Source organism: Bifidobacterium rousetti (assembly GCF_008698235.1).
Lineage (GTDB): Bacteria > Actinomycetota > Actinomycetes > Actinomycetales > Bifidobacteriaceae > Bifidobacterium > Bifidobacterium rousetti.
In genome coordinates this window covers 391404-506746 of record NZ_PEBH01000001.1, presented here as the reverse complement: position 1 = coordinate 506746, position 115343 = coordinate 391404, and the positions used below count along the sequence as shown (strand labels likewise).

The window sequence follows — 115343 nt, the reverse complement described above, 5'->3', positions numbered from 1 at the left end:
GAGGAACAGATGCTGGAGAACTTCAGGGACAAGCGGAAGAAGGACGAGATCCGATGAGGAACAGATTGTGGACAACGATCGTGGGAGCCGTGGCGGCCATCGCCATAGGGGCCACCTGCATCAGCGCCGCCTTCCCCGCTTTCGCCGCACAGGGTATTGCAGGTACCCTCACTGATACGGGTACGCAGAGCTCATCCAATGTGAAGACAGACGGTCAGCCCAACTCCACCGATCAGGGTGATTCATCGATTACGGATGACTCGACCGTATCCGGTTCCAACGCCGATTCCCAGTCCGATGCCGGTTCCACGTCCACCGCTCCCAAAGCCGAGGCTGAAGGGCAGGATTCATGTGGCAACGTGCTGACGTGGACAAAACTCTCGGAATGCGTTTCCGGTAACACTCCACAGACGGTCACCATCGCGCAGGCGATCACCGTGCCGGATACCGCGAAGGACCCGATAATCATCAACACGAAGATCACGCTCACGGCGAAGTCCGGGGTGGATCCGGCCCTGACCAGCCCGAACAATGGCGACACGATCTTCAACGTGGCACCCGGCGCATTGCTCACGATCGGTACGGACAAGCACGACGCCAATTTCTCCTACAAGGACGGCAAGCGTTTTCTCGTCTACCTGCAGAACGGCGGCAACCTGATCGTCAACAACGGCACGTTCTCCGGCATCGACACGACCGGCAGCACGGATCATGACATGGGCACGCTGGCCTACAGCGCCGGCGGCACCGTCACCATCAACAACGGCACGTTCGAGAACAACAAGGCCTCCCGCGGCGGCGTCGTATATGGTGATCAAGGCACGGTGACCGTCAATGGGGGAACCTTCACTGGCAATGAAGCCACCGGAGAAGGTGGCGGGGTCATGTACGGTTTGGCCAGCATGATGACCGTCAATGGGGGAACCTTTACAGGCAATGAGTCCTCTTCGACTGGAAGTGATCGCGTGGGAGGCGGGGCGATTCGTCTTTCCGCAAAGGGGGATAGCCGCCAGACCGCCGGGAAGCTTGATGTCACAGGTGGCGTGTTCGAGAAGAACATTGTGAAAGCGTCGGAGGGCAATTATATAGGCGGTGGTGCTGTCTGGGCGCAGGGTGACGTTACCATTTCCGGCGGTGTGTTCGCTGGAAACTATGCGGCGGGACACGTGAACGGATGGTCCGGCGGTGGTGCCCTGTACATCAGTTCCGGTTCCGGATCGGGGCCGACCGGCTATTACAGCACTTTGATCGTTTCGAAAGGCACGTTCTTGGGCAACGCCACTCATGGTGGTGGCGGCGCCATCTTCCTGGGGTGGAACGGTACAGCGATTTTCACGGGAATCTCCGGTCAGAACGCTTCGAAATACGGCGATGTGACGCCTTCCACGCCGATATGGTTCCAGGACAATTACGCCGAACATCTTGGCGGCGCGGTCTATACGGAGGAAGCCACGACCACGTATATGGGCAAGGCTGTGGCGTACAAGAACGGCGCCGGCCATTTCGGCGGTGGCCTGTGGTTGTGCCCATCCGGTAAGGGATTCAATTCCAAGGGCGGCAACATGCTGCTGTTCGATAACGAGGTCGATGCACGGTACGACGTATCGGTGAATGAGGACGGAAGCCGCCCGCAGATAGCACAGCAGACGGGTTACGGTCAGTCCGGCAAGGATTTCGCCATCATGCCTCCGACCAAAGCGAATGTCACAAACAACAGTTTCGAGCTTTCGGATGAGGATTGGGCCGGCGATCAGGGAGCGATTACCTGGTCGGCCGACGAGCAGCAGCCCGGGCAGTCCTCGCATGGTTACGGGCGCGGCGGGCTTTCCGTGGTGCCGTTGTCCAAAACCAGAAACAGCAAGTACAACAGCAAGAAGGCCGATGGCACTGTCCAGTGGACCGGCACGACCAGCATCGAACAGACTCAGGACGCCGACGGCAAGCCCACTGCGCCCGGTGTCGGACTCACCAGCACGCTAAGTGCGGACATGCAGGCGACGGCAAGGGCGAATGCGCTGGTCACCTTCACCGAGAACCATGCTTCGTTGTCCGGCGGTGGTTTTGGTACGGACGGCACGGTCATGTTCTCCACGCCGTTCACCATGTCATGGTCGAAGGCGAAGGCGAGCGAAGCGGACGGCAAGGTGACGGTCGATACGAACGCGCAGCGTCTTGCTGGCTCGAAGTGGAAGCTGTCCACCGTGGACGGCGGCCCTATGGAGGTCAACATGCGCCCCGTCGAGTGCATGCCGGGCGCGGCGAAAAACGTTTCCGATTCGTGCTGGCATAACTTGGAGAACCCTACCGCCGACAACCCCATGTGGGTCATCATCGAGGACAACGGCAGCCGAGACAATGACCGCACGGAAGGCGACATCAGCATCAACAATCTCAAGGCGGGCACATATACGCTAACCGAGGAGAGCGCTCCCGACAATTACCAGCAGACCCACAACACGTACACGTTCACCGTGGACCCGCCCGCGGCCGGCAGCAAATACGAGGAGCCCAAGCTCACCTTGCTGAAAGATTCCACGGATGACGGCAAAGGCCCTCTTGACACGACCGGCAAAGTGATCGGCAACCTTCCCGATACCGGTTCGGTCAGCTGGTCAAAGATCGACGCGAAGGACACCACCGCCTACCTGCCTGGTTCCGAGTGGAAGATTATGAATGCCGATGGCACGCAGACGCTAGTGGGATACGAGAATATCGCCGACAATACCGGAGCTGCAGACTACCAAGGCAAGGATGAGAACCTGAGCCAAGGCAGATTCACAGTCACCGGGCTTCCTCGTAATGCGAGCTACCAGTTGTGTGAGACCCAAGTGCCCACCGGCTATCAGAAGCCTGCCGAAGCATGCCACAAATTCACCATCAGCAGCCTCGGTGTGGTGACGTGGGACGGAAACAACGCCGATGCGCAAGGCCGTATCCAGAACACGCCCACGCAGGTCACATGGACGAAAATCGACGGTTCCGAGTCGTCGAAGCTGTTGCCCGGCTCCGAATGGTCCGTGGTCCAGTGCGACGACGAATCGTGCGCACAGGTGAAGGAAGACACCCGGCATTCGGTGGTGGATTGCGCCACCTCGAACTGCACGGTGCCGTCCGACGCCCAACAGTACAAGGACGTCGACAACCGGGGACCGGGCTACATCACCATCCGCAACCTGCCCGTGGCCTCGTACAAGCTGACCGAGACGAAAGCCCCGGAAGGGTATCTCCTGCCGGACGCGGACACCACGTATGCCGTGATCACCATTGCCGAGAGCGGCACGGTGACCATGACGTTGCACGGCGAATGGAGCAATACGCCGGGCAACACCAACTCGTCATGCACCGCCAGCGAAAGCGATTCTGCGGCAGAGACAAAGGTGGCCAATACAGGATGCGCCCTCCCCAATGTCAAATCTGTCTCCGCCCTACCGTTCACCGGCGGTAGGTCCGGACTGGATTGGCTGCTGCTCGGCGGTGGCATCGCGTTGGCGGCTGCGCTCGCTGCTCTGGCTACGGGAAGGGTGAAGCGTCATGAGCTGTGATTGACCTAGTCGGCTTCAACCTCAACCAGATAACCAAAACAAAAGAAGACTTTGCGGACCGCGGGAGCCGGTGACGGTTCCGGCTTCCGCGAAAGCAAGAACACAGTACAAGGAAAGAAAGAAGGATCCTCGTATGAAGATGAGGAAACTATTCGCCGGCCTCGTCGCCGCAGCCACCCTCCTGAGTGGCATGGCGCTTGGTGCCTCCAGCGCCCAGGCCGCCGATGACATCATGACCGTCGCCGCTGTGACGGACGGAACTACCGTGACACTGAACGGTCAGAATGTCACTAATCCCGGTGACGAATTCAAGGCTGACAAGGACCCGAAGACTGATAACGGTCTACGCCAGTTCGCCTATCTGAAGCTGGCCAAATACACCAAGGACAGCAACGGCAAGTATTATCTGACCTCTGCATTGACTCAGGATCAGCAGAATAAGCTGACTAACGCGTTCACGGATCTTGGCTATAATGCTGCCACCAACCCCATCAAAGATCCGTTTACGTGGCTTGGCTCCCAAGATGCCTCTTATTTCGCTCAGCACAATGAGACAGCTTGGCGTAACTTCATCGATACGGTGAATAAGCAGCTGGGCACTGACGTGACGAAAGTTAAGACTGAGATCCTCACCGGTGACAATCTTACCTTGGATCTGGAGTCTCAGGGCCTGTTCATGATCATCGACGGGAGCGATAATTATACGGTCGATAAGGAAAACTGCCCGGTAACCTATCATCAGATCAAGCCGATTCTTCTTGGTACGAAGCTGGATAACGTGACCAATGGAGAGGGGACCATCATGGTCGCCCTCGGCAAGGACGGCACTGCCAACGTCAAGCAGGAGCAGACTACCGCATGCACCACCACTGGTCAGTTCCAGAAGGTCGGTTCCAAGGATGCCGACAAGAACGGTTTGGCTGGTGCCGTCTTCGACATCTACAAGTGGACCGGCACCGGCATGCCCGACGCTAACTCTTTCACTCCCGACAACATGACTGATAACAACAAGGTTGAAACGGTCACCACGACCGAAACCGGTATCGTGAAGCTGAGCAATCTGGCCCCAGGTACTTATTTGGTCTATGAGAGCACTGTTCCTACTGGGTACCTTGCAGAGTACCGTGCCAAGCTTATTGTCAGTGTTACCGGCGATCCGACTGACCTCAAGACACCGCTGAAGGTGACCATCACCGATCCGACGAACAGCGGTCTCCTCACTGGTGATGCCGGCAAACAGCAGTACAAGAACATCACCTCGATCATCGAGCTGCCGAAGACCGGTGCCGCTGGCGTCGCGCTGTTCGTCGTCCTCGCCGCCCTGCTGGCCGGTGCTGCGGGTGTGGTGTATGTGAAGTCCCGCAGGACGAAGGCCATGCTCCGCTAGGCTAGGCTGAGTCCCAAGACTGACTGAAGGCCGGTGTCCCGCTCCGAAGTTCGGAGGTGGGACACCGGCCTTCAATCGTTTCGGGCGCGCCTATCATGATTCGTATGGATAAGTCTTATGAGGCCCTTGTCGCGCTCATCCCGTTGTTCGAGCACCCGGACGGCCCGTTGTATACGCCCCACCGTACGGAGGATCGGGAGGACGGCGCCACCGTGTACTATCCTCCCATCTACGACAGTGACGCCGTCTCTAAATGGTGGGACGCTCTGTACGAGGCGCCGGAGGCCAAGGACATCTATGGCACTCTTGAGCGCGCGCATGTCGACGCCGAGCGGATCCTCCGTTCGGGCGACTACTCGTCGCTTGATGCTTCGGCAACAGTCGCGTTGATGCTTTGGCTGACGCGCATGGAGCGTTTCGGTGACGGCGTGGTCGCGGATGCGCTCGACGACGGGACCATCCTCGATCTGCTGAGGCATCTGCGTGACATCACTGACTGACGGATGGAGTGAGCCGTCTTTCGGTCATCGGCTATTCGTCCATTCGCGAATATCGGTCTCACTGCCGCTCAACGTGCGTCAATCGTTCTTATCTCGTTGAGCGGCAGAATCCCGTGCCGTTCAACGTAGAAACCGGCGAAAATCGTGTTGAGCGGCAGGAGTGTTCTCTGGAATGTCTTCTCACCTAGGCTTCTCCGTGATTGACACATCGTCAAAACGTCTATTTTCCAACGATTCTCGATGCCGCTCTTACGTCCGTGAAGACCCGGTCGACAGCGGCGGCGTATGGTGACTGCCGTTCAACGCAGAAAAGTCGGAAATGCTCGTTGAACGGCAGTGATACGTGCCGTTCAACGTGATTTCCCGGGATTCCCGCGTTGAGCGGCAGACAGGGTGGCAGACAGAGTGGCAGGCCACAGGCATCAGACCTCACACCTCATGTACCACGCCCACGCACCACCCCACCCCACGCACGCACTCACCACCCACCATCCACCCCCGCAAAGCCCTCCTCGACCCACCCGGCCGCGTGGTTCACCTGAAGTTCATCTATAATCTTTCCGTTCAGTTCGCGCCGTTCGAAAGGGTTGCCACAGCAATGCGACAGGGATTCGACAACGACAAGTACATCGAGATGCAGGCCGCGAGGATCCGCGAGCGCATCGACCGTTTCGGCGGCAAGCTCTATCTGGAGTTTGGCGGCAAGCTGTTCGACGACCATCACGCCGCGCGCGTGTTGCCCGGCTTCGAGCCGGACGTGAAGTTCCGCATGCTCTCCAGCCTCGTCGACGACGTGGAGATCGTGATCGCGGTCAATGCGAATCACATTGAGAAGGCGAAGACGCGCGGCGATCTCGGCATCACGTACGACGAGGATGTGCTGCGTCTGATCGACGTGTTCCGTTCGCGCGGCTTCTATGTCGGCTCGGTGGTGCTCACCCAGTACGCGGGCCAGCCTGCCGCCGAGGCGTACCGTCGCCGTCTCGCGCAGCTGGGCGTCACCTGCTATCTGCATTATCCGATCGCCGGCTATCCGCACGACATCGCGCGCATCGTCTCGGACGAGGGCTATGGGCGCAACGACTACATCGAGACGACCCGGCCGCTGGTCGTCGTGACCGCGCCGGGGCCGGGTTCGGGCAAGCTCGCCACCTGCCTGTCGCAGCTGTATCACGAGCACCGTCGCGGTGTGAAGGCGGGGTATGCGAAGTACGAGACGTTCCCGGTGTGGAACCTGCCGCTCAATCACCCGGTGAACATCGCGTACGAGGCGGCCACCGCCGACTTGGATGACGCGAACATCATCGACCCGTTCCAGTTGGAGGTGTACGGCGAGACGACCGTCAACTACAACCGTGACGTGGAGGCGTTCCCGGTGCTCAAGGCCATGATGGAGCGGATCATGGGGGAGAGCCCGTATCAGAGTCCCACGGACATGGGCGTCAACATGGTCGGCTATGCGATCAGCGACGACGAGGCGTGCCGTGAGGCCGCGAACCTGGAGATCGTGCGTCGCTACTTCACTGCGGCCGTGCGGTTCAAGCGCACCGGCGAGGGCGAGGAGCAGGTCGAGCGGCTGCGCTCGATCATGAAGAAGGCCGGCGTCGACGAGGATCTCTCCCCGGCTCGTGCGGCGGCGCTCGGCCGCGAACAGGAGACCGGCGCCCCGGCCGGCGCGATGGTGCTGCCCGACGGCAAGGTCGTCACCGGCAGGACGGGCGCGCTGCTCGGCGCGGCGAGCGCGCTGCTGATGAACGCGCTCAAGGCCGTGACCGGTGTGGACGACGATCTGCTGGTGATCGACGACAAGGCCATCGAGCCGATCTGCCGGTTGAAGACCGAGCATCTCAACAGCGTGAACCGTCGATTGCATTCCGACGAGACGCTGATCGCCCTGTCGATCACGAGTTCGACGGACGAGACCGCCGCCCGTGTGATCGCGGGGTTGGAGAGGCTGCGCGGCTGCGACGCGTTCTTCTCGGTCATCATCTCGGCGGCCGACGAGGCGCTCTACCGCAAGCTCGGCATCAACGTCTCCTGCGAACCCAAGTACGAGCGCGTAAGCCTCTACCACAAGTAGGCCGCCGTTTGGCCCCCTCTGACGAGGGGGCTGTCAGCGAAGCTGACTGGGGGAGAGATAAGCTAAGCGGCAGTGGCCGTTCACCGTGGCCTTAAACCCCCATCTCCCGGTTTCCGTACGCTGCGCTTCCGTGAGCGTACGTCCCCGGTGGCCATACGTCTCCGACCCCCTGTTTTCGTACGCCTACCATCGGGCAGCATACGAAAACAGGGGGTGAAATCGATAAGACCCCGTTCCCCGTACGCCTCCATCACCTCAGCGTACGGAGAACGGGGCATCAGTCGTAATCATAAGCAACGGCCATCATGCCATCACCTCAGCGTACGGAGAACGGGGTCTCACGTCGGTTGCCCCCGGGAAACGTACCGGCGCCGCCCCGACGCCGGTCCCAGTGGCTACGGACCGGCCCCCGCTCACACCGTGCCGGTGCCGGCGTTCGGGTTGAAGGTGGGGGAGGCGACCGGCGCGAGCAGCACGCGGCCGGTGCCTCGGTACACGTTCACGAGTCCCTCGCCGCTGGCGGCCGAGCCGATCAGCGACTTGCCGGAGCGTTCCACCGTGAACTGGAGTCCCGTGGTCCATGCGATGGCGAAATTGCCGTCGACCTTCAGCTCGTCGTCCTCCAGGTCGATGGTGACGAGTTCGGATGCGGGGACGGGCGATTCCAGCGCGACCGTGCCCTGACCCTGCAACGCGAGGTTGAACAGGCCCTCGCCGCCGGCGACCATCGCGCTCGGACGCGAGACCATCACGGCCCGCTGCTGCACGGTCGACTCGCATGCGTAGAACAGCCCGTCGTTGACGGTCATCGAGCCGCCCATCTGCGCCGGGTCGATGAGCAGGATGTGCCGGTACGTCGGTTCGAGCACGAGCACGCCGACGCCCTGATACTCGGGCTTGATCGTGGACTCCTTGGTGACCGCGCCGCGCGCCATCTTGCCGAGGAAGTCGCCCACGCCCTTCACGCCCGTGGTCGCCTGGACGTGCCCGGCGGTCCACTGCATGGCGCCGGCCTGCACGGTGATGCCGGTCTTCCCGTCGAGCGTGCACACCACCTGGCGGCGTCGCACGTTCATCTCGGACGCGAAGTAGGCGGCCGCCGCGCCGCCGTAGTCGACGGACAGGTCGCGCTTCCATTCGATGACCTGGAACGCGCCTTGCCGTGCGACGATGTCGACGTCGTCGTTGTCGGTGAAATTGTAGATCCTCACGATGTGCTCCTTTGCCCGGATGACTTCCGGATAGCTCCCGGATGACTCCTCCGGTGATGTTCGGTGCCCGCGTATCCGGCGATGCCGGATGGTGCGCGATTGGCGGGTGTCTGGCTTCTTCCCGCCACGACTCCCAACATACCGCAGGCTTCGCAAACCCCGTAAAGACCTGTCGACGCCTGTGGACAATGTCTCAAATATGTTGATAACCCGGCCGAATTGAATTCCATTCAGCGCGTGGAATGACTCTCGCCACGTTTTCTGCCGCAAGGCCAGTGAGTGTCACAGCATCGGTGCAATAGCATTGATGGACAACGTTGGCGGTATCGTGGATGTATTCAATTGCTGTCGAGGATAGGAGAACGCCATGTCGCAGTCATTGGCAATTCCTAGTGGTGGTATGCTATCGGAGCGCCGGCGTGCTGTGTCCTTCGCCATACACAATTCTCTGATGGAAGGGCTTCCCATGCCCGATGACCGAACGCTGGGACTGCTTCGGGAATACGCTGACGGCGTGATCGGAGCCGACGAGCTTGTGGAGCGTGGTTTCGATAGTCGCCTTTGAATTACAACGCCTGCTTTGGAACTCATATTTCGATCCAGAGACGGGTCTGCTGAAGAATCTGGTCAAGGCGCGAACCCAGGATGAGCTGGACCAAGCGGAAGCGAGCGCGGTGACGATCATGGAAACAGTGCTGGAATCCGATCCGCCTGAGAATACCGGTGATTTAACACAGTTGCAGGAGATCCATCGTCAGTTGTTCTCCAGAATCTATCCGTGGGCGGGCAGTATTCGAACAGTCAACCTACGCAAGGAAGCTGATTCGACTCATGCGTTTGCTGATGCGTCCAGAATCGAATATGAGATGCGACTGGAGTCGAAGACCTTGCATGAGCAAGACAACATGCTTAAAGGGCTGGAGATCGACGAGTTTGTCGAAAGGTTGACCATCCATTTTGCCGTGGTGAACCGGATTCATCCATTCAGAGAAGGGAATGGCCGTACTCAACGGTTGTTCTGGACGCTGATTGCGCGGGAGGCCGGGCATCCTCTCGACTGGAGGCACATCGATGGGACATGGATGATCCGCGCTTCGCGCAAATCGATGGATGATGATCTGACGGATCTTCGTGATCTCATCGCTCGAGTGGTGGCTGATGGAGGTGATGCGAATGATTCCGTTGACTCCGTGCTGCGGATTCCTGCGTTGCACCTGCCTCCGTCAGCGTGATCGATGCGTCGTCAGTCCTGAGTGTCCTGAGCGTTCTGAGGGGCTCTGGGGGTCCTACTCGTCCAACGGGTCGAAGCTGATGGTGAGCTTGCGGCCCATGCCGTGGGCGAGCGCCTCGAGCGATCGGAACGACGGGTTGATGTGCGCCTGTTCGATGCGCTGGATCGTGATGCGCGAGACCCCGGTCGCGTCGGCCAGCTGCTGCTGGGTCATCCCGCACTCCTTGCGCGCCTGAAGCAGCGCCGCCCCCACCTCGGGGTAGATGCGTTCCTTGGCTGCCGTGTTGCCTGTGGCGGTGGTCGCCTCGTTCGTGTTTGCCATGGGATCCTCCTGACGTGTATCCGTGCCGTTTCCGGTTGCAATGTCGCTTTCGGTATCGGTGTCGACCATCTGGTTGCGGCCATCCGGCGTTGACCGCCCGATGTGGTCCACCCGATTTTCGATTTTCTGTATCATCCATGATACTCATCGAAGTCCGCGGCCCGGCTCGCCATTACACTGGCATCATGGCTTCGTTTGGCGTGATTGACAACCGCACTTCTCTGGTGAAGGACGATCTGGTACGCACGATTCGCTCCGGCGACCGTCTGTCGGTGGCGTCGTCGCTGTTCTCGATGTACGCGTACCGTGAGCTGAAGGACCAGTTGGAGTCGTTGTCGTCGTTCCGGTTCATCTTCACGTCGCAGGCGTTCACGAAGGAGAACGCGCCCAAGGAACGGCGTGAGTTCTACATCCCGCGTCTGGACCGCGAGCAGGGATTGTACGGCACGAAGCTGGAGATCCGATTGCGCAACGAGCTGACGCAGAAGGCGGTGGCTTCCGAGTGCGCGGATTGGATTCGCCGGTCGGGCGCCCGGTTCATGTCGTTCGACGGGGAGGCGGCGATCGCCCCGTTCCTTGCGGTCGACAGGGCGGACGGGAGCGATGCGGTCGGATACATGCCGTTCGGTGAGTTCTCGACGACGCAGCTGGGCGTGAGCCGTCACGCCGGTTCTCCCGCGTATTCGTCGTTCGTGATGCGGCAGGATGCGTCGCAGACGCGTGGGCTGCTGTCGATGTTCGATCAGGCGTGGAACTCCGGCTCGCTGCATGATGTGACCGACGCGGTGGTGGACGGCATCGAGCGCATGTACCGGGAGAACGCGCCCGAACTGGTGTACTACATGGCGCTGTACCGGATCTTCGGTGAGTTCCTCGAGGACGTCGACGAGGACGTGCTGCCCAAGGAGGGCACAGGGTTCCGCGAGAGTCGGATCTGGAATCTCCTGTACGACTTCCAGAAGGACGCCGCGCTCGCGATCATCAACAAGCTGGAGACGTACAACGGCTGCATCCTCGCGGATTCGGTGGGTTTGGGCAAGACGTTCACCGCGCTGGCGGTGATCAAGTACTTCGAGTCGCGCAACCGGAACGTGCTCGTGCTGTGCCCGAAGAAGCTGAAGGACAATTGGGTGACGTACAAGTCGAACGCCACCAACAACCCCATCGTCGCCGACCATCTGCGCTACGACGTGCTCTACCACACGGACCTGAGCCGCACCCGCGGGGGCACGATCATGAACATCCCGATCGAGCGGATCAACTGGGGCGGATACGATCTGGTCGTCATCGACGAGTCGCACAACTTCCGCAACGGCAACGATTCCGCGTCCAAGGCCGACGACAGGGAGAACCGGTACGGCAAGCTGCTCAACAGGATCATCCACTCCGGCGTGCGCACGAAGGTGCTGATGCTGTCGGCCACGCCGGTGAACAACCGGTTCCGTGATCTGGAGAACCAGCTCGCGCTGGCGTATGAGGGCAACGACGACGACTGGACCAAGAAGCTGGGCCTGTCCACGGACATCGACAACGTGTTCCGCAACGCGCAGAAGGCGTATGCCGCATGGGCGAAGCTCGACCCGTCCGAGCGCACCACACGCGATCTCATGGACCGTCTCGATTTCGACTTCATCAAGGTGCTCGACCAGGTGACGGTGGCGCGCAGCCGCAGGCACATCCAGCGCTATTACGACATGAACGCGATCGGCCGGTTCCCCGAGCGCATGAAGCCGGTCAGCATCCGCCCGAAGCTCTCGACGCGTCCCGGCGCGGTCACCTACGACCAGATCTATGACGAACTCGACAGGCTGACCCTCGCGCTCTACATGCCCTCCGAGTTCGTGCTGGCGTCCCGCAGGGCCAAGTACTTCGACGAGAGCGGTGACGATCCGACGAGAAAGGGCCTGACCCTGAACGGCCGTGAGATCGGCATACGACGGCTCATGGCCACGAACCTGCTCAAACGCTTCGAAAGCAGTGTCCATTCGTTCCGGCTCACCCTCGAACGCGTGCTCGGCTACATGAACGACACCTTGGACGTGATCGACCGGTACGAGGATCTGCGAGACAGGCAGCGTGACACCAGCATGTTCCGTGACGCTGGCATGGACGCGGGTATAGATACTGGTGTGGACACCGACCGGTTCGACGAGGGGTTCGACCTCGATCAGGACGATGATGAGGCCATGGAGTTCACCACGCAGGGCAAGAACCGGTTCCTCCTGTCCGACATGGACTGGAAGAGCTGGCGCGACTACATCATCCGTGATGTCCGGGTCATCCATCGTCTGCTGGACATGATCGGCGACATCGATCCCGAGCATGACGCCAAGCTCCGACAGCTGTACGAGACCATCCGCGGCAAGGTCGAGCATCCCATCAACCCCGGCAACCGCAAGCTGCTCGTGTTCACCGCGTTCGCGGACACCGCCGACTACCTGTACGAGCATGTGAGCGCATACGCGAGGACGCTCGGACTCGAGGTCGCCGAGGTGACCGGCTCTCGCCCGGGTCGTTCTACGCTCAAGAAGGTCGGCGGCGACATGGGTGACATCCTCGCCTGCTTCTCGCCGATCTCCAAGGAACGTGACACCGCCGTCCGCAAGGAGCTGCACGATCAGGACATCGACATCCTGATCGCCACCGACTGCATCTCCGAAGGCCAGAACCTGCAGGACTGCGACATGATGGTCGACTACGACATCCATTGGAACCCGGTGCGCATCGTCCAGCGGTTCGGCCGCGTCGACCGCATCGGTTCGAGGAACGCTCGCATCCAATTGGTCAATTATTGGCCCGATGTGGCTCTCGACAAGTACCTGAACCTCAAGGAGCGCGTCGAATCACGCATGAAGGCGGGCGTGCTCGCCTCCACCGGCGATGACAACCCGTTGAGCGACGACCAGCGCGACGACCTCGAATACCGCGAGAAGCAGCTGAAGCAGATGCAGGACGAGATCCCCGATCTGGAGGACGTCGAAGGCGGCATCAGCATCACCGACCTCGGGCTGAACGAGTTCCGCATGGACCTGATCGACTACCACAAGCGCAACCCGGACATCGACCATACGCCCGCCGGCATCGACGCGGTCGTCGAGGGTGATGAGCCAGGCATCCTGTTCGTGCTACGCAACATCAACGACGCGGTCAACCAGGCGGGACGCAACCGTCTTCATCCTTACTACCTCGTCCATGTCGGCGACGACGGGACGGTACGCCACGGTCACCTGCACCCCAAGGACTGCCTCGACTTCATGCGCCTCGCGTGCAGGGGCAAGGCCGAACCGGATGACGCCCTGTGCAAGGCATACAACAAGGCCACCCGCAACGGCAGGGACATGCGCCGCGTGTCCAAGCTCCTCGAGGACGCGGTCGCCAGCATCGTCGAACAGGATCGGACGTCGGCCGTCACCGGATTCCTGCAGAACGGCATGGCCGACTTCCTTGACGCCGGAATCCAAGGGCTCGACGACTTCGAGCTCATCTGCTTCCTCGTCATCCTGCCGAAGAAGGATGTCTCGTGATGACCGGCATTGAATCCTGCGGGCCCGTCACCGCCCTCACCTTGGGATTGCCCAGCACCACCGCCATCCCGGCCGGCAGGGGGCGTCTGCCCAAGGAAGGCTTCTACCGCAACGCCCATGTGACCGCGCGCCTACGACGCCGTTTCGTCGACGACGTGACGACATTCGTCATGCTCGCCCAAATCAACGAACGCTCCACCGGCATCCCCGCAGGAGTCACGGTCCAGCAGATCTACGTGCTCGGCGTCGACGCGAACACCACCACACCGGACACGGCGATGCTCGAACACCTCGCCCGATACTTCGACGAACAATCCAAGCACCACGCGCGCATCCTCTTCGCGTGGATCCACGGGGATGACGTCACCCTCGCCGTATACCGCAACGCCAACGTGCGTGAAGGGCTCGCGGAGGGCGCGGTATACACCGGCGATACGGACTTCGCAGCCGCCGTGTCCATACGATTGGACGGCTCTGATCTCGACATCGCATGGGACGCGATCTGCGCGCGGATCATCCTTGGCGGCGATGAACCTGCGCACCTCGACCGCAGAATTGCAGTCAAGCGTCGGTTTGCGGAACTCGACAAGGAGATAGTGAGACTCACCAAGGCGCATGCCAAAGCCGCACAGATCGTCAGGCGCAACGAACTCTGGAACCAACTGCAGGAGGCACGATCGAAACGCAGAGAGATGGAACGTGATACACTGGCATAGTTTTCTGGTTTCGTGCATATTAATGAGGAGTCGGATATGTCGTTTCAGCCTGATTTTGCCGATAACGCAAGGGTTTTCATGAACGAATCGGCTGATCAAGAGTTCAGTCGTATTTTCGGCTTTTCTGCAAATGTGCTGCGTAGCGCCGCGATGACGGCTTTGCGCGAGGCCAGGGAGACCAGTGATCGGCATTCGCAACTCAGTGCCCCGGGGTCGCGCTTCTATCATCGCCTTGTCGAAGCCGTCCGTGAGGAAGTGGATATGCTCGATGGCTGGAGCGCCAACAGGGATGCAGACAATAAGACCTCGCCGCGAGCTAGGCGTGTGGATGGGCTCGCCTTCGCTTTCGCGCAGGGCAATGCCGCTACAGGTCTGATTACGGGATCTCCGCAACCCAAGAACAGGCTTGGAGTCGTCACTGTGTTGGAGCTTCAACGCAATGATGCGGGTGAGCCGGAGCAGCTTGCCTTCGATAGGCTGACGAAGGAGGTTGAGGCTCGTCCCCAGACCCTGTGGCTGCTGCTGTTCCATCGTGATAGTGACAATGAGACTGTCAGCTTGGAGGTGTCGCTCCCGACCGGGGCGAGCGACAACGGTAGGATTCTGGGATGGGACAAGCGTATCGTGCTTGGTGAGACCGGCATTGACGATCGGATTGTGGAGGTTCGGGATGATGGGCGCAACGAGGGTGGTGACGCTGCCGTCGCCATTTCCGCGCGTTGACGATGGCCGGCCGTCCCTCGATCCGGAACGTATTCGCTGCGCTCGGGAGACCGCGGGGCTCAGCAAAATACAGCTCGCCGAACGGCTGGGAGTGACGTCCCGGACCATCGCCAATTACGAGGAGAACGGAGCGCCTGCATCACAGTCGGTGTCCCTCGCGAGCGTGCTGGGAGTTAGTCCATCCTTCTTCACCGTACTGTCGGATGATCCTTCGATCGAGGATCTGACGGAATCCCAAGTATGGTTCCGGTCGCTGCGCAAGTCCACAGTGAGACAGCGCAAGTCAGCTGTGGGACACGGTAGGAACGCCCTGCTGTTCTTCCACTGGATTGAACGGCATTTCCATCTGCCGGAATGCTCGTTGCCGATAGGGGACGACATGGGATGGAGGCCATATGAGGCTGCGGCCGCGCTGCGTGGGGATTGGGGATACGGCGATAATCCTCTGCCTGACATGACTAAGCTCGCCGAAGCCCATGGTGTACGCCTGTTCAGCCTGCCTTCCGTGGGCAAGGAGGTAGATGCCTTCAGCTTCATGTTCGATGAGGTCCCTTATGTGGCCGTCGATACTGCGAAGACGGTGGAGCGTGCACGATTCGATATCGCCCATGAGATCGGGCACCTGCTGTTGCATGCCGGCGAGATGTCCGAGAATGTGGGTGGGCGTGACATCGAGGCGGAGGCGCATGAGTTCGCTGCGAATCTGCTCATGCCTGAACGGAGAGTGAGGGCTGTCATCCCGCTCCATGCGAGTGTCGCCGACATTCTTGACGGCAAACGTTACTTCAAGGTGTCCGCCATGTCGATGGCGCGTCGCGCGTACGAGTTGGGCCGCCTGTCCGATTGGGAATACCGTCGGACATGCTCCGCACTGACTGCGAAGGGCTACCGCTCTGCGGAACCCGACGGCATCGCACGGGAACGATCCACGGTGTTCTCATTCGTCGAACAGACCAACCGCAGCAGGGGAGTCTTGCCTGGAACCATCAGTCAGGAGACGGGGCTGACCGTGCGGGAATTGCATGATCTATCGTTTGGCTATATTCTCGCCGTATCAGACGGCGACGGCAGCATGCGGAGAAGCGTCCGCGCGCAGGGACGCCCGCAGCTGACATTGCATGTCAACACCCGATTCAAGGAATAGACGGCATACGGTTTTCGTCACCCACGACGAACCGACACAAGGAGAACAACGATGAATCACGCCACCCCCCCCCCTAAACCGCATTGATATCGGGACACCGGACCTTGCGGAAGAGAACATCGAGAAACTGATCGCGCTGTTCCCTGATGTCGAGACCGAGGTCAAGGACCCCGAGACCGGCGAGATCAAGCGGGCGATCGACTTCGACGCACTGCGCGAACGACTCGGCGACGTGGCTGAAGGCGCTCGCGAACGGTACCGGTTCACATGGCCGGGCAAGCGTGACGCCAAGGAGGAGGCGCGCAGGCCGATCGCCAAGACCATGCGGCCGATCAAGGAGCGCAGCAAGGATTGGGACAGCACCCATAATCTCTATATCGAAGGCGACAACCTCGATGCGCTGAAGATCCTGCGCGAAACGTATGCCGGCAAGATCAAGATGATCTACATCGACCCGCCGTACAACACCGGGCATGATTTCATCTACCATGACGACTTCAAGCAGGACGCCGTTGAATATGCTCAAGACAACGGCGACTACGATGACGAAGGCGGACGGCTCGTCGCCAACCTCGAATCAAACGGCCGATTCCACTCCGACTGGTGCAGCATGATGTATCCGCGGTTGCTGTTGGCGAGGGATCTGCTTACATCTGAAGGTGTCGTTTGCGTCAGCATCGATGATAATGAAGATGCTAATGCAAGAAATTTAATGAATGAAATTTATGGTGAATCAAATTTCATTGTTCAGATCGTATGGAAGAAAAGAAGTACGCCTCCCAATGATCAGGTTATTGGTGCCGCGCATGAGTATGTTCTGTTGTATGCGAAGGATTCTAGGAATGTCGGACTTAACCTTCGTGAAAGATCAATGAATCAGCTATCGAAGTACAAGAATCCAGATAATCACCCTAAAGGACCTTGGACGGCTGGTGATTTGTCCGCCAATGTGAAGGGCGGTCGTTATGTTGCTTCTCTGTACTATCCGATTGTTAATCCCAATACCGGAGAGGAACATTATCCTCCGAATAATGGTAATTGGAGGTACAGTCGGCAGACCGTAGAGAAGATGCTTGCGAATAATGAGATATATTTCGGTGTCGACGGGAAGGGCAGGCCAAAGGTAAAACGGTTCCTGTGCGATGTTAAGAGTGGTGTTACATATACGTCGTTATGGGACTTTGTTCCGTTTAATACTCAGGGTTCTGTTGAAATGACTGAGTACATGGGTAGCTTAACGATTTTCGACAATCCAAAGCCAGTAGGCCTTATTCGAGAATTACTCAAACTCGGCTCTGAAGATGATTCCATTGTTCTCGACTTCTTCTCCGGTTCGGCGACCACCGCGCATGCCGTCATGCAGCTGAACGCGGAGGATGGCGGCAACCGCAAGTTCATCATGGTGCAGCTGCCTGAGGCGTGCGACGAGAAGTCGGAGGCGGCGAAGGCCGGATACCACACCATCTGCGAGATCGGCGAGGAGCGCATCCGTCGCGCCGGCGAGAAGATCAAAGCCAAGGTGGAGAAGGCGAACGAGCAGCTGGAACTCGGCGCAGAGCCGAAGCAGGTGCCGGATATTGGTTTCCGTGTGCTGCGCATCGACTCGTCGAACTACCGTGACGTGCGCAGGTCCCCGAACGACTTCTCGCAGGGCATGCTGGACGACATGGTGGACGTGTCGGAGACCGGCCGTTCCCCGCTCGACAAGCTGTTCGAGTGCCTGCCCGCCTTCCAGCTGCCGTACGATTCCTCGATCGAGGTGCTGGACGCTCCCGTGTTCGCCGATCATACGGTGTTCAGCGTGAACGGCGGCCAGCTGGTGGCCTGTTTCGACGATGACGTTCCCGAGTCGGTGCTGCGTGGCATGGCCACACTCGATCCGAAACCGTCGTATGCGGTGGTCGGGGAAGCCGGCCTGAGAAACAGCCAAACGGTGACGAACTTCACGGAGATCTTCCGGCAATCCGCGGACGCCGTGCAGGGCTCCACGCAGGTTCGTGTGATCTGAGAAGGGGAGCGTCGTGAAATTCGAGTTCTCCCGCTACCAGTACCAGACTGACGCCGCGGACGCGGTATGCAACGTGTTCGAGGGACAGTCGTTGCATGACGGCATGAGCTACATCCGCGACTTGGGTGTGCGGCCGGCTCCTATATTTGCGCCGGAACCCGAGCAGGGTGTTTTCGACATTCTTCCTCAGCCGCCCAAGCAGGGTGTGCTGGATGACGATCTGGACGACACCGGCTATCGCAACGCGGACGTGGAACTGGACGCCGAGCGGCTGTTGTCGAATGTACACACGGTGCAGCGGTCGAACGACGTGCCCGAGTCCGTGAAGCTGCATCACGCGCATGGCGTAGTGGAGCTGGACGTCGAAATGGAGACCGGCACCGGCAAGACCTTCGTGTACACCAAGACGATGTTCGAGCTGAACCGCCGGTACGGCTGGTCGAAGTTCATCATCGTGGTGCCGTCGATCGCGATCCGCGAGGGCGTGGCGAAGTCCCTGTCCCTGACCGACGAGTACTTCTACACGTCCGGAGTGGACGGCAACGAGGGCTACCGCAAGCATCTGAACTGGTTCGTGTATGATTCGTCGAACCTGACCGAGCTGGACCGGTTCGCCCAGTCGTCGGACATCTCGGTGATGGTCATCAACATGCAGGCGTTCAACACATCCATGAAGGAGGGCGGGCGCAGCAAGGAGTCGCGCATCATCTTCTCCGAACGCGACGACTTCGGTTCGCGCAGGCCGATCGACGTGATCGCCGCGACCCGTCCGATCATCATTCTGGACGAACCGCAGAAGATGGGCGGCAAGGCCACGCAGGCCGGTCTCGACCTATTCAAACCGCTGTTCACGCTGAACTATTCGGCCACGCACAAGGAACGTCATGATCTGGTGTACGCGCTGGATGCGGTCGACGCGTACAACCAGCGTCTGGTCAAGCGCATCGAGGTCAAGGGCTTCGAGCTGAACAACATGCGCGGCACCGATGGCTACCTGTATCTGCAGGACATCATCGTGATCCCGAACAAGGCGCCGAAGGCACGCATCGAGTACAAGAAACTGTCGGCCGCGGGCAACGTGGTCACGACCTCGAGCGTGTTCGGCGAGGACGACGACCTGTATACGGCGTCCGGCGAGCTGGAGGCGTACCGGGACGGCTGGCGCATCGCCCCGGATGGCGTCGTGCCCGACGGGCTGGACGGCACCGACGTCGGCTATGTGCGGTTCATGAACGGCACCGTGCTACGCAGGGGGGAGATCCTCAACGACGGTTCCGAGAAGGACATGCGTCGCGTGCAGATCCGGGAGACGATCTTCTCGCACCTCGAGAAGGAGGAGCATCTGTGGGCGAAGGGCATCAAATGCCTGAGCCTGTTCTTCATCGACGAGGTCGCCAAATACCGCACGTACGACGACGAGGGCAACCCGGTCAACGGCGAATACGCCGACATGTTCGAGGAAGAGTACAACCAGTGCGTCCATGAGTTCCTCTCGGGGCGTCTGGACGACAGTCACGGGTATATGCGATGGCTGCGTACCACCTGGGGCAAGGACGTGCACAATGGGTACTTCAGCATCGACAAGCACGGCCGGTCCATCGACTCGAAGGTCAAGCGCGGGTCGGACGAGAGCGACGACATCAGCGCATACGACCTGATATTGAAGGACAAGGAACGGCTGCTGAGCTTCGACGAGCCGACCCGGTTCATCTTCAGCCATTCCGCGCTGCGCGAGGGCTGGGACAATCCGAACGTGTTCCAGATCTGCACGCTCAAGCACTCCGATTCCGAGACCGGCAAGCGGCAGGAGGTCGGCCGTGGCCTGCGCTTGTGCGTGAACCGTGACGGCGTTCGCCAGGACGCGAACGTGCTGGGTGAGGACATGGTCCAGCAGGTCAACCTGCTGACCGTGATCGCCTCGGAAAGCTACGAGTCGTTCGCCAAGTCCCTGCAGAAGGACATCAGCAGCGAACTGCGCCAGCGCCCGCTGAAGGTCGACAACGCGTTCTTCACGCACGTCACCGTGCCCGCGGACAAGCTCGGCCCCGACCATGCGGGGCAGGAGCCGGTCACGTTCACCGCAAAGGAGTCCAAGCAGATCTACGCGACGCTGCTCAAGCACGATCTAATTGACATCGACGACAAGCTCACCGAGAAATACCGTACCGAACGGCTCGGCGACGACGTGATCGCGTCTTTGCCCGAGGAACTGCAAGACAAGGCGGATGCGATCCGCTACTCGTTGGACAGTGTGCTTGAAGGCGAGGCCTCGGTGTTCATCGGCAACGCGCTACGGGCGAAGATCACTCGCAACCCGCTCAACGCGAACTGGGACAAACGCGAGTTCCAGGAGCTGTGGAAGCGCATCAACCACAAGTACGCGTACACCGTGCGGTTCGATGACGAGGAGCTCGTCGGCAAGGCGGTCAAGACGATCGACAAGGACCTTACCGTTGCGAGACTCTCCTATACCGTCACCCACGGCATCCAGAAGAGCGAGGCCACGCGCGACGAACTTGCCATGGGCACTCATTTCAAGCGCGACCGCAGCGATTCCACGGATCTCGACGTGGATGCGTCCAACGGCGTCACCTATGACCTGCTCGGCGAGGTCGCGCGTGGCGCGTCGATCACCCGCCGATGCGCGGCCGCGATCCTCAAACGCATCCGCCCGGACAAGTTCCGCATGTTCCGGGACAATCCCGAGCAGTTCATCGCCAAGGTCTCCAAATTCATCCTCGAGCAGAAGGCCTCGATGATCGTGGACCATATCGGCTACGACCGCATCGAGGGCTCCTATGACGCGAGCATCTTCGCGGCCGGCGGGCCGCGCGAGGAGAAGGACGCCTATCGGGCCAGCAAATGCGTGCAGGACTGGGTGTTCCCCGACGGCCTGTCGTATGACAGCGTCGAACGCCGGTTCGCGGAAAGCCTCGATACGGCGGGGGAGGTGGCCGTCTACGCGAAACTGCCACGCGGGTTCCGCATCCCCACGCCCGTCGGCGACTACGCGCCCGACTGGGCCGTCGCGTTCACCGAGGACAGCGGCATCAAGCACCTGTTCTTCGTGGCCGAGACCAAGGGCACCCTTGACACGTTCGAACTGCGCGGGGTGGAGGGCAACAAGATCGCCTGCGCGTCGAGACTGTTCAATGAGCTCAAACTCGCCGGCGATGTGCGCTACGAGCAGGTCGCCACCTACGGCGACCTGCTCGACAAGGTCAAAACGCTGCAATAACGAAAACGCCCGATACCGTGTCGAACGATACGGTATCGGGCGTTTTGCTGTTATTTGAAGAGCCTACGCCTCCTGCTCCTTCGGCGCGGAGAGGAAGTGCTCCTCGCTCGGCAGGACGGCGTTGAGGACCACGGCGACGACGAACGCGACGGCGATGCAGTTCGAAGCGAAGATCTGCTGGAACAGGGCCGGGAACTGGGCGAAGATGTCGCTCACCTGCGTGAAGCCGATGCCGATCGTCAGGCTCAGCGCGGCGATCGTGATGTTGCGCTGCGTGAAGCCGGCCTCGGCGATCATCTGGAAGCCGGAGAGGATGATATTGCCGAACATCATGATCGTGCAGCCGCCGAGCACCGCCTGCGGCAGGGAGTTGAACACTTCGGCGATGGCCGGCACGAAGCTCGCCACCACGAGGATCAGGCCGCCGGAGAGGATGACCTTGCGGTTGACGACCTTGGTCATCGCCACCAGTCCGATGTTCTGCGCGAACGAGGTGAGCGGCAGGCATCCGAACAGGCCGGACACCGAGGAGATCAGGCCGTCGCCCGCGATCGCGCCGGCGGTCTCCTTCTCGGTGGGCAGACGGTTGAGGCCCACCTTGGTCAGGGCGGCGGTGTCGCCGAGCACCTCGACCGAGGAGACGACGTAGAGCAGGGCCAGCGAGATGATCGCGCCCGGATCGAACTCCGGCTTGAACGGCATGAACTGCGGCACGGAGACGATCGCGAGATGCTGGAACCCGGAGAAGTCGACCTTGCCCATGGCAATCGCCGCCACATAGCCGACGACGAGGCCGAACAAGACGGACAGCTGCTTGGCGGTGCCCTTCATGAGCAGCTGGAACGCGAGGCACGCGACCAGCGAGATCAGACCCAGCGTGAGGTTCTGCCACGAACCGAAGTCCTTCGCGCCCGAACCGCCGCCGAACGAGGTGGCGCCCACGTTGAGCAGCGAGAAACCGATCGACGTGACCACGATCGCGGAGACGATCGGCGGCACGAACCGGCGCCAGTACTGCGCCGTCAGACCCAGCACCAGCTCCAGCAGGCCGCCGACGATCACCGCGCCGACGACCGCGCCATAGCCCTTGTCCGCGCAGATCGCGACCGCGGCCGCCACGTACGTGAACGAGATGCCGGTGACCATCGGCAGCCTCGATCCGATGCGCCACGCGCCGTACAGCTGCAGGCAGGTGCCGAGGCCCGCCACCAGCAGACCGGCCTGGATGACCGCGGCCGACTGCTCGGGGCTCATCTTCGCGGCCGACGCGACGATGAAGATCGGGGCGAGGTTCGCGACGAACATCGCCATCACATGCTGCAGGCCGAAGGGGATGCCCTTGACGAACGACACCGGTGCGTCGAGGGAGGTCAGCGCCTCCATCGAGATGCCGGCCTTGGCAGCCTTGGCGGCGTCCTTCTGTTCCTTCTTCTCTTTGTGTTCTTCCATGGTTCCTCTCAACATGAAATCGACATGACAACAATCATGAAAACGGCTCCCCGCCGGGGAGCCGTGAGCCGGCCGTGGCGGCCGTAGGCGGCCGTGGGGAGGCCGTGAACCTCTCAGTCGCGGAACGTGATCTCGCCGGTCTCGGCGTCCATCGACTCGACGATGGCGAGCGAGTCGACGTCGTAGCCATCGGCGCGCAGCGCGTCGCCGCCGCCCTGGAAGCCCTTCTCCACGGCGATGCCGATGCCCTCGACCGTCGCGCCCGCCGCCTCGCACAGGTCGATGAGGCCGTGCAGCGCCTTGCCGTTGGCGAGGAAGTCGTCGATGAGCAGGACGCGGTCGCCGGCGTTGAGGTACTTCTTCGCGACGATCACCGGGAACTCCTTCTGCTTCGTGAAGGAGTAGACGGTGGTGGTGTACTGCTCGCCGTCGAGGTTGATCGACTGCGCCTTCTTCGCGAACACCACAGGCACGCCACCGAAGTGACGCGCGGCGACGCACGCGATGCCGATGCCGGACGCCTCGATCGTGAGGATCTTCGTGATGTCCTTGCCCGCGAAGTGCTCGGCCCAGGCCGCGCCCATGTGATCGAACAGCGTCACGTCGCACTGGTGGTTCAGGAAAGCGTCGACCTTCAGCACATTGCCGGGCTTGACCGTGCCCTCCTTGCGGATGCGTTCCTCGAGTTCCTTCAAAACAGCCCCTTTTGACGAATAATGGGTAACGGGTGATTGAACAGCCAGTTTACGTCGTGTCGGTGACTGCGCCGGGGTCGCGCGCGATCCCGCCGCAACACAGCCCGCCGACGAGGCCGTGTGGTAGACATGTATGGCCGAAATTTCCATGGCGACGGTTCGCCACAACGACGGTTCGCCACAACGTTCACACGACAGGGGAGCAGCGTGCAACAGGATCCGGATGTCATCGCAAGAAGCGCCGAGGAACTCGTGGGGGACCTGAACCCGCAACAGTCGCAGGCGGTGCAGTACCGCGGCCCCGCCCTCCTGATCGGCGCCGGCGCCGGCTCGGGCAAGACCCGTGTCCTCACCCGCCGCATCGCATGGATCCTGAGCCAGTTTGGCGCATGGCCCAGCCAGATCCTCGCCATCACCTTCACCAACAAGGCCGCCGCCGAGATGCGCGAACGACTCCAGACCCTGATCGGCCCGGTCGCCCAGCGCATGTGGGTGTCGACCTTCCACTCCGCATGCGTGAGGATCCTGCGCCGCGACGGCAAGGAGATCGGCCTCAAAAACGGCTTCTCGATCTACGACTCCGCCGACTCCGAACGCCTCGTCAAGATCATCGCCACCGAATTCAACATCGACGTCAAGCGATACACGCCCCGATCCATCCTCGGCCGCATCTCCGACTACAAGAACCAGCTCATCGGCTGGAAGACCCAACTGGCCACCTACGCGCCCGACTTCAAACCCGGACAGCGCGGCTACAAGATCGGCACCGTCGGCGACATCGAAGCCCTCTATGCGGTCGTCTACGCCGAATACGAGCACCGGCTCGCGCTCGCCAACGCCGTCGACTTCGACGACCTCATCGTGCGCACCGTCGAACTGCTGCGCGACCACCCGCAGGCGGCCGAATACTACCGGCACAAGTTCCGTTACATCCTCGTCGACGAGTATCAGGACACGAACCACGCGCAGTATGTGCTCGTGCGCGAGCTCGCCGGCGTCGACGCGCGCGAGGGACGCAATCCGGCGTGGATCACCGTCGTGGGCGACTCCGACCAGTCGATCTACGCGTTCCGCGGCGCCGACATCCGCAACATCCAGGACTTCGAGCAGGACTTCCCGGACGCGAAGACCATCATGCTCGAGCAGAACTACCGCTCCACGCAGACCATCCTCGACGCGGCCAACGCCGTGATCGCGAACAACCAGGGGCGCAAGCCGAAGAAGCTGTGGACCGCGCTCGGCAAGGGCGAGCCGATCGTCGGCTACGCGGCCGACAACGCCCAGCAGGAGGCCCAATGGATCGCCGGCGAGATCGCGAGGCTCCACAGGGAGGAGTCCATCGCCTACTCGGACATGGCGGTCATGTACCGCGCCAACGCGCAGTCCCGCTCCCTCGAGGAGGCGCTCATCAACGCGGGGACGCCGTACCAGCTGGTCGGCGGCACCAGGTTCTACGAACGCCGCGAGATCAAGGACGCGATGGCCTACCTGCAGGCCATCGTCAACCCCGACGACGACGTGAACCTCCGACGCATCCTCAACGTGCCCAAGCGCGGGCTCGGCGCGATGGCCGAGGGCATCCTCCTCGAATACGCGCGCACGCACGGCGCGAGCTTCTTCTTCGCCCTCATGCACATGGACGAGATCGAGGGCGTGCCCACCCGCACGCTCAACCAGCTGCACGGCTTCCGCGACCTGATGGCCGGCCTGTCCGCGTTCGCCCGAGCCAACGACGCGCATCCGAGCGACGTCGTCGCCGAGGTGCTCGACAAGTCCGGCCTGCTGGACGAACTGCGCAAGTCCGCGGACCCGCAGGACGAGTCGCGCGTCGAGAACCTCTCCCAGCTGCAGTCCACCGCCGCCGAGTTCGAGCAGAAGACCCCCGACGCCACGCTCGCCGGCTTCCTCGAGACCACAGCGCTCGTGGCCGACTCCGACCAGCTGCCCGGCGAGGGCGAGGACTCCGGCAAGGTCACGCTCATGACCCTGCACACCGCCAAGGGCCTCGAATACCCGGTGGTGTTCCTGACCGGCATGGAGCAGGGCACGTTCCCGCATTCGCGCTCCCTCGAGGACACGAGCGAGCTGGCCGAGGAGCGTCGCCTCGCCTACGTGGGCATCACGCGCGCCAAGCAGCGCCTGTACGTCACGCGCGCCGCCGTGCGCAGCCAGTGGGGCAAGGCCGCCGAGATGATGCCCAGCCAGTTCCTCGACGAGATCCCCGACGATCTCATCGACTGGAAGCGCCGTGAATCCGACGTCGAACGCATGCGCTCCAGCTGGAGCGCCGACGACGAGTTCGGCGGATGGGACGACGACTTCTCCTCCGGGCCGACCTTCGGGGGATCGGGATCGTACGGGTCGTCCTCGTACGGTTCGCGCGGTTCGTCGTCCTACGGCGGGTCCACGTACGGGGGCTCGTCCTACGGTTCGGGATCGTCCTCGTCCTACGGCTCGCGCGGGGGAGGGCGATACGGCTCGTCGTCCTATGGCTCCTCGACCTACGGGTCGTCCACCTACGGCGGCTCGTCGGGTTCCTCGCGCGGTTCCTCGTCCCGTTCCGGCTCGTCGTCCCGGTCGTCCCGTTCCTATGGATCGTCGTCCTACGGCTCGTCGTCGTCCTATGGTTCCTCCTCTTCGACAGGCCGCTCCGGCAAGGTCTCGACCCGCCGCGTCACGCCGAAGGCCTCCGCCACCTCGTCCGCGGCGTCGCAGGGCATGCACGACAACGGCCTCGACATCGCCGATTTCGCGATCGGCGACCGCATCACCCACGACCGCTTCGGCATGGGCAAGATCCTCGACATCCAGGCGGGGGCGAGGCCGGTCATCACCGTCGACTTCGGCTCCGACGGCGTCAAGCGCCTGTCGCTCAAGAGCGCGCCGATCGAGAAGCTCTGACGGACGGGCATACGAGACATATCACGAGACATACCAAGCGATACGGGACATACGAACGGACGGACGTGAGGACGGGACTCCGCTGGCCGGCTGAATGTCGGTAGCAGAGTCCCGTTCAAAAGTCAAGACTTGTTTTTCTCTCAGTGAACCCTCATAATGCGGGACGTCGCGTTTGTCGCGCGGATCACATTCTGCACACACACGAGTAACCCATAGGAAGAGAGACATGAAGAACAAGCTCATCGCGTCCGTGCCCGCCATCGTCCTCGGCGCCCTGACCGCCATCGCGCCGCAGACCTTCGCCCACGCATGCCAGGGGCACGACACGTTCGGCGCCTGCCACTACTCGCAGCAGGCCGCCACGGGCATCGGCGTCGCGATCCTCGCGCTCGGCGTGATCGCCCTCTTCGTTGACGGCCGCACGCGCATCGGCCTCAACATCGCCGTGATCGTCGACGCGCTGCTCCTGCTCGCCGTGCCCACGATCCTCATCGGCATCTGCCCGGGCGCGATGATGCACTGCCGCATGGTCATGCTGCCGACGCTCATCGTGCTCGGCGTGCTCGAGATCGTCGCCGCCGCCATCGCCGTGTGGCTCGACGCCCGCGGCGCCAGGCGCTGACCGTCGACGGGACGATCCGATGGAGAACAGGAACGTGGACTCGTCCGCGAGGTACGTGAGGCTCACCGACCTGCCGTTCGCCAACCTCAGGCGACGGCCGTTGCGCACGGCGGCCCTGCTCGCCGTGGTCGGGGTGCTCGCCGCCGCCTTCTTCGGCGGCTCGATGCTCGGCATGAACCTCGGCAACGGCATGGCGAGCATGGAGCGCCGCCTCGGCGCCGACCTCATGGTCGTGCCGCAGAATACCGCGACGAAGGCCGAGGCGCTGCTCACCGACGGCGACCCCGGCACCTTCTACTTCACGCGGGACATCGCGGACGGCGTCGAACAGGCCGACGGCATCGAACAGGCCACCGAGCAGACCTACATCGCCTCGCTCGCCGCCGCGTGCTGCGAGGAGAAACTGCAGATCATCGGCTACGACCCGTCCACCGATTTCGTCATCGGACCGTGGGTGGCCTCCCAGTTCTCCGGCGAACTCGGCGAGGGGGAGATGATCGCGGGCGCCAACGTCAACGTCTCCACCGACGGCACCATCGAACTGTACGGGCGCAGGTGGCCGGTCGTCGCCCAGCTGGCGAACACCGGCACCAGCCTCGACAACTCCGTGTTCATCCGGCAGGAGACCGTGCCCGACATGGTCGAGGCGTCGGCCGCGGTCTCCAGGCGCGTCATGCCGGCCGAATACGCGGGCAAGGCCGTCTCCTCGGTGCTGATCAAGGTGAAGGACGGCTACGAGCCCAAGGCCGTGGCCCGCAACATCGCCGAACTCGACACGAGATTCACCGGCCTCGGATACGTCTATCCGGGCGGCGTGACCGCGGCCACGAAGACCGCGCTGGGATCGCTGCTCGGCTACGTGGCCGTGTTCGTCGCCGCGCTGTGGACGATGGGCGTCATCGTGCTCGTCGCCGTGTTCGCCTCCAGCGCGAACGAGCGCAAACGCGAATTCGCCTCGCTGCGCATCATGGGCGCCACCCGGGGCATGGTCAACAGGGTCATCCTCAAGGAGTCGGCGGTCATAGGACTCGCGGGGGGCGCGGCCGGCGTCGGCGTCGGCGCGCTGGGCATCCTGCCGTTCAGCTCGCTCATCGGCAGCCAGCTGCAGCTGCCGTACCTCCAGGAGGGGCCGTTGGCCGTGCTCGCGTTGGCCGTGCTCGCCCTCGTCTGCTCCACGGCCGTCGGCATGGCCTCCTCGCTCGTCGTCATGGGGCGCCTGTCGCGCGCCGACGCCGACATCATCCTCAAGGAGGGGCGCTGACATGACGGATATGACGGATATGACGGACCGCGGCGATCCGGTCGACTCCGGCGTGGCCGATGCCGCGCGACTGCTGCACATCGAGGACCTGACGCGCAGCTTCGTGCGGCGCGGCGAGCCGTTCGACGCGGTGAGCCATGTGGACCTCGACCTCGCGTCCGGCGACTTCATCGCCATCGTCGGACGCTCCGGCAACGGCAAAAGCACCCTGATCAACATGATCGCCGGCCTCGTGCGCCCCTCCGGCGGCTTCGTCGAGGTGGAGGGGCGTCGCGTCGCCGATATGACGGACCGTGAGCTGTCCCGGATGCGCAACCGCGCGATCGGATTCGTCACGCAGGAGCAGACGCTGCTCGGCAACCTGCCCGTGCTCGACAACGTGATCCTGCCCGCCACGTTCTTCCCAGGTGTTCCGGACGGGCCGGGGGAGGACCTCATGGACCGGGCGCTCGGCCTGCTGCACGAGCTCGGCGTCGAGGACCTCGCCGGATGCTATCCGCGAGAGCTGTCCGGAGGGGAGATGCGGCGGGTGTCGATCGCCCGCGCGCTCATCGGCTCCCCGCGGCTCATCATCGCGGACGAACCGACCGGCGATCTCGACATGGACAGCACCACCACGGTGATGCGATTGCTGCGCCAGCGTGCAGACGCCGGCGTCGGCGTGCTCATGGTCACCCACGATCCCGACGCCGTGCGCTACGCCGACACGGTGTATCGGATGGACGCCGGAGTGCTGTCCCGGGCATAGGTGTATATTGGTCGTTTGTATCTGCCGCAAGGCGGATGCGTCTGGAGTCTTAGCCCGTCAACGGGTCGGCAGCCGGAATCGTAAGGAATCCGAATGATTCGGCCGCTCGTGAGCGATCACGACGAAGCGTTGGAGAGGCCCGACTCAGCGTGGGAGGTCGTCGAGACACCCCGCGTTCCGTTCAGATAACGACAGAAAGATAAAGGAATAATCATGACGAACGTTCAGCGTTCCCGCCGTCAGGTGCGCCTTTCCCGCGCCCTCGGCATCGCCCTGACCCCGAAGGCCCAGCGCATCTTCGAGAAGCGCCCGTACGCCCCGGGTGAGCACGGCCGCACCCGCCGTCGCACCGAGTCCGATTACGCCGTGCGTCTGCGCGAGAAGCAGCGTCTGCGCGCCCAGTACGGCGTGTCCGAGAAGCAGCTGCGCCGCGCCTACGAGCAGGCCACCCACGTTCCGGGCCAGACCGGTAACGCCATGCTGGCCGACCTCGAGGTCCGCCTCGACAACCTGGTCCTGCGTGCCGGCTTCGCCCGCACCACCGCCCAGGCCCGTCAGTTCGTGACCCATCGCCACATCCTCGTGGACGGCAACATCGTCAACCGCCCGTCCTACCGCGTCAAGCCCGGCCAGACCATCCAGGTCAAGCCGAAGAGCCAGACCATGGTTCCGTTCCAGATCGCCGCCGAGGGCGTGCACCGCGACGTGCTGCCCGCGGTCCCCGGCTACCTCGACGTGAACCTGCCGTCCCTCAAGGCCACCCTGACCCGCAAGCCGGAGGTCGAGCAGATCCCGGTGCAGGTCAACATCCAGTACGTGGTCGAGTTCTACGCCCGCTGATCCGGGCCCACTTCTGTATCCATTACAGTCAAGGACATACCGCTTCGGACCCCGTGTCCCCGTTTTTCCGGGGCGCGGGGTTCGCGCGTTGCGGGGCCGATTCGCGCCGCCGCATCCCCGGCGGTAGAGTGGTCCCATGATCCTCCATCTGCATCTGGTCCGCCACGGGCAGACCACGTTCAACCGCTACAACCGCCTTCAGGGGTGGTGCAACGCGCCGCTGACCGAATCCGGGCTCGCCGACGCCGACAAGGCCGGACGGCGCCTCTCCGGCTATGATTTCGCCGCCGCCTACTGCTCGGACACCTCGCGCGCCCAGATCACCGCCGCGCGCATCCTCGACATCAACGAGGCAGCGGGCCATGCGCGCCCCGAGCTGGTCTCCGACATGCACTTCCGCGAGCAGTGCTACGGCTACTTCGAAGGCCAGGACATGTCGCTCGCATGGACCGCCGCGGGCGGCCCCCACGGCGCCAGGAACTACAACGAGATCGTCGAGAAGTTCGGCCTCGCCGCCACCCGCGACTTCCTCAAGGAGGCCGACCCGTTCCACGATGCGGAATCGGACGAGGAGTACTGGACCCGCGTCGAGGGCGCGTTCGCGCTCATCGCCTCCAACCCTCACCTGAAGGACGGCGACGACGTGCTCCAGATCTCGCACGGCAACACGCTCCTGAGCCTCGGCCACCGCTTCGGCGGCGACGACCTCGACCTGAGCGAACGCCCGCGCAACGGCTCCGTCACGGACATCGACTTCGATACGACCAAGCCGTTCTCCGAGGCGATCACCATCGTGTCGTACGGCAAGTGATACCCTATTGCGAGTAACTGTGACATAGGAGGCTTTATGGGAGTTGGAGAGATCGCCGGTCTGGTGGCCGCCATCGCGTTCGCCGTGCTCGCCGGGTTCATGATCTATCCGCTGATCCGTCTGGGCAAGCTGTTCGACCAGATCGCCGCAACCGTCAAGGAATCCGGCGACCACGCCATCCCGGCGCTTGACGAGGGCGTCACCACCGTCAAGCAGGTCAACAAGTCCCTGGAGGATGTCAACAGGATCTCCGCCGCCGCGTCGACCACCGCCAACAACGTCGGCGCGCTGACCGACCTGTACGGCTCGTTCCTCGGCAAGCCGGTGATCAAGATCGCCTCGGCCGTGTACGCCGTGAAGTCCACCGCCGCCTCCTTCCTCGCCGAAGGCCAGTCCAAGGCGAAGCAGGAGGGGAAGTGATGTTCAAGCGCATCTTCTGGATGGGCATCGGCTTCGGACTCGGCGTGATCGCCGTCTCCAAGGCCCAGGCCTACGTCAAGGCCAACACCCCGGACGCGGCCAGGCAGTTCCTGCTCGGCCCCGATCAGGACAACGTCGCCGTCAGGACCCTCGCGGGACTGCTCGACGAGTTCAACGCCACGCGCAAGGCCCGCGAAGAGGAGCTCAACGAGCGCTACGCGAAGTCCACGCGCTGAACGCGCGTCCGACGCACTCGACAGTGCCTTCGATAATCCACATCCGATAATCACAGTCCTTCACGGGCCCTGCCATGCCCGTGCAACCACACACAAGGAGTTTCCAACCGCTTATGCGCACCTCAGAAATCGCGAAGCGTTATCTCGACTACTTCGCCGACCACGGCCACCTGGTCGTGCCCTCGGCGTCGCTGATCTCGCCGAACCCGACCACATTGTTCACCATCGCAGGCATGGTGCCCTTCATCCCGTACCTGATGGGCGAGCAGACCCCGCCGAGGCACCGCATGGCCTCGAACCAGAAGTGCGTGCGCACGCTGGACATCGACGAGGTCGGCAAGACCACCCGCCACGGCACCTTCTTCCAGATGCTCGGCAACTTCTCCTTCGGCGACTACTTCAAGGAGGAGGCCATCCACTACGCCTACGAGCTGCTGACCACCCCGCAGGACAAGGGCGGCTACGGCTTCGATCCGGAGAAGCTGTGGATGACCACCTTCACCGACGACGAGGAAGCCCGCTCGATGTGGAAGAACGAGGGCGTCGACCCCGAGCACATCCAGATCATGGGCATGGAGGACAACTTCTGGACCACCGGCGGCCCCGGCCCCGGCGGCCCGTGCTCCGAGATCTACGTCGACCGCGGTCCGGCCTTCGGCAAGGAGGGCGGCCCGATCGCCGACGAGAACCGCTACATCGAGATCTGGGACCTGGTCTTCGAGAACTACGAGGTCGACAACGTCAAGTCCAAGACGGACCTGCACATCGTCGGCGAGCTCGAGCACAAGAACATCGATACCGGCGCCGGCCTCGAGCGCCTCGCCTACCTGATGCAGGGCAAGGGCAACATCTACGAGACCGACGAGGTCTACCCGGTCATCGAGGCCGCCGAGCGCCTCTCCGGCCGCAAGTACGGCGAGGACGAGGCGATGGACGTCAAGTTCCGCGTCGTGGCCGACCACGTCCGCTCCGCCCTGATGATCATGTCCGACGGCGTGCGCCCGTCCAACAACGGCCGCGGCTACGTGCTGCGCCGCCTGCTGCGCCGCACCATCGAGGCCATGCGCGTGCTCGGCGTCGAGGACGCCGTGCTGCCCACCCTCTTCCCGACATCCAAGGCCGCGATGGAGCCCAGCTACCCGGAGCTCAACGACACCTTCCACGAGGTGTCCGAGTCCGCGTACGGCGAGGAGGACGCCTTCCGCCGCACGCTGAGCGCCGGCATCGAGATCCTCGACGTGGCCGTGAACAAGGCCAAGCAGGAGTCCGGCGCGGGCGCCGTGGTCTCCGGCGACGACGCGTTCAAGCTGCACGACACCTACGGCTTCCCGATCGAGCTGACCCTCGAGATGGCCGCCGACCAGGGCGTCAAGGTCGACGAGGCCAAGTTCCGCGAGCTGATGGCCGAGCAGAAGAACCGCGCCCGCGCCGACGCCCTGAAGAAGCGCCACAACGTGGACCTGTCCGTCTACGACGACTTCAAGAAGACCCTCGCCAAGCCGATCGACTTCCTCGGCTACACCGACATGTCCGCGCGCGCCACCGTGCTCGGCATCATGCAGGAGGGCAAGGGCTCCGTGCCGGCCGTCACCGGCCCGGCCAACATCGAGGTCATCCTCGACCGCACCCCGTTCTACGCGGAGGCCGGCGGCCAGCTCGCCGATCAGGGCGAGATCCTGTCCGACGACGGCGCCGTGCTCGAGGTCGACGACGTGCAGAAGCCGATCAAGGACCTCATCGTCCACCAGTGCCGCCTGACCGAGGGCACGCTGGTCGTCGGCACGCAGGTCAACGCCAACATCGATCTGGCCCGCCGCGGCGCCATCGCCCGCTCGCACACCGCCACGCACATGGTGCACAAGGCGCTGCGCGAGGAGCTCGGCCCGCAGGCCACCCAGCGCGGCTCCGAGGACGCCCCGAACCGCCTGCGCTTCGACTTCCAGTGGTCCAGCGCCCCGACCAAGCAGGTCATGAGCGCCGTCGAGGAGCGCGTCAACGACCGTCTGCGCGACAACCTCGTCGTCACCACCAAGGAGATGAAGTTCGACGACGCCATCGCCTTGGGCGCCATGCACCTGTTCGGCGAGAAGTACGGCGACATCGTGCGCGTCGTGTCCATCGGCGAGGACGGCTGGAGCCGCGAGCTGTGCGGCGGCACCCACGTCGACCACGTCGGCAAGATCGGCGCGATCAACATCATGTCCGAGTCCTCCATCGGCTCCGGCGTGCGCCGTGTCGACGCCGTGGTGGGCGCCGGCGCCTACGAGTTCAACGCCCGCGAGCACGCGCTGGTCTCCCAGCTGAGTGACAAGCTCAACGCCCGTCCGGACGAGCTGGCCGAGCGCGTCAACGCGCTGCTCGCCAAGCTCAAGGAATCCGACCGCCGTCTCGCCGCCATGTACGAGGGCCAGCTGGCCGCGGCCGTCCCGGAACTCGTCAAGAACGCCGAGGCCTCCACGGCCCCGGTCAAGGTCGCCGCGAAGAACGTCGGCCACTTCGGCTCGTTCGACGCGCTGCGCAAGACGGTGCTCGACGTACGCTCCCGCCTCGGCGAGGAGTCCCCGGTGGTCGTGGCGCTGGCCGGCGTCAGCGCCGACGACAAGCCGATGGTCGCCGTGGCCACCAACGAGGCCGCGCGCAAGCTCGGCATCAAGGCCGGCGACCTCGTGCGCGGCGCCTCCAAGATCCTCGGCGGTGGCGGCGGCGGCAAGCCGGACTTCGCCCAGGGCGGCGGCGCCGACGCGTCGAAGCTCGACGAGGCGGTCTCCGCGCTCGAACGCGAGGCGCTGAAGGGCTGAGCCGCTTGACCTGGCTTGGCATTGATCTGGGTGACGCCCGGGTCGGACTGGCATTGTCCGACCCGGAGCTCACCCTCGCACATCCCATCGGCAACATTCAGGTGTACGGGGATTCGTTCCGTGCGCTGGATGATGTTATCGATATCATCGAAGACGAGCACATCGACCGTGTCATCGTCGGACTGCCGTTGCAATTGGACGGCTCGGAAGGTAAAAGCGCCAAGAAGGCGCGCAGGTGGGCGTCGAACCTCGCCAAACGCATCGAACGGCTGATGTCGGACGGCGAAATCGAACTGGAAACGGCACCTGATATAGAATTGGTGGATGAGAGGCTGACCACGGTCAGCGCACATCGTCAATTGCATGACGCGAATATCGCAGGCAGAAGGCACAGGCCTGTCGTCGACCAGCAGTCCGCGGTCGTGATATTGCAGTCCGCGTTGGATCGCAACGAGCACTAGGGGAGAGGTATGGCCGAGAGCTTCAACGATTTCTTCGAGGAGAACACACAATGGGTGTCGGGCAACGGCGCGGCGCCCGCGGCTGAGCCCCCGCGTCCCCCGAAGTCCCGCAAGGAGATGCGCAAGCGGCGCAGGAAGCACCGCCGCAAGAACGTCGTCGTCGCGGTGGCCGTCATCCTCGTGCTCGCGCTGATCGGCGTCGGCTGCTTCTTCGGATACCGACGCATCGCCGCGATCCGCGCCGTGAACGACTACAACGCCCGCGTCTCCCAGGAGTATCCGGGCCCCGGCACCGGTTCCGTGATGTTCACCATCGAACAGGGCGAGGACTCGGTCTCCGTGGGCAAGAGGCTCGTCAAGGCCGAGGTCGTCAAGTCGGCCGAGGCGTTCGCGTCCGCGGTGTCCGCGAACAACGCGACGCTCTACCCGGGCACGTTCGAGCTCAAGAGGCACATGCGCTCCGCCGACGTCGTCTCCATCCTCTCCGACCAGACGAAGGCCACCGGCTTCCTCGACGTCAAGTCGGGCGAGCGCGTCTCCGACGTGATCAAGGCGGCCGCCGAGCTGAGCGGCATCGACGAAAGCGAATTCCAGTCGGTCGTCGACGGCGGGGGAGACGGCATCCTGCCCGCCGAGGCCAACGGCAAGTTCGAAGGGTGGCTCGAGCCCGGGCAGTACGACGTCAAGTCGAAGAAGTCCGCGTCCGACATCCTCAAGATGATGGTCGACAAGCGCGTCGCCAAGCTCGATTCGCTGGGCGCTCCCACCGGCGAGGATCGCGAACGGCTCCTCATCATCGCGTCCATCGCCGAATCCGAGGTCAACTCGCAGCAGTACTACGGCAAGGTCACGCGCGTGATCCTCAACCGGCTCGACAAGGACATGGCCCTCGGCATGGACACCACCGTGGCCTACGGCCTGGGCATCAGCGCCAGCCAGCTGACCAACGCGCAGCTTGCAGACAAGTCCAACCCGTACAACACGCGCGTCAACAAGGGCCTGCCGCCCACGCCGATCTCCAACCCCGGAGACAGCGCGCTCAAGGCGGCCATCAGCCCCGAGGACGGCAACTGGATCTACTTCGTGACGACGAACCTCGAAACCGGCGAGACCAAGTTCACCGACAATGAGGCCGAGTTCGAGAAGTTCGTCCAGGAGTACAAGACCACCAACAAGAACGCGAACTGACGCAGACGGCCGTCACAACATCGTCGAGAACACGGCGACCGCCGCTCCCGCGGCGATCGCCGGGATGAACGGGGTCTTGCCGCGGTACGGGGTGTTCCTTTGCGGGTCGAAGCGCGACCACAGCGCGATGAGCGCGAGGCCCAACACGCTCATCGCCACCCACCACACGACGACGCCGTCGAGCCCGTACATGCCCACCGCGAGCCCGAGAGGCAGCATCGCGGTCACGTCGCCGAACCCCAGCGCGCCCGGCTTGGCCAGCGCGAGCAGCAGCTGGACGAACGCGCACAGCACGGCGAACAGCAGCGCCTGCAGCACGATGAAGAACTGGTTCGCGGTCCCCGCCCAGACGAGATCCGCCACGAGCTGCAGCAGGAAGAACACGCCCACCCACGCTCGCGGCACACAACGGTGCCGTATGTCCTCGACGCTGAGGGCGATGGCGCAAATGAGACTCGGCAGACAATACAGGTACGGCATGTTTTAACATTAACCCCTAGTGAACACGCAGAGCGGTCCCGGAGCCGGCGGACGCGCGCGTTCCATCACGCTCACGGCGTAAACCGTGTTGTCTGAGGTGTGTTGGGGCGTTCCCCGCCCGTCGATGCCATGGGGCCCGTTGCCGAAGGACCATCGAGGGACCCGCACAGGGGTCCCGGAACACGAGGAGAGGAACAGGTATGTTGCGTTGGCAGACCGCCGGTGAATCGCACGGCGAGGCGCTCGTCGCCATGATCGAGGGACTGCCCGCCGGGGTGTCAGTCACCAGCGGCGATGTGGTGGACGCGCTGGCCCGCAGGCGTCTCGGCTACGGCCGTGGCGCCCGCATGAAGTTCGAGCAGGACAAGGTGCGTCTCCTGACCGGCGTGCGCCACGGCTCCACGCTGGGCGGCCCGATCGCCATCGAGATCGCCAACACCGAGTGGCCGAAGTGGACCGAGGTCATGAGCGCCGACCCGCTCGACCACGACATCCCGCGCGAGGGACGCAACGCCCCGCTGAGCCGCCCGCGCCCCGGCCACGCCGATCTGACCGGCATGCGCAAGTACGGTTTCGACGACGCGCGTCCGGTGCTCGAGCGCTCCAGCGCCCGTGAGACCGCGTCCCGCGTCGCCCTGGGCGCCGTGGCCGCGAAGTTCCTTGAGCAGGCGTTCGGCATCCGCACCGTCGCCCACGTCATCTCCATCGGCGGCGCCGGCGTCGAGGACGCCGACCACGCGCCGCTGCCCACCCCCGACGACGTCGAGGCGCTCGACGCATCCCCGGTGCGCACGCTCGACAAGGCCGCCGAGGAGCGCATGATCAAGCGCATCGACGAGATCAAGGCCAACGCCGACACCGTCGGCGGCGTCATCGAGGTCATCGCCTACGGCGTGCCCGCGGGCATCGGCACCTACGTGGAGTCCGACCGCCGCCTCGACGCGGCCCTCGCCTCCGCGGTCATGGGCATCCAGGCCATCAAGGGCGTCGAGATCGGCGACGGCTTCCTCGAGGCCGTGCGCCCCGGCTCCGCCGCGCACGACGAGATGGTGCCGGGTGAGGACGGCCACATCACCAGGCTCACCAACCGCGCCGGCGGCATCGAGGGCGGCATGTCCAACGGCCAGCCGATCCGCGTGCGCGCCGCGATGAAGCCGATCCCGTCCATCCCGCGCGCCCTGAGGACCGTCGACGTCGCCAACGGCGAGGCCGCGCAGGCCATCAACCAGCGTTCCGACTCCACCGCCGTGCCGGCCGCCTCCGTCGTGGCCGAGGCGATGGTCAGGCTCACCCTCGCCAAGTACGCGCTCGAGAAGTTCGGCGGCGACTCGCTCGCCGAGACCCGCCGCAACTGCGAGAACTACCTCGCCTCGTGGCCGGAGCACATGCGTTGAGTCACATGATCCACAGCAGCCGTAACAGCCGTGACGATCGCGACGATCGTGGTCGCGACGGTCATAACGGTCACAGCAGTCATAGCAGTCACAATGGTCGCACCGGTCACAACGGGATCGAACGCGGCGGCGATCGTCGGGACGGCGTCCACAACGACAGTCGGGACGGCGTCCACAACGTCGGACATGGCGGCGGTCACGGACGGCGCAACCGCGTCTCGCGCGTCTCTCGCGCCGCGTCTCGCTCGTCCGGCGCCGGCGTCTCCCGCAATGCGCGCATCAGGCGTCATCGCACGGCCAGGTCGCAGGACATGGTCGCCGGCGATTCCGCACGCACCGGAGCCCGCACCCGCGTCCGTACGTCCGAGCAAGGCTCCGGTACGGGGAACGTCGGCATGAGGCGTCCGCGCGCGGTCATCATCGGCATGATGGGCGCCGGCAAGACCCGCGTCGGCAAGGAGGTCGCGCACATGATGCGCATCCCGTTCGCCGACGCCGACGTGGAGATCGAGCGCGAGGTCGGCATGAAGATCCCTGCGTACTTCGAACAGTACGGGGAACCCGCCTTCCGCAAGGTCGAGGCGGATCTCATCGCCGACTTCCTCGAAAGCTTCGACGGCATCTTCTCCCTCGGCGGCGGAGCCCCGATGACCCCGTCGACGCAGGACGCGCTGGCCGACTACATCGACGCCGGCGGACGCGTCGTCTACCTCGACGCCGACCCCGAGGATGCGATGGAACGCGCCAACCGCGGCGGCGGACGCCCGATGCTCGCCGGCGACGCCAACGCTCGATGGAAGAAACTCTACAAACAACGCGATCCGGTGTTCCGCGAAGTCGCGAACGTGATTGTGCACACGCGCCGGCAGACGCCGCAGGTCGCCGCGAGAAAGGTGATGGACATGATCTCAGAACGAAGCGTGCATGTGACCGGCACCGCCATCGAACCCTACGATGTGGTGATCGGCGAGGGCACGATGAACCACATCGCCGAGGTGTTCGGCGACAAAGTCGTCAGGGTGGCGCTGATCCACACCCAGCCGGTGCAGCGTCACTCCGACCGCGTCCGCGCGCTGCTGCGTCAGGCCGGCTATCAGGTCTCCGACATCGTCGTGCCGGACGCCGAGGCGGGCAAGACCGTCGAGGTCGCCAACGGCGTGTGGGAGCGTCTCGGCGACGAGGGCTTCACCCGCTCCGACGCGATCGTCGGCGTGGGCGGGGGAGCGGCCACCGATCTGGCCGGCTTCATCGCCGCCACATGGATGCGCGGCATCCGCTACGCCAACTGCCCGACCTCGCTGCTGGCGATGGTCGACGCGTCCACCGGCGGCAAGACCGGCATCAACACCACGGCCGGCAAGAACCTCGTCGGCTCGTTCTACACGCCCGCGGGCGTGTTCGCCGACACGAAGACGCTGGCCTCGCTGCCGAACGACATCTTCATCGAAGGCCTCGGCGAGGTCGCGAAGTCCGGCTTCATCGAGGACACGGAGATCCTGCGCATCCTCGAGGAACATGCGTCCGAGCTGCGTGAGTTTGACGGCGCCACGTTCCTCGGCTCCGGTCTCGAGGACGTGGTCTCCGAACTCATCGAGCGCACGGTGACGGTCAAGGTCCATCACGTCTCCGCCGACCTGAAGGAGAAGGGCAAGCGCGAGTTCCTCAACTACGGGCACACGCTCGCCCACGCGATCGAGAAGCTCGAGCATTTCCGCTGGCGTCACGGCAACGCGGTCGCCGTCGGCACCGTGTACGCCGCCGAACTGGCGCACATCCTGGGCTACATCGATCAGGACCTCGTCGACTACCACCGTTCGCTGCTCTCGTCGCTGGGACTGCCGACCTCGTGGAACGGCGGTTCGTTCGAGGACGTGCTCGCCCTGATGCACAAGGACAAGAAGGCGCGCGGCAACATGCTGCGCTTCGTCGTGCTCGAGGGCGGCCCCGGACATGTCGTCCACCTCGAGAACCCGCCGGCCGACGCCGTCGAGGAGGCGTTCCGCCGCATTCGTCAGTGATGTGCCGATGATCCGTCGGCGGCGTCGTTGGATGTCACTTGGCGTCACTTGGTGTCTTTTGGCGTCATTTGGCGTCACCGAACGGTTTGTCACATCATCACCCGCATCATCAGTCATAAATCGTCATCATCCGTCGTTGAATTCCGTCGTTGAATAAGGAGATCAGTCATATGTCCACGAAGGTCATCGTCGTCAACGGGCCGAACCTCGGCCGCCTCGGCGTGCGCCAGCCCGATGTGTACGGCCGTCAGGATCTGGAGGAGCTGCGCCGCCTGTGCGCCGAATGGGGCGCCGCGCTGGGACTCGAGGTCGAGGTGCGTCAGACCGACGACGAATCGGAGATGGTCCACTGGATGCACCGGGCCGCCGACGAGAAGACCCCGGTCGTCATGAACCCGGCCGCGTTCACCCACTACTCGTACGCGCTGGCCGACGCCGCCCACATGGTCGGTGACGCCGGCCTGCCGCTCATGGAGGTCCACATCTCCAACCCGTCCGCCCGCGACGAGTTCCGCAAGCGCTCGGTCATCTCCCCGGTCGCCACCGGCACTATCACCGGCATGGGCTTCTACGGCTACAAGCTCGCCCTCGACGCCATCGCCCACCTCGTCAACGCCTGAACGGAGAACCGCGACGGATCCCACCGGATCGGACGTTTTCGCGCCTGAAAAAGGCCATAAAACATCCGATCCGATAGGGTTCCCATCCCGGGGATCCAGAGGAGCCGTTCGGCGGTGTCCGGTCCATCCGATCCCATAGGGTCCATCCGATCCCATAGGACTCGGCGCAACAATTTCGCGAAATAACCCTTGATCTCCCGAATTTGTTGCGCTGCCCGGTTCTCAGTGCATGGTTCTCAGTGCAACAATCTCCCGAAATTCCTCCTGGTCTCCGAAAATTGTTGCGCTGAGTGGGGGAGAGGAACATAGAAGGGGCGCTGAGTCGAGCGTCCGGGAATCGCTCGAACGAATGCGAAGCGGCTGATCCGCGCGCCGGATGGTTGGGATCGATGCTTAGATCGTTTTACGGGGCGGGTGTATCCGTGGCACTCCGCCGGCGATGAGCTTGGCGCACAATCGCTCGGATGACATCACGTCCTCGTAGAACAGATGAAGCACGACGGTGACGTTCTGCTCTTTCAGATGCCGTTCGCGGATCCGTTCATAGTTCAGCTTCGCCTGAAGACTGGCCCGGTTGGGCTGTCGCTTGATGCTGTGTTGACTTGTTTTTCCTTGTTTTGACATGTTATAATTTATTCATGCGTGTCAAGGAATGGGCGGCTCGTGAGGGGTTGAACGAGCAGACGGTGTGGAAGTGGTGTCGTGAGAACCGCATGCCGGTCCCGTTCGAGCGTTCGGGTAGCGTGTGGCTCATCCATGACCCGAAGTATGAGAAGCCCGCTGTTCCCGCCGTGGGTTCGCGCACGGTCTGCTATGCGCGGGTCTCCTCCGCCGACCAGAAGACGGATCTGACCCGTCAGGCGGACCGGTTGAAGGCGTTCGCCATCAATATGGGCGTTGAATCCCCGGAGGTGGTCACGGAGACCGGTTCGGGCATGAACGACAGGCGGCGCAGGCTGAACCGCATCCTCGCCGACCCCACGGTGGGCACCATCATCGTGGAGCGGCGCGACCGGCTGGCGCGCATGAACGCGGGGCTGGTCGAAAGCGCGTTGAAGGCGGCGGGGCGACGGCTGGTCGTCGTGGACGACACGGAGCTGGATGATGATCTGGCGTGTGACATGACCGAGGTGCTGAACTCGTTCTGCGCGCGCCTGTACGGCAGGCGTGCCGCCAGGAACAAGGCGGAGGCCGCGTTGAGGGCGGCGCGTGATGCTTGAGGCGGTCAAGGTCGCGTTGGATCCGACCCCCACGCAGGAGCGTCTATTGTCCGCACATGCGGGCGCGGCGCGGTTCGCGTTCAACGCGGGTCTCGCCCACGTCAAACAGGCGCTGGAGGCCGAGGAGAAGCCGGGGTGGTCGCTGTACGCGCTGCGACGCTGGTGGAACGCCAACAAGAACACGCTGGCCGTGGACGGGAGCGGCGTGCCGTGGTGGCCGGAGAACAGCAAGGAATCCTACAACAGCGGGCTCGAGGCCCTGTCGAACGCCTTGTCGAACTGGTCGAAAAGCCGCAGGGGACGGCGCGTTGGCTTCCCCAGGTTCAGGTCGAAGGATCGGACGACACCCCGGTTCGCGTACACGACCGGCTCGTACGGGCTCGTCCCCGACGATCCAAAAGCGTTGAGACTTCCCCGGATAGGGCGCGTGCACTGCATGGAGAACGTGGAGAAGCGGGTTGGCGGCGCGAGGGTGCTGCGCATGACCGTCAGCCGCCGGGCGGGACACTGGTACGCCGCGCTGACCGTAGAGCGGGCCGACGATGCGCCATTGATTCCTCCGAAAGGCGGCACGGTCGGCGTCGATCTGGGAGTCAGGACGCTGGCAGTATTGTCGGATGGCACCATGATCGCCAACCCGCATGCATTGGGGATGAGCGAACGCCGGTTGAAACACGCGCAGAAGGCGTTGTCCCGAAAGACGAAAGGCTCGAACCGCCGCCGCAGGGCGCGCGAACGCGTGGCGCGTCTGCACGCGCACGTCGCCGATCAACGGCGCGACCTGCTGGATAAGCTCACCACATGGCTCACAGACACGTATTCGGACATCTGCATCGAGGGCCTGAACGTGAGCGGCATGGTCGGAAACCATCGGCTCGCCAAAGCGATAGAGGACGCGTCTTTCGCGGAACTACGCCGCCGATTGGAGTACAAGACCGCACGCACCGGCGCGCGGCTGCATGTCATCGACCGCTGGTATCCGTCAAGCAAACGCTGCTCGAACTGCGGGAGGGTGAAAGCCAAGCTCTCCCTGTCCGAGCGCGTCTACCATTGCGACGGATGCGGGCTGGAAATCGATCGCGACCTGAACGCTGCGATCAACATCAAGGTCGCCGGGAGTGCCCCGGAGACCCTAAACGCGCATGGAGCGGATGTAAGACCCGGCATCCCGCGGGACGCCGGGCGAACCGCGGTGAAGTGCGAACCAAGCAGCCATGAAAATGGCATGAGCCTTGGAGCGGACACCCGCAAGAGTGTCCTGCAAGCCAAAACAAACTAGCTTGCAACGGGATGTCATCAGGATGTCTCCGGAACGCCAGAGAGGAATCCGGTTCATGTACACCCGTTTGAGTCTCTTGAAGTCCCTGTCGGAGGCCCCGCCGGTGCCGGCGACGTATACGGAGCCGTCGTGCAGTGAATGGGCGTGCTGGTAGCCGTAGATGCATGCGGCGCTCAGACCGGCGAACACCCATTTCGGGTGCATTCTGGCCAGTGCTCGGATGACGTGCAGTGATTGCTCCTCGGCGTTCAGGTTCCGCCAATACTCGACATCCGCGTAGAGGTTCGGATATGGGCTGATTAGTTCGAGTGCCTTCGCCCTGCGTCGCAGTGCGTGATACATCGCCCTGTCCTCGCCGATGGCGCAGCGGTGTTCGTGTTCGGCGGTCCGCAGCAGTGCGGTGACTCCTTTGTGCTTTTTCATGTGATCGGACACTATGGGGCGGGGGATGCCGCAGGCAAGTCGGACTCGGGGATGTGGATGAAGCCCCCGGCATGTGGTTTGCGCGGTTTGCACGGATGTCGTGTTGCAGGATGTCGTGTTGCAGGATTGCTTTTCTACGGGCGATTTGTACGGGCGGCCTGTTCCCGCATTCGGTATGTGATTCGGCGTGGTCCGGTGCGATTCGACGCGATTCGACGCGGTCCGGTGAATCCCGTGAGATTCGCCGCGATTTCGCGTCTGTCTGCCGCATCGCATGCGAACACGCCGCGTCACCGTCGGATGATAGTATGAAATTCCATGGTTAGAAGAACACATGGCAATTCCCAAGAGCATGTCACCAAGCATATTTTCGTCACCGGTGGCGTGGTTTCCTCCCTCGGCAAGGGTCTGACCGCATCCTCCCTCGGTCGTCTGCTGCGTTCCCGCGGCCTGCATGTGCTGCAGCAGAAGCTTGATCCGTACATCAACGTGGATCCGGGCACGATGAACCCCTTCCAGCATGGCGAGGTGTACGTCACGGAGGACGGCGCCGAGACTGATCTCGACATCGGCCACTACGAGCGCTTCCTCGATGTGTTCCTGAGCCAGAAGGCGAACGTCACCACCGGCCAGATCTACCAGGAGGTGCTGCGCAAGGAGCGCGCCGGCGAGTACCTCGGCCAGTGCGTGCAGGTCATCCCGCACATCACCAACGAGATCAAGTCCCGCATGCGCGCCCAGGCGAGCGACGACGTGGACGTGATCATCACCGAGATCGGCGGCACCGTCGGCGACATCGAGTCCCAGCCGTTCCTCGAGGCGGCCCGCGAGGTGCGTCGTGACCTTGGTTCCGACAACTGCATGTTCGTGCACGTCTCCCTCGTGCCGTACATCTCCGCCGCCCACGAGCTCAAGACCAAGCCCACCCAGCATTCCGTCATGATGCTGCGTCAGCTCGGCATCTCCCCGGACGCGCTGGTGCTGCGTTCCGACCGCACGCTCAACCAGTCCATCAAGGACAAGATCAGCCTCATGTGCGACGTGGACGCCGAGGGCGTGGTCAACTGCGTGGACGCCCAGAGCATCTACGACGTGCCGAAGATCCTGTTCGACGAGGGACTCGACGCCTACGTCGTGCGCGAGCTCGGCCTGCCGTTCCACGACGTCGACTGGGACGAGTGGGAGGACCTGCTCGAGCGCGTCCACCACCCGAAGCACGAGGTGAACGTCGCGATCGTCGGCAAGTACATCGACCTGCCGGACGCCTACCTGTCCGTCACCGAGGCGATCAAGGCCGGCGGCTTCGCCAACTGGGCGAAGGTCAATGTCAAGTGGGTCGCGGCCGACCGTTGCGAGACCGAGGAGGGCGCGGCCGCCGCGCTCGACAACATCGACGGCATCGTGATCCCCGGCGGCTTCGGCATCCGCGGCATCGAAGGCAAGATCGGCGCGCTGAAGTTCGCGCGCGAGAACAAGCTGCCGGCGCTGGGCCTGTGCCTCGGCCTGCAGTCGATGGTCATCGAATACGCGCGTCACGTGCTCGGCATCGAGGACGCGAACTCCACCGAGTTCGAGCCGGATTGCGCCAACCCGGTCATCGCCACGATGGAGGAGCAGAAGGACATCGTCGCCGGTCACGGCGACATGGGCCACACCATGCGTCTCGGCTCCTACCCGGCCGAGCTCGAGGAGGGTTCGCTGGTCGCCGAACTGTACGGCACCACGCACGTCACCGAGCGTCACCGTCACCGTTACGAGGTGAACGTCGCGTACAAGGACCGTCTGCGCGAGGGTGGCCTGCGCATCTCCGGCCAGAGCCCGGACGGCGAGCTCACCGAGTTCGTCGAGCTGCCGCAGGACGTGCACCCGTTCTACGTGGCCACGCAGGCCCACCCGGAGTTCAAGTCCCGCCCGACCAAGCCCCACCCGCTGTTCGCCGGCCTCGTCAAGGCCGCGCTCCAGCATCAGGAGGAGCGCTGAGCCGCTGACCGGTCAGGTTTGACGGAAGAACAGAGGACCTGACGGATGAATGAGGCGGATGCCGTGACCGCAATGGTCCGCGGCATCCGCCTCATGTCGCTATGGCAGGGGCGTCAACTCGCCATGAAGATGTTTATCGCCGTCCCGATCAAGTACAGCACGACGATGTGCGCCGGATAGAAGATGTAGAAGAACCACTTGACGCGCGGCCCGCGCTGATGGTTGTACACCAGCATGAATGGCAACGCGAAGACCTTCATCCACTGGTAGTTCACGGTGATGGGGGATTGCCCGGCGTTGAACAGCGAGAACCCCATCGCATCCCATATCTGCTTCATCGTTATGACCGCCCGCGCCGGATCCGGGAACCGGTACATGAGGGCGACCGTGATCGAATACAGCACGCTGGACGCGCTCAGGACCAGATCCGTCGCGGCCAGTCCGACGAGAGCCAGGGACAGACGCAACCGGTGATCATGCGTGGCCCATAACACGACGCCGATCGCGACGGCGAACAGCCCTCCCTCAAGATCCAGCACGGTGCCGCTTGCGCGGAGCAGTATGCAGTTGAGGGCTTCCCCATAGGGAAGATCGTAGACGATGCCCCTCAGGAAATACATCGGAACGCTGATGGCGAGCTGGACTAAGGCGTAGATCGAGATGTTGCGCAGTCGCTTCCGCCATGTCGGGGCGGACAGGAGGCAGATGACCAGACTCATCTGGAACAGGGTGGCGAAGATGTTGTTCTCGATCAGATCGATGGGGAGCTCCGGCCATGAGGACGCGAATACGGACGACAACGCCTGGATGACGGACATGCCGACGCTGGCGAGGTAGAGTCGCAGCAGGAACCGTTTGCGGTTGCTGGTGTAGACGCAGCTCCATCCGATGAGGAAATAGAAGATCGGCGCGGACAGCCGTCCGACCCAATGCATCCAGATCGGCATGCCGGGCAGAAACTCGGCCACATGGTCGATGACCATGAGCACGCAGGCGAGCACCTTCAGCTGGAAACTGTTCATAAATAGTCCTAATATAAAACTGTCTGAGAATACGACGAACTCATATTCTCAGACAGTTATTTTACTGTTTGATATATATAAAATTATTGAATATGTCCCGAAAAACGATATGGCACATATGCGCGTGGGGTGAATTGGATATAAATTTATCATGAATGGTTGAAGTTTGATGTGACTTGGGGTGGTGTCATTACCTGGCGCACGGTCGGAGCGCGAGCCGCACGATACGCCGGCTGGGGTATCCGGGCAGGATGCTCCCGGTGGACAAGGTGCCATCCCGGTCATTGACTGCTTGACGGCATGCCGGTCGTCTGGGCACGGACGGTCGACTTATCGGGTCAACCCGGCATGGGGTTGCTCATCGCCATGCCGATGAGGTACAGCACGACGATGTGCACCGGGTAGAAGACGTAGAAGAACCACCTCACTTGTGGACCACGCTGGTGGTTGTACAGCAGCATGAACGGCAGCGCGAAGACCATCATCCACTGGATGTTTACCGTAATGGGCGACTGGCCGAGAGTGAGCTCAGGTATGCCGATGACGTTCAATGTGAAGGTAATGACTGATAAAACGGGTTCCGAACCGGGCCCGGTATCCGCAATTCTTCCTATCATGCGCCCGGGAATCGAAGTCGTCATCGCCAGCTGGATAAGAGACATGCTGATATAGGCTAGGGACATGCATCGCTTGCCGCTGCGTGTCGCCCATAGGATAACGCCGGTTGCGACGGTAAGCAGACCTCCTTCGAGTCCCAGTACTGTACCGCTCGCCGCCTGCAGGACATAAAGGGCGGATGATGCGTCATAGGATGAATTATCCAGAAACAACGCTGTGCAGTACACCCCCGTGCTTAGGGCGACTTGAACCGCAACATAGATCGACATGTTGTGCAGCCGTTCGTGCGCCGTGGGTGCGGACAGCAGGCAGATGATCAGACTTGTCTGGAACAGCGTCGCGAATATGTTGTTGTCTATAGGTTGGGCGTCTGGTCGTGCAAAAATATAGGACGTCGCTTGAATGATGGACATACCCACGCTGGCGAGGTAGAGTCGCAGCAGGAACCGTTTGCGGTTGCTGGTGTAGACGCAGCTCCATCCGATGAGGAAGAGAAAGATCGGTGCGGACAGGCGTCCGATCCAGTGCATCCATGCCGGCATGCCGGGAAGGAACTGGGCCATGTGGTCGATGAACATGAACACGCATGCGATTACTTTCAGGGCGAAAGAGCTCATATTTTAAAAGTATGGCAGAGTGGGCTCATCGTTTATACTGTTGAAACCCACTCAATTAGCTTGATATATTGCTGAATTGCTACTCTATATATCCATCGAAGGAATATCGATCGTTCTGTGTTCTATAGAATCTGAGGTAGATTTTATCTCCTGTCGCTCTTCCAGTAACCCAAAATCCATAAGAATCTCCAGGTCTTATTGAAACGGTTTTCAAATCAGAATCTCCGAGGAGGATGCTGCGTTTACGAGCCCTGACCGTAATTCCTACGGATCCAGTATTATTTGCCCAGACGTAATAAGAACTTTTTCCCGTGAATAGATAATTTGTATGCATATAGCTTGTTTCGCCCCAACCGCTAAACTTGTAACGCCCTTTTGATGGAATACTCCATTCTTGGGTAGGGAGGCTCATGCTATTGATACCTGTTGACGCTGTTGGTGTGAGTGGTTGTGATATATCGATATGGTTTTCAGCGGGATTGTCGGCATAAGCTGTATTAGTTCCACCGAAACTAAGAAATATAGCAATGTAGACCAGTACGATTATTTTTTTATTTAGATGCGTCATTGCATTCCTTTCCTCTGGGTATATGTCATATATTATCGAAAGATGGATTCGGGTCATCTAAAAGATGATTTTTACTAAAGATCTATTAATTTGTAATCGGATACTATACGACTAGTCAGATTGGCGCTTATATGAAAAGTTTATCCGTATTTCTTATCGTTACAATCATTTCCAGTCCTTGGGCTGTAATCGGAAATGCAGACATGGGGTGTAAATACATGTTTATTGAGTATCGGCCAGTCACTGGATATTGTCTGATGTGGAACAGATGCCCACATTGGTTACAGTGGCTTTGCTATTTACATTCTTAATATTGCAGAGGTTGCAGAGGTAAAAATGTATATAAAATCCATACCCCGTCTTCGGAATTCATGACGATGTCGCCGCCCAGACGCTTGATGCGTCTGGCGTGCATAGACAGCCCCCTGCCCAGATGAAGATGGTCGTCGGTGTGACCGATGATGTTGGATTCACGAATGTGCAGTGTTGTATCCGTGAGTTCGATGCGGACATGATAGGCATCCACGCCATGCTCGCCATGAACGATGATATTGGTGTATATCTGGCCGATGAGATCCGTGATCTCCTGAAGCAATTCCGGGGCAATGGCCGATGCCGCGATCTCCGACGGCGATTCGACGATGCTTGCACCGTATATCCCGATGGCCGACATGCGGGCGTCGTTGTCGTCGAGAAGATGCCTGAGCATGTGCCCCATTGATTGTCCGAATTGTGTGACATGCGCGATGTCATGTCCCTCCGATGGGCCACTCGGTTCCTCCCGGTTCAGGATGTCGATCACCATTCGGACGTCACGTAATGTGGAGCGAGCTGTCGACCCGATGAGCCTGATCTTCTCCGCCGATCCGCCGCCATTATCCTCCTGAGCGCACTGCTCGGCCAACAGCGAGATGAGAGCCAGTCCGCGGGTGGTCGAATCGTGAATCCGGCTCGCCAGCATCATGTCGCGACGTAGATGCCGTTGCTCATTCTCAAGTTGTTCTCTTTCCTGCGCTTCGCGTCGCAGCCTCTCGGCCGTTTGATGCTCCGTTAGCGCATAACCGATGATCGCGGCGATGAGACAGGAGAGATTGAACGTCAGTACCCCGGGGAAGTTCCAAGAGGTCAGTTGAAGCCCTTCCCCGACGCCGACCGCCATAATGGCGGTCTGTGCAACGATCAGCGATGCGGCAATCCGCAGATGCCTCCCGTATCCGAGAATCCCCATCGCAAGCCAGAGGTTCCACGGCTGTACTATGAATTCAATATCAGGAATGACATGGGTCGTGATCGACGTGATGATGATCGCATAGCTGCACGGCACAGGATGCCGATACATGCATGCCAGAAGACCTATATGAATGAGCGTGGCGGTTATCTGTGGAGTCGAGTACGAGCCATACGCGAAAAAGGATGCCATCGTGCACATGGAGGCGACGATGATCATCATCGCACGATAAGGGTGCGCCATCGCCGCGAATACGGTGCCGTCCCTGAGCCATCGTCTCCAATTACGATCGGCCATATCGAGGAGGGGGTTCCTCATCCGTTCCTCCTCATTTCGGACCAGACGCGGATGGCCTGAAACTTGTTGCGCACCTGTAGTTTGTCGATGGCGTGGCGGATGTGCGTCTTCACCGTTGGCTCGGAGAGGGCCATCTTCTCGGCGACCTCCTTCGCGGTCAGTCCCTCGATGGTCCAATCCATGACCTCGGTCTCCCTTGCCGACAATGGAACCATGCCACGGCGTTCGTCCCCCGATGCGGGTCACCCGACTGGTTGCCGAGATCGGGTTCTCGGTGATAGTGATACTGTGGAAGGGCATGGGAAATCCGTCTTGCACGTACGGTCTTTCGGCGGCGCAATTGCGTAGACATCGTGCCAGACCGGCGAAATCGGCCTTGTCGAGCAGTGCCTGCGCGCCGCTGAACCGCGCTTGGTCCCGATACCTGTTCAACGAGTGCGAGGTCATCGCGAGTAGCACGATCCGATCGGAGAAATGTCGGATGCGACGCAGCGTCATCGCGCCATCCACTTCGTCCATGCTCATGTCCACCAGTACCGCATCCGGACGTGATCTCCGGTCGACGCACATGTCGACCGCCTCGCCTCCGGAACGGACAGCCCATGCGACCGATATGCCGTCCGCGCCAAGCTTTGCATCGATCAGCGAGCGCAACGCCGCCAACGTTAATGCGTCGTCATCGACCAGCCCCACACGCCATTCGTTCCTCGGTATCGCCATGACAGCCCCTTCGTCCTGATACCATTATGACCCCGCGGCGACCGTCGCCTACATCAAGTGAGGAATCACACGTTGCGCGCTTAGCCGACATGCGGCGTCGGAATGGAGTTCCGGTTGGGCTTCTGCTAGGTTTGCGTAGGAACTTTCGAACGATGGGAGGCAGCGTCAAGGTGAGCGACACCCAACAGGCGCCCAACGCCGCGTCCGACGTGGAGATGAGCCAGTATGTGGCCGATCGAGCGCGTGTGGACGAAGAGAAACTGAAGAAGGACGACGAGATCATCCAGCAATTCGGTGACTACACCTACGGCTGGCATGATTCCGACGCGGCCGGCGAGGCCGCGAAGCGAGGCATCGACGAGAACGTCGTGCGCGCCATCTCCGCGGACAAGCACGAGCCGGAGTGGATGCTCGACATGCGTCTGCGCGGGTACAAGGCGTTCCTCGAGAAGCCGATGCCCGACTGGGGCGTCGACCTGTCCGGTTTCAACGCCGACGACTTCAAGTACTACGTCAAGCCGATCGACAAGCAGGCCAAGAGCTGGGACGAGCTGCCCGACGACATCCGCAACACGTACGACCGTCTGGGCATCCCCGAGGCGGAGAAGAACCGCCTCGTCTCCGGCGTCGCCGCGCAGTACGAGTCCGAGGTCATCTACAACTCCATCCAGGAGGACCTCAGGAAGCAAGGCGTGATCTTCGTCGACACCGACACTGCCGTGCGCGAATACCCGGATCTCGTCAGGAAGTACTTCGGCACCGTCGTCAGCCCAGAGGACAACAAGTTCGGCGCCCTGAACACCGCGGCGTGGTCCGGCGGCTCGTTCGTGTACGTGCCGAAGGGCGTGCACGTGGACATCCCGCTGCAGGCCTACTTCCGCATCAACACCCCGGCCATGGGCCAGTTCGAGCGCACCCTGATCATCGCCGACGAGGGCTCCTACGTGCATTACGTGGAGGGCTGCACCGCTCCGATCTGGTCCGAGGACTCGCTGCACGCGGCCATCGTCGAGATCATCGTCGAGAAGCACGCCCGCGTGCGCTACACCACCGTGCAGAACTGGTCGAACAACGTGTACAACCTCGTCACCCAGCGCGCCTACGTGCGCGAGGGCGGCACGATGGAATGGGTCGACGGCAACATCGGCTCCAAGGCCACGATGAAGTACCCGGCCTGCATCCTCGCCGAGCCGTACGCGAAGGCCGAGACCATGTCGCTCGGCTTCGCCGGCAAGGGCCAGTACCAGGACACCGGCGCGAAGATGATCCACCTCGCCCCGCACACCAGCTCCACGATCGTCGCCAAGTCGATCTCCCGCGGCGGCGGCCGTTCCGCCTACCGCGGCCTCGTCAAGATCGTCGACGGCGCCGAGGGCTCGTCGAACTCCACCGTGTGCGACGCGCTGCTCGTCGACGACTTCAGCCGTTCCGACACGTACCCGCATGTCGACGTGCGTGAGGACGACGTGACGATGGCCCACGAGGCCACCGTCTCCAAGGTCTCCGAGGACCAGCTGTTCTACCTGATGAGCCGCGGCCTCGAGGAGAAGGAGGCCATGGGCATGATCGTGCGCGGCTTCGTCGAGCCGATCAGCCGCGAGCTGCCGATGGAGTACGCGCTCGAACTGAACCGTTTGGTCGAACTGCAGATGGAAGGATCGGTGGGCTGATTCCCATGGCGCAGAACAACACTGAAATCACTATCCCGGTCGCGGACCCGAACGATCCGTACGCGATCCCGGCGGCGATGCCGTCCAGCGCCGACAAGGAGCCCCGTTCCTTCGACGTGGCCGACTTCGCGATGCCGACGAACAAGCAGGAGGACTGGCGCTACACCCCGCTCGGGCGCATCGGCGAGTTCTTCGACGTGTTCGCCCCGAGCGGCGAGACGACCATCGCCGTGAGCCACACCGACGGCACCGCCGTCGACCCCGAGCGCGTGCGCATCAGCCAGGTGCCGCTCGGCGAGGGCCTGTCCGGCACGGTGTCCAAGCCGAACGACCGCGCCTCCGTCGTCGAATGGAACTCCGGACGCACCGCGACGATCATCGAGCTCAACGGCGAGATCGCCCAGCCGGTGCTCATCGACGTGAACGGCCAGGGCGCCGACCTTGACGCGCTGCATCTCGTCATCGCGGCGGCCGAGAACACCCACGCCGACGTCATCGTCGAGCACCATGGTCTCGCGCGTCTCGCCGAGGGCGTGGAGATCACCACCGGCAGGAACTCGCACGTGTCCACCACGTTCGTGCAGGAATGGGCGAAGGGCTCCAAGCACGTCGCCAACCAGCGCATCCACGTGGGCGAGGGCGCGTCCCTGCGCCATTCCGTCGTCACGCTCGGCGGCGACGTGGTGCGCATCCGCATGGATCAGGACTTCGGCGGCGAGCAGGGCGACCTCAACATGCTCGGCATCTACTTCGTCGATCCGGGCGAGCACATCGAACACCGCACGATGGTGGTCCACAACGAGCCCGAATGCAAGTCCCGCGTCGTCTACAAGGGCGCGCTCGACGGCAAGGACGCGCACTCCACATGGGTCGGCAACGCGCTCATTCAGCCGACCGCCCCCGGCACCGACTCCTACGAGCTCAACCGCAACCTGGTGCTCACCCCGGGCGCCATCGCGGACTCCGAGCCGAACCTCGAGATCGAGAACGGCAACATCATCGGCGCCGGCCACGCCAGCTCCGTGGGCCGCTTCGACGACGAGGAGCTGTTCTACCTCGAATCGCGAGGCATCAGCGAGACCGACGCGCGCAAGCTCGTCGTGCGCGGCTTCTTCGGCGAACTCGTCGAGGAGATCGGCGTGCCCTACATTTCCGAACACCTGATGGACGTAATCGACCGGCGTCTCGCACGAGGAGAAAGCGACGCCATGCAAGCCGTATTGGAGGACAAGTAAACGATGGCTGGACAGCACACCCTCGAAATCAAGGACCTGTACGCGTCCGTGGAGACCAAGGAGGGTCGCAAGCAGATCCTCAAAGGCGTGAACCTCACCGTCCACTCGGGCGAGACCCACGCGATCATGGGCCCCAACGGCTCCGGCAAGTCCACGCTCGCCTACACGCTCGCCGGACACCCCAAGTACGAGGTCGACTCCGGCGAGGCGCTGCTCGACGGCGTCGACATCCTCAAGCAGACCCCGGACCTGCGCGCGAAGGAGGGCCTGTTCCTCGCCATGCAGTACCCGGTCGAGGTGCCGGGCGTCTCCATGACCAACTTCCTGCGCACCGCGAAGACCGAGATCGACGGCAAGGCGCCGGCCATCCGCACGTGGGCCAAGGAGCTCGGCGAGGCGATGAAGCGCCTGCGCATGGACCCGAAGTTCGCGTCCCGCTCCGTCAACGACGGCTTCTCCGGCGGCGAGAAGAAGCGCGCCGAGGTGCTCCAGCTGGAGCTGCTCAAGCCGAAGTTCGCGATCATGGATGAGACCGACTCCGGCCTCGACGTCGACGCGCTGCGCATCGTGTCCGAAGGCGTCAACCGCGCCAAGGAGAACACCGACCTCGGCATCCTCATGGTCACGCACTACACGCGCATCCTCAAGTACATCAAGCCGGACATCGTGCACGTCTTCGCCGACGGCCACTTCGTCAAGACCGGCGGCCCGGAGCTTGCCGACTACCTCGAGGAGCACGGCTACGACGAGTACCTGCCGGAGGGCGCGGACTCCGAATCGGCGCTCGCCTGAGCTAGGGGGAAACATGACAGACTTCGCAAGCATTCGGGACGAGTTCCCGATCCTCAACCAGGAGATCCACGGGCATCCGCTCGTGTACCTCGATTCGGCGGCCACCTCGCAGAAGCCGCAATGCGTGATCGACGCGGAGAGCGAGTTCTACCGCACGATCAACGCCGGCGTGCACCGCGGCGCGCACGAACTGGCGGCGCGCAGCACGATGGCGTTCGAGGACGCCCGCGCCAAGATCGCGAAGCTGGTCGGCGCGAACGCGGCCGAGGGCGAGGAGGAGATCGTCGTCACCGCGGGCGCGACCGCGGGTCTGAATCTTCTGGCCACCGCGTTCGGCAACGCCTCGCTCGGCCGTGGGGGCCAGGCCGCGAAGCGCTTCGCCCTGCAGCCCGGCGACGAGATCGTCGTCTCCAAGGCCGAGCACCACTCCGTGCTGCTGCCGTTCCAGGAGCTCGCCTACCGCACCGGCGCCACGTTCAAGTGGCTTGACCTGACCGAGGACGGGCGCGTGCGCACCGACAACCTCGACGAGGTCATCACCGAACGCACCAAGGTCGTGGCCGTCACGCACGTGGGCAACACCACCGGCGCGATCACCGACATCGCCCCGATCATCGCCCGCGCGCACGAGGTCGGCGCGATCTTCATCCTCGACGCATGCCAGTCCGTGCCGCACCTCAAGGTCGACTTCCACGCCCTTGACGTGGACTTCGCCGCATGGAGCGCGCACAAGATGTACGGCCCCACCGGCGTCGGCTTCCTCTACGGCCGTCGCGAACTGCTCGAGGCGCTGCCGCCGGCCAGCTTCGGCGGTTCGATGGTCGAGCTCGCGTGGATGGACCAGCCGGCCCAGTACATGGAGCCACCGGCGCGCTTCGAGGCGGGCACCCAGCCGGTCGCGCAGGTCGTGGCCGCGGGCGTCGCCGCCGAATGGATGATGAAGGTGGGACTAGAGAACATCGAGGCGCACGAGCGCACCATCGCCGCCGAACTGCTCAAGCTCGGCGACATCGACGGCATCCGCATCCTGGGCCCGCGCGAGAACGTGGACCGCATCGGCACCGTCGCGTTCGACGTCAAGGGCGTGCACCCGCACGATGTCGGCCAGTACATCGACGCGCAGGGCATCGCCATCCGCGTCGGCCACCATTGCGCGCAGCCTGTGCACCGCCACTTCGGGCTGTACGCCTCGAACCGCGCCTCGTCCGGCGTGTACAACACGGTCGAGGACGCGCAGGCGCTCGTCGAGGCCGCCAAGGGCATCAGGAAGTTCTTCGGCGTCTGAGCGATTCACGCCCTCCCCGTCGCGGGGAGGGCGCTATATTGAGGAGATTATGAACGATTACGGAATGAGCGGCGACGACCTCGAACAGATGTATCAGGAGGTCATCCTGGAAGCGGCGAAGAACCCGCACGGCAAGGAGCACTTCGCCGTGGACGTGACGAAGGAGGGCGCCTCCGGCGACACCGTCGTCAGGGCCACGCATGAATACTGCACGCCGGGCGAATCCCACCAGTTCAATCCGACCTGCGGCGACGAGGCGACCGTGCACGTCGAGGTCTCCGATCAGGAGCCGTACACCATCAGGCGCGTCGTGTGGGATGGCCAGGGCTGCTCCATCTCGCAGGCCAGCCTGTCCGTCATGGTCGATCTCGTCGACGGGCAGACCGTCGACAAGGCGATGGAGCTCGAGCACACCTTCCACAAGCTCATGGAGTCGCGCGGCAAGGGTCTGGGCGACGAGGCGGCAGAGGAGAGCCTCGGCGACGGCGTCGTGTTCCAAGGCGTGTCCAAGTACCCGATGCGCATCAAGTGCGCGCTGCTCGCATGGGAGGGCCTCAAGGACTCCATCGCGAAGGCCCTGGCCGCCAAGAACACGAACGGGAACGCCTGACCGGCGTCAAGCGTAGAGTTGACCACGTATCTTTCCGAGGAATCTGGAGTGATTATGAGCGATAATCTGGTGCCCGAACCGCAGCCGACCGTGTTCGACGCGGTCAACGGCGTCCTGCAGGATGAGGAGGCCGCCCGTCGCGTGATGGCCAACCCAGCCCTGGCCAAGGGGTTCCCGAACGGGCATCCCGCTCCCGTCGAATCGGCGGACGAGGCCGCGGGCGACGACATGTGCGCGTGCGGACGCCACAAGCAGAGCGAATGCTGCCATGACGGCGATCACGACCACGATGACAGCGACATCCCGCTGAAGTTCGTCGACGACATCGGCCGCGCCACCGCCGAGGACGTGCGTGAGGCCCTGCATCAGGTCATCGACCCGGAGCTCGGCATCGACGTCATCGATCTGGGTCTGGTCTACGGCATCGAGATCGACGATCAGGGCCGCGCCATCATCACGATGACCCTGACCACGCCCGCCTGCCCGCTCACCGACCTCATCGAGGACGAATGCGCCAGCACCCTGGCCGGCCTCGTCGAGGAGTTCCGCATCGACTGGACGTGGCAGCCGCGCTGGACGATGGACAAGATCACCCCGGAGGGCCGCGAACAGCTGGCGGCGCTCGGCTTCAACTTCGAGAACATGCCGACGTACTGATCCGCCGGCGTTCCGATGGGCTTCCGCGGAACGCACGCGAATACGACAAATGTGACGAATATGAATGAAGGCTCCCCTCACGAAGAGGGGAGCCTTCATTCATATTCGCGTCGAGAGATCAGTCGTCGACGATCGTGCCCTTCGGCACCACGGTGATGCCCTCCGGGGTGACCGTGAAGCCACGAGCGAGATCGTGCTCGGTGTCGATGCCGACCGTGGAGTTCTCCGTCAGGACCACGTTCTTGTCGAGGATCGCCTTGTACACGCGGGCGCGACGGTTGATGATCACGCCGTCGAACAGCACGGAGTCGACGACCTGCGCCCACGAGTGGATGCGCACGTTGGGGGAGAGCACGGAGTGGTGCACCTCGCCGCCGGAGACGATCACGCCGGGGGAGACGATCGAATCGGTCGCGTGACCGAGACGGTCGCGGCCCGCGTGCACGAACTTGGCCGGCGGCAACGTGCCGGAGTTCGTGTAGATCGGCCACGCCTGGTTGTACAGGTTGAACTCGGGCACATAGGCGATCAGATCCATGTGCGCGTCGTAGAACTGCTTGATCGTACCGACGTCGCGCCAGTAGGCGTGGTCGGTCGGCGTGGCGCCGGGGATCTCGTTCGTGTTGAAGTCGTACACGCCGGCCTCGCCGCGCGAGGCGAAGTACGGGGCGATGTCGCCGCCCATGTCGTGCTTCGTGTTCTCGTTCTTCTCGTCCTTGGCGAGCGCGTCGAACAGGGCGTCGGTGTTGGCCACGTAGTTGCCCATCGATGCGAGGAAGGAGTTCGGGTCGTCCGGCAGGCCGGCGCAGGTGTCCGGCTTCTCGAGGAAGCTCTTGATCTGGTTCGGGTGCTCCGGGTCCACGTCGATCACGCCGAACTGCTTCGACTGCTCGATCGGCTGGCGGATGCCGGCCACGGTGAACTCGGCGCCCGACTCGATGTGCTGCTGGACCATCTGGCCGAAGTCCATGCGGTAGACGTGGTCGGCGCCGACGATCACGACGATGTCGGGCTGGACGTCCTCGATGATGTTGATGGTCTGGTAGATGGCGTCGGCGGAGCCGAGGTACCAGTGCTTGCCGAGGCGCTGCTGCGCCGGGACGGGGGAGACGTAGTTGCCCAGCAGCGAGGAGAAGCGCCACATCTGGGAGATGTGGCGGTCCAGCGAGTGGGACTTGTACTGGGTGAGCACGACGATGTGGCGGTAGTCGGAGTTCACCAGGTTGGACAGCGGGAAGTCGATGAGACGGAACACGCCGCCGAACGGGACGGCCGGCTTCGCGCGGTCGCGGGTCAGGGGCATGAGGCGGGTTCCCTCGCCGCCCGCCAACACGATCGACAAAATCTTCTGCTTGTTCTTGGCCATTGTCTACGTTGCTCCTCTCAGACAACACCAGCGTCCTTCGACGCCGCTCGGGGGTCGTAGCCGAGCATCCTTGCCGCGGCTTCACAATGACAATGATTGCACAAAAACCGTGACACGCAAGCAAGGTGGGACGCGCGTCACGGTGTGTCAACAGTGACGCATCTCACATTTCGGGAGGTTGTCCGCACATGGATCACGTTCGAAACGTCGCCGGACCGCGCCGGACCGAGTCGGACCGAGTCGTTGCCGCCGACGTTGCGGGCCGGTCCGGGGCTGGTCACGCCGCCCGATGCGGGCGCGTCGCGTAGAAGGCGACGGCGCTGGAGGCGGCCACGTTGAGCGAGTCGACGCCGTGCGCCATCGGGATTTTGACGGTCAGGTCCGCGCGCGCGATGGTGTGGCGGGACAGCCCGTCGCCCTCGGTGCCGAAGATCAGGGCGAGCCTGTCGATGTGGTCAGGGTCCTCCGGCGCGCTGTCGAGGCGGCGCGTGAGCTCGTCGAGGCTGATCGAATCGTCCTCGAGGGCCATCGCCACGGTGGTGAATCCGAGGGATCTGAGCTCGTCGACGCCCCTGAACGGCCAGTAGCGCCTGTCCTCGCCGCCGATGCGCGTCCACGGGATCTGGAACACGGTGCCCATCGACACGCGCGCGGCGCGGCGGTACAGCGGATCGCCGCAGGAGGGGGTGACCAGCACGGCGTCCACGTCGAGCGCGGCGGCCGAACGCATCAGGGCTCCCACGTTCGTGTGGTCGACGATGTTCTCCAGCACCGCCACGCGGGTGGCGTCGCGGCACACCTCGGCGACGGACGGCAGCGGCCAGCGGCGCATGGCGCACAACGCACCCCGGTGCAGCCGGTATCCGGTCAGCCGCTTCAGCTGGTCGGGGGAGGCCACGTAGACCGGCACGTCCGGACCCCAGTGCGCGTCGATGAAGGAGAACTCGTCGCCCATGCCCTCGATCCACTGCTCCTCGACCAGCAGGGAGATCGGCTCGCGGCCGGCGGCCAGCGCGCGGTCGATGACCTTCGGCGATTCGGCGATGAACAGCCCCTTGGCCGGCTCCAGACGGTTGCGCAGCTGGATCTCGGTGAGGTTCACATAGGCCGAGACGCGTTCGTCGTCAATGGACTCGAGATGGACGAAACGCATGGGGAGGGGCTCCTTTCTGCCTCATTCCTTCACTTCGGATGCAAGCGCTTCAGATACAAGAAAACCCCTTGTTTCCAAGGGGTTTATCTATGGTGCCCGAGACGGGACTTGAACCCGTACGCCCGTTAAAAATAGGCACTAGCACCTCAAGCTAGCGCGTCTACCATTCCGCCACCCGGGCAGGTGTCGCTGCGTGGCAACGAGTGAATACTCTATCATCGATCGTCGGACGCGCAATCCACGGCGTGTCGCCAACGTGCCGCGCCCGTCGTGCCTGTAGTCGCGCCTGCGGCGACGGGCGTTTGCTAGCCTTGGAGGCATGACGAATGCTTTGTTCCTGCTTGATCCCGACCGTGACGACGTACCCGTCAACTCCGACGAGTTCAACACGGGGTGGAAGATCACCCTGCCGCCGTCGGTCCGACGCCACGCGATACAGGCGATGAGGCTCAAGGCTGGGGACGGGCTCCAGCTCTCCGACGGCCTCGGGCTGCGCATCACGGCCCGTCTGGCCGACCCCGAGTCCGGACTCGCCGAGGTGGAGTCGTTCGTGCGCGAGCCTGAGCCGGTCACCCGTCTGGCGCTGATCCAGGCGCTGGCCAAGACGGGGCACGACGAGCAGGCGGTCGACGACGCCACGCAGATCGGCGTCGACGAGGTGATCCCGTGGCAGGCCGACCGTTCGATCGCCAAATGGAAGGCGGGACGCACCGACCGCAAGTGGAGCGCGGTCGTCGACGCGGCCACTGAGCAGTCTCGTCGCTCGTGGCGGCCGAAACTGGGCGAGTGCGTCTCGTCGAAGGGGATCGTCTCGCTGTGCCTGCGCGCCAACGTGCACGGCGATCTGGTCATCGTCCTGCATCAGGACGCCACCGATACCTGGGACTCCGTCGAATCGCTCGTCCATACGCTTTCGGAGCGGTGCCTCGACGACGGCCGCCCCCGCACCGTGTACGTCGTCGTCGGACCCGAGGGCGGCATCAGCGAGGACGAGGTGGCCCGGTTCGTCGAGGCGGGCGCCCACAGCGTCGTGCTCGGCCGCAACATACTGCGCGCCTCGACGGCCGGGCCGGTGGCGCTTTCGCTGCTGAGCCGGGCGCTCGGACGGTACGCCTGACGCGCTAAGCTGAGGCGAGGAAACCACCAATCGAACAACACATCGAGCAAGGAGCGTTATTGATGAGCGAAGCCGATGACTGCCTGTTCTGCAAGATCATCGCGGGGCAGATCCCCAGCACCAAGGTGTATGAGGACGACACCACCTACGCCTTCAAGGACATCAACCCCAAGGCCAAGGTGCATGTGCTGATCGTGCCGAAGAAGCACTACGCGAACGTCGCCGAACTGGCCCAGGCCGATCCTGCCGAACTCGCGCACATCGCCCGCGTGGCCCAGGAGATCGCCGACCGCGAATTCCACGGCGCGTTCCGCCTCGTGTTCAACACCGGCCTCGACGCCGGACAGACCGTCTTCCACGTGCACGCCCACGTGCTCACCGGCGAAGTGCTGGACGAGTAGGGACAGGGGTTCCGTGGCGACGACAACGCGAACCATCACCATCCCCACCCAACTCGACCCCGTCGCGGTGCTCGGCCCCGTCGACGAGGTGATCCGCGAAGTGGAGCGCGCGTTCCCCGAACTGACGATCCTCGTGCGGGGCAACCGCGTGGCCATCGTCTCCAGGTCCAAGCAGACCGAGGCCGACGCGGCGAAGGCCGAGGACCTCGTCAACACGATCATCGAGGCGGCGCACACCGCGCCGATGGATGCGGACACCGTGCGCAGGATGATCGACCAGGACGTGCTCGACAACCGCACCCGCGTCACGCATCCCGGCCACGGGCGCACCGTCGAGGCGCTGCAGCGCATGGAGGCGTCCATGCCCCAGCGCGGCGGAGCCGACAAGGACCGCCGCAGGCCGACCGTGCCCGGGGTCATCACCTACGCCGCCGGCAACCCGGTGCGCGCCAAGACCCCCGGCCAGGCCGCCTACGTGGCCGCGATCGAATCGCACACCATCACGTTCGGCATCGGGCCGGCCGGCACCGGCAAGACCTACCTCGCGGTGGCCAAGGCCGTCAGGGCCTTCCAGGACAGGCAGGTGCGGCGCATCATCCTCACCCGCCCGGCCGTCGAGGCGGGCGAGAGCCTGGGCTTCCTGCCCGGCACGCTCAACGACAAGGTCGACCCGTACCTCAGGCCCCTCTACGACGCCTTGGGCGACATGCTCGGCGCCGACCAGCTCAGGCGTCTCATGGACGACAACACCATCGAGGTGGCGCCCCTCGCCTACATGCGAGGCCGCACCCTCAACGACGCGTACGTCATCCTCGACGAGGCGCAGAACACCACCGAGCAGCAGATGAAGATGTTCCTGACACGTCTGGGCTTCAACACGAAGATGGTCATCACCGGCGACATCACGCAGGTCGACCTGACGGTCCCTCGCTCGGGACTGGCGACCATCGAACGCATCCTCGGCGGCATCAAGGACATCGCCTTCGTGCATCTGCAGGCCGAGGACGTGGTCAGGCACCGTCTGGTCGGCCTGATCGTCGAGGCGTACAACAGCCACGAGGCGATCGAGGGCGACCACCGCCGCATCTCCCGCGCCCGCCGGCGCGACGCCGACACGCACGACGACGGCCGGGAAGCCGGGCCGGAGCGCGAGGAACGACGAGAAGAACGAAAGGAAAGCCAGAGCGATGAGCGTTGACGTGTCCAACGAGACCGTATGGACGATCGAACCCAAGCTGTTCTCCGATCTGGGCGTCTGGGTGCTCGACCAGATGCGCGTGAGCACCCAGTCCGACCTGACCATCCTGTTCGTCGACCCCGAGCCGATCGCCGAGATGCACGAGCATTGGATGAACCTCGAGGGGCCCACCGACGTGATGAGCTTCCCGATGGACGAGCTGCGCCCCGGCGACGGCAAGACCCTCATGGAGGGCGTGCTGGGCGACATCGTGATCTGCCCGTGGGTCGCCGCCCAGCAGGCCGCCGCGGCCGGGCACGGGGTGCTGCAGGAGATGATGCTCCTGACCATCCACGGCATCCTGCACCTGCTCGGCTACGATCACGTCAACCCGGAGCAGGAGCGGCAGATGTTCGGCCTGCAGCGCCAGCTGCTGCTCACCTTCATCGCCCTGCGCCACGATCTGGGCGGCCCGGTCGAACTGCCCGCCGGCAGCCCGGACGCGCTGGCGGCCTACGACGCCGAACACGGCGCCGGCCGCGAGATCACGCACTGAGCGGCCGACCCGCGCGGCCCAGGGAGATCCGGGCGCACGCGGGGCAAGCCAAGTCACACCAACACGAGCACTCACACAAGGAAGAACTAGACGACGATGGAGTATTCCCAATCGACCATGATCACCGTGACCGCCGCGCTGCTCGTCATCGCGGCGCTGCTGGTCTGGCTGTCGCTGTCGCTGGCGGCGGCCGAAGGCGCGGTGGGGCGGGTCACCAGGGCGAGCCTGAACAACCTCATCCTCGAGGCGCAGACCGACACCGAGCTCACGCAGCTGTCGAAGATGAAGCGGATCACCCGCATCCACCGCGTGCAGCGCCTCATCGCGAACCGCTACGCCGCCGCCGGCGCATGCGCGTTCTTCCGCGTCACCTGCAACGTGCTCGTCGGCGTGCTCGTCGCCATCGTCGCCTCGATATGGGGCGCGATGGTCTGGCTGCAGATCCTCATCGGACTGGTCGTCGCGATCGTCGTCGGCGTGGTGAGCGTGCTGGTGCGTCCGCGCGAGACTGGCGCGATCAAGCCCGCCGACATCATGATCAAGCATTCCCGTCTCGTCTCGATCGCGAACGGGCTCACCCCGTTCACCAGCATCGGCGCCGCGCACGACGGGCGCAGGCGCTCCCAGAACCTCTCCGACGACGAGGAGCTCGAGAAGGTCCAGCAGGAGCAGGGCCGCGCCACCATCGACCGCCTCGTCGAATCCAACGACTTCGACCCCGAGGTCTCCGAAATGCTGCGCAACGTGCTCACACTCTCCGACACGCTGACCCGCGAGATCATGGTCCCCAGGACCGACATGATCTGCATCGAGAAGGACGCGACGCTCGAGGACATGCTCAAGCTGTGCTCCCGTTCCGGCTTCTCCCGCGTGCCGGTCATCGGCGAGGACGTCGACGACCTGATCGGCGTCGCGTACCTCAAGGACGCGGTCAGGGCCACCGCGTTCAACCCGGCCGCGATGGGGCGCGAGGTCTCCTCGATCGTGCGCGACCCGATGCTCGTGCCCGAATCCAAGCCGGTGGACGACCTGTTCCACCAGATGCAGCGCTCCCGCCAGCATGTCGCGGTCGTCGTCGACGAATACGGCGGCATCGCGGGCCTCGTCACCATCGAGGACACCATCGAGCAGATCGTCGGCGAGCTCGAGGACGAGCACGACCGCACGCAGCGCGAGGAGCCCGAGCAAATCGGCGAGAAGAAGTGGCGCATGCCGGCGCGCACGCCGATCGCGGACCTCGAGGAGCTCTTCGAGATCGACATCGACGAGGACGACGTCGACACCGTCTACGGCCTGCTGACCAAGCTCATCGGCCGTGTGCCGATCGTCGGCGCCTCGGCCGTGACCCGCGGCCTGAAGCTCACGGCGGTCGACTCCGCCGGACGACGCAAGAAGGTGTCCACCATCGTCGTCGAACCCGCCCACGTCGAGGGGCACGAGGAAGATGACAGGTCCGAAGGCGGCGACGAGAAGGCCGCGGAAGACGACAGGAACACGACGCGCGGCACGCACGAGGGCCGCCATGACAACCATGAGGAGTGACATGACCGAAACGGCAGACAGGGCAGAGGCGCCGAACACGCAGGACGGGACGAACGGGGCGCAGCCGTACCGTTCAGGCTTCGTCGCGGTGGTCGGACGCCCGAACGTGGGCAAATCCACCCTGATCAACGCGCTGATCGGCACGCAGATCGCCATCGCGTCCTCCCGTCCGGAGACCACGCGAAAGGCCATCCGCGGCATCCTCACCACCGACAACGCGCAGCTCGTGCTCGTCGACACCCCCGGCATCCACCGGCCCCGCACGCTGCTGGGCCAGCGTCTCAACGACATCGTCGACGAGAGCCTGTCCGACGTGGACGAGGTGGCGTTCCTCCTGCCCGCCGATCAGGAGATCGGCCCCGGCGACAAGCGCATCCTGTCCCGCCTGCGCTCCGACTTCGCCGTCAAGAAGGACGACGGCACGTTCTCGTGGAGGATCCCGCTGGTCGCGATCGTCACCAAGATCGACGAGCTCACGCGCGAGCAGCTGGTCGCCAAACTCATCGAGATCAACGAGTTCGCCGACTTCGCGGACATCGTGCCGGTGAGCGCCCTCGAACACGACAACCTCGACGAGGTCAGGAAGGTCCTCATCGAGCACATGCCCGAAGGCCCGCAGATGTACCCGGCCGACCAGATCAGCGAGGAGCGGCCCGAGGAGACCATCGCCGAGCTCATCCGCGGCGCGTTCCTGGAGCAGCTGGACGACGAGCTGCCGCACTCACTCGCCGTGGTCGTCGACTCGATCGACTACCCGCAGGACAACGAGACGGGCGAATCCTACGACGGCAAGGCCGAGGTGCACGTCTCGATCTACGTGGAGCGCGACTCGCAGAAGCCCATCATCATCGGACGCGGCGCCGCGCATCTGACCGCGGTCAAGAAGAAGCTGCGCACGCCGGTCAACCGCATCGTCGGATGCAAGTCCCGGCTCGACCTGCATGTCAAGGTCGCCAAGGGCTGGCAGTCCGATCCGAAGAAGCTCGAACGCCTCGGCTTCTGATCCCCTCGACCGGTTCGTCCGTTCTCCGGCCGATGGCCGATGGCCGATGGCCGGCGCCGCCGTCACAGGCCGGCGTCGGCCATCGAGATGTATCCGGGGTCGATGAGCGCCGTCTTGAGGTTGTAGGCGCTCACCGACAGCGGCTCCTCGGTGACGGTGTCGACCTTGTGCTTCGACGTGGAGCCGGGCACCGTCTGCTTCGAGACGTATTTGAGGCCGGAGACGCTCTGGTTGCGGTTGAGCCGCGCGGTCACCTCGGCGATGTCCGCGGCGATCGCCTTGCGGTTCTCCAATCCGGTCATCCACTGCTTGCCGTTGACGACCTGCGGCATCGTGTCCACGTAGCCGCCGAATCCGGTGACGATCGGCCAGCGGGAGTTCTCGTCGTCGTCCGCGTCCTGAGAGCTGTCATCGCCGGAACCCGTGGAGCCGTCCGAGTCGGGGGCCTTCGCCGGATCGGGGACGGCCCCGCGCTGCAGATCCTTCTTGCCGGTGATGTTGCCGACGATGCCCAGGATCGTGATCGAGGGGTTGATGTCCGCCGCGGAGCCGGTGTATCCCAGCGTCTTGAGCTCGTCGATGACGACGGACGCGACGTAGTCGTTCATCGCGATGATGCCGTCGATGCGCGTCGGGGAGGATGAGCCGTCGTCCTTGTCGCCGTTCCTGCCGGTCTTGCTGTTCTTGCCGGCCAATCGGGAGTCCAGTTCCGCGGCGATGTCCTTCTCGTCCGAGTCGGGGACCGTCACGTCACGCCAGTCGTCGTCCGTGGTGGATTTGGTGAGCAGCCCGGAGGGGCTGTACGCCTTGCCCTGGTTGAAGTACGGTTGCAGCACCTTCCACATGCCGGCGAACGCCTCGCGGGCGAACGCGTCGTCCTGCGTGTCCTGCGCGCTCTGCGAGGTGTCGGTCGACTCGCCCGAACCGTCCGATGCGGTGCCGTCGGACGAGCCGTCGGACGAGTTTGCGGACGAGCCGTCGGACGTGGAGGCGTCCCCGCCGTCGGCGTTGTTGGTGGCGGCGTCTGCGCCGGAAGCGCCGTCGCCCGTCGAATCGGGGGAGTAGGGGATGAGCACCTCGATCGCCTTGGGGTTGTCCTTGCTGGCCTTGGCCAGATCGAGCTTGGTGACGAGCTTGGTCGCCTGGAGACGTCCGATCTCCTCGGGCGTGGAGAACCGGACGAACGTGTCCGGCGTGAACCCGTCGACGCCGTTGGCGAGCAGCACCACATGCATGCCCGCGTCCTTGGCGAGCTTCAGCGCCGAGGAGAGCCTGTCGTAGCCGGCCTGATCGGAGTCGTCCGAGGAATCGGACGAGGAGCCGGACGAACCGGATGCCTCGGATGAGCCGGACGAGCTGGACGAGCCGTCATCGGCCGCCTCGTCATCGCCCGAACCGTCGGGCTGCGTGACGTAGTCGCCGTACTGGCGGGTGGAGGAGTCGGGGGAGAGCGCCGGCGCGACGATCAGCGTGGTGCGTGCGGGGGCGACGGACCCGTCGGCGTCGTCGGACTGCGTCATATGGTCGACGACCCAGTCCTGCACGGCGCGGCTCTGCGCGTCGATGCCGTCGGAGGTGGTCCGGTCGATCATGCCCTTCGCGACGCCCTGCTCGACGAGTCCGTCGACGATCTCGGGCGTGAGCTTCGCCCACTTGTTCAATGGGGTGCGCTGGGAGATGGTGATGCCGTCGGACGGGGTGAAGATGGCCACGGCGCCCCCGGCGGTCTTCGACGTGGTGATGGTCGTGTTCGCGCCATTCACGTCCACGTCGCCGTCGGTCTTCGTCGAGCAGGCGCCGGAGGCGAGCAGCAGCGAAAGGCCCGCCACCATGGCGATCAGTCGTACTGCGATGGGGCTTCGGCTTGTGGCCATGGGGTGGGGATCCTTTCAGTCGACGAACGATCGACACCGATTGTAGTAGCCCTTCCGGCGCAGGGCGACCATCCATGACGAAACCCGCACAGCCCCGGCGGGCGGACGTTCCGGTCCGTGCGGGGACATGCGGGTTTCGTCACGATGCGCGCGGACGCGCGAAGGCGGGAGCCGGCCGCTACTCGGCGAGCGCCTTGGCGAGGTTCTCGTCGAGGGCGCTCATGAACCCTTCGGTGTCGAGCCACGGCTGGTCGGGGCCGATGAGCATGGCGAGGTCCTTGGTCATCTGGCCGCCCTCGACGGTGTCGACGATGACCTTCTCCAGCGTCTCGGCGAAGTGGCGGACCTCGGGGGTGTTGTCGAGGTCCGCGCGGTGCTTGAGGCCGCCGGTCCACGCGAAGATCGAGGCGATCGGGTTGGTGGAGGTCTTCTCGCCCTTGAGCCAGCGGCGGTAGTGGCGGGTCACGGTGCCGTGGGCCGCCTCGGCCTCGACGGTCTGGCCGTCGGGGGTCATGAGCACGGAGGTCATGAGGCCCAGCGAGCCGAAGCCCTGCGCCACGGAGTCGGACTGCACGTCGCCGTCGTAGTTCTTGCACGCCCAGATGTAGCCGCCGTGCCACTTGAGGGAGCTGGCGACCATGTCGTCGATGAGGCGGTGCTCGTAGGTCAGGCCCTCGGCCTCGAAGCGCTCCTTGTACTCGGTCTCGAACACCTCGGCGAAGATGTCCTTGAACTGGCCGTCGTACGCCTTGAGGATCGTGTTCTTGGTGGACAGGTACACCGGGTAGTGGCGCATGAGCCCGTAGTTGAAGCAGGCGCGCGCGAAGCCGCGGATCGAGTCGTTGACGTTGTACTGCACCTGGGCCACGCCGCCGTCGGCGCCGTAGTCGTAGACGACGTGCTCGATCGGCTCGGAGCCGTCCGACGGGGTGAACGTGACGGTGAGACGGCCGGCGCCAGGCACCTTGAAGTCGGTGGCCTTGTACTGGTCGCCGAAGGCGTGGCGGGCCACGACGATCGGCTTGGTCCAGCCGGGCACGAGGCGCGGCACGTTGCTCATCACGATCGGCTCGCGGAAGATCGTGCCGCCGAGGATGTTGCGGATCGTGCCGTTGGGGGACTTCCACATCTTCTTGAGGCCGAACTCCTTGACGCGGGCCTCGTCGGGGGTGATGGTCGCGCACTTGACGCCCACGTGCTCGCGCTTGATCGCGTTGGCCGCGTCGATGGTGACCTGGTCGTCCGTGGCGTCGCGGTTCTCGATGCCCAGATCGTAGTAGTCGAGATCCACGTCGAGGTAGGGCAGGATCAGACGGTCCTTGATGTCCTTCCAGATGACGCGGGTCATTTCGTCGCCGTCGAGCTCGACGACCTTGCCTTCGACCTTGATTTTGGCCATGCTTCCTCCTGACGGGTGTGTGAAAACGTGACCATTCATATCTCATCCATGTAACGGCGAAAGCGGGCGTTCGAGAATGTGAGACGGGCGGGGCCGGCTACCCCGCCCGTCGCGCCCGTCTGTCATATCCCGGCATTACTCTCAAAGGCATGTCTCAGGAAATTGAAATCGGTTTGGGCAAGAAGGGCCGTCTGGCCTACTCGCTGGACGACGTCTCCATCGTCCCCTCACGCAGGACCCGCGACCCGCAGGACGTCTCCACCTCCTGGCAGGTCGACGCCTACGAATTCGACGTGCCGGTCGTCGGCGCCCCGATGGACTCCGTGACGAGCCCCGCCACCGCCATCGCGATGGGACGCCTCGGCGCCCTCGGCGTGCTCGACCTTGAGGGTCTGTGGACCCGCTACGACGACCCCGAGCCGCTGCTGGAGGAGATCTCCGAGCTGCCGGCCGACACCGCCACCAAGCGCATCCAGGAGATCTACGCCGAGCCGATCAAGGCGGAGCTCATCACCCGTCGCCTGCACGAGATCCGCGACGCCGGCGTCACCGTGGCCGGCGCGCTCTCCCCGCAGCGCACCCAGCAGTTCTATTCGACGGTGGTCGACGCGGGCGTCGACCTGTTCGTCATCCGCGGCACCGTGGTGTCCGCCGAGCACGTCTCGCAGGACCACGAGCCGCTCAACCTCAAGCAGTTCATCTACGACCTCGACGTGCCGGTCATCGTCGGCGGCGCCGCCAACTACACGGCCGCGCTGCACCTGATGCGCACCGGCGCGGCCGGCGTGCTCGTCGGTTTCGGCGGCGGCGCCGTCTCCGCCACGCGCAACACGATCGGCGTCGAGGCCCCGATGGCCACCGCCATCGCCGACGTGGCCGAGGCCCGCCGCGACTACATGGACGAGTCCGGCGGCCGCTACGTGCAGCTCATCGCCGACGGCGGCATGGGCGACTCCGGCAGCTTCGTCAAGGCCCTCGCCCTCGGCGCGGACGCCGTCATGCTGGGCGCCCCGCTGGCCCGCGCCACCGAGGCCCCGGGCAGGGGCAAGCACTGGGGCGCCGAGGCGCGCCACCAGACGCTGCCGCGCGGCTACCGCACGGACGTAGGCACCGTCGCGCCGCTCGAGCAGATCCTGTTCGGGCCGAGCCACACCGCCGACGGCACCACCAACTTCATCGGCGCGCTGCGCCGCGCGATGGCGTCCACCGGCTACGTCGACATCAAGAGCTTCCAGCGCTGCGGCGTCGTCGTGGCGCCGGGCGCACGCCGCTAGCCCGTTCATCCACCGGTTCATCCACAACGGCCGTTCGGGGCCCCGCGTCGGTTGACGCGGGGCCCTCGTCGTGATGAGCTGGAACCGCGGCGCGGGGCCGCGAACGGGGCCCCGCGCCGCGTACGGCGATGACTCAGGGCGGAGGGCGGCGCATGGCGGGCGACGGACGGCGGACGAACAACGAGCGGGACGCGTGGCTGCTCGAGACCAGCAGGAACGCGTACGACCCGGCTGCGGACGGAGGCGGGCGGACGCGGCTGACCGAACAGGACCTGCCCGTGTACGAGGGCGTCATCCACGTCGGCCTCGGCGCGCAGCCCGTGCCGTACCGGATCATCGCCGTGTGCGAGGGCATGTTGGAGGGGCACGAGTTCCATGCGCTGGCGGTCTCCACCTGCCGGATCGCGTGCCTGACCGCGGACGTGATCCGCGGCAAGCTCCCCTCGTCCTCGCTCAGGCGCGCCGTCGCCGCGCCATGCATCAAACGCATCGAGACGCTCGTCTACCTCATCGGCGTCCAGATGAAACGGGACATCGAGCTCAACGCGAGGATGCGCTACCTGCCGGTCGTGCCGCATGACGTGTCCGGCACGCTGGTGAGCGAGACGAGCCTCGAGATGGCGGTCAGGCTCACCATCGGCGGCACGGTGTACTGGTCGACGATCCGGCTCGAACGGTTCGGGTGCCGATGGGTGTGCGTCGTGGCCGACATGGGGTGACCCGTTGCGCGGCGCGCGGTTATAGCACGGGTATAGACTGTGGGCTATGTTGCGTGAATACATCTCCGATCCCGAATATGTGACCAACGACGGCGACACCATCTTCTCCCTGCTGGCGGGCAGGGCCGCGTCCGACCCCGACGGCGACATCGCCGAATACCAGGACGACGGGCGCGCATGGCACACCGTCTCCGCCGCGTCGATGCTCGCGCGCGTGCGCGAGGTGGCCAAGGGCCTGATCGGTCTGGGCGTGCGCCCCGGCACGATGGTGGCGATCTATTCGGCCACCTGCTACGAGTGGGGCGTCGTCGACTTCGCGTGCGCCGCGATTGGCGCGGTCAGCGTGCCGATCTACGAGACCGACTCGGAGCGCCAGGCCGCCTCGATCATCACGGACACCTCGCCGCTGATCGCGTTCGCCGGCGACCACGCCCACGCGCAGACCCTCGAACAGGTGCGCGACCAGGTGGAGGACCTCAGGTACGTCTTCAACTTCAAGGCGGACGGGCTCGACGCCGTCGCCGACTTCGGCGCGCATGTGACCGACGACGAGCTCGACGAGGCCATCGCGCGCGTGAGGGCCGACGACATGGCCACGATCGTCTACACCTCCGGCTCCACCGGCAAGCCCAAGGGCGCGATGCTGTCCAACCGCAACTTCGTGCACATCGTCAAGAACGGATACATCATCCTCGACGAGATGCTCTACGAGCCGAACCGCCTGCTGCTGTTCCTGCCGCTGGCGCACTGCTTCGCCCGCTACATCCAGTATGTGGCCATCGGCGGGCACGGCGTGGTCGGCTACATCCCGGGCGCCAAGCACCTGCTCGCCGACCTGCGCTCGTTCAAGCCCACGTACCTGCTCGGCGTGCCGCGCGTGTTCGAGAAGGTGTACAACGCCGCCTCCCAGAAGGCCGGCAACGGCATCGCCGGCCGCGTGTTCGCCTCGGCCTACCGCCACTTCGTGCAGTGGTCCAAGGACGAGCAGGACGGCAAGGGCCATTCGCTGGTCGCCCGCGTGCAGCACTCGTTCTTCATGTCCACGGTCGGCAAGTCCGTGCGCTCGGCGCTGGGGCCGAACCTCGCTTGGCTCGCCTGCGGCGGCGCGCCCCTCAACGCCGATCTGGCGCACTTCTTCAACGGCATGGACGGCATCACCTTCATCCAGGGCTACGGCATGACCGAAACCGCCGCCCCGATGATGGTCAACTGGCAGGACGCGAACAAGGTCGGCTCGGTCGGCAAGCCCGGACCCGGCATGGGCGTCAAGCAGGACGACGACGGCGAGCTGCTGCTCACCGGCCCGAACGTCTTCCTCGGCTACTACCGGCAGCCCGACCTCACCGCGCAGGTCAAGACGGCCGACGGCTGGATTCGCACCGGCGACCTCGGCACCATCGACGATGACGGCTTCGTGTACATCACCGGCCGCAAGAAGGACATCATCATCACGGCCGGCGGCAAGAACGTCAGCCCCGCGCCGATGGAGGAGGTCATCGCCACCTGCCCCATCGTCGACCACGCGGTCGTCGTGGGGGACGGCAAGCCGTTCATCTCCGCGCTGATCGAGCTCGACGAGGAGATGACCCGCTCCTGGCTCGCCTCGCAGGGCCTCGACCGCGAGGCGCCGATGGGCGAGATCGCCGGCAACGACGCGGTGCGCGCCTACATCCAGCAGTATGTCGACAAGGCCAACGCGAACGTCTCGCGCGCCGAGTCCGTGCGCAAGTTCGTCGTGCTCGACGAGGCGTTCAGCCAGGAGAACGGCACGCTGACCCCGAGCCTCAAGGTCGTGCGCCCGAAGGTGCTCAAGCGCTACGCCGACGTCATCGAGGGCGAGATCTACACGCCGCGCGGCGCGTCCAAGCCGCTGCCGGCCACCGTGCGCATCCTCGACAGGACCACCGAGTCGGTCAAGCGCACCGCCGAGACCGTCAAGCAGGCATCCGAGAGCGTCAACCCGAAGGAGGCCCTGCGCTCCGCCTACGAGCAGGCCAAGGAGAACGTGTCGGATTCCATTGCTAGCGTATCCGAGAGAATCAAGCGCGAGGAGCCGGACGCCGGGGCAGATCAGGCCTCCGGCGCCGGGCGGGCCGAACGCGCCGACGACCGTGCCGACGGTCAGGACGAGAACAAGGAGAACTGAAAGCAAGTGGCCATCCGAGAGATTCGCGTCGTGCCGGACCCCGTCCTGCGCACCCCCTGCGACGAGATCCGCGAGATCACCCCGGCGGTGCGCCGGCTGGTGGACGATCTGGTCGAGACGGTGAACGACCCCGGCCGCGCAGGCCTGTCCGCCAACCAGATCGGCGTGAGCCTGCGCGCCTTCTCCTACAACATCGACGGAAAGGTGGGCTACATCCTCAACCCGGTGCTCGAGGAGACCCGCGGCGAGCAGTACGGCGACGAGGGATGCCTGTCCGTGCCGGGCCTGTGGTACAAGACCCGCCGCGCCGACTACGCCAGGGTGCGCGGCATCGATCTGGACGGCAAGGAGATCGTGCTCGAGGGCACCGGGCTCATGGGCCGCATGCTCCAGCATGAGACCGACCACCTCGACGGCCACGTCTACCTCGACCGTCTCGAGAAGGAGGAGCGCCGCGCGGCGATGAAGTACATGCGCGAGCACCAGCCCCGCTGACGGCCCATCGGGCGGTCGCAAGGAGCCCAAGGCCCGTGCCATCCGACGCCTGACATCGGATGGCACGGGCCTTTTCCATACGCCGTGCTATCCTTGACCATTTGTGTGTGCCACCCCGGCAACGGGCGCAGTCGCAGGCGTCCCGAGCCACCCGATATCGTCAACCGGCGCACACGGATTTCGCGTCATGTCCGCGACGGCCCGTGTCGGTCGGCCCGAACCCGGTGAACCGGGGGAGAGGCTGCACGCGGGTGCGCATGACCAGGCAACAACCGACAACGAAAGGTGAATCACCATGGCTCAGATCACGATGAGCGAAATGCTGAAGGCCGGCCTGCACTTCGGCCACCAGACCCGCCGCTGGAACCCGAAGATGAAGCAGTTCATCCTCACCCAGCGCAACGGCATCCACATCATCAACCTGTTCAAGTCGCTCGAGATGATCGACAAGGCGTACGACTTCATCAAGACCACCGTCGCCCACAACGGCACCGTGCTCTTCGTCGGCACCAAGAAGCAGGCCCAGGAGGCCGTCTCCGCCCAGGCCACCCGCGTGAACATGCCGTACGTCTCCGAGCGCTGGCTCGGCGGCATGCTGACCAACTTCCAGACCGTCTCCAAGCGCGTCGCGCGCCTCAAGGAGCTCGAGGAGATGGACTTCTCCGACGTGCACGGCTCCGGCCTGACCAAGAAGGAGCTCCTCCTGCTCGAGCGCGAGAAGGACAAGCTGGAGAAGCAGCTCGGCGGCATCCGCAACATGGGCCGCACCCCGTCCGCGATGTTCGTCGTCGACATCAACAAGGAGGCGCTGGCCGTCGAGGAGGCCCACAAGCTGGGCATCCCGGTCGTCGCCATCGTCGACACCAACACCGACCCGGAGTCCGTCGAGTACCCGATTCCGGCCAACGATGACGCCATCCGCGGCATCGAGCTGCTGACCACCCTCATCGCCGACGCCGTCGCCGACGGCCTGCTGGAGCGCTCCGGCAAGGCCACCAAGGACGAGTCCGAGTCCGCCGAGCAGCCGATGGCCGCTTGGGAGAAGGACCTCCTGGAGAACCAGGACGCCGCCCAGGGCGAGGCCCCGGCCGAGTCCGCCGAAGGCGAAGCCAAGGCCGAGTGACCCGTTAGGGTTCGCCAGACGCTAGGATTGGAGGTGCAAGATGGATTGCACCTCCTTTTCTAGGAGCACACAATCGAGTTTCATCTCAAGGAGATAGTTTCATGGCAGCAATTACCGCCGCTCTGATCAAGCAGGTTCGCGAGGACACCGGCGCCGGCATGCTCGACGTCAAGAAGGCCCTGACCGAGGCCGAAGGCGACGTCGCGCGCGCCAAGGAGATCATCCGCGCCAAGGGCATCGCCGCCGCCGGCAAGCGCGAGGGACGCAAGGCCCAGGAAGGCACCATCGCCTCCAAGGTCGTCGAGTCCGCCGAAGGCGAGACCGGCTACGCGGTAGAGCTGAACTCCGAGACCGACTTCGTGGCCAAGACCCCGAAGTTCGTCGAGTTCGCCGACACCGTCCTCGGCTACGCGGTCGAGGCCGACGCCAACTCCGCCGACGAGCTGCTGGCCGCCAAGGCCGGCGACGAGACCGTCAAGGAGGCCATCGAGGAGGCCGCCGCCCTGTTCGGCGAGCACGTCAAGGTCGGCCAGTTCGCGAAGATCTCCGGCGAGCACGTCGAGGTCTACGCCCACAAGAAGTCCGCCGAGATGCCGCCGAGCATCGTCGCGCTGATCGCCACCGACAAGGCCGGCGCCTCCGTCGCGCACGAGGCCGCCCTGCAGATCTCCGCCATGGGCGCCAAGTGGCTGACCCGTGAGGACGTCCCGGCCGATGTCGTCGAGTCCGAGCGTCGCGTCGCCACCGAGAAGTCCCTCGCCGAGGGCAAGCCCGAGAAGATCGTCCCGAAGATCGTCGAGGGCCGTCTCAACGCCTTCTTCAAGGAGGTCGTCCTGCTCGAGCAGCCGTTCGTCAAGGATCCGTCCAAGACCGTCGGCAAGCTGTTCGACGAGGTCGGCGGCAAGGCCCTGGCCTTCGCCCGCGTCGAGGTCGGCAAGGGCGACGAGGACTGATCCCACGTCTCCGATTGACCGATGTCCGTCCCGCTGACCTGCCGGACGGTCGGTGAATGAGAACGGCCGTGCGCACGCTTCCCGCGTGTCGCACGGCCGTTCTCGTCGTAACTGGGCATGACAATGGCGCAGGCGGTCCGGACGCTGTGGCAGCGAACGGAACGCCCCGGGAACGAACGAGAACGAACGGAAACGAGCCGAAGGGAAGAGACGCCCATGACACGCAACGGGAACACGCACGAGGATCCGAAATACGTGCCGTCCACCAGGGCCACCGCCGTGGGATTGACTGCCATCCTCGTCTGGAGCCTGATGACCGCGCTGGTGCGCGTCGTCGCGGACGCCTTCGGCGCCACCCTGGGATCGGCGATGATCTACACCTGCGGCGTCGTGCTGCTGCTCGTCTTCCACCGCCCGGCGCCGCTGCGCGAGTACCCGAAGCGGTACCTGCTCATCGGCGGGGCGCTGTTCGTGTTCTACGAGTCGTCGATCTCGCTGTCCATCGGGCTGGCGTCCACCGCCGAACAGTCGGTCGAGGTCAGTCTCGTCAACTACCTGTGGCCGACGATGATGGTCCTGCTCGCCGCCGCGATCGGCAGGCCGCACCGCAAGGGCGCCGTGTGGCGGGCCCTGCCCGGCGCTGTCGTCGCGACCGCCGGCGTGGCGTTGGCGGTCGGCGGCAACAGCGGGCTCGACCCCGCGGCCGCCCTGCACCATGTCGCCTCCAACCCGCTGCCGTATCTGCTCGCGTTCGCGGGCGCGTCCGCATGGTCGCTGTACGCGGTGATCACCCCGTCCATGTCCGGCGGGCTCGACGGCACCTCGGTGTTCTTCCCCGGCGTCGCCGTCGTCCTGTGGATCATCCACTTCACCTCGGGCCAGGGCTGGCCGGCCGCCATGCCCGGTCCGGTGGCGTGGCTCGCCGTCGTCGCCTGCGCGGCGGTCATCGGCGGCGGATACGCCTGCTGGGGGTACGGCATCCTCCACGGCAGCCTGAGGACCCTGGCGGTGGCGTCATACGCCACGCCGGTGCTGTCGGTGGGCGCCAGCTCCGTGATCCTCGGCCTGTCCCTGTCGCTGCCGTTCTGGCTCGGCACGGTGCTGGTCGTCTCGGGGTCCGCGCTCAACTGGCTCGCCGAACGGCGGCGCTAGTCGCCCCGGACAAGCCGCCGCCGGCGGGGGAGGGAAGGCTGTCGCGAATAACGGATAACCTATTACACGGTAATTTTCGTGGGTGGGGCCCCGTGGGGCCACGTCGCCCGTGAGCGAAAGGTAGTGTATGACTGGCAACGACGCAAAAGACAAGCCCCGCAGGGTCCTCCTCAAGCTGTCCGGCGAGGCGTTCGGCGGCGGCAAGGTGGGCATCGACACCAAGGTGATCCGCCGCATCGCCGAGGAGATCGTTCCGGCCGTGCGTCAGGGTGTGCAGGTCGCCATCGTCACCGGCGGCGGCAACTTCTTCCGCGGCGCCGAACTCCAGCAGGCCGGCATCGACCGCTCCCGCGGCGACTACATGGGCATGCTCGGCACCGTGATGAACTGCCTCGCCCTGCAGGACTTCCTCGAGCAGGAGGGACAGGCCACCCGCGTGCAGACCGCCATCACGATGGGCCAGGTCGCCGAGCCGTACATCCCGCTCAAGGCCATCCGCCACCTCGAGAAGGGCCGCGTGGTCATCTTCGGCGCCGGCGCCGGCATGCCGTACTTCTCCACCGACACCGTCTCCATCCAGCGTTCCCTCGAGATCCACTGCGACGAAGTGGTCATGGGCAAGAACGGCGTCGATGGCGTGTACACCGCCGACCCGCGCAAGGACCCCAACGCCAAGCGCTTCGAGACGCTGAGCTACAACCGCGCCCTCGTCGACAACCTCGCCGTGATGGACGCCTCCGCGCTGTCCATGGCGCGCGACAACAAGAAGCGCATCCGCGTGTTCGGCCTCGAGGAGCCGGGCAACGTCACCCGCGCCCTGCTGGGCGAGGAGATCGGCACGCTCGTGTCCACCGCCGAATCGCGCGTGGCGGACTGAGCCGGGCGCGTTCGGGCATCTACAATCGTAGGACACAACAACCAACAGCCAAACAGCGACAAAGGAGCAACAATGGCAAACGTCATCGATCAGGCCAAGGAACAGATGGCCAAGACGGTGGAGAACACCAAGGAGAACTTCGCGGGCATCCGCACCGGCCGCGCCAACCCGGCGCTGCTCAACGGCATCATGGTCGACTACTACGGCGCCCCCACGCCGATCAAGGCCGTCGCCTCCATCGGCGTGCCGGAGCCGCGCACCCTGTCCGTCACCCCGTTCGACGCCTCCCAGGCCGGCGCCGTCGAGAAGGCCATCCGCAACTCCGACCTCGGCATCAGCCCGAACCGCGACGGCAACGTGATCCGCCTGACCATGCCGGAGCTCACCGAGGACCGCCGCAAGGAGTACGTCAAGCTCGCCAAGTCCAAGGCCGAGGACGGCAAGGTGGCCGTGCGCAACATCCGCCGCAAGACCAAGGAAGGCATCGACAAGGCCGTCAAGGACGGCGACATGGGCGAGGACGAGGGCGACCGCCTGCTCAAGGACCTCGACAAGGTCACCAAGTCCGTCACCGACGAGATCGACGCCCTGCTCGAGACCAAGCAGAAGGAGATCATGGAGGTCTGAGCCTCCGATACGCCTATGGAACGCAACGAACAACTCCACGAAGAGGCCGAGGTCGCACTCGACGAGATCAACAAGAAGACCGGGCGCAACATGCCCCAGGCGATCGGAACGGCCATTCTGCTCATCGCCGTCATTCTCGCCGCGCTGCTCATCAACATCGACCTGTTCGTGGCGTTGGTCGTCGTGTTCATGCTGCTGGCCCTGTGGGAGCTGCGTGTCGACTTCGCGACGGTCGGCCTGCACATCCCCGTGGTCATGCTGTGGCTGTGTTCCGCGGTCACCCTGTTCGCCGCCTACTACGCGCCGCTGCACGTCGTGGCGATGGCGTTGTGCGCCATGGCGTCGATCATGCTCGTCGCCATGTCCGCCACCGCCAAGATGAGCTTCGGCAACCGCCTGTCGCTCGCCGTCGCGAACAAGCTCTCCAGCACCGAGGCCGGCGCGCGCCTCGAGTCGTCGTTCAACCACGACGGCGGCGAGCAGCACCATTCGAGGCTCAGCCACGTGGCCGTCTCCGTGCTCACCGTCCTGTACATCCCGGTGCTGGCCTCCTGCATCGTCATCCCGCTGACCTTCCACGGCCATCCGGTCGCGCACGCGATCATGCTCGTGTTCCTGCCCGCCCTGTCCGACACCGGCGGCCTGTTCGCCGGCGCATGGCTCGGCAAGCACAAGCTGTCCCCGCGCATCTCCCCGAAGAAGAGCTGGGAGGGGCTGGCCGGCTCCGTGCTCTTCGCCATGGCCGGCGCGTTCGCCGTCATGTTCTGCACCTACACGCCCGACGTGTGGGCCGCCAAATGGTGGGTGCCGATCCTCTCCGGCGTGCTCGTCGGCGTGACCGGCACGTTCGGCGACCTGTGCGCCTCGATGATCAAGCGCGATCTCGGCATCAAGGACATGGGCCACCTGCTCAAGGGCCACGGCGGCGTGATGGACCGCGTCGATTCGATCCTCATGGCGGCGCCGTTCACCTGCATCCTGCTGTGGTTCACCGGCCTGTGACGCCGGCACCTTTCGAACAGCGTTAATCCTTCAGTATCGCGCAAGCATCGCGCGGCATCGCGCAAGACGTATCACGACGTCATAAGGAGCGGACATGGCCATCGCCGATCAGCATCACGACAATTCTGGCAATTCCGGCAATTCCGGCAATCCGGGGGTTCCAGGCACCCAGGACGCCCCGGAGACCGGCATCACGCCGGGAGGCACCACCGGCGCCTTCCGCGACGTGCTCTCCAAGGACCACGCCCGCCGCGGCAAGCCGCCGCTGCACTTCACCGACATGACCGCCGAGGAGCGGATCGAACGGGCCGGCGAACTGGGCCTGCCGAAGTTCCGCGTCAAGCAGCTCGCCAACCACTACTACGGGCATTTCGACGTCAACGCCGCCGAATTCACCGACTTCCCCGCCGCCAGACGCGACGAGGCCGCCGCCACGTTCTTCCCCGAGCTCATCCACGAGGTCACCCGTCAGGTCGCCGACGAGGGCGCCACCATCAAGACCCTGTGGCGCCTGTTCGACGGCTCCCACATCGAATCCGTGCTCATGCGCTACCCGACGCGCACCACGCTGTGCATCTCCAGCCAGGTGGGCTGCGGCATGGGATGCCCGTTCTGCGCCACCGGCAAGCTCGGGCTCACCCGCAACATGTCCGCGGGGGAGATCCTCGAGCAGGTGCGCGTGGCCGCCCGCATGATGCGCGACGGCGAGGTCGCCGGAGGCCCCGGACGTCTGAGCAACATCGTGTTCATGGGCATGGGCGAGCCGATGGGCAACTACCGCTCCGTGATCTCCGCCGTGCGCCAGATCTCCGCCATGCCGCCCGAGGGCTTCGGCATCTCGGCGCGCAACATCACCGTCTCCACCGTGGGCGTCGTCCCCGGCATCAAAAAGCTCACCGCCGAGGGTCTGCCGGTGCGCCTCGCCGTGTCCCTGCACGCGCCGAGCGACGAGCTGCGCGACGAGCTCGTGCCGATGAACAAGCGCTTCAACACCACGCAGGTGCTCGACGCCGCGCACGACTACTTCCTAGCCTCCAAGCGCCGCGTCAGCATCGAATACGCGCTGATGCGCGGCATCAACGACCAGGCCGAGCACGCCAGGCTCCTCGCCAAGCGCCTCAACCACTACGGCGACAACTGGGCGCACGTCAACCCGATCCCGCTCAACCCGATCGAGGGCTCCCGCTGGACCGCCTCCAAGCCGGAGGACGAGGAGCGTTTCCTCGACATCCTGCACGCCGCCGGCATCACCGCCACACTGCGCGACACCCGCGGCCAGGACATCGACGGCGCCTGCGGGCAGCTCGCCGCCAAGACCAGGGAGTCGTTCGCGAAGCAGTCGTGATCCGGGCGTAAAAGAGGTTCGCGGTCAGCATAGCGAGACGCGGGGCGACGATGTAACGCCTCGCCGCTAGCCTTGAGACCTGTAACTGGAAGCCTCGCGAAGCAAAGGGGAGTGAAGTATGACGCTGGCGGTTCGAGTCATCCCGTGCCTGGACGTCGATGCCGGACGAGTGGTCAAGGGCGTGCATTTCGAGAATCTCAAGGACGCCGGCGACCCGGTGGAGCTCGCCGCCGAATACTACCGTCAGGGCGCCGACGAGCTGACCTTCCTCGACGTGACCGCCTCCAGCTCCCATCGCGGCACGATGGTCGACGTCGTCAGCCGCACCGCCGAGCAGGTCTTCATCCCGATGACCGTGGGCGGCGGCGTGCGCACGCCCGAGGACGTCGACTCCCTGCTGCGCTGCGGCGCGGACAAGGTGGGCGTCAACACGGCGGCCATCAACGACCCGACGCTGATCAGCAGGGTCGCCGAACGCTTCGGCAACCAGGTGCTCGTGCTCTCCGTCGACGCGCGACGTGAGAAGGGCGAGCAGCACACGCAGTCCGGCTTCGAGGTCACCACCATGGGCGGGCGCAAGTCCACCGGCATCGACGCGATCTGGTGGGTCAAACGCGCCGAGGAGCTCGGCGCCGGCGAGATCCTCCTCAACTCGATGGACGCCGACGGCACCAAGCAGGGCTTCGACCTCGAGATGATCCGCGCGGTGCGACGGGAGGTCAGCATCCCGATCATCGCGTCCGGCGGCGCCGGCAAGGTCGAGGACTTCCCGCCCGCGATCGAGGCGGGCGCGAACGCCGTGCTCGCGGCATCCGTCTTCCACTTCGGCATCATGACCATCGCCGACGTCAAGGCCGAACTGAAGAGGCACGGCTACACCGTGCGCTGACGGCCACCCCTCTCCCTCAACATCCTTCAACCTCCTTCGATCCTTTCCGGATCCAGTCAGGGCCCCTATCCGGCCCGGGCGCCATGTAAGACAAGAAGACAGCACAACAGACATGACAGACATCACCTACGACAATTCGACCGAACTCGACCCGCGCATCGCGGACCGTCTCAAGCGTGACGCGAAGGGCCTCGTGGCCGCCGTCATCCAGCAGTACGACACCCGCGAGGTGCTGATGGTCGGCTACATGAACGACGAGGCGCTGCGACGCACCCTCACCACCGGGCGCGTGACCTTCTGGTCCCGCTCGCGTCAGGAATACTGGCGCAAGGGCGACACCTCCGGCCACGTCCAGTACGTCAAGGCAGTCTCGCTCGACTGCGACGGCGACGCGCTGCTCGTCGAGGTCGATCAGGTGGGCGCCGCCTGCCACACCGGCAAGCGCAGCTGCTTCCTCGAAGGCGGCCCGCTGCCGGTGGTCGAGGGGCATCGCACGCCCGAACAGGAGCAGGAGCAGCAGGAACAGGGGGAGGGCCGATGAGCGGGAACGACGAGAACGTCAACAGCGTCAAGGGGCTCAACTGGGGCGGTACGTGGCCGTCGCGCGAGCAGTTCCACCGTCTCGCCGACGAGGGGTACCGCGTCATCCCGATCGTGCGCCGCCTGCTCGCCGACTCGCTCACCCCGGTCGGTTTCTACGAGCGCCTCGCCAACGGCCGTTCCGGCACGTTCATCCTCGAATCAGCCGAATACGGCGGCACATGGAGCCGGTACAGCTTCATCGGCGTCAATTCGATGGCGCAGCTGCGCGCCGACAAGGACGGCAACGCCGACTGGCTCGGCACCGTGCCCGCCGGCGTGCCGACGCACGGCGATGTGGTGGAGGTCGCCCACGCCGCATTGAAGACGCTCAGGGCCCCGCATGTCGAGGGACTGCCGAACCTCACCTCCGGCTTGGTCGGCACCGTCGGCTGGGACGCGATCCGCCACTGGGAGCCCACGCTGCGCGCCGAGGCCCCGGACGAGACCGGCCAGCCGCAGATGGTGCTCGCCCTCGCCACCGACATCGCCGTCGTCGACCATGTCTCCGGGTCCGTGTGGCTCATCGCCAACGCGGTGAACGTGGACGACAAGCCCACGCGCGCCGACGCCGCCTACGACGAGGCCGTCGCGCGTCTGGGGCGCATGGAGGTCGACGCCGCCACGCCCACACCCGGCGAGGCGCGCGTCAACGCGCTCGACCCGTCGCGCACACGGCCCGAACTGCGGTTCCGCACCGAGAAAAGCCGCTACGAGCAGGCCGTCGAGGCCGCCAAGAGGCACATCGTCGACGGCGACGTGTTCCAGGTGGTCATCTCCCAGCGTCTCGACATCGACTCGCCGGCCGACCCGTTCGACGTGTACCGCGTGCTGCGCACCCTGAACCCGAGCCCGTACATGTACTTCATGGCGCTCACCGACGCCGAGGGCCGGGACTTCAACGTCATCGGCTCCAGTCCGGAGACCCTCATCAAGGTCGACAACGGGCATGCGATGACCTTCCCGATCGCAGGCTCCCGCCCGCGCGGCGCCACCCCGGAGGAGGACGAGAAGCTCGCCAAGGAGCTGCTCGCCGATCCGAAGGAGCGCAGCGAGCACATCATGCTCGTCGACCTGTCGCGCAACGACCTGAGCAAGGTGTGCGTCCCGCAGTCCGTCGAGGTCGTCCAGCTCATGGACATCAAGCGCTTCAGCCACATCATGCACATCTGCTCGACGGTCACCGGCAGGGTCGATCCGTCGCTGACCACGTTCGACGTGTTCAAGTCCGCGTTCCCGGCCGGCACGCTCTCCGGCGCGCCCAAGCCGCGCGCGGTCGAGATCATCGACGAGCTGGAGGTCGCCGACCGCGGCATCTATGGCGGCACCGTCGGTTACTTCGACTTCTCCGGCAACATGGACATGGCCATCGCCATCCGCACCGCGTTCCTGCGCGACCACGAGGCGAGCGTGCAGGCCGGCGCCGGCATCGTGCTCGACTCCGTGCCCGCCAACGAATGGCAGGAGACCCGCAACAAGGCCGAGGCCAGCGTCGAGGCAGTGCAGATCGCCGCGCAGCTGCGCGAACTGTAGGTTCCGGGAGTCTCCGGAGACTCTTCTCTGGAGACTCCAGAGACTCCAGAGACCCGGCCCGCAGGCCCATCACCCCATATGACGCCCGGTGGGTGGAGAGAACCCGATTCGGTTCCCTCCACCCACCGGGCGTCCCGTGTTTCGGTCCCGTCCGCCGGCTTTCCGGCTCTACTGCGCCCAACGCCACTGCGTCCGGCTCTACTGCGCCCGGCACCACCACCCAGCGCAACAATTTCCCGAAATCATCCCTGATCTCCCGAATTTGTTGCACTGACCTCGCCTCAGCGCAACAAATTCCCGAAATCACCCTTGATTCCGCGAGATTGTTGCACTGACTCTGACTCAGCGCAACAATCTTCGGAAATGGCCGGAGATTTCGGGAAATTGTTGCGCCACGGAAGGGGATCGGCGCGTGTCGGAAGTGGTTACTGAGTAACCTATGGATTATTGGTTACTGAGTAACCTTGTAAGTGGTTGGTTGCTCGGTAGCCGTTGTTGTCGACGATATGGCGGCCGCAAGCGAGCGGCCGTGAAAGGGGAATCCGGGAATCATGGCGATCAGGGAGGCGCTGCTCGCGCTGCTGGAGCGCGGGCCGGCCAACGCATACCAGCTCAAGAAGGACTTCGACCGTACGATCGGCCTGACCTGGCCGCTCAACATGGGCCAGGTGTCGACCACGCTGCAGCGTCTCGGCCGTGACGGGCTCGTCGAGGAGCAGCCGGTCGCCGACCGGCCGGCGGACAAGGGTGCGACGGGGGAGGGCGGCGCAACGGACGACGCCCCCGCGGCGAGATCGCGATCGCGCGCGCAGTCACCCGCGCCGATATGGCGGCTCACCCCGTCGGGGCGGAGGGAGCTCGAGCGATGGTGGCGCTCCCCGGTCACACCGGAGCAGCGCGGCCGCGACGAACTGGTCATGAAACTGGCCGTCGCCGTCGAGGTGCCCGGACTGGACGTGTCCGCGCTCATCCAGCACCAGCGTCACGCCCTGCAGCAGCTGCTCCACGACGTCACCCGCCTGCGGCGGAACACCCCCGCAGACGAGGTGTCCACACGGCTCGTGCTCGACCATCACCTGTTCATCACCGAGGCGGAGCTGCGATGGCTCGACACCGTCGACGCGGCGCAGCTGCGCGCGTCGGTCCGGCGTGCGAAGGCCGTGACGGATGCCGCACCGGGGCCGGCGAACGATGTGAACGACAAGGACAACGCGAGCAGCAGGGAGGGGATCCTAGCATGAACACCGCCGCAACCGCCGCAAACACCACCACCACAACCGACGACAGCGGCACGCCCTACGTCCTCGAACTGCGTGGCGTGACCCGCGTCCACGGCGAGGGCGTCCGCCGCGTCGTCGCGCTCGACCACGCGAACCTCACCCTGCGCCCCGGCGAGTTCGTCGCCATCATGGGCCCCTCCGGGTCCGGCAAGTCGACGCTGCTCAACATGGCCGGCGGGCTCGACGTGCCCACCGAAGGACACGTGCTCGTCGAAGGGCGTGATCTGGCCGCGATGAGCGTGGCCGACCGCGCCGCCATCCGCCGCAGGTTCGCCGGATACGTCTTCCAGGACTTCAACCTGCTGCCCTCGCTCAACGCCGTCGAGAACGTCTCGTTCCCGCTCGAACTGGACGGCTGGAAGCCCGCCAGGGCGCGCCGTGCCGCCATCGCCGCGCTGCGCGAGGTCGGTGTGGCCGAACTCGCCGACCGCCGCCCCGAGGACATGTCCGGCGGGCAGGCGCAGCGCGTCGCCATCGCCCGCGCGCTCGTCGGCCCGCGACGCCTCCTGCTCGCCGACGAACCGACCGGCGCGCTCGACTCCAAGGCGGGCGTGACGGTCCTCGAGGTGCTGCGCGCCCGCGCCGATCAGGGCGGCGCCGTGCTGCTGGTCACCCACGAACCGCGGTTCGCCGCATGGGCCGACCGCACGGTCTTCATCCGCGACGGGCGGATCGTCGACGAAACCGGGCCGAGCGACCTCGACGACCTGCTCGACATCGAGGAGAGGGATCTGTGATGGCCGCGATCAGAACCGCATCCACACCGACCATACCGGCGCGCATCCACCGATACCGCACGGCCCTGCGCCTCGGATGGCGCGACGCCCTGCGCCACAGGGCGCGCACGATCCTGTCGATCCTCCTGGTCATGCTGCCGATCGCGGCGATGGTCGCCACAGTCGGCATCACCTCCTCCGCGCCTCCCACCCGCAGCCGCGCGCTCGCCTCCATCCCCGACGGCGTGCAGGCGGTCGTCACCGCCACCGCCGTCAACGCGGACACCCCGTTCCCGCAGCTGCCCGAAGGCGCCGCCGGCACATGGATGGACGACCCCTCCATCAGACCAGCCAGCGCCGAAAGCATCGGCGACATCCTGCCGAGGGGAGACCGGCTGCTGGCGTACTGGAAGTCGGAGCAGCTCATCGCCACCACCGGCACCGCGCTCGAACCCGGCGAGCAGGCCAAGGCCAGCGAGGGCGCCGGTACCGACAAGGACGTCGACCTGTCCACCGCCACCACCGCGACGATGACCGAGGCCGTGGCCGACGCGCTGCCCAAGCTGATGCCGAGACTCGCCACCGGCAGGGCGCCCGCCGACGACACGCAGATCGTGATCGGCGCGGCCCTGGCGAAACGACTCGACGTGACCGTCGGCGACACCGTCACACTGGTCGCGCCCCCGTTCGACGGGCTCATGGGCGCCAACGGACGCATCGGCGAGGTCATCGCCGACTCCCAGCGCGCATGGACGGTCAGCGGCATCACCACGGACGACGACAACCGCGCATGGGGCCTGGAAGGATGGCTGTCCGCCATGGTCGAGGCGGACCCGACCGGCGTCGACGGCCACTACCTCGTCATGGGCGACCGGCCGGTCACCTGGCGGCAGATCAGACGGCTCAACACATCACAGGTGTTCGCCGTCTCCCGGTACGTGCTGACGGACGGCTATCCCACGGCCGACGAACTGTATCCCGCGCCCATCGACCCCGAACTGCTCGCCCAGCGCATGGTGACGGTCGTCATCACGCTGCTGCTCGGCGTCACGCTCGTCCTGTTCCTCGTCACCCCCGCGTTCACCGTGTCCGCGGACCAGTCGCGTCGCATGCTCGGACTGGTCGCGGCCTCCGGCGGCGCGCCACGCGACCTGAGGCGCGTGATCTCGTCGCAGGGACTCGCGATCGGACTGATCGGAGGCGTGGCCGGCACGGGGCTCGGCTTCGCGCTCGCCGTCGCGGCGGCGCCGTACACGGGCGGCATGCAGGGGGCCACGCACGGGGAGGTCCTCGCCGGGTTCCCCTATGCGATCCTGCCGGTCGCGGTCCTGTCCGCCGTCGTCATCGGCTTCGCCGCCACGTTCCTGCCGGCGCGCACGGTCGCCCGCATGAACCCGGTCGACGCGCTGAAGGACCGGCCGACCAGAGACCGGGGATCCGCGACAGCCGCAGGCCCGGCCCATTCCCGTCCCGTCCGCATGCGCCGGCTGCGCGGGGCCGTCGCATGCCTCGCCGCATGGTCGGGACCGCTGTTCATCGTCCTGTCCGTCATCTGCGGCGTGATCGGGCTGCGTCTGAACGCGCCGGCGTCCGACGGCGGGGCCGACCCGCTCGGCGGCATATCATCGGGGATCAACGCGCGTACAATCCTCCTGGCCGCCACGATCCTGTCCGCGATCGCGGGACTCGTGCTGCTGATGCGCGCATTCGCCGGCTGGTGCGGTGTGATCGGCACGCGCATGGGCGTCGGCCCGAGGCTCGCCCTGCGCGACGCCGCCGAACACCGGGGACGGTTCGTGCCGGCCGCGTGCGCGGTGCTCGTCACCGTCTGCATCGCCTCGTACATGACCGTGATCACCGGATCCACGACGGAATCGCAACATGAGCGCACCTCCCAGTTCGTCTCCGGCACGGGGATGCTCATCGCCACCGAAGTGCCGGTCAACAACGCGTTCGACCGGGCGGTGGTCCGCGACGCCATCAGCCGTCTCGCCAAGAGCACGCCCGTCACGGCCCATCACCCGGTCTATTCGGAGGACTACCGGCGATGGCACAAATCCACCGACAACGGCACGAGCGAGGAGACCGTAAGACTCAACGCCGAACACGGCTACCGTTATGCGACGACGCTGCTGCCGGAGGATCGCGACTGCGACCACGACAGCCCCGTCGACAATCCGAACACGACACGGCAGGACGCCGCCTCCGCGCTGTTCCCCGGCACGCCGGTCACCTGCGTGCCCATCGCCGAGTCCTATTCGTCGTCGATCTACGGCGCCGGCTCAAGTTCCACCTCCTTCGAGAATTCGCTGATCCTCGACGGCGACGCGATGCGCATCTCCGGTTTCCCGAACGCCAACGAAGCCGCCCGGACGCTCGACGAAGGCGGCGTGGTGGTCGGCAACGCCGGCATGATCGACGACAACGGCATGGTGCGCGTGGCCGTATCCGCATCCGCGAACCCGGACGCCGACGGCGCGACGGACGCGACACGGATCGTCAAGCGCAGGGCCGTGTTCGTACGCGGCTTCCAGAGGCTGGCGATGAGCCCCGCGACCGCGCGGCAGCTCGGCATCACCCACCTGCGCTACATCGGCGAATACGTGCAACTCGCGTCGCTGTCCGGCCGGTCGCCGGCCACGTCGCTGACCTCGGCGATCGCCACATACACGATCACGCAGCAGGTCTCCGCACAGGTCAAACAGGCGAGCCCCCTGAGCGCGATCACCGGCGACGTCTACCTGCTGCCGTGGCTGGACCACATGGCGTTGATCCCGATCGCGCTGCTGGGCGCGCTGGCGCTGCTCGCGACCGCGATCTCCCTGCTGCTGGCCCGCACCCAAGTGCGGCGGGACATGGCCACCATGCATGCCGTGGGCGCCTCGCCGCGCTTCCTGCGCCGGTTCGGCGTCACGCAGGCCGCGGTGATCCTCCTCGCCGCGGTGCCCGCCGGCATGGCCTCCGGCATCGCGCTCGGCTATTATCACGTGGCGTGGAACCGCATGATCGGAGCCGACGACACCGGCTATTGGCTGCGGACCGTGCCGATCTGGCAGCTGCAGGTCGCGATCGCCCTCGGCGTGACGGCGCTGGGGCTGCTGCTCGCATGGTGCGTGACCCGGCCGCCGCGCGACCTTGTCCGCCGGTATGCCGACTGAACGGGCGGTTGTGTAAGGTGAACGAAGACCATGACCGCCGACAGGCGCGACGAAAGGGGATCGGCAATGACCATGGATTCGGGTTCGAACGGCGACTCGCTGTACATCGGCTCCCACCTGTCCACCGCGGGCGGATGGAAGGCGCTCATCAGGCGCTCGCATGACGAGGGCGGCACCGCGTTCGCGTTCTTCCCGCGCTCGCCGTACGGCAAGCGTTCCAAGGCGCTCGACCCCGCCGGCGCTGGGGAGTTCGGCCGTGCGCTCAAGGCCGAGGGGTATGGGCCGCTGGTCGTCCACGCGCCCTACGTGTACAACCTCGCCGGCAAGGACCCGGCGAAACGCGAGTTCGCGATCCACGCGCTCGTCGAGGACATGACGCTGCTCGGTGCGATCCGCGCGGCCGGCCAGGAGACGTATCTCAACATCCACCCCGGCGCGCACGTCGGGCAGGGCGCGGAAGCCGGATGCCGGCTCATCACTGAGGGGCTGGACCGGGTGTTCGAGATGCTGGCGGACGGTGAGAACGGTGCGGACGGTACTGGCGGTACGGATGCCGCCGCCGGCGTCATGATCCTGCTCGAGACCATGGCCGGCAAGGGCACCGAATGCGGACGCACCTTCGAGGAACTGCGTACGATCATCGACGGCGTCGACTCCGCCGTGCGCGAGCGTGTGGGCGTCACCTTCGACACCTGCCATGTGTTCGACGCCGGCTACGACCTGCTTGGCGACTACGACGGCGTGATGGCCTCGCTCGACGGGACCATCGGCCTTGACCGGGTGAAGGCCATCCACGCGAACGACTCCCAGTTCGGACTCGGCTCGCACAAGGACCGCCACGCCAACATCGGCGAAGGCAAGCTGGGCGTCCCGTTCTTCACGAGGCTCGTCAACGACCCGCGCATGGCCCGCCTGCCGATGATCCTCGAGACCAAGGAGGTCACCGAGACCACGCACCGTGAGGAGATCGCCCTGCTGCGCGGCCTGCGCAAGTGACGCCCTATCGCCGGAGCGTCGCCGTCAGCGTGCTCTCCGCCGCTTCGGTGCCGGACCAGACGCCGGCCCCGCGCGTCCAATCCATGCCGTTCGCATGGACGGCGTCGACCCCGTATTGTTGCGCGTGCGAGACCAGCCATGTCGCCGCCTGCCATCCGCGCCGCCTCGTCTCCGTTTCGGACAGGCCCGCGGGCAGGGTGAACGTCAGCGTCGTGTCGGAGGCCGATCCGTCACCGTTGTCGTCGGATTGCGGCGAGCGCGCGACCCCGATCGACGGGAACAGGCTTTGGAACGCCGAAACCAGCCCGTCCGGATCGGCCGTGGCCCGCGTATGAAGCGAACAGGTGACGCCGGCCGCGACCTCGCCGGTCAGCGCGGACGCCCATGCACGGGCCATGCCGTCCCATTGCGCGTACAGGTCGGGGTAGCCGGAACGCTGCACCGCCTGCGCGGCGTCCTCCACGGGGATCGTCTGCCAGTTCGCGACCTTCACCAGCCCGTCGTAGAAGGCGTTCGTCGCGTACGTCTCGTCCATCAGCTGCTCGAGGGTGCCCCAGCCCTGACTCGGACGCTGCTGGAACAGGCCCACCGAATCGAGGTCCCCGTAGTCGAGGTTGACGAGTTTCGACTCCTGCATGGCCGTCGCGATCGCGACCGTGGCCGCGTGGTCCTGCAGCCCGCGTCCGATGGCGATCGCCGTGATGTGCGAGGCGTTGCGCGTCTGCGTGAGGGTCAGCGGGTAGGTGCCGGACGAGGCCGTCGTCGTGCAGTAGTCGGCGGGCTTGGACGCGCTCTGGCGGTCCGCCCCGGCGCGCGACCAGATGAACACGGCCGTGAAGGCGAGCGCGACGACGCACACCACGGCGATCGACGTCAGGACGGCGGTCCGGATCGTTGCCGTCCCTCGTCCTTCGCCCGTTCCGTATCGCGCCATTCCGCCTCCTCGTATGTCTTGGTGGTACGGCCCGATGGCGCCGCCCGTCATCATGATCGGTCGCATGCGGCCGCGGGACGCATCGGTTATGCCCGCCTTCCTGTGGCATTATCGCAGAGCATGCCACAGGAAGGCCACGGCGACATATCGGGGTCGACCCTGAGATTTCCTGATTCTACCGGTTCGCCGGAAGCCGTCAGAACGATTCGAAGATGCGGTAGACGCCGTCTCCGTCACGCACGATGAGGAGGGTGTCGGTCTCGCTGTAGGGTTCGTCGCCCGCGGGAACGGGGAACGAACGGGTCCTGCTCGTGAGATAGTGCGGCCTGCCCGAAAGGGCGGTGATGTCGATCGGGGCCGTGGAACGGAGATTGTCGGCGGTCTGTGTGATCACGGCCGATTGGTCGGCGGTCAGCGCGCCAGTCCGGTAGTTGTCGTCATCAAGGATGGTTCCGTCGACGTCCGCGCCCGTCCGCATCCGTATGACCGTGTAGCTGTACCCGTCGCCGTCGAATCCCTGATCCGACTCGTGTTCGGTGACGACGGCGCCGGTGGGGAAGCGGACTCCCCAGTCCCGGGACAGTTGCGCGAGCGGTGCGAAACGCGACTCCCATGCGGCGTGGAGCCCGATGCCGATGCCGGCGAACGCCACGGCGGCGGCGAGGAGCCACGCCGCCAACGATTTGCGGGTGATGCGCCGTCCGCCTTCATGCCGCGTCATGACGGGGCCTCCGATCGGTTCAAATTGGATGACAATATGATCCTATTGTCAATCGATATCGTCTTGATATGGGAGCACCTCATCGTTCACAGGATCCGCAACGGCGGCCGGTGCCACGCCCGATGATCCGGCATGAAACGCGCGCACGCCGTATCGGACAGCATGTTGAACATCATGATGTCCGATACGGCGTGCGCAGAATCAACAACGTGTTGAGTAATCGGATGGGCCGTCACCCATATGTCGGCTACAGGCGGATGGCTACAGCCGGATGTAGGGGGCGACAGCCGCAGGCCGCTCGTCGATCGCGCGCAGGCCCGCGACGTCGGCGGCATAGAAGCGCTTCAGGTCGTCGGAGAACTTGGCGAGGCTCGGCTCGGACGAGTACAGCATGTGGCCGGCGGGGTAGTAGGTGAACGCCACGTTGCCCTGCAGCGGCCTCGGCAGCCCCAGGTGGTCGATGTCGTACTCGGTCTGGAAGAACGGCGTGCACAGGTCGTAGACGCCGTTGCCGACGAGCACCTTGAGCGTCGGCTGGTGGGCGATCGCGGCCGCGAGATCCGGCACCACGTTCGGGAACGGGATGTTCCGCCCCCACGACGACTTGGTCATGTCGGGCTGCTTGTGCCACCACGTCCAGCCCTTGCCGGGGGTGGTGGCGTCCCAGTCGAAGTCGGCGAACCCGACGCGCTCGGGCGTCCTGTCCCAGCCGAGTTCGTCGCGCAGGTAGGCGTTGGCGAGGCTTGAGTACGCCGGGTCGAGGAACGCGTCGTCGACGACGAACGTCTCCTCGTCGTTCATCCGGTCGAGGTCGTATCCGGCCACGCGGCCGTCGTACCGGCCGACGATCCGGCCCTCGTCACGCAGCAGCTCCTTGCGGAAGCGCATGTCGACCACGCGAAGGTCGGAGTCGACCACGTACTTCGCGTCCAGACCGGTCAGCTCGGCGTAGCGTTCGGCGACCCGGCGCTTGACGTCGTCGGGCAGGGACGCGCCCGCGGCCAGCGCGAGACGCAGCGGGCCGTTCGCGAACGCGCGCGCCGCCTCGAGATGCGCGGCGAGCTCCACGTCGCTCGCCGCACGGCCGTGGTACTTGGCGACCGACGCGAAGGTCGGGAAGTAGCCGACGTAGAACTGGTCGGACGTGTCGAGCGTGTAGGCGTAGTCGAGGATGTTCGAGATGAGCGTCAGGCCGTTCAACGTGACGCCGTCCTGCTGGAGGCGGTAGGCGAGCGCGGCGCCGCGGGTCGTGCCGTAGGATTCGCCGAGCACGTACTTGGGGGAGTTCCAGCGGCGGTGTGCGGTCAGGTAGGCGCGGATGAACGCGCTGAACCCGGCCACGTCGCCGTCCACCGACCACAGTTCCGGCTTGGCGGCGTCGAGGATCTCGGAGAAGCCGGCGCCGGGCGCGTCGATGAACACGAGGTCGGAGGCCGGCAGCAGCGTGTGCGGGTTGTCGGCCAGCCGGTAGGGCGCCGCGGGCACGGGCGCCGCGTCCGGCACGTCGATGCGCTTCGGGGCGACCGACCCCATGAGCAGGAACGTGGTGGCCGAGCCGGGGCCGCCGTTGAAGACGAACGTGACCGGGCGCGCGGGGTCGACCCGGTCGTTGGCGTCGAGCAGTTCGAACGAGGCGTAGAAGACGCTCGCCGCCGGCTTGACCTTGGGCGTGTCGATGAGGATCGTGCCGACCTTCGCCGCGTAGCGGATCTCATGCCCCTCGGCCTGCATGGTATGGAACGTGGTCCTCTCGCAGGGCTCGGGCAGTCTGGCGCCCGCGGCGGGCGCCGCTGCGGTCCGGTTCGCCGACGGATCCCCCGTCGCGGTGTTCGCGCGTGTCGTCGCGGTCTCGTTGGTATCGGCCATGATGGTTCCCTTCCGTCTGTGGTCTTTTTGCGGTCTTGATCGGCGGGCCCGATCGGCCCGGCCGTAGGCGTCGTGGGCGTCGTGGGCGTCGTATGCCGGGGCGGGGCAGTTCGCCGACCACTATAGCCGCATGATTCCGGTCGGCGGGTGATTGCGCCGACCGGGCGAGTTATCGGGTGGACGCCTGTGTACCTGTCGAAAGACGATGCGTTCCGATGCGGCTAGAATATGGCGCTGGTGAATCCCACGGCCGTCAGGGGAGTTGGTCGGACGGGTCCGGGAGAACAAGCCGATCGGCGCCGCATCGCGCCGGCGTCAGGGGGGAGCGAATGGGAATGTTGGGGATCAGACGAAAACAATCTTCCGGCGTCAGGAAGGACGGCAGGGAGAGGAAGGCGTTCGACAAGGCCACGCCGGCCGGCATGCTCATCGCGGTCGGCATCGTCTACGGCGATCTGGGCACGAGCCCGATCTACGCGCCGAAGGCGCTGATGCTCGCCCAGGGCGGACGGCTCGACCGCTTCCAGATCCTGGGATCGCTGTCGCTGGTGTTCTGGTTCATGCTGCTGGTCGTCTCCATCAAATACGTGTGGACCGTGATGAACGCCGACAACGACGGCGAAGGCGGCGTGTTCGCCCTGTTCGCCGCGGTGCGTCGGTACTGGAAACAGGCGGCCCCGTTCGCCATGATCGGTGCGGCGGCGTTCCTCGCGGACAGCGTGTTCACACCCGCGGTCAGCATCACCTCCGCCGTCGAGGGCCTCGCCTCGATCCCCGCTATCGGCGGCGGCGCCTACTGGTCCGAGGAACTGTCGATGATGATCGCCATCGCCATCATCGCCATGCTGTTCCTGAGCCAGCATGCCGGCACGAACCGGCTCGGATCGCTGTTCGGACCGATCATGACCGTCTGGTTCACGTTCATCGCCGTGATCGGCGTCATGAACATCGTCACGCGCGACTGGACCGTGATCCGGGCGCTCGACCCGACGATCGGCATCCGCTTCCTGTTCTCCGACGAGAACAAGGCGGGCGTGGCGCTCATGGGCAGCGTGTTCCTCGCCCTGACCGGCGCCGAGGCCCTCTACGCGGACATGGGCCACGTCGGCCGCGGCAACATCCGCGCCAGCTGGCCGCTGGTGAACCTGACCCTGATCTGCTCGTACTTCGGCCAGGGCGCGTGGATGCTCGAAGGACACCGCGTGGCCGTCCCCGACGCCGCCCCGTTCTTCCAGATCATCCCCGAACAGGTCCGCCCGTTCGGCGTGATCCTCGCGCTGACCGCCGGCGTCATCGCCTCCCAGGCTCTGATCTCCGGCGCGTTCACCCTGATCGCGGCGGCCGACGGCCTGAGCTGGCTGCCCCGCCTCAACATGCGCTATCCGGGCGTGAGCAAGGGGCAGATCTACATCCCCTCCGCCTGCGCCATGCTCGCGGCGCTCGCCGTCGTCGTGGTGCTGTACTTCAGATCCTCGTCGGCCATGGAGGCGGCCTATGGTCTGGCGTTGACCGTGGCCATGCTCATGATCACCGTACTGCTGTTCGAGTTCCTGTGGCGGGTCAGGGGCAAACGGCTGAGCGCGCTCGTCTCCTGCGTGCTGTTCGGGGCGATCGAGCTGCTGTTCCTGTCGGCCGCGGCCGCCAAGTTCATGGAGGGCGGCTACATCACGGTGCTCATCTGGGGCGTGCTGTTCGGCGTCTTCCACATCTGTTCGCGAGGCAGCCAGCTGGAGGCGTCCGACCGGGGGCACGTGCACGCCGAGGACCTGTCGCACATCCTCACCGCGGCCATGGCCGACAAGCGGCGTGATCTGGTCGCGGACAACCTCGTGTACCTCACCGCGGACCCGAGCATGAAGGAGGTCGAGAAGGACGTGGCCGCCAGCATGACCCACCATCGAGGCCACGCCTATTGGATCGTCACCCTCATCCAGTCCGAACGCCCGTTCGAACGCCGGTGGAAGGTCGTCTCATACGGGCAGAACCTGCATCGTGTGATCATCATCCTCGGCTACAAGGAACCGCAGTTCTACCTGCGCCAGTACATGGACGCCATCATGGCGGACATGCTCTCCCGCGGCGAGATCGCGCGCATCGAGCCGCAATGGCCCAAGCTCGCCAACAGGAACGAGCGGCTCGGCATCGGCAGCGTCCGGTACGTGCTCATGCATCGCGTGGTCAGCCCGGAATCGTCCCTGCCGGACTCGGACCGCACCCTGCTGCGCAGCTACCAGTGGATCAAACGCGTCGTCAGCCGGCCGGTCGAATGGTTCGGCTTGGAGACCAACGATCCGCTCGTCGACACCGTGCCCGTATGGAGCGGCAGCGACAGGCCCATGACGATGGAACGCGTCGAGGCCAAGGGGCGCGGTCCGGCGCAGACGGCGAGGTGATCCGCTTCGGATGGGCGTCGACGCGGGCCGACGGCGCTGCGGCCGATACCATGGATGGCATCCACATGCGGGCAATCGCACGGTGAACCAAGGGAGGCGCGATGGCGGAGAACGTTGCAGGGCAGGGCAAGGACGCGGACTCGACGCGGAGGACGGCGGATCGTCCGGGCTCGCAGCGCGGCGTATCGGTCAAGGCCGCCGTCGCCAGGACCCGCTGGCAGCGTCGCAAGCGGATCGCGACGCGCAGGACCATCCGTGACACCGCGCTGCGCCTGTTCGAGGAGCAGGGCTACGACGCGGTGACCACGCAGCGCATCGCCGCCGAGGCCGGCATGTCCCAGATCACGCTGTTCAGGTATTTCCCTTCCAAGGAGGATCTGGTCATCGGGATTCCCTCCGACGGTGAGCTGTTCGCCGATCTGAGGCGTGAGCTTGGCTCGCGTGCGGACGCGTCCCCGGTCGCGTTCGCACGGCGTGTGATACCGCAGATCCTCGGTTCGGTCGAATCCGACCAGCTGGAGGGGCTGGCGTCGCGGCTGCGGATCGTGCGGTCCAACGGGGCGTTGCGCGCGGCGCTGTATGCGCGAGTGCCCCGATGGGCGTCGGCCGTTGCCCGTGAGTGGGGGAGCGCGGGCTCCTCCGCGGTCACGCCTGCCAATGCCTCCGCCGGCGACGACAGTTCCGATGGCGACGGCGATGATGCGTCGCCGGTCGATTTCGCCGTGCGCCTGTCGATCTCCTTCCTCATCGACTGCACGATCGAGACGCTGCTGGAGTGGTCGCGTCGTTGCGACGTCGAGCAGGGCGACAAGGCCGATCTGCTGGTCTCGGTCGCCTCCGAGGCCATGGCGACCGTATTGCGTTGAGGGTGCGGCTTCCCTATTGAGACCGTCACACGCCGTTTTGATTCATATGAAGGTAAATATCATTTGAATCAAAACGGCTGAAAATCAACGATTTGACGATTATCGGACCGACCGTGTCCCAGCTTTTCTCATTTCATATGATTGCGGCTTTCATATGAGAGGATCACCAGTGGAATCACATATGACAACTGCTTACATATGAATCACACTCAGTGAGTCCCACCAGTCTTCTGTGTTAGTCTCGCCCCAATGGCCGAGGCGGGGTCGCCGCGGCATTGATATGAACGGAGAACGACATGGCTGACGCCACGATTTTCGACCAGTACCCGCTCGACCAGTGGAAGGACCCGGATCACCGCATCATGGGCCGGTTCTCGCTGGAGGGCAAGAAGGGATTCGTCACCGGAGGCGCGGGTGGTCTCGGCCGCAACGTGGCCGCCGCATGGGCCGAGGCGGGCGCCGACGTGGCGATCGTCGATCTGGAACGCACGAAGGACGCGCTCGAACCGCTCGCGCAGGAGCTGTCCGCGCGATACGGTGTGAACGTCGTGCCGCTCTACTGCGACGTGTCCGACAAAGAGCAGGTCGAGGCGCTCAGGCAATCGCTGGTCGACGAGCTCGGCACCGTGGACGTCGCGTTCCTCAACGCCGGCGTGAACGTGCCCGGCGACGACGCGGACGAGCCGTACGAGGTGTGGCGGAAGACGATCGACATCAACCTGACCGGCGCGTACCTCACCGCGCAGATCGCCCAGCACATCATGCGCGAGCACGGACACGGCGGATCGCTGGTGTTCACGTCGTCGCTGTCCGCTCACAACGCGAATTTCATCGCCGGTGGCCCCTCGCCGGTGGCCGCGTACGGCGCGTCCAAGGCGGGCGTCTACGAGTACGCGCGCTATCTCGCCGCCGCACTGGCGCCGTACGGCATCCGGTCGAACACGGTGTCCCCCGGATACGTGTGGTCAGGCATCTTCGAGGGGCGCATCGTGCCGGAGGCGCACGACATGATGACCGCCCCGGTGCCGATGCGCCGGTTCGGCACGAACGAGGAGATCGCCACGGCGGTGTTGTTCCTCGCCAGTGACGCCTCCTCGTACGTCACCGGCACCAACCTGCAGGTCGACGGCGGCTACTCCGTGTACTGACCGGGGGTACTGACCGGGGTGACCCGCCGGCATCGGCCCCGCACGGCGACGCGCGCCCGATGCCGGCCCGAAAGGAGACGATATGACGCCGATCGAACTGTCCACACGCCGCAGGGTGACCGGGCTGACCTCGGACGAGTTCGCCAGACTGTTCGCCACGATCGAGAACAAGGTGAACGGCGAGAACGCCCAGTGGGACGCCGCGGACGTCGAGTCATGGGAGATCGTCGGATCGCCGGTCACGGCCGACCAGCATCTCGTCGACACATTGGGTGCGGCGAACGAGTTCGTCGCAACGTTGGCCGATCAGATATACCGCGCCACAATGCCGGTCACGACCGACACCCGGCTCGTCGCGTACGGCGACAACCTGACCTTCTGGGCCGAGCACCCCGGTTTCGGCGGCATGCCGTACGCGCTGTGGAACATCGCCGCGCTGCAGGCCGTCGAATGGATCCGCAAGGAGACCGGCGTCATCTGCGAACTGGAGGCACGCCACCCGCTGACGTGACCGACAGTCATGGCCCGGCATGACGATATGCTCAACACGTTGTTGATATTGTCTTGGCCGATGCCGATCATCACCATGTTGATCAGTCTGACAAGTTCGAGGCGCCGGAACAGGCCCGTTTCACTCCTCAGATCAGGACGCCGTCGCAGTGGTCGATCTCATGCTGGATGATCTGCGCGGTGAACCCCTCGAACATGGCTGTGCGCTCGCGGAACCGGCGGCTCAAGTAGGTGACGGTGATCCGCTCGTAGCGCACGGCGGGCCGCATGCCGGCGAGGGACAGGCATCCCTCCTCGGTGCGGTATTCGCCGCCCCGCTCGACGATACGCGGATTGAACATCGTCATGTTCCGGCCCGTGGCCTCGTCATGGAACACGATGATCCGCCTGCGCTCGCCGATCATGTTCGCGGCCAGCCCCACGCACGAGTCGGCGTGCGCGGCCAGCGTGTCCGCGAGGTCCGCGGCGATCCGGCGATCCTCCTCGGTGTCGGCCGCCGGCTGCGAGGCGACGGACAGGAACCGTTCGTCGGTCATGATCGGTTGCTGCATGGTGATGTCCTTTCCCTTTTTCCTTGCTCCCTACGGTATGCCACCGTACGCGGGCCGCACGTGATCGGTCAAACCGCACGCCGGAGTGTTTGTCCGGTTTATGGTGGAGACACACGGAACACCGAAGGGAGATCCATATGCGTGTGCTGCACACATCAGACTGGCATATCGGGCGCAGGTTCAAGGGCGTGGACCTGCTGGGCTACCAGCGTACGGCGTTGGAATGGCTGATCGACCTCATCGAGCGCGAGCGGGTGGACGTGCTGTGCGTCTCGGGGGACGTCTACGACCTGTCCGTGCCGTCGGCGGAGGCGGTCCGCCTGTTCGGCGAGATGTTCGACCGTCTCGGCCGCGTCGAGGTCGACGGCCGCCCCTTGGAGATCGTCATCACGCCCGGCAACCATGATTCCGCGATCCGTCTCGGCGCGGGGGCCGGGCTGATGCGCGGCAACGTGCACCTGCGGTGCGATCTCGACGGCATCGGAGAACCGGTCATGGTCGACCGTGACGACGAGCGGCTCGCCGTGTACGCGCTGCCCTACCTCGACCCGGACGCGGCCCGGTCCCGGATGCAGGCGCTGCTGGACGAGGCCGGGATCGACTACGCGATCCCCAGATCCCATGAGGGCATGATGCGCGCCGCGCTGCGGCTCGTCACACGCGACCTCGCAGCCCGCCGGGCCGGCGGCCGCAAGCCGACGGCCGTGCTCATGGCCCATGCGTTCGTGTCCGGCGCCACGCCCAGCGACTCCGAGCGCGCGATCACCGTGGGCGGCGTCGACAGCGTCCCCGTGGCGCTGTTCTCCCGGTCAGGGCTCGACTATCTGGCGCTCGGCCATCTGCACCGACCGCAGCGGGTGACGATCCCGGACTCGCCCGCAGGCGGATCGGAATTCGATCTCGGGGCCACGCCCGAGGCCCGATACAGCGGGTCGCTGCTGGCCTATTCGTTCTCCGAGGCGTGCACGCCGCCGGCCGAGGGCAACGGCAAAAGCGTGGTGCTGTTTGATGTCGCCGACGGCGAGGTAGCCGATATCCGCACGGTGCCGGTGGAATCCGGCGAACCGGCGTTCGTGCGTCTGGAGGGTTCGATGGACGAGATCCTCGGACCTCTCGCCGACGGACATCGGGACGACTGGGTGTCCGTCACCGTGCACGCCGACGAGTTCCCCCAGGGCATCTATCAGAAGATCGACGCCCGCTACCCGCACGCGCTGGAGAAGAACATCGTCTACGACCGCCGCACGGCCGTCTCGGACCGGCGCACGGTGGACCTGAGGAAGACCCGTTCGGAGATGGACGTGCTCGAACAGTTCGTGCGCTATCACCTGCACCGGGACCCGGATGCCGCCGAGCGGCGGGTGCTGCGTTCCGCCGTGGAGGACGTGCGCGCCAGGCACGCCGAGCATGCCGGAGACACGGCCGCCACGCGCGGCGACGAGGACAGGCACGGGGACAAGTAGGACAGGGAAGGGATATCCGATATGAAGCTCATCGCCATGAAATTCCGCGGGTTCGGACCGTACCGGAACGAATACGCCATCGACTTCGCCGCGCTGACCCGCGGCCACATGTTCCTCATCGAAGGGCAGACCGGCGCCGGCAAGACCACGATCCTCGACTGCCTGTCGTTCGCCCTGTACGGGACCATCTCCGGCAGCGACAGCCTGACCGCGGTGGGCGACAGGCAGCGCGTCCGCTCCCGCTTCCTGACGGACGAGCGCGTGGAGACCTACGTCGATCTGATCTTCCGTTCGGGCGACGACTACTACGAGGTGCGTCGCACACCCGCCTACGAGCAGCCGAAGGCGAGGGGCGAGGGGACCACGACGCACAAAGCGAGCGCCAAGCTCATGCGTCTCGATCGCGGCATCGGCGCGCTGGCCGAGAAGCGGGTCAACGACCCCGAACGGTTCTTCGACTACGCCGAGCAGGCCGGCCACGCCGAGGCGATGTCCACGCGCGCGGATGAGGTGGGCGAGGAGATCCAACGCCTGATCGGCCTCGACCGCAGGCAGTTCGCCCGCACCATCATGCTCGCCCAAGGGCAGTTCGCCATGTTCCTGTCCATGAAACCCGAGGACCGCACCGAACTCGTCAAGGACCTGTTCGGCGCCGAGGTGTACGAGCATATTCAGGATCGGCTTGTCGAACGCCGAAAGCTGATGCAGGGAGAGACGAACCAAGCCGCCTCGACGCTCGTCGGCGGCATCGCCGCCGCCAGACGGACCGCCGCGGACATCCTCGAACGGGGAGCCGCGCCATCGGACGACGACACGTCCGGCACCGAACCCGCCGAGTCCGCCGCAAACGCGGGGGATGCCGACGGCACCGCATCGTCGGACGCCGGCACGTCCGATGACGACGCCCCGGACACCGGCCTGCTCTCCAACGAACGCTGGGGGCTCGACCGCGACGATGACGGCAGGCTCGCCTTCCCCGCGCACGAGCCGGACGAGATCGCCGCCGCGCTCCATCGCACCGTCGACGACGTCGACACCGCGTGCGACAAGCTGATCGACGATTGCGGCAAGGCGTCGGCACAGGCCAAAGCCGCTCTCGCCTCGGCGCGTGACCGTCACGACGCGGCGCTCGCGCTGTGCGACGCCGCGCAACGGGAACGGCGTGACGTGCTCGCGCTGCGCGAGCTGCGTGGAAAGGACGTATCCATCGACGAATCCCGTCGAAGCCTCGAACGGGCGGCCGCCGCCCAACCGCTCATCGACCTCGACCGCGAGCTCGCGTCGCTGACGGCGAAGCGGGACCTTCTCGGCAAGGCAGCCGACCGGTTGCGCAGCCAACTGGACGAACTGCCCGCCAAAACCGATCTGGAGGCGGAACACGACCAGGCGCTGCACGACGCCGCCGACGCACAAGCCGCCCGCGGCGACCTCGACCGTGCCGGAGAACATGAGCGGCTCCTCGACGCGGTCGACCATGCACGGCAGGACCACGACCACGCGAAGACGGAACTCGATACGGCGGGAACGTCTCTGGAACAGGCGAAGCAGGCGCTTGACGCGCTGCCCGCCGCGCAGGACGTCGACCGGCGGCTGCGGGACATCGCCGAGAAGCTCGGCGGCGAGGAGGGACTGCGCAGGGAGCTCGCCCTCGCCGAGCAGGCGCTCGGCCACGCGGTCGACGCCGAACGCCTCGAACAGCGGATCCCCGAGCTGGAGCGCGAACGCCAACAGGCCGAGGACGCGCAGGCCGAGGCCGAGCACACGCTCCGGACGGTCAGGAACGACATCGCGCAATCCGGGGCGGCGCAATACGCCGCGCAACTTCAGGACGGCCTGCCATGCCCGGTGTGCGGCAGCCTCGACCACCCGCACCCGGCCGTCGAACCGGACACCCAGCGCAAGGCCGACGAACTGGAGGAACTGGAGCAGCGGGTCAGGGAGAAGCGGGACGCCGCCGAACAGGCGCGCAAAGACGTGGGCGACGCGCGACGTGATCTCGACTCCCACCGCGAACAATGCGGGCGGCGCTCCGTCGAACAGTCCCGCGCATACGTCAGGGAGATCACCGACCGGCTCGAGGCGCTGAAAACGCTCCACGACCGGCAGGGCGAACTCGAAGCGAGCAGGAAGGCCATCGCCGCGGCCGAACAGTCGGCCCAAGCCGCCGGACAGCACCTCGCCGCGGCCCAGACCAGGGAAGCGGAAACCCTCAAGGCGCTGACGAACGCCGAACGACAGGCCGCCGGGCACACCCGCGAATCCATCGAGGCCGAACGCGAGAACGCCCGCATCCGGCTTGAGCGGGCGGAAAGCCAGCAACGGAAGGCCGACCAGTTGAAACAGGCCATCGACGAACGGGACCAATTGGACAGGCAGTGCGCGGAGAAACGGACGCAGGCCCGGACCGCCGCGCAAGCCGTCGACGAGGCGGCCGGAAAGCTGGACAAGGCCCTGTCCGACAGCGTGTTCGCGACCGTGCGCGAGGCCGAGGACGCCGGGCTGTCCGAGGACAAGCAAGACGGTCTGCAGGACGCGATCCAACGGCATGACGACGCGGTGAGGACCGAGCAGGCGAACCTCACGCGATCCCGCGAGGACCTGCACGGCAGGGTCGAGGCCGTCACGGGTGAGAACCGCCGCGCATTGGGCCTGCCGGACCCGACGGGACTGCCGACCTCGGCGTATTCGGACGACGGCGAACCCACGCCGCTGGGCGCCGCCATCGACGCCATCGACACCGCCGCGCTCCGTTCGGCCGTGGACGACGCCGAACGGCGGGCCGCCGAGGCCGACAGGCGCGCCGGTACGCTCGACGCGCTGCATGACAGTTGGAGGACGCAGGTCGCGGCCATGGACGCCGCCGTCGACCGTTGGGCGGCGAAGATCGATGCGTTCGAGCCGGTGCGGCGTATGGCGGATCTCGCGAACGCCGACCGCGGCACCCTGTCCGAACGACGGATGACCCTCATCACGTTCGCCATCACCGAACGGTTCCGCGACGTGCTCGACAGGGCCAACGAACTGCTCGCGGACATAAGGGGCGGCATTTACGAGCTGCGGCTCGACGAGAGCGGTACCGCGCCGGCCAATGCGAAGACCGGGCTGTCGATCACCGTGTTCGACCGGCGCACCGAACAGGAGCGCAATCCCGGAACCCTGTCCGGCGGCGAGACGTTCTTCGTCTCGCTGGCGCTCGCGCTGGGGCTCGCCGACGTCATCCAGGCCGAGAACGGAGGGATCGCGATGGACACGCTGTTCGTCGACGAGGGGTTCGGCACCCTGTCCGAGGATTATCTGGCCGACGTGATGGGGATGCTGCGCCGCATCTGCGCCACCCGCGACATCGGCATCATCTCCCACGTCGACTGGCTCAAGGACCAGATCAACGAGCGGATCACCGTCGGCAGAGTCACGCCGAACGGGGAGAGCCGTCTGCAAGTGACGGCCTGATGCCATGATCGTGTGGTTCGCGGGTTCGCCGCGAACCACACGATGCCGTCACTTCGTGAACGGCTCGGACGCCTTGTCGAGCGCGGCGACCTCGTCGGTGGTCAGGTCGAGGTCCACGGAGGCGAGGAGCGCGGGCAGCTGCTCGGGCGTGCGCGCCGAGGCGATGGGGCCGGCGACCTGCGGGCGGTGGCGCAGCCATGCGAGCGCGACCGTGGCGATCGCCGCGCCGTGCGCCTTGGCGACCTCGTCGAGCGTGTCGACCAGCGCGAAGCCGTCGGCGTTGAGGTAGTCGGCGACCATGCCCTGGCGTGCCTTGCCCTCGGCGTCCGCGGCGGAACGGTACTTGCCGGTCAGGAAGCCGGCGGCCAGCGAGAAGTAGGGGAACACGGCGAGGTTCTCGCGTTCGGCGACGGGGGCGAGCGTGCGCTCGTAGTTGCCGCGGGCGACGAGGTTGTAGTGCGGCTCCAATGCGACCGGCAGCGCGTAGCCGTGCTCGCGGGCGATGCGGAACCATTCCTCGATGCGGTCGGCCGTGTAGTTGGACAGGCCGATCGCACGGACCTTGCCGGCCTTGACGAGCTCGTCGAACGCGGCGGCGGTCTCCTCGAGCGGGGTCGACTTGTCGTCGAAGTGCGCGTAGTACAGGTCGATCGCGTCGACGCCGAGACGCAGCAGCGACTCGTTGGCGGCGGCGATCACGTTGTCGTGGCCGAGACCCTTGTACTGCGGGTGTTCGCTGACCTTCGTGGCGATGACGACCTTGTCGCGGTTGCCGCGCACGGCGAGCCAACGGCCGAGGAGGATCTCGGATTCGCCGCCCGCGTTGCCCGGCGCCCACGCCGAATACACGTCGGCCGTGTCGATGAAGTTGCCGCCGGCCTCCACGTACTCGTCGAGGACCCTGCGGCTCGTCGCCTCGTCGCTGGTCCATCCGAACGTGTTGCCGCCCAGTACCAGCGGGAACACCTCGAGGTCGCTGTCGCCGACCTTCACACGCCTGTCGCTCATGATCGTCCTTTCGGTTCGTGCCTTCGTTCGCCCGTCGTCCCCGGCGGGTGCCGGACGGTTCCTTTGCCGTCCCTGCCTTCAACATTATGGCGTTTCGACACATGCGCTATGCCGATGCCGGTATTCATCCTGCTTATGGCGAAATATTCCCGGAAGGCATGACGTCGTCATCCGGGAACGTCCGGCCCTGGCCGTTATCGCGTCTCGGTCTGCGATTCGGCGAGCGTGACGCCGGCCCCGGCCATCTCTCCGCGTGCCGCGACGCCCAGCTCCTCGCTGACCGGAACGGTCAGGTCCTCGAACACGTTGACCTGGTATCCGAGACGGAGCGCGTCGAGCGCGGTCTCCTTGACGCAATGCGATTCGGCGATGCCGACCACGTCCACCCGCGTGACGCCGGTGGCCTTGAGCGCGTTGGCGAGCGTATGTCCCGCCTCCTGCGCGGCCTCGACCTCGGCGCGGCTTTGGATGCTCTCCGTGTTGTCCTCGATGCCCTCGAAACCGGAGTAGGCCGCCGAATACTGGCCCTTCTTGAAGTGGTGCGCGATGCCGAGCCCCTCGATCGCGGGATGCAGCCGCGCGTTCGGGCTGCCCGCCCTGCCATGCACAGGCCACGTGTCCACGAAATCGGAATGATCGGACCAGTGCGCTCCCGGCTCGATGTGCCAGTCCTGCGTGGTGGCGATGAACGCGTAGTCGCCGCGATGCCGCCGCACGTATGCGGCGATCCGTTCGGCGACCGCGTCGCCGCCATCCACGCCGAGCTCGCCGCCCTCGCAGAACGTCGGCTGCACGTCCACCACGATCAGCGCCTTCGCCGCCCCGTCCGTCTTCGTCGTCTCGTTCATGTTCTGTCTCCTTGTCGTTGATGCCGGGATGCGATATCAGGGTGCGATCCCATGTCCGTGGAATTCCGTTACTCCCGTTCGGGTGTGATTGCGATGCGTCCGAGGTATTCGCTCGGCGTGACCGCGGGCACGGGGGAGAGCGCGAAATCCTTCACGTTGTCGGTGATGATGCAATCCGCCCGCTCCCGTTCCGCGATGGCGGCGATACACGAATCCTCCGTATCCCCGAACCCATAGGACAGCCCGCGCAGGATGGCGGTCTCGTCCAGCGCGGCCACATGCGCGATGCCGAGACACAGCGACAGCGCCCGCCGCGCCTTGTCCCGGTTCCGGTTCGCCTCCACGATGTAGGCGATGGTGGCGGCCGAGTGGGCCGGCATCAGCAGTTCGTACCCCGGTCTGGACGACAGGTCGAGCACCGCCGCCGAAGCGTCGCATAGCGGCTTGCGGGCCAGTATGACGTCGAGGAACACGTTGGTGTCGATCACCAGTCTGGTCATTGGTGCTTCTCCATGAGATGACGATGGTAGTCATGTTCGTCATGGGGGCCGCTGCCGATGCCCATGAGCGCCCGGACGGATGGCGACAACCGCGTCTGGGCTCCGTCCTCGAGGGTTCCGAGGTAATCCTCCACGATGGCGGACAGGGTGCGCCCCTGCCGTTTGGCGTAGCGTTTGCCGTTTTCGATGACCGTTTCGTCGATGCTGAGCGTGAGTTTCGCCATGATGCCGCCCCGATTCCTAATGTACGTATATTGCTATCAAGTATATACGTACAGCGCACGCTGTCCATCTCGTTCGGCACGATTACGCCCCGCCTTGCATGGCGAATCCCGACGTCATCCCCTGAGACGTCGATCATCCCGTCCCCGCAGGTGTCGAGTTCCTGCGAGCCGTGCGACCGACAGGTGAACGGAACCATCCGCCCACACCCCTCATCGTCCAGATCGGCGACAAGGATTGAAAATATGAGCAACACCGCACTCGTCATCACCTCCAACCCCGAACACACCAGCCTGACCAACGCCGTCGGCAGAGCCTTCGCGCAGGGCTACGCCGAACAGGGCGGCAAGGCCGAGATCCTCGACCTGTACGACACGGACTTCAGCCCCGTCTACTCGTCCGCCGACCGCGCCCACTACCTCGGCAAGGGGCCCGTCCCCGCCGATGTGGCCGCCATCCAGGACAAACTCGCCGCAGCCGACGTGATCGCCCTCGTGTTCCCCGTCTACTGGTACACCATGCCCGCCATGGTCAAAGGACTGTTCGACCGCGTCATCTGCCGCGGCTTCGCCTACCACGCGGACGGCACGCCCGGCGCGCTCGCCGGCAAGACGGTGCGTGTGATCCTCCTGACCGGCGGCACGGAGTCCTGGTACGAGTCCGACGGCATCGGCGAGGCGCTGGACAACCAGATCCGTCGCCAGACCCTCATGAAGTACTGCGGCGTGGAGGACGCCGAACTCGTCTACGTCGACGGCCTGTCGATGGGCGACGACGATCCGGCCAAGCGTGAGGCCGCCGCACGCCATCTCGACCGCATCAGGCAGCTGGGCGCCTCCCTGGCGTGAACGATTTGAGTGGCTACGACCCCGGACCGAGATCGTAGCCGCTCAAGACAGGCACCGCACAGGGGGAGAAGGCTTCACCGTCACCGTCCACGGCGGCCACAACGGTACCGGCCTGAACCTTAGGGGCTTCTGCCCCCCAATACTCCGCCGGTACAATGGTGGATTGGTTCGACATATGAGGTTTACATGGCATGGGGGAGGCATCGCGGCATGACGAGGTATGTGATGCGGTTGTATGACATTCCGCTGCTTGAATTCGATGCCTCATACGGGGAAGGTCTGCTGGCGGGCAAAATCGAAGCGCGCATACGCTGGTTCGACGAGTCCAAACGCATGCTGCTGCCGTTCCCGCTGGCCCCGGACCCGGACGACGCCAAACTCACCTCATGGCTGGAACGACGCACGATTCCCAAGAACCGCGAATTCGCCGCGCAGATCCTCGCACAGGCCGGACTGAACATCTCGGACACGCTCGGCATCATCGACCTATGCAAGGGACTATCGGTCAACGATTCGTTCTGGGTGGAACACGTCGGGGAAGACCTACGGTTCGCGGACATCAACCTATACGACAATCCTCTGGATGAGACGCTGTCCATCGTCGCCTACACCGGCTACACATCAAGCGAGAAGCATGCGATCGGCCTGTCAAGCGAATGGACGACCGATGGACAATTCCCCAAGGCATGGCGGCACACGGACCGTGGCCTCGAACTATGGAAGGCCGGTTCCGAGGGCTACGCGAACGCTGGCCTGGAACCGTATTCCGAATACCTCGCCTCACAACTCGCGCACAGACTCGGCGTGAACGCCGTAGACTATCGAATCGACCGTTGGAAAGGCAAACTCGCCTCGGTATGCGAAACGATGAACACGAAGGACATATCGTTCGTGCCGTTCTACGCGGCGACGCAGCTGTTCTCATTCCCCGAGATCCTCGCCGCGGCACGAGCCATATCGGACGAAACGTTCGAATCGATGCGCACGATGCTCGTATTCGACGCGCTCATCGTCAACCAGGACCGGCACGCCAACAACTATGGTCTGCTACGGGACAATACGACCGGCCACATACTCAGGCCGGCACCATTGTTCGACCACAACATGTCCCTGTTCAAGAACGACATGCGATCCGACTGGCAGTCCGGCGCGTGGACCGCGAACGTGCTATCCGAACGTCAGCCGTCCAACTCCCGCATGACGTTCCACGACCAATGCGCGACCATCATGGGTATCGGACAGCACGAGATGCTGCGTCGCGCCCTCGATGTCTCGCTGGAGAACGACCCGGCCCATCCATTGGAGCAGGGCCGCATCGAAGCGTTGAACGAATACCTGCACGCCGCCGCACGTTCGCTGCTGGAGTTGCCGACGGTGGACGAGACGAGACTGGCGGATCAGCTCGACGCACTGTATCCGTCCATAGAGAACGCGCCGGTCATCCGCAACGAGCAATTGCTGAGCCACGTCGCATAGGAGACCGTCGCAAATCATCACCGACTCGGTAGCGTGCGTAAGGGCGAGTGATTCATCAAGACGAAACCGCGGATAGGCCGGTTATGGTGGCGGTGAAGGCGTTCTTCTCCACCTTCGACGATTTCGACAGGCGCAGCCGCGCGCCCATCGCGGTGCATGCGGCATCGGCGATGGACAGGCCGAGCCCGACGCCGGAGACGGCGCTGATGCGCGAGTTCACGCCGCGATGGAACGGCTGGACGAGGTCGTCGAGATCGTCGGGCAGCCGCTCGTCGGTGGTGTTCGCGACGGTGAGCGCGACCTCGCCGTCGCCGGTTACGTCGATGGATGCCGTGATCGACCCGCCGTCGGTGTTGTGCACGACGGCGTTGCGGATGAGGTTGCCGACGGCGAGGCGCATCAGCGCGGTGTCAGTTCCGACCGTGACGCCATCGGCGGCGTCGACGGTCACGCTGATACGCCGTTCGTCGATGTCGCGGTCCATGTCGGCGAGCGCGTCGTTCACGCATGCGGTGAGGTCCGTCGTCCGCACGCCCGATGCGCCCGCGGGGGTCGTGCCCTCCCGGCGTTTTCCGTCTCCCGTTATCGAAGCGGTCGGCGCGAGTTTGCCGTACGCGCCGCTTTGGATGCGTGAGAGGGTGAGCAGCGCGTCGACGAGTTCGGCGCCGCGCCGGTTGGCGGCGAGCGCCCGACGGACGGATGGTGCGACGTCCTCGGGGAATCGTCCCTGCGCGAGGGGCGCGTCGAGGTTCGTTTCGACGGCGGCGATGGGGGTGCGCAGTTCGTGCGACGCGTTGGACACGAATCGTCGTTCCGCTTCGGAGACGGCCTGGATGCGGTCGAGCATGCCGTTGATGGAGTCGCCGAGGCTGGTGATCTCGTCGCCGCGGCGCCCGCGTCCCGCACCGTCCGTGTCGATGCGCGTGCCGAGGTCGCTCGGGTCGAGCGCGGCCGTCTGCTCGCTGATGGATTTGAGCCGGCGGGACATGCGCGAGGTGACGATCCAGATGACGAGGATGCTGGTGGCGCCGAAGAACACGAAGATGACGGCGGCGCTGATGCGCAGCCCGTTGGCTATGGTGTCCTGATTCCATATGGAGATCCCGTACGGCGTGGTGATGGTGAACGATCCGTCGCCGCCCCAGTCGACGCGGTAGGGTTGGCCGTTGGTCCGGCCGGTGGCGGAGCCGGCCCCTTTGCCGTTGCTGGCGCTGCCGAGGAATTGCGGGGCGTCCATGTACGGCTGCTGGTGCGTTTCCTGCCATGTCCGGGGGTCGGGGTCCACGGACCAGCCCTCAACGGACAGGAAGTCGTCGTCCGACGGGGTCTTCCCGGTATCGTCGCCGCCGTCCGGCTGTCCGGCCTGCCCGCCGTCCTGCCCGTTCTCGTAGGAGATGGTCATCGCGTAGGAGAACATGCCGTTGATGATGACGGTCTGCACGATGGCCGCCGATCCGAGGGCGATGAGGAACACGACGCTGATCGCGATGGTAAGTTTGGCGCGGAACGTGCGTGGGGTGAGCCGGTCGGCGACCCGGCGCAGGCTGCGGGCGACTCGGTCGCGGATACGTGTCCGCGCCTTGGCCGGCGGCCGGTCATGTCCGTGGTCTCGATTGCGGGTCATGCGAGCCGGTATCCTTCCCCGCGCGTGGAGACGATCAGGTCGCGGTCCTCCAGTTTGCGTCGCAGCGAGTACATGGTGGTCTTGACCACGTCGGCGGCCTCGACGTCCGGGTCGGCGTCCCACACGCTCCTGTGGAGTTCGTCCACGCTCACGTAGCCGCCGTCGGCGCGCATGAGCTCCAGGAGCACGCCGTACTCCTTGGGGGTGAGTTTGACGAGCGTGCGCCCGTGGTCGCGGAACACGAGCCGGCGCGTGGTGTCGAGCGTCAGGTCGCCGCGGGTGAGCACGGCGGCCGTGGCGGCGCCCTTGCCGGCGCGGCGCTGCAGGGCGCGGATGCGCGCGAGGAGCTCCGGGTAGGCGAACGGCTTGGTCAGATAGTCGTCCGCGCCCAAGTCGAGTCCGCTGACCCTGTCGCTGACGTCGGCCGCGGCGGTGAGCATGATCACGGCGACGGGGATGCGGTTCGCGGCGATCGTCGCCATCACCGCGTCCCCGGACAGGACGGGCAGGTCGCGGTCGAGCAGGACGATGTCGACGTCCGTGTCGGCCAGCGCCTTGAGCGCCTCGACGCCCGTCATGGCCACGTCGGTCGCGTACCCTTCGTAGCGCAGCGCGTCATCCAACGCGGCCGCCAGTTCGCGGTCGTCCTCGACGATCAGTATCCGCATGCGTCCCCACGCTCCTCGTCCCCGTGCTTCCGACGGCGCCTTGCGATCCGTCCTCCTTATCGCCATTATCCTCCCGCGGCGACGGTAAGGCGAGGGTAAGGAGGGTTCCCACCGGCACGGCACCGTCGACGGAGTGCAATGGGAGGTGAAGGAGGGCGTTATCATGAAGAGCCATTCCACCATCATCCGTCTGTTTGCCGCGGCCGTGGCGTCGGCGATGCTGTTGGCGCTCGCCGCATGCGCGGGCCACGGCGGCAACGACGCCGATCCGACCCGTCCGGCATCATCGCCATCGCATGCCGTCGGAGGGGACGCCGTGGCGTCGGACGGCTCCGACGGTTGCGGGGCCGCCCCGGCCGGCGCCGACTGCACCGCGGAGACCGGCTATCCGGCGAGCACGATCGTGCGCAGGTTCGCCGCCTGCCTCGTGTCCAAGGGGTTCGACGCACGCATCGTGGGTGAACGCAACGATCAGGTCGCACTGCTCGAGATCGACGCCGCCGGCAATCCCAAACAGCCCAGGATCATCCCGGGCGACGACGGCGTCACCACACAGGACTGGACCACGGACCCGGCACTGTATCCGAACATCATGTCGACGGGCATCCTCAGCAACGGCCTTACCGGCGACGACTTCCCGTACATCATCGCACGCAGCTCCTCCGATCTGGCCGGATCCCTGTACGCGGCGAAGCAGCAGGACTATGCGGCCTGCGAACGGGCCGACCCCGATTTCACGCAAGGCGTGCAACGCTTCACCGCCGACGACGAGAACGCCTCCCAGCCGGACCGGAACGCGGTGTTGGCCTTCACGCGCGCCGCACGGGCCAAGGGATTCGACTGGGTGGCGGATCCGAGCGGCGACCACCCCTTGAGCATCGTGATCCCCGCTGACGTGCCGGAGCACGACGTGCGCCGGTTCCTGAGGGAATGCGACCCCGGAGACGCGCCGGTCACCTACTCGTGGCACGGCGACTACCCATACGACATCCACTCGGTGCAGCAGGAGCTGTCCCGCATCGGCTGAGCCGGATCGGCTGACCCCGATCGAATTCTGGCTCGGTCCGATAACCGCCAGTCAACGACGAATCACGACGCAAGGGACTACTATGGGAATACGGCCACGTATGACGGCCGGATGGAGCGAAGGAGCACCACCATGGGCACGGTCCACACACACCACGCGGGCGTAACACGTAGGATCATCGCATCGGCGCTCGCCGCCGCATGCCTGCTCGGGGCGGCGGCATGCTCGACGAAGCCGGACACCGACATGGCCGGCACCGGCGCCACGGGCGCGACCGGCGCAGGCGCAGGCGCCGGCATCAGCGACGCCGCGAAAGCCGAGAACGCCCGTCTGGAGGACACCGCCAAACGGTTCGTCGCATGCCTGACCGACAAGGGCATCGACGCGAAAACCGTCGAATCGTACTCGATCGCCACCTCGAGCATGCCCGAGAAGGACATACCCAAGTCCACCGTCGTCGTCCGGAGACTCGACCAATCCGGCAACACGGCCGGCACGGACACCACGGACACCACGGACGACAGCGGCACGGACAGCCTGTACCCCAACGTCCGACTGCGCGCCACCGACGACGACGGCCTATGGATCGGCTTCACGACATCGGCCGAACTCGCCGGCACCCCCTACGCCGCCAAGCAACAGGACTACGCCGCCTGTGAACAGGCCAACCCCGACTTCGCGCAGCCGCCGTTCTCGGGAAGCCAGCACGCCGACCCCGAAGTGGCGCTGGCCGAACTCAACTTCGCCCGCAAGGCGCGCGCCGCCGGATTCGACTGGTACCCCGACCCCGACCCCACCAACACGGGAACGCACGCCAGCGTGATCATCCCCGAGACCACCTCCAAGGAGGAGTTCAGACGGTTCCTGCGCACCTACAAGGGCGACGACTGGCCCACCTACAACGGCGTGCCCTTCGGCATAACGTGGAGCGAGAACCTCAACGACGTGTACTGCGAATTCAACCCCGGCCCCGGCTGCGACGCCACCGACGCACAGCAGTAGGACGGCCCGCAACCATCCGACGCAGGTAAGCCGAAGGTAAACCCGACCCACACCGGCACGCGACGAAGCACCCGGTTGAATGGGACGCGACAACCCGACCACACGTCCCGACGGCGGCACCCCACCGGCGCCCCGACGGACACCCACCAAAGGAGACTCGTGATGACCCGCAACCGACCCCTCACCTTAACCACGGCGGCCGCCGTGTCCGCCACCATCCTCCTCGCGCTCGCCGCCTGCGCCGGCCCGGCATCCGACACCGCGACCCCCGGCGCCGACACCAACACCACCGACACTACCGACACCACCAGCGACCTCCCCGTCGACGAGACCGCGCGCAAATTCGTCGCCTGCCTCACCGCCAAAGGCCTCGACGCGCGAACCGACGTCGGCCCCGGCACGCCCGACGCATCCGGCAAGGCCAAAGCCCCCACCGTCAGGAACATGGCCGAACTGCGCATGATCGACCGCACCGGCAACCCCGTCACCACCGACGACACCGGCACGAGCATCGGCACCGACAGCGCAACCCAACAGCTCTACACCAACGCCATGTTCACCGCGCTCGACTACGGCACCGTATGGGTCGCCTTCAAGGACTCCACCGCGCTCGCCGGCACCCCATACGAGTCGAAACAGGCCGACTACGCGGACTGCGAGGCGAAACACCCGAACTTCTCCCAACCCGCGCAGGACCTCGCCTCCGGGCAACCCACATACAGCGAGGAGGACAAACGCGCCGCGCTCGACTTCGCGAGGAAGGCGCGCGGCAAAGGCTTCAGCTGGGTCGCGGACCCGAGCGGCGACGAGCCGACCACGATCCTCATCCCACGGACCGTGACGGCCGAGGAGCTCAGACGCTTCTTCAGGGAATGCCCGGTCGGGGACACGCGCATCAGCTTCGGATTCGACGGCACACCCGAGGAGTTCGGCTACGACTACATGAAGGTGATGGACGAGGCGGACGGCGTCGACAGGCAATGACGGCCGGGACGACGACCACACGAACGACCGCACACGCAGGAGGACACACGATGACACGGACGGAAGCAAGACGGATCGGCAGGACGCGCAGGATCATCACCGTGATCGCCGCATGCGTCGCGGTCGCGGGGCTCATCGCCGTGTGCGCGATCACCAAACCGTGGACGCTGATCGCCGGCATGACCGGCTCAGGCGGCACGGGGACGTTGTCCTCATCGTCGACGGGCGCGCACGCCTCGTCCGACACGACCGTCGACGTGAGCACGCTGCGCACCCAACCGGTCACCACAGGCGTCCTCAACGCCGAAACCCGGCTCGGCGGCACCCTCCAATACGACGAACCATCCGAATTCCAGCCGGCGACCGGCACCATCACCCAACTGCCCACACCCGGCGCCGAAATCGCCACCGGCCAACAGGTGTACGAGATGGACGGCGTGACCGTACCGCTGTTCCACGGCGCACGACCGTTCTGGCGCACCCTCCAGGTGGACGTGCCCGACGGGCCCGACGTGACCCAACTCGAAACGAACCTGCAGGAACTCGGCTACTTCAAAGCCGCCCCCAACGCGCACTTCGACTGGCGCACCCGCGAAGCCATACGCCAATGGCAGACCAGAACCCTCGGACTCACAGGCGACCAGGTCACCGGCGTCTTCGAACCCGGATCCGTGGCGCTCGCCGCGACCGCGCCCATCCGCATCAAAACCGTCACCGCCAAACTCGGCGAAACCAACGTGAGCCCCGGCACCTACACCGGCGTCGCACTGCACGTCGAGGCCACGCTCACCGCCACACAGGCCGCCACGTTCAAAGCGGGCGACAAGGTGCAGGTCATCCTGCCGAACAACACGACCATCGGCACCGCGCTCGCCGCCGTCGACCAGGGCGGCCAGTCCACCGGCAAGGACGGGCAGGTCACCTCGCCGTCGGCACGCGTCGACTTCCCCGACCAGACGCAGGTCGCGAGCTTCGGCGCGACCTCCGTGCAGCTCGTCATCCCGAACGCGACGAACGCGAACACCGCGGAGACGCTGATCGTGCCCGTCACCGCGATCATCGCCTCCGCCGGCAGCACATACGCGGTCGACGTGGTGCGCGGTCAGCGGCTCGAACGCATCCCCGTCGAACTCGGTCTCGTCGCGAACGCGCAAGTGCAGCTGACCCGCGCCGACGGGCTCAAGGCCGGCGACAAGGTGGTCGTCTCATGACCGCCCTGCTCGAACTCGACCGGGCCACGAAAAGCTATCCGGGACGCGACGGCGGCCCGCTGGAGATCCTGCACCCCACATCGCTCGCGATCGAACACGGCGAACGGATCGCGATCGTCGGACCGTCCGGCTCGGGCAAATCGACGCTCCTGTCCCTCCTGGGCACGCTCGACATGCCCACCACGGGCACCCTGCGCTACGGCGGCGAGGACGTCGCGGCCATGGGGGAGCGGCGCCGCAGCGCCCTGCGCGCGACACGCATCGGCTTCGTGTTCCAGCAGTTCCACCTGATCCCCACCGTCTCCGCGCTCGAGAACGTGACGACCGGATTGCAATACACACCCCTCCCGCGACGAGACCGGCGGGCACGCGCCGTCGACGCCCTGCAACGGGTCGGACTGGGCGAACGACTGCGACACCGGCCGCCGCAGCTCTCCGGCGGCGAACAGCAGCGCGTGGCCATCGCCCGAGCGCTCGCCAAAAACCCGGACGTGATCTTCGCCGACGAGCCGACCGGCGCGCTCGACACCGCCACCGGGCACGCGATCATCGACCTGCTGCTGGGAGCGGCGGACGACGGGGCGAGCCTCGTGGTCGTCACCCACGACCCGTCCATCGCCGCCCGATTCCCGAGACGGCTGCACATCCAGGACGGCGTCGTGACCGAACTGCCAACGGATACACGGCACGACGACGGGAGCGAGGGGAGAGGCGCATGACCGGCACCACCCGAACGGAGCGGCCGCCGAAAGGACGCCCGCCGACCACGCGATTCGCGAACC

Annotated in this window: 97 protein-coding genes and 1 tRNA gene (1 of these 98 only partly in view); 73 read left to right on the top strand and 25 right to left on the bottom strand. The window is 65.1% G+C overall.

The window, feature by feature from the left end; genetic code table 11:
- Positions 1-89: 89 nt before the first annotated feature.
- The 4 genes from CSQ85_RS02395 (at position 90) to CSQ85_RS02380 (ending at position 7509) form a co-directional block, all read left to right on the top strand.
- Positions 90-3542 carry a SpaA isopeptide-forming pilin-related protein gene (locus tag CSQ85_RS02395; protein WP_190972846.1) on the top strand — a complete coding sequence of 1151 codons (3453 nt, stop codon included), beginning with the start codon at positions 90-92 and terminating at the stop codon, positions 3540-3542.
- A gap of 133 nt (positions 3543-3675) precedes the next feature.
- The gene (locus tag CSQ85_RS02390; protein ID WP_150382674.1) at positions 3676-4929 is read left to right on the top strand and encodes a prealbumin-like fold domain-containing protein; all 1254 of its coding nucleotides are present in this window, start codon (positions 3676-3678) and stop codon (positions 4927-4929) included.
- Positions 4930-5033: 104 nt separating this feature from the next.
- Positions 5034-5429, top strand: coding sequence for a DUF6508 domain-containing protein (locus tag CSQ85_RS02385; protein ID WP_150382673.1), 396 nt, complete (start codon positions 5034-5036; stop codon positions 5427-5429).
- Positions 5430-6027: 598 nt separating this feature from the next.
- Entirely contained in the window at positions 6028-7509 is a 1482-nt protein-coding gene (locus CSQ85_RS02380; RefSeq protein WP_150382672.1) for a DUF1846 domain-containing protein, read from the top strand.
- A 413-nt stretch (positions 7510-7922) separates the two neighbouring features.
- Here CSQ85_RS02380 and CSQ85_RS02375 read toward each other — a convergent pair whose 3' ends face one another.
- Positions 7923-8720, bottom strand: coding sequence for an AIM24 family protein (locus tag CSQ85_RS02375; RefSeq protein ID WP_223846773.1), 798 nt, complete (start codon positions 8718-8720; stop codon positions 7923-7925).
- A gap of 367 nt (positions 8721-9087) precedes the next feature.
- Between CSQ85_RS02375 and CSQ85_RS13600 the strand changes: the two genes are divergently transcribed.
- On the top strand, positions 9088-9285 hold the full coding sequence (locus CSQ85_RS13600; protein WP_190972845.1) for an antitoxin VbhA family protein: 198 nt from the start codon (positions 9088-9090) through the stop codon (positions 9283-9285).
- Positions 9263-9952 (top strand): Fic/DOC family protein, encoded by a 690-nt coding sequence (locus tag CSQ85_RS02370; RefSeq protein WP_150382671.1) that lies wholly within the window; start codon positions 9263-9265, stop codon positions 9950-9952. The genes CSQ85_RS13600 and CSQ85_RS02370 overlap by 23 nt, the downstream gene beginning before the upstream one ends.
- A gap of 54 nt (positions 9953-10006) precedes the next feature.
- Here the strand turns inward: CSQ85_RS02370 and CSQ85_RS02365 are convergent, their stop codons facing one another.
- A complete protein-coding gene (locus CSQ85_RS02365) occupies positions 10007-10273 on the bottom strand; it encodes a helix-turn-helix domain-containing protein (protein ID WP_190972844.1) in 267 nt (88 codons plus the stop codon).
- A gap of 185 nt (positions 10274-10458) precedes the next feature.
- On the opposite strand from CSQ85_RS02365, the gene CSQ85_RS02360 reads away from it, so the two are divergent.
- The 6 genes from CSQ85_RS02360 to CSQ85_RS02335 all read left to right on the top strand — a co-directional run bounded on the left by CSQ85_RS02360 (position 10459) and on the right by CSQ85_RS02335 (position 21626).
- On the top strand, positions 10459-13797 hold the full coding sequence (locus tag CSQ85_RS02360; protein ID WP_150382669.1) for a helicase-related protein: 3339 nt from the start codon (positions 10459-10461) through the stop codon (positions 13795-13797).
- Entirely contained in the window at positions 13797-14513 is a 717-nt protein-coding gene (locus CSQ85_RS02355; protein ID WP_150382668.1) for a DUF4391 domain-containing protein, read from the top strand. The genes CSQ85_RS02360 and CSQ85_RS02355 overlap by 1 nt, the downstream gene beginning before the upstream one ends.
- A 36-nt stretch (positions 14514-14549) precedes the next feature.
- Entirely contained in the window at positions 14550-15236 is a 687-nt protein-coding gene (locus CSQ85_RS13330) for a hypothetical protein (RefSeq protein WP_223846772.1), read from the top strand.
- Positions 15184-16380 (top strand): XRE family transcriptional regulator, encoded by a 1197-nt coding sequence (locus tag CSQ85_RS02345; protein WP_223846771.1) that lies wholly within the window; start codon positions 15184-15186, stop codon positions 16378-16380. Before CSQ85_RS13330 ends, CSQ85_RS02345 begins: the two co-directional genes overlap by 53 nt.
- A 232-nt stretch (positions 16381-16612) precedes the next feature.
- The gene (locus CSQ85_RS02340; protein WP_223846770.1) at positions 16613-18388 is read left to right on the top strand and encodes a site-specific DNA-methyltransferase; all 1776 of its coding nucleotides are present in this window, start codon (positions 16613-16615) and stop codon (positions 18386-18388) included.
- 13 nt (positions 18389-18401) lie between these two features.
- On the top strand, positions 18402-21626 hold the full coding sequence (locus tag CSQ85_RS02335; RefSeq protein ID WP_150382666.1) for a restriction endonuclease: 3225 nt from the start codon (positions 18402-18404) through the stop codon (positions 21624-21626).
- A gap of 63 nt (positions 21627-21689) precedes the next feature.
- On the opposite strand, the gene CSQ85_RS02330 is transcribed toward CSQ85_RS02335, so the two are convergent.
- Together CSQ85_RS02330 and CSQ85_RS02325 are read right to left on the bottom strand one after the other, a co-directional pair.
- Positions 21690-23009, bottom strand: a complete 1320-nt coding sequence (locus tag CSQ85_RS02330) for a nucleobase:cation symporter-2 family protein (RefSeq protein ID WP_395956126.1) — start codon at positions 23007-23009, stop codon at positions 21690-21692.
- A gap of 179 nt (positions 23010-23188) precedes the next feature.
- Positions 23189-23770 carry a xanthine phosphoribosyltransferase gene (locus CSQ85_RS02325; RefSeq protein ID WP_107040638.1) on the bottom strand — a complete coding sequence of 194 codons (582 nt, stop codon included), beginning with the start codon at positions 23768-23770 and terminating at the stop codon, positions 23189-23191.
- 207 nt (positions 23771-23977) lie between these two features.
- Here CSQ85_RS02325 and CSQ85_RS02320 point away from each other — a divergent pair, with 207 nt between their 5' ends.
- From CSQ85_RS02320 to mltG, 11 genes are all read left to right on the top strand, one after another.
- Entirely contained in the window at positions 23978-26671 is a 2694-nt protein-coding gene (locus CSQ85_RS02320; protein WP_150382664.1) for an ATP-dependent helicase, read from the top strand.
- Positions 26672-26897: 226 nt separating this feature from the next.
- Positions 26898-27293 (top strand): DUF4418 family protein, encoded by a 396-nt coding sequence (locus CSQ85_RS02315; protein ID WP_150382663.1) that lies wholly within the window; start codon positions 26898-26900, stop codon positions 27291-27293.
- A gap of 19 nt (positions 27294-27312) precedes the next feature.
- Positions 27313-28554, top strand: a complete 1242-nt coding sequence (locus CSQ85_RS02310; protein ID WP_150382662.1) for an FtsX-like permease family protein — start codon at positions 27313-27315, stop codon at positions 28552-28554.
- 10 nt (positions 28555-28564) lie between these two features.
- Positions 28565-29302: an ABC transporter ATP-binding protein gene (locus CSQ85_RS02305; protein ID WP_223846783.1), complete on the top strand. Its 738-nt coding sequence runs from the start codon at positions 28565-28567 to the stop codon at positions 29300-29302.
- Between the two features lie 213 nt (positions 29303-29515).
- On the top strand, positions 29516-30142 hold the full coding sequence (gene rpsD, locus CSQ85_RS02300) for a 30S ribosomal protein S4 (RefSeq protein WP_107040633.1): 627 nt from the start codon (positions 29516-29518) through the stop codon (positions 30140-30142).
- A 136-nt stretch (positions 30143-30278) separates the two neighbouring features.
- Complete coding sequence (locus tag CSQ85_RS02295; protein WP_150382661.1) at positions 30279-30953, top strand: histidine phosphatase family protein; 675 nt, start codon at positions 30279-30281, stop codon at positions 30951-30953.
- A gap of 36 nt (positions 30954-30989) precedes the next feature.
- A complete protein-coding gene (locus tag CSQ85_RS02290; protein ID WP_107040631.1) occupies positions 30990-31373 on the top strand; it encodes a DUF948 domain-containing protein in 384 nt (127 codons plus the stop codon).
- A complete protein-coding gene (locus CSQ85_RS02285) occupies positions 31373-31609 on the top strand; it encodes a hypothetical protein (protein WP_107040630.1) in 237 nt (78 codons plus the stop codon). The genes CSQ85_RS02290 and CSQ85_RS02285 overlap by 1 nt, the downstream gene beginning before the upstream one ends.
- 113 nt (positions 31610-31722) lie before the next feature.
- Positions 31723-34407: an alanine--tRNA ligase gene (gene alaS / locus CSQ85_RS02280; RefSeq protein WP_107040629.1), complete on the top strand. Its 2685-nt coding sequence runs from the start codon at positions 31723-31725 to the stop codon at positions 34405-34407.
- 5 nt (positions 34408-34412) lie between these two features.
- On the top strand, positions 34413-34868 hold the full coding sequence (gene ruvX, locus CSQ85_RS02275; protein ID WP_107040628.1) for a Holliday junction resolvase RuvX: 456 nt from the start codon (positions 34413-34415) through the stop codon (positions 34866-34868).
- A 9-nt stretch (positions 34869-34877) separates the two neighbouring features.
- Entirely contained in the window at positions 34878-36056 is a 1179-nt protein-coding gene (gene mltG, locus CSQ85_RS02270) for an endolytic transglycosylase MltG (protein ID WP_150382660.1), read from the top strand.
- Between the two features lie 12 nt (positions 36057-36068).
- Here mltG and CSQ85_RS02265 read toward each other — a convergent pair whose 3' ends face one another.
- Positions 36069-36536 (bottom strand): prepilin peptidase, encoded by a 468-nt coding sequence (locus CSQ85_RS02265; protein WP_150382659.1) that lies wholly within the window; start codon positions 36534-36536, stop codon positions 36069-36071.
- 200 nt (positions 36537-36736) lie between these two features.
- On the opposite strand from CSQ85_RS02265, the gene aroC reads away from it, so the two are divergent.
- The 3 genes from aroC to aroQ all read left to right on the top strand — a co-directional run bounded on the left by aroC (position 36737) and on the right by aroQ (position 40568).
- Complete coding sequence (gene aroC / locus CSQ85_RS02260) at positions 36737-37930, top strand: chorismate synthase (protein ID WP_150382658.1); 1194 nt, start codon at positions 36737-36739, stop codon at positions 37928-37930.
- A 395-nt stretch (positions 37931-38325) separates the two neighbouring features.
- The gene (locus tag CSQ85_RS02255) at positions 38326-39948 is read left to right on the top strand and encodes a bifunctional shikimate kinase/3-dehydroquinate synthase (protein ID WP_150382742.1); all 1623 of its coding nucleotides are present in this window, start codon (positions 38326-38328) and stop codon (positions 39946-39948) included.
- Positions 39949-40118: 170 nt separating this feature from the next.
- The gene (aroQ, locus tag CSQ85_RS02250) at positions 40119-40568 is read left to right on the top strand and encodes a type II 3-dehydroquinate dehydratase (protein WP_107040624.1); all 450 of its coding nucleotides are present in this window, start codon (positions 40119-40121) and stop codon (positions 40566-40568) included.
- Between the two features lie 393 nt (positions 40569-40961).
- Here aroQ and CSQ85_RS02245 read toward each other — a convergent pair whose 3' ends face one another.
- The gene (locus tag CSQ85_RS02245) at positions 40962-41192 is read right to left on the bottom strand and encodes a hypothetical protein (RefSeq protein ID WP_150382657.1); all 231 of its coding nucleotides are present in this window, start codon (positions 41190-41192) and stop codon (positions 40962-40964) included.
- A 14-nt stretch (positions 41193-41206) separates the two neighbouring features.
- On the opposite strand from CSQ85_RS02245, the gene CSQ85_RS02240 reads away from it, so the two are divergent.
- The 3 genes from CSQ85_RS02240 (at position 41207) to CSQ85_RS02230 (ending at position 45470) form a co-directional block, all read left to right on the top strand.
- Positions 41207-41788 carry an IS607 family transposase gene (locus CSQ85_RS02240; RefSeq protein WP_150382656.1) on the top strand — a complete coding sequence of 194 codons (582 nt, stop codon included), beginning with the start codon at positions 41207-41209 and terminating at the stop codon, positions 41786-41788.
- Positions 41781-43067: an IS607 family element RNA-guided endonuclease TnpB gene (tnpB, locus tag CSQ85_RS02235; protein WP_150382655.1), complete on the top strand. Its 1287-nt coding sequence runs from the start codon at positions 41781-41783 to the stop codon at positions 43065-43067. Before CSQ85_RS02240 ends, tnpB begins: the two co-directional genes overlap by 8 nt.
- Before the next feature lie 741 nt (positions 43068-43808).
- Entirely contained in the window at positions 43809-45470 is a 1662-nt protein-coding gene (locus tag CSQ85_RS02230; RefSeq protein ID WP_107040622.1) for a CTP synthase, read from the top strand.
- 113 nt (positions 45471-45583) lie between these two features.
- Here CSQ85_RS02230 and CSQ85_RS02225 read toward each other — a convergent pair whose 3' ends face one another.
- The 4 genes from CSQ85_RS02225 to CSQ85_RS13680 all read right to left on the bottom strand — a co-directional run bounded on the left by CSQ85_RS02225 (position 45584) and on the right by CSQ85_RS13680 (position 50540).
- A complete protein-coding gene (locus CSQ85_RS02225) occupies positions 45584-46492 on the bottom strand; it encodes a TraX family protein (protein ID WP_150382654.1) in 909 nt (302 codons plus the stop codon).
- 338 nt (positions 46493-46830) lie between these two features.
- Positions 46831-47727 carry a TraX family protein gene (locus CSQ85_RS02220; protein ID WP_150382653.1) on the bottom strand — a complete coding sequence of 299 codons (897 nt, stop codon included), beginning with the start codon at positions 47725-47727 and terminating at the stop codon, positions 46831-46833.
- Between the two features lie 79 nt (positions 47728-47806).
- A complete protein-coding gene (locus tag CSQ85_RS02215; protein WP_150382652.1) occupies positions 47807-48352 on the bottom strand; it encodes a hypothetical protein in 546 nt (181 codons plus the stop codon).
- A gap of 250 nt (positions 48353-48602) precedes the next feature.
- Complete coding sequence (locus CSQ85_RS13680) at positions 48603-50540, bottom strand: response regulator (protein ID WP_150382651.1); 1938 nt, start codon at positions 50538-50540, stop codon at positions 48603-48605.
- Positions 50541-50692: 152 nt separating this feature from the next.
- On the opposite strand from CSQ85_RS13680, the gene sufB reads away from it, so the two are divergent.
- The 6 genes from sufB to CSQ85_RS02180 are packed head-to-tail and all read left to right on the top strand — an operon-like array spanning position 50693 to position 56789.
- A complete protein-coding gene (gene sufB / locus CSQ85_RS02205; protein ID WP_317909170.1) occupies positions 50693-52210 on the top strand; it encodes a Fe-S cluster assembly protein SufB in 1518 nt (505 codons plus the stop codon).
- A 5-nt stretch (positions 52211-52215) separates the two neighbouring features.
- Entirely contained in the window at positions 52216-53445 is a 1230-nt protein-coding gene (sufD, locus tag CSQ85_RS02200) for a Fe-S cluster assembly protein SufD (protein WP_150382650.1), read from the top strand.
- A 3-nt stretch (positions 53446-53448) separates the two neighbouring features.
- Positions 53449-54237: a Fe-S cluster assembly ATPase SufC gene (sufC, locus tag CSQ85_RS02195; RefSeq protein WP_107040617.1), complete on the top strand. Its 789-nt coding sequence runs from the start codon at positions 53449-53451 to the stop codon at positions 54235-54237.
- Positions 54238-54250: 13 nt separating this feature from the next.
- Positions 54251-55522 carry a cysteine desulfurase gene (locus CSQ85_RS02190; RefSeq protein ID WP_150382649.1) on the top strand — a complete coding sequence of 424 codons (1272 nt, stop codon included), beginning with the start codon at positions 54251-54253 and terminating at the stop codon, positions 55520-55522.
- Positions 55523-55571: 49 nt separating this feature from the next.
- Complete coding sequence (gene sufU, locus CSQ85_RS02185; RefSeq protein WP_150382648.1) at positions 55572-56132, top strand: Fe-S cluster assembly sulfur transfer protein SufU; 561 nt, start codon at positions 55572-55574, stop codon at positions 56130-56132.
- 54 nt (positions 56133-56186) lie between these two features.
- Positions 56187-56789 carry a metal-sulfur cluster assembly factor gene (locus CSQ85_RS02180; RefSeq protein ID WP_150382647.1) on the top strand — a complete coding sequence of 201 codons (603 nt, stop codon included), beginning with the start codon at positions 56187-56189 and terminating at the stop codon, positions 56787-56789.
- Positions 56790-56907: 118 nt separating this feature from the next.
- Here the strand turns inward: CSQ85_RS02180 and glgC are convergent, their stop codons facing one another.
- The 3 genes from glgC to CSQ85_RS02165 all read right to left on the bottom strand — a co-directional run bounded on the left by glgC (position 56908) and on the right by CSQ85_RS02165 (position 59489).
- The gene (gene glgC / locus CSQ85_RS02175; protein ID WP_150382646.1) at positions 56908-58155 is read right to left on the bottom strand and encodes a glucose-1-phosphate adenylyltransferase; all 1248 of its coding nucleotides are present in this window, start codon (positions 58153-58155) and stop codon (positions 56908-56910) included.
- Positions 58156-58432: 277 nt separating this feature from the next.
- The gene (locus CSQ85_RS02170; RefSeq protein WP_150382645.1) at positions 58433-59308 is read right to left on the bottom strand and encodes a TrmH family RNA methyltransferase; all 876 of its coding nucleotides are present in this window, start codon (positions 59306-59308) and stop codon (positions 58433-58435) included.
- Positions 59309-59398: 90 nt separating this feature from the next.
- A tRNA-Leu gene (locus tag CSQ85_RS02165) sits at positions 59399-59489 on the bottom strand.
- A 138-nt stretch (positions 59490-59627) separates the two neighbouring features.
- On the opposite strand from CSQ85_RS02165, the gene CSQ85_RS02160 reads away from it, so the two are divergent.
- The 6 genes from CSQ85_RS02160 to era all read left to right on the top strand — a co-directional run bounded on the left by CSQ85_RS02160 (position 59628) and on the right by era (position 65104).
- A complete protein-coding gene (locus CSQ85_RS02160; RefSeq protein WP_150382644.1) occupies positions 59628-60425 on the top strand; it encodes a 16S rRNA (uracil(1498)-N(3))-methyltransferase in 798 nt (265 codons plus the stop codon).
- 62 nt (positions 60426-60487) lie between these two features.
- On the top strand, positions 60488-60826 hold the full coding sequence (locus CSQ85_RS02155) for a histidine triad nucleotide-binding protein (RefSeq protein WP_107040610.1): 339 nt from the start codon (positions 60488-60490) through the stop codon (positions 60824-60826).
- A 13-nt stretch (positions 60827-60839) separates the two neighbouring features.
- Positions 60840-62024, top strand: a complete 1185-nt coding sequence (locus CSQ85_RS02150; protein WP_150382643.1) for a PhoH family protein — start codon at positions 60840-60842, stop codon at positions 62022-62024.
- Complete coding sequence (ybeY, locus tag CSQ85_RS02145; protein ID WP_107040608.1) at positions 62014-62559, top strand: rRNA maturation RNase YbeY; 546 nt, start codon at positions 62014-62016, stop codon at positions 62557-62559. The genes CSQ85_RS02150 and ybeY overlap by 11 nt, the downstream gene beginning before the upstream one ends.
- A gap of 96 nt (positions 62560-62655) precedes the next feature.
- Positions 62656-64101 carry a hemolysin family protein gene (locus CSQ85_RS02140; protein ID WP_150382642.1) on the top strand — a complete coding sequence of 482 codons (1446 nt, stop codon included), beginning with the start codon at positions 62656-62658 and terminating at the stop codon, positions 64099-64101.
- Between the two features lies 1 nt (position 64102).
- Positions 64103-65104, top strand: a complete 1002-nt coding sequence (gene era / locus CSQ85_RS02135; protein WP_150382641.1) for a GTPase Era — start codon at positions 64103-64105, stop codon at positions 65102-65104.
- 62 nt (positions 65105-65166) lie between these two features.
- Here era and CSQ85_RS02130 read toward each other — a convergent pair whose 3' ends face one another.
- Positions 65167-66978: a type 1 periplasmic-binding domain-containing protein gene (locus CSQ85_RS02130; RefSeq protein WP_150382640.1), complete on the bottom strand. Its 1812-nt coding sequence runs from the start codon at positions 66976-66978 to the stop codon at positions 65167-65169.
- Between the two features lie 178 nt (positions 66979-67156).
- Positions 67157-68377 (bottom strand): NADP-dependent isocitrate dehydrogenase, encoded by a 1221-nt coding sequence (locus tag CSQ85_RS02125; protein ID WP_150382639.1) that lies wholly within the window; start codon positions 68375-68377, stop codon positions 67157-67159.
- A 149-nt stretch (positions 68378-68526) separates the two neighbouring features.
- On the opposite strand from CSQ85_RS02125, the gene CSQ85_RS02120 reads away from it, so the two are divergent.
- The 18 genes from CSQ85_RS02120 (at position 68527) to CSQ85_RS02035 (ending at position 89241) form a co-directional block, all read left to right on the top strand.
- On the top strand, positions 68527-69651 hold the full coding sequence (locus CSQ85_RS02120; protein WP_107040603.1) for a GuaB3 family IMP dehydrogenase-related protein: 1125 nt from the start codon (positions 68527-68529) through the stop codon (positions 69649-69651).
- A 152-nt stretch (positions 69652-69803) separates the two neighbouring features.
- Positions 69804-70370, top strand: a complete 567-nt coding sequence (locus CSQ85_RS02115) for an Rv3235 family protein (RefSeq protein ID WP_150382638.1) — start codon at positions 69804-69806, stop codon at positions 70368-70370.
- A gap of 46 nt (positions 70371-70416) precedes the next feature.
- Positions 70417-72516, top strand: coding sequence for an AMP-dependent synthetase/ligase (locus CSQ85_RS02110; protein WP_150382637.1), 2100 nt, complete (start codon positions 70417-70419; stop codon positions 72514-72516).
- Positions 72517-72522: 6 nt separating this feature from the next.
- The gene (gene def / locus CSQ85_RS02105; RefSeq protein ID WP_107040600.1) at positions 72523-73011 is read left to right on the top strand and encodes a peptide deformylase; all 489 of its coding nucleotides are present in this window, start codon (positions 72523-72525) and stop codon (positions 73009-73011) included.
- 295 nt (positions 73012-73306) lie between these two features.
- Positions 73307-74134 (top strand): 30S ribosomal protein S2, encoded by an 828-nt coding sequence (gene rpsB / locus CSQ85_RS02100; RefSeq protein ID WP_107040599.1) that lies wholly within the window; start codon positions 73307-73309, stop codon positions 74132-74134.
- Between the two features lie 101 nt (positions 74135-74235).
- Complete coding sequence (gene tsf / locus CSQ85_RS02095; protein ID WP_150382636.1) at positions 74236-75087, top strand: translation elongation factor Ts; 852 nt, start codon at positions 74236-74238, stop codon at positions 75085-75087.
- A gap of 216 nt (positions 75088-75303) precedes the next feature.
- A complete protein-coding gene (gene yddG / locus CSQ85_RS02090; RefSeq protein WP_150382635.1) occupies positions 75304-76239 on the top strand; it encodes an aromatic amino acid DMT transporter YddG in 936 nt (311 codons plus the stop codon).
- 127 nt (positions 76240-76366) lie between these two features.
- Positions 76367-77116, top strand: coding sequence for a UMP kinase (gene pyrH, locus CSQ85_RS02085; protein WP_107040596.1), 750 nt, complete (start codon positions 76367-76369; stop codon positions 77114-77116).
- Positions 77117-77188: 72 nt separating this feature from the next.
- Positions 77189-77743 carry a ribosome recycling factor gene (gene frr / locus CSQ85_RS02080; RefSeq protein WP_107040595.1) on the top strand — a complete coding sequence of 185 codons (555 nt, stop codon included), beginning with the start codon at positions 77189-77191 and terminating at the stop codon, positions 77741-77743.
- A 15-nt stretch (positions 77744-77758) separates the two neighbouring features.
- Positions 77759-78745, top strand: coding sequence for a phosphatidate cytidylyltransferase (locus tag CSQ85_RS02075; RefSeq protein ID WP_150382634.1), 987 nt, complete (start codon positions 77759-77761; stop codon positions 78743-78745).
- 94 nt (positions 78746-78839) lie between these two features.
- Positions 78840-80090: a 23S rRNA (adenine(2503)-C(2))-methyltransferase RlmN gene (gene rlmN / locus CSQ85_RS02070; RefSeq protein WP_223846769.1), complete on the top strand. Its 1251-nt coding sequence runs from the start codon at positions 78840-78842 to the stop codon at positions 80088-80090.
- Positions 80091-80208: 118 nt separating this feature from the next.
- Complete coding sequence (hisF, locus tag CSQ85_RS02065) at positions 80209-80979, top strand: imidazole glycerol phosphate synthase subunit HisF (RefSeq protein WP_150382633.1); 771 nt, start codon at positions 80209-80211, stop codon at positions 80977-80979.
- A gap of 112 nt (positions 80980-81091) precedes the next feature.
- Positions 81092-81520 (top strand): phosphoribosyl-AMP cyclohydrolase, encoded by a 429-nt coding sequence (gene hisI, locus CSQ85_RS02060; RefSeq protein WP_150382632.1) that lies wholly within the window; start codon positions 81092-81094, stop codon positions 81518-81520.
- Positions 81517-83091 (top strand): anthranilate synthase component I, encoded by a 1575-nt coding sequence (gene trpE, locus CSQ85_RS02055; protein ID WP_150382631.1) that lies wholly within the window; start codon positions 81517-81519, stop codon positions 83089-83091. The genes hisI and trpE overlap by 4 nt, the downstream gene beginning before the upstream one ends.
- Before the next feature lie 551 nt (positions 83092-83642).
- Positions 83643-84332, top strand: coding sequence for a PadR family transcriptional regulator (locus CSQ85_RS02050; RefSeq protein WP_150382630.1), 690 nt, complete (start codon positions 83643-83645; stop codon positions 84330-84332).
- Positions 84329-85108: an ABC transporter ATP-binding protein gene (locus CSQ85_RS02045; protein WP_150382629.1), complete on the top strand. Its 780-nt coding sequence runs from the start codon at positions 84329-84331 to the stop codon at positions 85106-85108. Before CSQ85_RS02050 ends, CSQ85_RS02045 begins: the two co-directional genes overlap by 4 nt.
- On the top strand, positions 85108-88245 hold the full coding sequence (locus tag CSQ85_RS02040) for an FtsX-like permease family protein (RefSeq protein WP_223846768.1): 3138 nt from the start codon (positions 85108-85110) through the stop codon (positions 88243-88245). Before CSQ85_RS02045 ends, CSQ85_RS02040 begins: the two co-directional genes overlap by 1 nt.
- A 72-nt stretch (positions 88246-88317) precedes the next feature.
- Complete coding sequence (locus tag CSQ85_RS02035) at positions 88318-89241, top strand: deoxyribonuclease IV (protein WP_150382739.1); 924 nt, start codon at positions 88318-88320, stop codon at positions 89239-89241.
- 4 nt (positions 89242-89245) lie between these two features.
- Here CSQ85_RS02035 and CSQ85_RS02030 read toward each other — a convergent pair whose 3' ends face one another.
- From CSQ85_RS02030 to CSQ85_RS02020, 3 genes are all read right to left on the bottom strand, one after another.
- Complete coding sequence (locus tag CSQ85_RS02030; protein WP_150382628.1) at positions 89246-90175, bottom strand: cobalt transporter; 930 nt, start codon at positions 90173-90175, stop codon at positions 89246-89248.
- 196 nt (positions 90176-90371) lie between these two features.
- Entirely contained in the window at positions 90372-90896 is a 525-nt protein-coding gene (locus CSQ85_RS02025; protein ID WP_150382627.1) for a hypothetical protein, read from the bottom strand.
- Between the two features lie 261 nt (positions 90897-91157).
- A complete protein-coding gene (locus CSQ85_RS02020) occupies positions 91158-92762 on the bottom strand; it encodes a S10 family peptidase (RefSeq protein WP_150382626.1) in 1605 nt (534 codons plus the stop codon).
- 335 nt (positions 92763-93097) lie between these two features.
- Between CSQ85_RS02020 and CSQ85_RS02015 the strand changes: the two genes are divergently transcribed.
- The 4 genes from CSQ85_RS02015 (at position 93098) to CSQ85_RS02000 (ending at position 97680) form a co-directional block, all read left to right on the top strand.
- Entirely contained in the window at positions 93098-95155 is a 2058-nt protein-coding gene (locus CSQ85_RS02015) for a KUP/HAK/KT family potassium transporter (RefSeq protein ID WP_190972840.1), read from the top strand.
- 101 nt (positions 95156-95256) lie between these two features.
- A complete protein-coding gene (locus CSQ85_RS02010; protein ID WP_150382624.1) occupies positions 95257-96021 on the top strand; it encodes a TetR/AcrR family transcriptional regulator in 765 nt (254 codons plus the stop codon).
- A 296-nt stretch (positions 96022-96317) separates the two neighbouring features.
- Complete coding sequence (locus CSQ85_RS02005; RefSeq protein ID WP_150382623.1) at positions 96318-97169, top strand: SDR family NAD(P)-dependent oxidoreductase; 852 nt, start codon at positions 96318-96320, stop codon at positions 97167-97169.
- A gap of 82 nt (positions 97170-97251) precedes the next feature.
- Positions 97252-97680: a hypothetical protein gene (locus CSQ85_RS02000; protein WP_150382622.1), complete on the top strand. Its 429-nt coding sequence runs from the start codon at positions 97252-97254 to the stop codon at positions 97678-97680.
- 127 nt (positions 97681-97807) lie between these two features.
- On the opposite strand, the gene CSQ85_RS01995 is transcribed toward CSQ85_RS02000, so the two are convergent.
- Positions 97808-98230, bottom strand: a complete 423-nt coding sequence (locus CSQ85_RS01995) for a peptide deformylase (protein ID WP_150382621.1) — start codon at positions 98228-98230, stop codon at positions 97808-97810.
- A gap of 137 nt (positions 98231-98367) precedes the next feature.
- Between CSQ85_RS01995 and CSQ85_RS01990 the strand changes: the two genes are divergently transcribed.
- Both CSQ85_RS01990 and CSQ85_RS01985 read left to right on the top strand, forming a co-directional pair.
- Complete coding sequence (locus CSQ85_RS01990; RefSeq protein WP_150382620.1) at positions 98368-99693, top strand: exonuclease SbcCD subunit D; 1326 nt, start codon at positions 98368-98370, stop codon at positions 99691-99693.
- A gap of 21 nt (positions 99694-99714) precedes the next feature.
- Complete coding sequence (locus CSQ85_RS01985; protein WP_150382619.1) at positions 99715-103143, top strand: AAA family ATPase; 3429 nt, start codon at positions 99715-99717, stop codon at positions 103141-103143.
- A gap of 48 nt (positions 103144-103191) precedes the next feature.
- Here the strand turns inward: CSQ85_RS01985 and CSQ85_RS01980 are convergent, their stop codons facing one another.
- From CSQ85_RS01980 to CSQ85_RS01965, 4 genes are all read right to left on the bottom strand, one after another.
- A complete protein-coding gene (locus CSQ85_RS01980) occupies positions 103192-104151 on the bottom strand; it encodes an aldo/keto reductase (RefSeq protein ID WP_150382618.1) in 960 nt (319 codons plus the stop codon).
- A gap of 194 nt (positions 104152-104345) precedes the next feature.
- Positions 104346-104999: an isochorismatase family protein gene (locus CSQ85_RS01975; protein ID WP_150382617.1), complete on the bottom strand. Its 654-nt coding sequence runs from the start codon at positions 104997-104999 to the stop codon at positions 104346-104348.
- 68 nt (positions 105000-105067) lie between these two features.
- On the bottom strand, positions 105068-105499 hold the full coding sequence (locus tag CSQ85_RS01970; RefSeq protein WP_150382616.1) for a type II toxin-antitoxin system VapC family toxin: 432 nt from the start codon (positions 105497-105499) through the stop codon (positions 105068-105070).
- Complete coding sequence (locus CSQ85_RS01965; RefSeq protein WP_150382615.1) at positions 105496-105723, bottom strand: DUF6364 family protein; 228 nt, start codon at positions 105721-105723, stop codon at positions 105496-105498. Before CSQ85_RS01965 ends, CSQ85_RS01970 begins: the two co-directional genes overlap by 4 nt.
- Positions 105724-105966: 243 nt before the next feature.
- Between CSQ85_RS01965 and CSQ85_RS01960 the strand changes: the two genes are divergently transcribed.
- Positions 105967-106569, top strand: a complete 603-nt coding sequence (locus tag CSQ85_RS01960; RefSeq protein ID WP_150382614.1) for an NAD(P)H-dependent oxidoreductase — start codon at positions 105967-105969, stop codon at positions 106567-106569.
- Positions 106570-106779: 210 nt separating this feature from the next.
- Complete coding sequence (locus tag CSQ85_RS01955; RefSeq protein WP_150382613.1) at positions 106780-108045, top strand: HipA family kinase; 1266 nt, start codon at positions 106780-106782, stop codon at positions 108043-108045.
- 55 nt (positions 108046-108100) lie between these two features.
- Here the strand turns inward: CSQ85_RS01955 and CSQ85_RS01950 are convergent, their stop codons facing one another.
- Both CSQ85_RS01950 and CSQ85_RS01945 read right to left on the bottom strand, forming a co-directional pair.
- Positions 108101-109669 (bottom strand): sensor histidine kinase, encoded by a 1569-nt coding sequence (locus tag CSQ85_RS01950; RefSeq protein WP_150382612.1) that lies wholly within the window; start codon positions 109667-109669, stop codon positions 108101-108103.
- Complete coding sequence (locus CSQ85_RS01945; RefSeq protein ID WP_150382611.1) at positions 109666-110337, bottom strand: response regulator transcription factor; 672 nt, start codon at positions 110335-110337, stop codon at positions 109666-109668. Before CSQ85_RS01945 ends, CSQ85_RS01950 begins: the two co-directional genes overlap by 4 nt.
- Before the next feature lie 163 nt (positions 110338-110500).
- Here CSQ85_RS01945 and CSQ85_RS01940 point away from each other — a divergent pair, with 163 nt between their 5' ends.
- The 6 genes from CSQ85_RS01940 to CSQ85_RS01920 all read left to right on the top strand — a co-directional run.
- Positions 110501-111364 (top strand): hypothetical protein, encoded by an 864-nt coding sequence (locus CSQ85_RS01940; RefSeq protein ID WP_150382610.1) that lies wholly within the window; start codon positions 110501-110503, stop codon positions 111362-111364.
- A gap of 132 nt (positions 111365-111496) precedes the next feature.
- Positions 111497-112366, top strand: coding sequence for a hypothetical protein (locus CSQ85_RS01935; RefSeq protein WP_150382609.1), 870 nt, complete (start codon positions 111497-111499; stop codon positions 112364-112366).
- A 162-nt stretch (positions 112367-112528) separates the two neighbouring features.
- A complete protein-coding gene (locus CSQ85_RS12985; protein ID WP_190972839.1) occupies positions 112529-113350 on the top strand; it encodes a hypothetical protein in 822 nt (273 codons plus the stop codon).
- A 50-nt stretch (positions 113351-113400) separates the two neighbouring features.
- The gene (locus CSQ85_RS01930; RefSeq protein WP_190972838.1) at positions 113401-114561 is read left to right on the top strand and encodes a peptidoglycan-binding domain-containing protein; all 1161 of its coding nucleotides are present in this window, start codon (positions 113401-113403) and stop codon (positions 114559-114561) included.
- Entirely contained in the window at positions 114558-115280 is a 723-nt protein-coding gene (locus CSQ85_RS01925; RefSeq protein ID WP_190972837.1) for an ABC transporter ATP-binding protein, read from the top strand. The genes CSQ85_RS01930 and CSQ85_RS01925 overlap by 4 nt, the downstream gene beginning before the upstream one ends.
- Positions 115277-115343 carry the start of an ABC transporter permease gene (locus CSQ85_RS01920; RefSeq protein ID WP_150382607.1) on the top strand. 1166 nt of this gene lie beyond the right edge of the window, so 67 of the gene's 1233 nt are visible here — the first part of the coding sequence; its start codon is at positions 115277-115279; its stop codon lies off the right edge, out of view. Before CSQ85_RS01925 ends, CSQ85_RS01920 begins: the two co-directional genes overlap by 4 nt.

Coding starts and splice junctions, on each gene's coding strand:
- CSQ85_RS12985 (WP_190972839.1), top strand. CDS start 112,529: ATGACCCGCAACCGACCCCTCACCTTAACCACGGCGGCCGCCGTGTCC.
- CSQ85_RS02360 (WP_150382669.1), top strand. CDS start 10,459: ATGGCTTCGTTTGGCGTGATTGACAACCGCACTTCTCTGGTGAAGGAC.
- CSQ85_RS02120 (WP_107040603.1), top strand. CDS start 68,527: ATGTCTCAGGAAATTGAAATCGGTTTGGGCAAGAAGGGCCGTCTGGCC.
- CSQ85_RS02245 (WP_150382657.1), bottom strand. CDS start 41,192: ATGTCAAAACAAGGAAAAACAAGTCAACACAGCATCAAGCGACAGCCC.
- CSQ85_RS02225 (WP_150382654.1), bottom strand. CDS start 46,492: ATGAACAGTTTCCAGCTGAAGGTGCTCGCCTGCGTGCTCATGGTCATC.
- CSQ85_RS01990 (WP_150382620.1), top strand. CDS start 98,368: ATGCGTGTGCTGCACACATCAGACTGGCATATCGGGCGCAGGTTCAAG.
- CSQ85_RS01935 (WP_150382609.1), top strand. CDS start 111,497: ATGGGCACGGTCCACACACACCACGCGGGCGTAACACGTAGGATCATC.
- rlmN (WP_223846769.1), top strand. CDS start 78,840: ATGGCCATCGCCGATCAGCATCACGACAATTCTGGCAATTCCGGCAAT.
- CSQ85_RS13600 (WP_190972845.1), top strand. CDS start 9,088: ATGTCGCAGTCATTGGCAATTCCTAGTGGTGGTATGCTATCGGAGCGC.
- CSQ85_RS02255 (WP_150382742.1), top strand. CDS start 38,326: ATGAGGCGTCCGCGCGCGGTCATCATCGGCATGATGGGCGCCGGCAAG.
- hisI (WP_150382632.1), top strand. CDS start 81,092: ATGACAGACATCACCTACGACAATTCGACCGAACTCGACCCGCGCATC.
- CSQ85_RS02355 (WP_150382668.1), top strand. CDS start 13,797: ATGACCGGCATTGAATCCTGCGGGCCCGTCACCGCCCTCACCTTGGGA.
- CSQ85_RS02290 (WP_107040631.1), top strand. CDS start 30,990: ATGGGAGTTGGAGAGATCGCCGGTCTGGTGGCCGCCATCGCGTTCGCC.
- CSQ85_RS01975 (WP_150382617.1), bottom strand. CDS start 104,999: ATGAACGAGACGACGAAGACGGACGGGGCGGCGAAGGCGCTGATCGTG.
- CSQ85_RS02285 (WP_107040630.1), top strand. CDS start 31,373: ATGTTCAAGCGCATCTTCTGGATGGGCATCGGCTTCGGACTCGGCGTG.
- yddG (WP_150382635.1), top strand. CDS start 75,304: ATGACACGCAACGGGAACACGCACGAGGATCCGAAATACGTGCCGTCC.
- CSQ85_RS13330 (WP_223846772.1), top strand. CDS start 14,550: ATGTCGTTTCAGCCTGATTTTGCCGATAACGCAAGGGTTTTCATGAAC.
- CSQ85_RS01995 (WP_150382621.1), bottom strand. CDS start 98,230: ATGCAGCAACCGATCATGACCGACGAACGGTTCCTGTCCGTCGCCTCG.
- CSQ85_RS02025 (WP_150382627.1), bottom strand. CDS start 90,896: ATGACGCGGCATGAAGGCGGACGGCGCATCACCCGCAAATCGTTGGCG.
- CSQ85_RS02005 (WP_150382623.1), top strand. CDS start 96,318: ATGGCTGACGCCACGATTTTCGACCAGTACCCGCTCGACCAGTGGAAG.
- aroQ (WP_107040624.1), top strand. CDS start 40,119: ATGTCCACGAAGGTCATCGTCGTCAACGGGCCGAACCTCGGCCGCCTC.
- CSQ85_RS02230 (WP_107040622.1), top strand. CDS start 43,809: ATGGTTAGAAGAACACATGGCAATTCCCAAGAGCATGTCACCAAGCAT.
- CSQ85_RS02140 (WP_150382642.1), top strand. CDS start 62,656: ATGGAGTATTCCCAATCGACCATGATCACCGTGACCGCCGCGCTGCTC.
- CSQ85_RS02125 (WP_150382639.1), bottom strand. CDS start 68,377: ATGGCCAAAATCAAGGTCGAAGGCAAGGTCGTCGAGCTCGACGGCGAC.
- CSQ85_RS01955 (WP_150382613.1), top strand. CDS start 106,780: ATGACGAGGTATGTGATGCGGTTGTATGACATTCCGCTGCTTGAATTC.
- CSQ85_RS01940 (WP_150382610.1), top strand. CDS start 110,501: ATGAAGAGCCATTCCACCATCATCCGTCTGTTTGCCGCGGCCGTGGCG.
- CSQ85_RS01960 (WP_150382614.1), top strand. CDS start 105,967: ATGAGCAACACCGCACTCGTCATCACCTCCAACCCCGAACACACCAGC.
- CSQ85_RS02050 (WP_150382630.1), top strand. CDS start 83,643: ATGGCGATCAGGGAGGCGCTGCTCGCGCTGCTGGAGCGCGGGCCGGCC.
- rpsB (WP_107040599.1), top strand. CDS start 73,307: ATGGCTCAGATCACGATGAGCGAAATGCTGAAGGCCGGCCTGCACTTC.
- rpsD (WP_107040633.1), top strand. CDS start 29,516: ATGACGAACGTTCAGCGTTCCCGCCGTCAGGTGCGCCTTTCCCGCGCC.
- CSQ85_RS02110 (WP_150382637.1), top strand. CDS start 70,417: ATGTTGCGTGAATACATCTCCGATCCCGAATATGTGACCAACGACGGC.
- pyrH (WP_107040596.1), top strand. CDS start 76,367: ATGACTGGCAACGACGCAAAAGACAAGCCCCGCAGGGTCCTCCTCAAG.
- tnpB (WP_150382655.1), top strand. CDS start 41,781: ATGCTTGAGGCGGTCAAGGTCGCGTTGGATCCGACCCCCACGCAGGAG.
- CSQ85_RS02010 (WP_150382624.1), top strand. CDS start 95,257: ATGGCGGAGAACGTTGCAGGGCAGGGCAAGGACGCGGACTCGACGCGG.
- CSQ85_RS01930 (WP_190972838.1), top strand. CDS start 113,401: ATGACACGGACGGAAGCAAGACGGATCGGCAGGACGCGCAGGATCATC.
- CSQ85_RS02345 (WP_223846771.1), top strand. CDS start 15,184: ATGATGGGCGCAACGAGGGTGGTGACGCTGCCGTCGCCATTTCCGCGC.
- CSQ85_RS02115 (WP_150382638.1), top strand. CDS start 69,804: ATGGCGGGCGACGGACGGCGGACGAACAACGAGCGGGACGCGTGGCTG.
- CSQ85_RS02030 (WP_150382628.1), bottom strand. CDS start 90,175: ATGGCGCGATACGGAACGGGCGAAGGACGAGGGACGGCAACGATCCGG.
- alaS (WP_107040629.1), top strand. CDS start 31,723: ATGCGCACCTCAGAAATCGCGAAGCGTTATCTCGACTACTTCGCCGAC.
- tsf (WP_150382636.1), top strand. CDS start 74,236: ATGGCAGCAATTACCGCCGCTCTGATCAAGCAGGTTCGCGAGGACACC.
- CSQ85_RS01985 (WP_150382619.1), top strand. CDS start 99,715: ATGAAGCTCATCGCCATGAAATTCCGCGGGTTCGGACCGTACCGGAAC.
- CSQ85_RS02170 (WP_150382645.1), bottom strand. CDS start 59,308: ATGCGTTTCGTCCATCTCGAGTCCATTGACGACGAACGCGTCTCGGCC.
- CSQ85_RS01950 (WP_150382612.1), bottom strand. CDS start 109,669: ATGACCCGCAATCGAGACCACGGACATGACCGGCCGCCGGCCAAGGCG.
- CSQ85_RS13680 (WP_150382651.1), bottom strand. CDS start 50,540: ATGGCGATACCGAGGAACGAATGGCGTGTGGGGCTGGTCGATGACGAC.
- CSQ85_RS02265 (WP_150382659.1), bottom strand. CDS start 36,536: ATGCCGTACCTGTATTGTCTGCCGAGTCTCATTTGCGCCATCGCCCTC.
- CSQ85_RS02315 (WP_150382663.1), top strand. CDS start 26,898: ATGAAGAACAAGCTCATCGCGTCCGTGCCCGCCATCGTCCTCGGCGCC.
- CSQ85_RS02310 (WP_150382662.1), top strand. CDS start 27,313: ATGGAGAACAGGAACGTGGACTCGTCCGCGAGGTACGTGAGGCTCACC.
- CSQ85_RS01945 (WP_150382611.1), bottom strand. CDS start 110,337: ATGCGGATACTGATCGTCGAGGACGACCGCGAACTGGCGGCCGCGTTG.
- CSQ85_RS02160 (WP_150382644.1), top strand. CDS start 59,628: ATGACGAATGCTTTGTTCCTGCTTGATCCCGACCGTGACGACGTACCC.
- CSQ85_RS02240 (WP_150382656.1), top strand. CDS start 41,207: ATGCGTGTCAAGGAATGGGCGGCTCGTGAGGGGTTGAACGAGCAGACG.
- CSQ85_RS02035 (WP_150382739.1), top strand. CDS start 88,318: ATGGATTCGGGTTCGAACGGCGACTCGCTGTACATCGGCTCCCACCTG.
- CSQ85_RS02220 (WP_150382653.1), bottom strand. CDS start 47,727: ATGAGCTCTTTCGCCCTGAAAGTAATCGCATGCGTGTTCATGTTCATC.
- CSQ85_RS02295 (WP_150382661.1), top strand. CDS start 30,279: ATGATCCTCCATCTGCATCTGGTCCGCCACGGGCAGACCACGTTCAAC.
- CSQ85_RS01970 (WP_150382616.1), bottom strand. CDS start 105,499: ATGACCAGACTGGTGATCGACACCAACGTGTTCCTCGACGTCATACTG.
- CSQ85_RS02190 (WP_150382649.1), top strand. CDS start 54,251: ATGACAGACTTCGCAAGCATTCGGGACGAGTTCCCGATCCTCAACCAG.
- sufC (WP_107040617.1), top strand. CDS start 53,449: ATGGCTGGACAGCACACCCTCGAAATCAAGGACCTGTACGCGTCCGTG.
- hisF (WP_150382633.1), top strand. CDS start 80,209: ATGACGCTGGCGGTTCGAGTCATCCCGTGCCTGGACGTCGATGCCGGA.
- sufB (WP_317909170.1), top strand. CDS start 50,693: ATGGGAGGCAGCGTCAAGGTGAGCGACACCCAACAGGCGCCCAACGCC.
- mltG (WP_150382660.1), top strand. CDS start 34,878: ATGGCCGAGAGCTTCAACGATTTCTTCGAGGAGAACACACAATGGGTG.
- CSQ85_RS02155 (WP_107040610.1), top strand. CDS start 60,488: ATGAGCGAAGCCGATGACTGCCTGTTCTGCAAGATCATCGCGGGGCAG.
- CSQ85_RS02330 (WP_395956126.1), bottom strand. CDS start 23,009: ATGGAGGCGCTGACCTCCCTCGACGCACCGGTGTCGTTCGTCAAGGGC.
- CSQ85_RS02075 (WP_150382634.1), top strand. CDS start 77,759: ATGGAACGCAACGAACAACTCCACGAAGAGGCCGAGGTCGCACTCGAC.
- trpE (WP_150382631.1), top strand. CDS start 81,517: ATGAGCGGGAACGACGAGAACGTCAACAGCGTCAAGGGGCTCAACTGG.
- CSQ85_RS01965 (WP_150382615.1), bottom strand. CDS start 105,723: ATGGCGAAACTCACGCTCAGCATCGACGAAACGGTCATCGAAAACGGC.
- CSQ85_RS02385 (WP_150382673.1), top strand. CDS start 5,034: ATGGATAAGTCTTATGAGGCCCTTGTCGCGCTCATCCCGTTGTTCGAG.
- CSQ85_RS02365 (WP_190972844.1), bottom strand. CDS start 10,273: ATGGCAAACACGAACGAGGCGACCACCGCCACAGGCAACACGGCAGCC.
- ybeY (WP_107040608.1), top strand. CDS start 62,014: ATGAGCGTTGACGTGTCCAACGAGACCGTATGGACGATCGAACCCAAG.
- era (WP_150382641.1), top strand. CDS start 64,103: ATGACCGAAACGGCAGACAGGGCAGAGGCGCCGAACACGCAGGACGGG.
- glgC (WP_150382646.1), bottom strand. CDS start 58,155: ATGGCCAAGAACAAGCAGAAGATTTTGTCGATCGTGTTGGCGGGCGGC.
- frr (WP_107040595.1), top strand. CDS start 77,189: ATGGCAAACGTCATCGATCAGGCCAAGGAACAGATGGCCAAGACGGTG.
- CSQ85_RS02015 (WP_190972840.1), top strand. CDS start 93,098: ATGTTGGGGATCAGACGAAAACAATCTTCCGGCGTCAGGAAGGACGGC.
- sufD (WP_150382650.1), top strand. CDS start 52,216: ATGGCGCAGAACAACACTGAAATCACTATCCCGGTCGCGGACCCGAAC.
- CSQ85_RS02020 (WP_150382626.1), bottom strand. CDS start 92,762: ATGGCCGATACCAACGAGACCGCGACGACACGCGCGAACACCGCGACG.
- CSQ85_RS02390 (WP_150382674.1), top strand. CDS start 3,676: ATGAAGATGAGGAAACTATTCGCCGGCCTCGTCGCCGCAGCCACCCTC.
- CSQ85_RS01925 (WP_190972837.1), top strand. CDS start 114,558: ATGACCGCCCTGCTCGAACTCGACCGGGCCACGAAAAGCTATCCGGGA.
- sufU (WP_150382648.1), top strand. CDS start 55,572: ATGAACGATTACGGAATGAGCGGCGACGACCTCGAACAGATGTATCAG.
- CSQ85_RS02045 (WP_150382629.1), top strand. CDS start 84,329: ATGAACACCGCCGCAACCGCCGCAAACACCACCACCACAACCGACGAC.
- aroC (WP_150382658.1), top strand. CDS start 36,737: ATGTTGCGTTGGCAGACCGCCGGTGAATCGCACGGCGAGGCGCTCGTC.
- CSQ85_RS02130 (WP_150382640.1), bottom strand. CDS start 66,978: ATGGCCACAAGCCGAAGCCCCATCGCAGTACGACTGATCGCCATGGTG.
- CSQ85_RS02040 (WP_223846768.1), top strand. CDS start 85,108: ATGGCCGCGATCAGAACCGCATCCACACCGACCATACCGGCGCGCATC.
- CSQ85_RS02380 (WP_150382672.1), top strand. CDS start 6,028: ATGCGACAGGGATTCGACAACGACAAGTACATCGAGATGCAGGCCGCG.
- CSQ85_RS02215 (WP_150382652.1), bottom strand. CDS start 48,352: ATGACCCGAATCCATCTTTCGATAATATATGACATATACCCAGAGGAA.
- CSQ85_RS02305 (WP_223846783.1), top strand. CDS start 28,565: ATGACGGATATGACGGACCGCGGCGATCCGGTCGACTCCGGCGTGGCC.
- CSQ85_RS02180 (WP_150382647.1), top strand. CDS start 56,187: ATGAGCGATAATCTGGTGCCCGAACCGCAGCCGACCGTGTTCGACGCG.
- CSQ85_RS02000 (WP_150382622.1), top strand. CDS start 97,252: ATGACGCCGATCGAACTGTCCACACGCCGCAGGGTGACCGGGCTGACC.
- CSQ85_RS01980 (WP_150382618.1), bottom strand. CDS start 104,151: ATGAGCGACAGGCGTGTGAAGGTCGGCGACAGCGACCTCGAGGTGTTC.